The organism is Kitasatospora sp. NPDC101176, assembly GCF_044768035.1.
Classification (GTDB): Bacteria; Actinomycetota; Actinomycetes; order Streptomycetales; family Streptomycetaceae; genus Kitasatospora.
Window position 1 is genome coordinate 89,106 of sequence record NZ_JBIWPA010000017.1, and the last position, 92,741, is coordinate 181,846.

Genomic DNA, 92,741 nt, shown 5'->3' on the forward strand with positions numbered 1-92,741 from the left:
GGGGGGGGGGCCCCGGGGGGCGCCCCCCCCCCGGGGGGGGCCGGGGGGGGGCCCCCCGCCCCCGGGGGGCCCCCCCGCCGGGGCCCCCCCCCCGGGCCCGCGGGGGCGGGGCCCACGCCCGGACCGCCGAGCGCAAGATCACGTACCCGCCGCCCGGCCGTCGCCCGACCCGCTACACTGGCCCCGTGACGGCTTGCCCTCGGGCCGGCCGCCAAGGATCCGCCCACGGGACGCAGCCGCTCCCCGGCGGATCCCGCCTCAGTAGCTCAGGGGATAGAGCACGGCTCTCCTAAAGCCGGTGTCGCAGGTTCGATTCCTGTCTGGGGCACGACGCAGGACGCAGAAAAGGCCCAGGCCGGAGGGTGAATCCCCTCGGACCTGGGCCTTCGCCGTTCCGTGCCCCCGCCGTGTCGTGCCCCAGCCGTGCCCCAGCCGTGCCGTGCCTGTCCGGTCCGGCGGACGGTTCAGGCCAGGATGTAGCGGTTGCGCGCTGCGGCGGGGCGCCCGCCGGCCAGGGCGAGGTCGGCCAGCAGCGTCTCGGTCTCCCGGACGGTCCGCAGCACCACCGGGTCGAGGTCGACGACGACGAGTTCGCGGCCGTCCTCGCCCGCCTCGGCGAGCAGTCGGCCGTCCGGCGCCCAGACCGCGCTGCCGCCGCAGGTGTGCCAACCGCCGGTGTGGCCGATGTGGTTGGCGAGCACGGTGTAGAGCGTGTTGTCGAGCGCGCGGGCGGGGAACCAGGTGCGGGACTCGTGGTGGCCGTGGCCCACGCTGAACAGGGCGCCCACCAGGTAGGCGTGGCAGCCGTCCAGGGCCGCGGCGCGGGCGTGCTCGGGGAAGCCCGAGTCGTAGCAGACGCCGAGGCCGAGCCGCCAGCCGTCCAGCTCCAGCGTGCAGCCGGTCGTCCCGGGGCGGAAGTGGTCGCGCTCGGCCTTGAACAGGAACTGCTTGTCGTAGCGGGTGACGAAGCCGCCGTCCGGGCCGATGACGAGGGCGGAGATGCGCAGGTCGGCACCGTCCTGCACGGCGGCGCCGACGATCGCGGCGGTGCCCGTCGCGCGGCAGGCGTCGGCGACCGGCGCGAGCCGCGGGTCGGCGGGCTGGACGGCGTGGGTGAGCGGGTCCGAGGTGATCAGCCCGATCTCGTAGCCGGCGAGGAACTTCTCGGCGAACAGCACCAGGCGGGCGCCGGCCCGGGCGGCCTCGCGGATCAACTCGGCCGCCTGGGCGGCGTTGGCGGCGATGTCGCCGGCCACGGCCCGGGCCTGGACGGTGGCGATCCGCAGCGGCCGCTCCGGGTACCCGCCCTCGGCGGGGTGGCTGGCGGGGGCGGCGGGCGCGGCGTTCATGACCGTCACGCTAGCGGGCGGTGGCGTCCGGATTCCGGACTCAGGTGCCCGCGTGTGCCGGCGGGTCGGCGCGGTGGTGGCGGGGTGGGCCGGCGAGGGGGCGGGCCGGTGGCCCGGTGGGGGGTCGGTGGCGGGCGGTGGGCGGCCGGCGTGCGCGGGTGACGCCGGGGCAGCGGCACCCCCACCCGCACACCGTGACGTGTGCTCAGCGGCCGGGTGTCAGCGGCCCCGCCCGGGCGGGTGCGTCAGTGGACGGCCTCGTCGGGGTGGTCCGCCGGGTCGCCCTCCGGTTCGGCTCCGCGCGGCGGCCGGACGGACGGCACGATGATCCGCTGGACCCGGGGCCGGGTGCGCCAGTTGACCCGCCGGACGTCCCGGGCCAGCGCGCCCGGGCGCCACAGTTCGACGAGGGCGGTCACGGCGCCCAGCACGATCCCGGCGGCCAGCCAGCCGGCGACCACGTCGCTCGGCCAGTGCACCCCGAGGGCGATTCTCGTCCACCCGATGGTCAGCACGCTGACCGCGGCCACCGTGCAGGCGGCCGTCCGGCCCCGGCGGTGGACCCGGTACCAGACCAGGCCGACCAGCACCGCGCAGGTGATCGCCGAGGCCATGGCGTGCCCGGAGGGGAAGGCCGGGCCGCCGGCGTGCGAGACCGGGTCCCCGAAGGACGGCCGTCTGCGGTCGACGGCAAGCTTCAGCGCCCACAGGGCGCCCCAGCCGACCAGGGTCTGGGCGGCCACCCAGCCGGCCAGCACCCGGGCGCCGATCAGCCAGAGCCAGGCGGCCGCGATCCCCAGGAGGACACGCATCGTGATCGTGCCGCCGATGTCGGAGAGCGTTTGCACCGAGGCGGTCCAGATCCGGTGCTCCCTGGCGAAGATGTGCAGTTCGTCGATCCAGCTCTGATCGAGCTGTTCAAGGGGGTGCCAGTGCCCGGTCACCAGGACGGTCAGCAGGCCGAACAGCGCGGCGCAGCCCACTGCGAGCGCCGAGTCCCGCAGCAGGCGGCGGTGACGCGCAGTGACTGAGGTCGCGCTGTTGGTCAGGTGCATGGCTGACACCTTCCCAGTGTCCCGGGTCGATCGGGACGTGGAGTGATAGCGATTCGGCATCGTTTGTGCGGAGAACCTGCGTGCGCCGGGGTGTGAGCGCGGGTGATCGCCGGGGGCGCGGGGAACGACCGCGCCCGTCCGCCGGTTCACCCTGTGGGGCGGTGGTCGTGTGCACGGGGCGTGAGCGACCCGCTCGGAAGCGGTCGCAGAATCGGCACCGGAGGTGCCCGGCCGGTCACCCAGCGTCCAGAACCGGGGTGAAAACCGGCAGGATACTGCATGGCGCGGAAGAATCTGAGTGACTTGGGAATGTTGTCCGGAATCTGTTCGTTGGATCGTTACGTGTGAGCCCCGCGGGGCCCGCACTTCTTGCCCTCTCGGGGCAGGCAGGCAGAGCTCGGCAATTCCAGCAAAGGGAGCAAGCATGGCCACCCGTGCCGTCGTTCGCGACAGGGCCGACCGGACTCGCGCGGCCCGCCCGACCAACCTCGAGGCCGACCGTGACCTGGTTGGCATGTACCTCGACGAGATCGCCAGGACGCCCCTGCTCGATGCCGCCGAGGAGGTCGAGCTCTCGCTGCGGATCGAGGCCGGCGTGTACGCCCAGCACCTGCTGGACGAGGGCGGGTTGCCCGACGGCGTCTCGCGCGAGGAGCTGGAGGTGATAGCCGAGGACGCGGAGCGCGCCAAGGACGTCTTCATCCGCTCCAACCTCCGACTCGTCGTGGCGGTCGCCCGCCGGTACCCGCGCAGCGGCCTGCCGCTGCTGGACCTCATCCAGGAGGGCAACGCCGGCCTGGTGCGCGCCGTCGAGAAGTTCGACTACGCCAAGGGCTTCAAGTTCTCCACGTATGCCACCTGGTGGATCCGGCAGGCGATCACCCGCTCGATCGCCGACCAGTCCCGCACCATCCGGTTGCCCGTGCACCTGGTCGAGGAGCTCGGGCGGATCCGCCGGGTGCAGCGCGAGAAGTCCAAGGAGCTGGGCCGCGAGGCCGACCCGGCGGAGATCGCGGCCGAGCTGGACACCACCGAGGCCCGGATCAAGGACGTGCTCGACTGGGCCCGTGACCCGGTCAGCCTCAACATGTCGGTCGACGACGAGGGCGAGACCCAGTTCGGCGACCTGGTCGAGGACACCGGGGCGACGTCCCCCGAGGACGCCGTGATGGTCATGCTGCGCCGCGAGGAGCTGGACGACCTGATCGGGCGGCTGGACGACCGCACGGCCTCGATCATCCGCTCCCGCTACGGGATGGAGGACGGCCGCGAGCGCACCCTCACCGAGGTGGGCAAGCAGCACGGCCTCACCCGCGAGCGGATCCGCCAGATTGAGAAGCACGCGCTGGCCGAGCTGAAGAAGATCGCGGACCACGCGGGCTTCGAAGCGGCCTGACCGAGCGGCCTGACCGAGCGGCATGGCCGACCGACCCGGACCACCGGTCCGAGCGAGCCGCCCGGCTGTGGCACGCGACCGGACCGTACTCCCGGGCCCCGGTGCGGAGAACTCCGCACCGGGGCCCGCGGTTCGCGGAGCCTAGGCTTGAGGGCGGAACGATCCGGGCGAGCAGCGGAGTGAGCAGGGTGGAAGAGCAGGAGCAGGAGCAGGACCGGGGCCAGCGGAAGCGCGAGGAGCAGCCGGCCGCGGCCAAGGCCCGGCTGGTCTTCCGTGACCCGCTGGACCAGCAGTCGAGCGACGACACCGACGCCGGCTGGGGCGACCGCCCCGGGGCGGGGGAGAGCGGTGGGCGGGGGCTGGACTGGTACCTGAACCAGCGCCCGCCGCACCACGGGGACTGAACGGCGCCGAGCGGCGCCGAAGGGGAGGGGAACGGACGGGACGGGAACGGACGTGGCGCGGACGGACGGGGGCCGGGCGGGTGGTGCGGCCCGTCAGCTCCGGGCGGTGACCAGTGCGTCGCGGATCTCGGTGAGCAGCAGTACCTCCTTGGCCTCGGCCTCCGCGGTGGACTCGGCGAGGGTCTTGCGCCGCGCGGTGAACCGGTTCATGGGGACGATCAGGCAGAAGTAGACGACGGCCGCGGTGATCATGAACTGCAGGACGGCACTGAGCACCGACCCCCACAGGATGAAGATCCCGGACACGACCTCGCCGGTGGGGCTCACCTCGCAGGGGCCCTTGAGGCAGGAGCTGTAGGACGCCAGGTCCTTGGCCCCGAACACGCCGACGATCGGATTGATCACGCCCTTGACGAAGGCGTTGACGATGTTGGTGAAGGCCGCGCCGATGACAACGGCGACGGCGAGTTCGACGACGTTCCCGCGCAGCAGGAATTCCTTGAAGCCTTTCATGCCGCCGTGAACGACGAAGTCGTCGCCCGGTTACGGGTGATCTTCCAGTGCTCCGGATTGACAACCCGTCCGGCCCACCGCGCCGCCCGGTGGGGGCGGCAGCCCGGCCCGGGCGGGCCCGACCGCGAGTGCCGCGGCCACGGCGAGCAGCACCGCCGCGGGCACCCCGGCCCGCCGCCGTACGACGTGCCGCCAGCGGTGCCACCGGCCGGCGCCGCGCCGGATCGGCGGGAACCGGGGCACCTCCTGCCGGGGCGGGACGGTGGGCGCGGGCAGCGGGATCGAGAGGATCGGGGAGGACATCGGCACCACCGGGGTCGTAGGGCGCCGGCCCCTGCCGGGCCGGCCGTGCTCTGCTGACCCACACGATGGGCGCCCGCCGCCGCCGCGGGAAGCCGTTATCCGCAGCCTGTGGACAACCCGGCCCCTGTGGACGAATCCGTACACCCGCGGGAGTGAGTACGGCCGGCCGGATTGACGACCGGGCCGATCCGGGGTCACGAGAAGGGCCTGGGGCCACCAGAAGAGCCCGGGGCGACGAGGAGGCCCGGAACGACGCCCGGGAACGACGAGAAGGCCCGCCGCCCCCGCGCGGAGCGGGGGTGACGGGCCTGTCCCGTGTCGTCGACGGTGCCGGACGGGCCGGCGCCGTGATCAGCTCGCGGCCGGAGCCGGGCTCGAAGCGCTCGAGGCGGAGGACGTCGAGGAGGACGTCGAGGTCGAGGACGAGCCGTTCGAGGACGTCGAGGACGAGCCGGTCGACGCCGAGCCGCCGGAGCCCACCGAGCTGCTGGAGGACGAGCGGCTGTCGGTGCGGTAGAAGCCCGAGCCCTTGAACACGACGCCCACGGCCGAGAAGACCTTGCGCAGTCGTCCCTGGCAGTCGGGGCACGTGGTCAGCGCCTCGTCGGTGAACTTCTGCACCGCCTCCAGGCCGTTGCCGCACTCGGTGCACTGGTACTGGTACGTGGGCACTTGTCTTCCTCCTGGCACTCTCGCCTGATGAGTGCTAACGATGGTCAATGATGCGGCATTCCGCGGGATCAGTCCAGCGACTCCGGTGTGAGATGAGCCGGGTTGAACGCCCGCGCCGTTCCGGGGTGGTGGTCCGGCGCAGACCGCGGGTACCGGCTCAGCCCTTGGCCGCACCCACCAGCTGCCGCGCCGCGGCGTGCTCCGACGGGGCCGCGTCCGCCGCGGTCGCCCCGTCCGCACCGCCGGCGCCGACCGCGCCGCCGGGCGCGACCAGCAGGTGTCGCAGCGAGACCAGCGCGACCAGGCCGAGGCCGGCGCCGATCACCGGCACCAGGAAGCCCGCGGACGGCCCGTTGGCGTCGATCAGCTGGCCGGCCACCATCGAGCCGACCGCCAGGCCGAGGCCGATGGCGCCGGTCAGCCAGGTGAAGGCCTCGGTCTTGGCGCCGTCCTCGACCAGCGTCTCGACCAGGGTGTAGCCGCTGATCAGGGTCGGCGCGATGGCCAGGCCGCAGACCAGCCCGGCGACGGAGAGCGCGACCAGGTTGGGCATGGCCCACAGCGTCGAGCAGCCCAGGACCAGCAGCGCGTAGCTGGCGATCATCCGCTGCTGCACCGCGTGCCGCCAGGCGATCACGCCGTAGAGCACGCCGGCCACCATCGAGCCGCCGGCGAAGATCCCGTACACGGTGCCGGAGGCGTCGTGCTGGCCGACCGAGTCGGCGAAGGCGTTCACCGAGACCTGCATGCCGCCGAAGACGGCGCCGACCCCGAGGGTGACGCCGGCCAGCAGCCGGACGCCGGGCGAGGAGAGGGCGGAGGCGCGCCGGGCGCCGGGGCGCGGCGTGATCCGGGCGGGCGCGGTGCGCCGCTGGGCGGCGAAGACCAGGCCGCCGACGAGGGTCAGTGCGGCCTCGGCGATCAGGCTGGCGGAGGGGTTGACCGAGGTGGCGATCTTGGCGGCCACGATCGGGCCGACCACGAAGGTGAACTCGTCCGTCACGGACTCGAAGGCGAACGCGGTGCTCACCTTGGCGGCGGAGGTGGCGGACGCGCCCTCGGCGCCGAAGGTGGCGACCCAGCGGGCGCGGACCATGGCGCCGATCTGCGGCACGCTCGCACCGGCCGGGACGGCGGCCAGGAACAGGGTCCAGGCCGGGGCGTGCCCGAGCGCGAGGGCGATCAGCACGCCGACCGACAGGGCGTGCACCAGGACGGTGGGGACGAGCACGGTGGCCTGCCCGTACCGGTCCGCGAGGCGGCCGGTCTGCGGGCCGATCAGGGCCTGCGAGACGGCGGCGACGGCGGTCACGGTGCCGGCGGTGCCGTAGGAGCCGTGGGTGTCCTTGACGAGCAGCAGGATGCCCATGCTGAGCATCGCGTAGGGCAGCCGCGCGACGAACGCGGGCACCAGGAACGTCCAGGCGCCGGGCGTGCGGAGCAGCGCACCGTAGCCGACGCGGGCGGGCGCGCTGGTGGCGCCGGCGTCCTCGGCGTTGTCGACCGTTCGGCGGGCCGTCACGGTCGGTCCTTCCTGCTGCCTGGTAGCGCGGCAGGGCATGGTGTGGCCCCGACGGCGCCGAGAGTCGTCCTCTCGCGCGTCGACCGGGGTAGATACCGGGCCGGTCCGGCGTGTGGGCCGGGGCCGGACCGCGGCCGCCGAGCGGTCGCGCCAACTCTGCGTCAGGCAGATGCTGGGTGTGGTGTATCCATCATACATATACGCGCGTAGATGTCGCGCTGGCCACCACACTACAGGGCAAATCCAAAACTGTCCTGTCTATTGAAGGTGAACGGCGCGTTAAGCCTTGAAAGTCACCCTCAACCCGCCGCCACCCGCCGCGGCCACCCGGCCCGGACCCGCCGCGAGACCCCCGCCGCCGCACCCCGACCGGGCTCACCGCCCGTTCAGCCACCCCGCGAGCTTGCCGCCCCGGTCCACGGCCCGCAGGCGTCGCTCGGCCGCCTCGCCGACCTCGTCCGTGGTGACCACCAGCAGCTCGTCCCCGCCGCGCAGCACCGTCGCCTTGTCCGGCACGAAGGAGTTGCCCTCCCGCACCACCAGGGTGACCGCCGCCCCCTTGGGTAGCCGCAGCTCGCTGATCTCCACGCCGGACATCCGCGAGGTCGGCGAGAGCGCGACCGACAGCAGGTGGCCGTGCAGCTTCTCCAGCGGGGCGGACTCGATGCCGAGGTCCTGGCCCATGGCGCCCTCGCCGACCCGCAGCCGCTTGGCCACCCAGGGCAGGGTCGGGCCCTGCAGCAGGGTGAAGACGACGACCAGGATGAAGACGATGTTGAAGACGTCCTCGGCCCGGTGCGCGCCCGACACCACCGGGATGGTGGCCAGCACGATGGGCACCGCCCCGCGCAGTCCGGCCCAGCTCAGCAGCGCCTGCTCCCGCCCCGGGACCTTGAACGGGGTCATGGTGAGCACCACCGAGAGCGGCCGGGCGAGGAACACCAGCACGCCGCCGATGACCAGCGCGGGGACGACCGAGGAGCCCATGGTCTCGGGCGTGCAGAGCAGGCCGAGCAGCACGAACATGCCGATCTGCCCGATCCAGGCCAGTCCGTCGGCGAAGCCCCGGACGGCCGGGCCGTGCGGCAGCTTGGCGTTGCCGAGGATCACCGCGCAGATGTAGACGGCGAGGAAGCCGGAGCCGTGCAGCAGCGCGCCGCCGGCGTAGGCGAGCACGGTGAGCGCCATCACGGCGATCGGGTACAGGCCGGAGGACGGCAGTGCGACGTGCTTGATCCCGTACGCGCCGATCTTGCCGACCGCGAACCCGACGGCGGTGCCGATCGCCAGCTCGGCGACGATCGTGCCGACCAGGACGTACCAGGAGTCCAGCTCGCCGACGGTGGCGAAGGCGACGACCAGGATGACGACGGGGGCGTCGTTGAACCCGGACTCGGCCTCCAGCAGGCCGGTGAGCCGGTGCGGCAGCGGGACCATCCGCAGGACGGAGAAGACGGCGGCGGCGTCGGTGGAGGAGACGATCGCGCCGAGCAGCATCGAGGTGCGCCAGTCCAGGCCGACCAGCCAGTGCGCGCCGGCCGCGGTGACGAACACGCTGATCCCGACGCCGACGGTGGCGAGCGCGGTGGCGGCCGGCATGACCGGTCTGACCTCGCGCCAGCTCGTCTTGAGGCCGCCCTCGGCCAGGATGACCACGAGCGCCGCGTAGCCGAGCACCTGGGTGAGCTCGGCGTTGTTGAAGGTGACGCCGATGCCGTTCTGGCCCAGCGCGACGCCGATCCCGAGGTAGATCAGCAGGCTGGGCAGGCCTGATCGGGTGGAGATGCGCACGGCGACCACTGCGACCAGCAGGATCACGGAGAACTCAAGGAGCAGCTGGTTCAGGTGGTCGATGTTCACGCAGTGGCACCTCGGGCAGGCAGGGGCGGGCGGGGTGTCGGTCGTGCTGGCGAAGGGGGACCCGTTAAGAAGTCGTCAATGCTCCCCTTGCGGATCGTTACGCAGTCTAACATTTTGCCATATCTTTAGTTTCCTGTCCTCCCCGGGCCCCCACCAGCCCTTCCGGGACTCCCCGTTGACCTCCTCCGATCCCGTGCGGAGCGTCCCCCGTGCACGGTGCTCGGCCGACTCGGCCTAATGTGGTGCCCTGTCACGGCCCCAGGCCCTGGACACGCCCGCCCGCCCCGAAGTCAGGACCGCAAGGACCCAGATGCCCCGCTCGAAGAAGTTCCGGCGCGCCCGTCTGTTCGTGATCGTGCTGGTCGTGCTGCTGGTGGCCGGCGTCGGCTACGGCGGCTACCGCGGGGTCACCGCGGTCCGCGCGTCCTTCCCCGAGGTCGACGGCAGCGTCAAGGTGGCGGGCCTCAGCGCGCCGGTCGACGTCAAGCGGGACGCCAACGGCATCCCCCAGCTCTACGCCGACACCTCCGAGGACCTCTTCCGCGCCCAGGGCTACGTCCAGGCGCAGGACCGGTTCTGGGAGATGGACGTCCGCCGGCACATCACCGCCGGGCGGCTCTCCGAGATGTTCGGCGACGGCCAGGTCGACACCGACGCCTTCATCCGCACCATGGGCTGGCGCCAGGTCGCGCAGAAGGAGTTCGACACCAAGCTGTCGCCGGAGACCAAGAAGTACCTGCAGGCCTACGCGGACGGCGTGAACGCCTGGCTCGCCGAGCACCCCGGGGGCGAGAAGGCCTCCCTGGAGTACGCGCTGCTCGGTGCCGTCAACGGCGACTACAAGCCCGAGCAGTGGACCCCGGTCGACTCGGTGGCCTGGCTCAAGGCGATGGCCTGGAACCTCTCCGGGAACCTCCAGGAGGAGATCGACCGCGCGCTGCTGGCCCAGGACTTCGGGCCGGACAAGATCGCCGAGCTCTACCCCGAGTACCCGTACACCCGCAACGGCACGATCGTGAAGACCGGCACCGTCTCCGGGGACACCTACCGCCCCGCCGACGGCACCCCGCCGTCCGGCTCCGCCCCCGCTGCCACCGCGCAGGGCGCGGCCACCACCAAGGCGCTGCTGCAGGGGCTCACCGACCGGGTCGACGGCATGCCGCAGCTGCTCGGCCGCCCCGGCCAGGGCATCGGCTCCAACTCCTGGGTCGTCGCCGGCAGCCACACCACCACCGGCAAGCCGCTGCTGGCCAACGACCCGCACCTCGGCCCCGGCCTGCCCTCGGTCTGGTACCAGATGGGCCTGCACTGCCGCACCGCCTCGCCGGCCTGCCAGTACGACGTCTCCGGCTTCACCTTCGCCGGGATGCCCGGCGTGGTGATCGGCCACAACAAGGACGTCGCCTGGGGCTTCACCAACCTGGGCGCCGACGTCACCGACCTCTACCTGGAGAAGGTGACCGGCCCGGACACCTACCAGGTCGACGGCAAGGACGTGAAGTTCGACCTGCGCAAGGAGACCATCAAGGTCGCCGGCGGGGACGACCGCACCATCACCGTCCGCACCACCCAGACCGGCGCCCCGCTCATCTCCGACCAGAGCACCGAGCAGCAGAACGTCGGCAAGTACGCGCCCAACGGCAGCGCGGCCCCCGACCGGGGCACCGGCGGCTACGGCGTCGCGCTGCAGTGGACCGCGCTCAACCCCGGCAAGACCATGGACGCCGTCTTCGCCCTCGACCGGGCGAAGAACTGGGACGACTTCCGGGGCGCCGCCAAGGACTTCGCCGTCCCCGCGCAGAACCTGCTCTACGCCGACGCCAAGCACATCGGCTACCAGGCCCCGGGCGACGTCCCGGTCCGCGCCAAGGGCGACGGCACCCTCCCGGCCCCGGGCTGGGACTCCGGGTACCAGTGGAAGGGCTCGATCCCCTTCACCGCGCTGCCCTACAGCCTCGACCCGGCCGCGGGCTACATCGTGACCGCCAACCAGGCCGTGGTGGACCCGAGCTACAAGTACTCGCTCACCAAGGACTGGGAGTACGGCACCCGGGCCAAGGAGATCACCGACCAGATCGAGGGCCTGCTCAAGAACAACGGGAAGATCTCCCCGGACGACATGCAGTCCATGCAGCTGGACAACACCAGCATCATGGCCAAGACGCTCGTCCCGCTGCTGCTCAAGCAGCAGATCGACGACCCGTACGTGCGCGAGGCCCAGGACCTGCTCAAGGACTGGAACTACCACCAGGACGCCGACTCGGCCGCAGCCGCCTACTACAACGGCGTCTGGCGCCAGCTGCTCACCCTCGCCTTCGGCCAGAAGTTCCCGGCCGACCTCCGGGCCAAGGGCAACTGCCTGCTGGTCCGCCAGCAGGACGACCCGACCAAGCCGGACAGCTCCAGCAAGATCGTCACCGAGTGCGGCACCCGTGACCCGGGCAAGGCCCAGCCGGACGGCGGCGACCGCTGGACCGAGGTGGTCCGCCAGCAGCTCGACAAGCCCGACAGCTCCTGGTGGACGTACATCGACTCCGACCACAAGGAGCAGAAGGGCCTGGACAACCTGCTCAAGGAGGCGATGAAGAACGCCCGGCAGGACCTCACCGCGCTGCTCAGCAAGGACGTCTCCACCTGGAGCTGGGGCCGGCTGCACAAGCTGACGCTGCGCGAGCAGACCCTCGGCACCGACGAGTCCTCGATCGCCTCCGGCGTGGTCCACCGGCTGCTCAACCGCGGCCCGTACCGGCTCTCCGGCGGCTCGGCGGCGGTCGACGCGGCCGGCTGGAACGCCGCGGCGGGCTACCAGGTGGACTGGATCCCCTCGATGCGGATGGTGGTCGACCTGAGCGACCTGGACTCCTCGCGGTGGATCAACGTCGGCGGTGCCTCCGGCCACGCCTTCCACGACAACTACAACGACCAGACCGACCTCTGGCTCAAGGGCAAGCTGCTGACCTGGGCCTACACGCCGGACGCGGTCGAGAAGGCCACCAAGCACAAGCTGGTGCTCACCACCGGCTGACCCGGCACGACCCGACGGCCCCGCTCCTCAGGAGCGGGGCCGTCGTCGTCCGCCCCGGGCCCCGGCCCTACCGGGCCGGTCCCGAGCCCCGAGCCCCGCCACGCTCACCCGAGCCGCTGCGGCCCCGACGGCACGACCGCCAGGTCCACCGAGCGGTCGTGCGGCTCGGCCGGCACCCGCGCCAGCAGCTCGTCCTCGTACAGCAGCACCGCCAGCACCGGCCGCGCGCGCGCCCGCTCCAGCCGGGCCAGCACCCGGTCGTACGACCCCCCGCCGCGGCCCAGCCGCAGCCCCCGCCGGTCCACCGCCAGGCCCGGCAGCAGCACCACCGAGGCGGCCGTGACGGCCTCCGGCCCGAGCCGGGGCCCGACCGGCTCCAGCAGTCCGCGCCCGGCCGGGGCCAGTTCCCGCGGGCCGCCGTACTCGGCCCAGTCCAGGTCGTTGTCGGGCAGCAGGACCGGCAGCAGCACCCGCACCCCGCGCTCCCGCAGCGCGTCCAGCAGCGGACCGGTCCCCGGCTCGGAGCCCACCGAGACGTACGCGGCCACCGTGGCGCCCGGCTCCGCGAGGGCCCCGGCGTGCCCGGCCAGCGCCCGCGCGGCCGCTGCCCGCTCCCCGGCGGTGAGCGCGCGCCGCCGCGTCAGCAGCCGTGTCCTCAGCTCGCTCTTCTCGTTGTGCATCGGATCCTCCGCAACTCTGCCCCGCCGGCCGCTGCCGTCGACCCGCAGAGCCTGACACGGGAAAGGGCGCCCCGATTGTCCACCCCGCTGCTGGTCCAGGCCCTGGCCGCGCTGAGCGCCCCCGCGCTGGCCGGTGCCACCGTGCTCGGGCTGCGCCTGCGCCGGGGCCGCGGCGACGCCGCCGCCCGGGAGGACGGGCTGCGCGAGCGGATCGCCGAGCTGGAGGCGCACTGCGCCGACCTGGAGCGCACGGCCTCCTGCGACCCGCTCACCGGGGTGTGGAACTACCGGCACCTGCAGCTCACCCTGGACCGCGAGATCGAGCGGGCCCGTCGCGCCGGGCGCCCGGACCAGCCGGACGGGCCGCGCCCGCTGGCCGTCCTGCTGCTGGAGATCGCCGGCTTCGACGCGGTCGTCGCCGAGCACGGGCGGGGCCGCGCCGGCGCGATACTGCGCGACCTCGCCCAGCGGCTCGGGATGGAGATCCGCCGGTCCGACACCCTCGGCCGCTACAGCGGGGAGGAGTTCCTGGTGGTGCTGCCGGACACCGGCGCGGAGGGCGCCGCCCAGGTCGCCGAGCGGCTCGTCTGGTCGGTGCGCCGGCACCTGCTGCTCGACTGGTCCTCGGGCCCGCGGGAGCCCCGGCCGGCCGGCGGCAACGGGCTGACCGCCGCCGTCGGGGTCGCCGTGCTGCCCGAGGACGGCACCCACGCCGCCGTCCTGCTGCGCGCCGCCGACCGGGCGCTGGCCGAGGCCCGGTCGGCCGGCGGCGACTGCTGGCGGGGCCGGCCGGGACCGCTCCCCGCGCACGCCGGCGGCACGCGCCCGGCACCCCCCTGCGAGCAGCCCGGTTCCGGTGCGGGGCAGGCGAACAAGGCGGAACCTGACTGTTCGGGAAAGCCGGGTAGTGTGTCCGCCTGTGCCGGAGGTGACTCCCTCGCCCATCCGGTCGCTTCCCATACGCCTGCCACCGTGGCCGGGCCCCGTGACGTGCTGTCCTAGCCGTCCGACCGTGCTCGGCCCGGGCAAAACGTGCCTGAGTAAGGTAAACGCATGACGACGACCAACTCCCGAATTCCGGTAACCAAGGCCGTGGTACCCGCGGCCGGACTGGGCACCCGCTTCCTCCCGGCCACCAAGGCCACCCCGAAGGAGATGCTGCCCGTCGTCGACAAGCCGGCCATCCAGTACGTCGTCGAGGAGGCCGCCTCCGCGGGCCTGTCCGACATACTGATGGTCACCGGCCGCAACAAGCGCGCGCTGGAGGACCACTTCGACCGCGCCTACGAGCTGGAGGAGCTGCTTGCCCGCAAGGGCGACCAGGACCGCCTGGCCCGCGTCCGGGAGTCCGTCGAGCTGGCCAACATGCACTACGTCCGCCAGGGCGACCCGAAGGGCCTCGGCCACGCCGTCTCGGTCGCCGAGCAGCACGTGGCCGGCCAGCCCTTCGCCGTCCTGCTCGGTGACGACCTGATCGACCCGCGCGACCCGCTGCTCTCCCGCATGATCGAGGTGCAGCAGGAGCTCGGCGGCTCGGTCGTCGCCCTCATGGAGGTCGACCCCTCCCAGATCCACCTCTACGGCTGTGCCGCCGTCAAGGCGAACGGCTTCGGCGAGGACGTCTTCCAGGTGACCGACCTGGTCGAGAAGCCCGAGACCGACGAGGCCCCCTCGAACTACGCCGTCATCGGCCGCTACGTCCTCGACCCGCTGGTCTTCGACGTGCTGCGCGAGACCCCGCCCGGCCGCGGCGGCGAGATCCAGCTCACCGACGCCCTGCGCGAGCTGACCACCCGCGAGCCGGCGGCCGGCGGCCAGGTGCACGGCGTGCTCTTCAAGGGCCGCCGCTACGACACCGGTGACCGCGCGGACTACCTGCGCGCTATCGTCCGTCTGGCCGCCGAGCGCGACGACCTGGGCCCGGAGTTCCGCTCCTGGCTGCGCGAGTTCGTCGCCTCCGAGCTGCAGGACTGACACGACGACAGGGAGCGAGCCGCCGATGACCGGGTCCACCGAACACCCCACCGGATCCGCCGCAGCCTGCTGCGACGGGTCCACGGACCCGGCACCGGCGGCCCGCCGCCTCTGGACGGTGGACGAGCACCTCGCCGACGTGCTGGCCGCGGTCGGCCCGCTGCCCGCGATCGAGCTGCGACTGCTCGACGCCCAGGGCTGCCGGCTCGACGAGGACGTGGTCGCCGGCGGTGACCTGCCGCCCTTCGACAACAGCTCGATGGACGGCTACGCCGTCCGCACCGCCGACACCGACGGCGCCACCGGGCAGTACCCCTCGGTGCTCGCGGTGGTCGGCGACATCGCCGCCGGCGCGGGCGAACTGCCCCGGGTCGGGCCCGGCCAGGCCGCCCGGATCATGACCGGCGCCCCCCTCCCGCCCGGTGCCGAGGCCGTCGCCCCGGTCGAGTGGACCGACGGCGGCACCGGCACCGGCGTGGCCGCCGACGCGATGACCGCACCCGTCGAGGACGAGGAGGTCCGCGTCCTGCGCCCGGTCGCCGGGGGCGCGCACGTCCGCCGGGCGGGCAGTGACGTCGCCGCCGGCGCGAAGGTCCTGGAGGCCGGCACCCGGCTCGGCCCCACCCAGCTCGGCCTGCTCGCCGCGATCGGACGCGCCGCGGTGCGGGTCCGCCCGCGCCCGCGGGTCGTGGTGCTGTCCACCGGCAGCGAGCTGGTGCAGCCCGGCGAGCCGGTCGGCCCCGGGCAGATCTCCGACTCCAACAGCTTCACCCTGACCGCGGCCGCCCAGGAGGCCGGCGCCATCGCCTACCGGGTCGGTGCCGTCCCGGACGACGCCGACCGGCTCCGGGCCGTCCTGGAGGACCAGCTCGGCCGGGCCGACCTGATCGTCACCAGCGGCGGGGTCAGCGTCGGCGCGTACGACGTGGTCAAGGAGGTCTTCGAGTCCTACGGGGGCGTCGACTTCCGCAGGATCCGGATGCAGCCCGGCAAGCCGCAGGGCTTCGGCCGGATCGGCGGCGGGGACGGCGTCCCGCTGCTCGCGCTGCCCGGCAACCCGGTGAGCGCCTACATCTCCTTCGAACTGTTCGTCCGCCCGGTCATCCGCACCATGCTCGGCGCCGCCGACGTCCACCGCCCGGTGGTCCGGGCGCTCTGCCCGGCGGAACTGCGCTCCCCGGCCGGCCGCCGGCAGTTCCTGCGCGGCCGCTACTCGGCCGCGGACGGCACCGTCGAGCCGGTGGGCGGCGCCGAGTCGCACCTGGTCGGCGCACTGGCCCGGGCCGACTGCCTGATCACCGTGCCCGAGGACGTCACCGCCCTGCCGCCCGGCAGCGAGGTCGACGTGGTGCTGCTCGGCTCCTGAGCCCGTGTCTCGGCCCCCGGCCCCTCCCGCGTGGCGGGGCGGGGGAGCTGTACGGTAGCGCGGTATTCGATCTGCGCGCCCCTGGAGCCCCCCGTGACGACACCTCCCCCCGGCGACCGCCTCACCCACGTCGACGACCAGGGCGCCGCCCGGATGGTCGACGTCTCCGAGAAGGCCACCACCGCGCGGACCGCCGTCGCGGCCGGCCGGGTCCGGGTCTCCCCCCGGGTGGTCGAGCTGCTGCGCGGGGAGGGCGTGCCCAAGGGCGACGCCCTCGCGGTGGCGCGGATCGCCGGCATCATGGGCGCCAAGAAGACGCCCGAGCTGATCCCGCTCTGCCACCCGATCGCCGTCTCCGGCGTCAAGGTCGACCTCGTGGTCGCGGACGACGCCGTCGAGATCACCGCCACGGTGCGCACCGCCGACCGCACCGGCGTCGAGATGGAGGCGCTCACCGCCGTCGCGGTGGCCGGCCTCACCGTCATCGACATGGTCAAGGCGGTCGACAAGGGCGCCACCGTCGAGTCCGTCCGGGTGCTCGCCAAGACCGGCGGCAAGAGCGGCGACTGGTTCGCGCCGGAGGCCGGCGCGTGAGCGGGCGGGTCGGGCGGGCGCTGGCCGTCACCGTCTCCAACCGGGCCTCGGCCGGCGTCTACGAGGACAAGGGAGGCCCGCTGCTGGTGGCCGGGCTGACCGCGATGGGCTTCACGGCCGACGGGCCCCGGGTCGTCCCGGACGGCGAGCCGGTGGAGGCCGCGCTGCGCGAGGCCGTCGCGGCCGGCTACGACGTGGTGCTCACCACCGGCGGCACCGGCATCTCGCCGATGGACCTCACGCCCGAGATGACCGCCCGGGTCATCGACCGGCAGGTCCCCGGCATCGCCGAGGCCGTCCGGGCCCACGGCCGGGAGAAGGTGCCGACCTCGGCGCTCTCCCGCGGGCTCGCCGGCCTCGCCGGACGTACCCTGATCGTCAACCTGCCGGGCTCGACCGGCGGCGTCAGGGACGGCCTGGCCGTCCTGGAGCCGCTGCTCGCCCACGCCGTCGACCAGCTCGGCGGCGGGGACCACCCCCGGCCCGACGCACCAGAGTCCGGGAGAGCGCACTGAACGCCGGCTGGCCGGTAGAGCTCCACGAGGGGGACGTCGTGCTGCGCCCGATCCGGGCCCGCGACCAGCGCGAGTGGCAGGAGGTCAGCCGCCGCAACCGGGACTGGCTGCGCCGCTGGGAGGCCACCGTGCCGCCGGGCCCGGCCGGGCAGACCGCCGGCCCGCGACCGACGTACCGGCAGATGGTCCGCTTCCTGCGCGGCGAGGCGTCGGCCGGGCGGATGCTGCCCTTCGTGGTGCTCCACAAGGGCCAGCTGGTCGGCCAGCTGACCGTCGGCGGCATCACCTGGGGCTCGATGTGCTCGGCCAACGTCGGGTACTGGATCGACGAGGCGGTGGCCGGGCGGGGCATCATGCCGACGGCCGTCGCGCTCTCGGTCGACCACTGCTTCCGCACCCTCGGACTGCACCGGATCGAGGTCTGCATCCGCCCGGAGAACGGGCCGAGCCGGCGGGTGGTGGAAAAGCTGGGCTTCCGCTCGGAGGGAATCCGCCCGCGCTATCTCCACATCGACGGCGACTGGCGCGACCACCTGGTGTACGCGCTGACCGACGAGGAGATCCCGGAAGGGTTGCTGGGGCGGTGGCGGGCGCTCAGTTCCGGTCGCGATCCGGGTAATTGAATATATGTTCGAATCAAATATCGATATGGCATCGGCACGCCCGTGGACCGGCACAAATGCCGGCAAAATAGTCGGAGAATCAGCTTGATCACACGACACGCCGCGCCAAATTGCTGCCAGGCCTTCCCCGGCGCCCGTACGGTGTGAATCGTGAGCAGTAGCGGCCTTATCTACGCCGTCATCGTAGGGGCCTGGGCCGCCTATCTGGTGCCGATGTGGCTCCGCAGGCAGGACGAACTCAACGAGGCACGTCCGACGGAACGCTTCAGCACCGCCATCCGCCTGCTGGCCGGGCGATCGGCACTGGAGCGGCGGGCAGCCCGGGCCCTGGGCGACGGACCGCGTGACGACGAGCAGGACGGCGACGGCCCTCCCGGACGGGACGAGGCCGCCCCCGGCGACCCCGCGGACACCGCGGAACCCGGCGCGGAGCCCGCGCCCTCACCCTCGCCAGTGCCCTCGCCCGCGGCCTCGCCGGAGCGCGCGGCCCGGGCCGAGCGGCCCGCGGTCGCCCCGCAGGGCGGTGCCCGGCGCCGGGCACAGCTGCTGGCCCGCCGGCGGCGGATGGTCACCGGCCTCTTCCTGGCCTTCGCGCTCGGCGCCGTCGTCGCGGCCGTCGCCGGACTGGCCTTCCTCTGGGTCCCGGCCGTCCCGGCACTCCTCCTCACCCTCTACATCGGCCACCTGCGCAAGCTGGAGCGCCAGCGGTACGAGGTGAAGCTCGACCGCGACCGCGCCGCCCAGGCCGCCGAGCGGCTGCGCAAGCGCGAGCAGCAGCGGGCCGCGGCCCCGGAAGCCGCTGCCGCTCCGGCCGAGGCCCCCGCGGCCCCGGAGCGGGCCGCCGGCGAGCGCGCCGGGCGCCGCCCCCACCTGCGGCTGGCGGCCGACCCGGAGGAGGCCACCGTGTCGGTGGCGTCCGCCTCCGTGGTGGCCGAGGCGACCGAGCACGAGGAGTGGGTCGACGGCATGCGCGAGCGCGGTGCGGCCGGCCCGGACTCCTGGGAGCCGGTGCCCGTCCCGCTGCCGACCTACGTCACCGCGCCGGTCGCCCCCCGGGTGTCCCGCAACCTCGACCTGTCGGCCCCGGGCACCTGGACCGCAGGCCGCCCGGCCGAGCCCTCCCGCAACACCCCGCTCTTCGACCAGTACGCCGAGGCTCCGGCCCCCGAGGCGCGCCCCCGCGCCGCCAACGAATGACCCCTCCGGCCCCCGACCAGCACCGGGCCGCCGGGGGTGGTCACGGACCCCCTCCGAAAGGTGCTAGAGTTTCTTCTCGTTGGGGCTGTGGCGCAGTCCGGTAGCGCACCTCGTTCGCATCGAGGGGGTCAGGGGTTCGAATCCCCTCAGCTCCACCCAATGGAAGCCCCGCCCGGTCGTCAGACCGGGCGGGGCTTCTGCGTTGTCCACGGGTACTCCGCCCGGGGGTGCGGGAGTTGGCGGCGTGACGAGCGTCACGGGGGTGGTCCGGCGGTGGCCTGACGGTCAGTCGCGGACGATCGTCACCGGGCAGGGCGCGTGGTGGAGGCAGTACTGCGCGACGGTGCCGAGCGGGGCGCCGGCCGCGGAGGAGCGGCCGCGGTTGCCGAGGACCAGCAGGGCCGCGCCGGCCGCGGCGGCCACCAGGGCGGGCCCGGGCGCGCCGGCCCGGAGCCGGCGGTGGACCGGGAGCGGGCAGCCGGCCAGGGCCTCGTCGAGGATCTCGGCCGCGCGGTGCTCGGACCCGAAGCCGTCCAGGGCGGGCAGGACGGGGCCGTGCTCGCCGTGGAGGCAGGGGAAGTCCCAGACCGACACCGCCTCCAGCGGGCCGCCGGTGAGGCCGGCCAGGCGGGCCGCCCAGCGGACGGCGGCGCGGGAGGGCGGCGAGCCGTCCACGCCGACCACGATCCTGCCCTCCGGCTGCCGGGTCATGGTCCGAGCCTAAGCGGGTGCCCGGGCGCAGGCAGGCGGTGGCGCCGTCCGGGCCGGAGCGGGGTGGGTCCGGGCGTCGGCGTGCGGCGGCGGGAACGGCCGGGGGCCGGCCGGAACGGATCCGACCGGCCCCCGGGTGGGACGGGTGCGCGTCAGGGGCGCTGGGAGCCCACGTAGGGCCCGGGCTGCGGGGCGCCCGGCTGGGGCGGGACGGCCCCGTAGCGGGCCTGGCGGTAGCCGCGCGGGTGCCGGGTCAGCCGGTAGCCCAGGACGCCCGCCAGGGCGGCCAGGAAGCCGCCGCCGATCGTCCAGTACCAGCGGCTGTTCCAGCCGGAGAACCAGCCGGTGTACCAGTGCTCCTCGGGCTCCACCGGGGCGGCCGCCTTGGCGGTGCTCGCGCCGCCGCCCGCCGGCGGGACCAGCGGGGCCTTCAGCTCGCCGCCCTCCGGCTGGGCGTTGTCCGCGTCGCCCTTGGCACTGACGTGCAGCTGGACGGAGGCGGCCAGGCCGAGGTCCGGCTGCGGGGCGTCGCTGACCGACAGCCGCACGTAGTAGGTGCCGGGCAGCGGGTCGCCGGACCACGGTTCGGCCCAGGAGCGGACCTCGCGCAGGGTGCAGCTCAGCGCGAGCGTGGTGGCGTTCTGGTCGCCCGTGGCGTTCTGGGTGCCGGCGGTGCAGGCCTGGCGGCGGCGCAGCCCGTCGAAGACCTCGACGGACCAGGTCTGCGGGCCGTGCCGGTCGGTCGCGGGGGCCAGGTTGACGGTCAGGCCGATCGTCGGGGTCTGGCCCTCGGAGGCGCCGAACGCCCAGTACAGGTAGTCGCCCGTGGAGGCGGCGACGTTGGCGTCCTGGCCGGGGGACAGGTTGGTCGCGGTCAGGAAGGACGTGCCGGCCCTGGTGGCCGGGGCCGGGGTGCCGCTCGCGCTCGCCGAGGGCGACGGCGAGGCGGCGGAGGCGGCCGGGGCGGCCAGCGCGAGGGCGGGCAGCAGGGCGAGGGCGGCGAGGGTGCCGCGCAGGGTCGTACGCATGGTCAGTTCTCCCGCCAGACAGCGATCCGCCAGCGCGCGATCCAGCCGAACAGCAGGCCGAAGACCAGGCCGGCCAGGGTGAGGGTGAGCAACAGGATCCAGCCGCGGCCGAGGCCCATCGCCGCGCCCTCGGGGGCCGGCGAGGCGGTGGCCAGGTCGACGGTCAGCTCCAGCGGCATGCCGGGGTCGGCCAGGACGCCGGACTGCGGGGCCAGCGCGTTGCTGACGACCAGGCAGACCGTGGTCTCCGGCTTCGCGCTCGGCGAGGAGGTCGGGCTCGTCGTGACGTACCCCTTGGAGTCGCTGGTGGACCAGCGCAGTCCGGTGGAGATCACGTCGGTGCGGCCGCTGCCGGCGTCGGTGCCGCGGACCAGCTCCTGGCCGGTCGCGCTGGTCGCCTGCAGCAGGACGCCGTAGTCCCGGGCCACCGCGCGGTCCAGCCCCACGCTGACCGAGGCGCGCAGTTCCTGGCCGGACTTGACCGGGACCTTGTAGACGCGGTGCTCGGAGAACTTCTCGCGGTCGGTGTAGACGCCCGGGGCGAGCACCGGGGCGTTCTCGCACTTGTCGGTGCCAGCGGTCTTCACCGGGGTCACCGTGTAGGTGTCGTTGGAGCGGTCGACCAGCTGCTTCACCTTGTCGGTGAGCTGCTCCTGGGTGCGCACGTCGGTGTAGGTGCCGCCGGTCGCGTTGGCGATGCACAGGAGCTGCTGGCGGGTCTTGTCGTCGTGGGCCAGGCCGAGCGTGTCGACGACCAGGTGGATGCCCTGGGAGGCGAGTTCGCGGGCGACGTCGCACGGGTCGGGCGGGGTGCAGGTGTCCTCGCCGTCGGTGATCAGCACCACCCGGCGGGTGGTCTCGCCCTTGCCGAGGTCCTGGGCGGCACCGCGCAGCGCCAGGCCGATCGGGGTGAAGCCGGTGGGCCGCAGGGTGGCGACGGCCGTCTTGGCCTCGACCTTGTTGGTCTTGCCGACCGGGAACAGCTGCTTGGTGTCCTGGCAGCCCTGCGTCTTGTCGTTGCCGGGGTAGTTGGCGCCCAGGGTGCGGATGCCGAACTCGGTCTCCGCGGGCAGCGCGTCGATCACGTCGTTCAGCGACTGCTGGGCCACCGAGATCCGGCTCTTGCCCTGGATGTCCCGCTCGTTCATGGAGCCGCTGACGTCCAGGACCAGGTCGACCCGGGGGGCCTCCTTGGGCGTGGCGGCGGATCCGGCTGATGGTTCGTCGGCGTGGGCGGGCAGGCCGAGGAGCAGCGAGGCGCCCGTTATCGCCAGGGCGGCCAGCAGGCCGCCGAGCCTGGTCTTTGGTCGTCGTCCGGTAGTCACCCGGCGATCCTAGGGATCATCAGTTGGCGATGGCCAAACGAGTCCGGATCGCGCGACGGCCGGGCTCGGGGTGAACTCCGGCGCGCGGCCGGGGGATCCGGTGCAGCGCTCACGCCGTCCTTACCCCGCCGGACGGCCTTCCGCCCGCCGCTCCTGCCGGCCGCCCGGCGGCGGGCCGGGGCGCGGAGTGATCCGGTCAACGGGGGACACACCGTCATGAAGCGCAGTAAATATGGATAGTGCTCGTTAGGGTGACGAACCGGGGCGCGGGCCCCGTCGTGCGGGTGCCCGGGCCGGCCGGCGCGTCCGACCGTCCGCCCCGTTCGGCCTCCCCGGGCAGCGGTGACCCGCCGCAGCGCCCGGCTCCCCGCGACCCCCAGGACGGTCCGTGGCGACACCCTCCGCCGTGACGCGATCCGCCGCCCGGCCGAGCCGGCCGGTGCCGACCGGGCGCCCCGTCGAGCTCCGGCTGCTCCTGGCCGCCGTGCTCCTCGCCGTGTTCGGCTACGTCGAGGTCGGCGTCGACCTCGACGGTGAGGTGCCCGCCGACGCCGCCGGGTACGGTGCCGCGCTCGGCGTGCTCGCCCTGCTGGCGCACGTCGTGGTCCGCCGGCGGGCCCGGTACGCGGACCCGCTGCTGCTGCCGATCGCCGTGCTGCTCAACGGGATCGGCCTGGTGGCCATCCACCGGCTGGACCGGGCCACCTCCGGCGCCGGCGCGGCCTCCGCGCAGCTGCTCTGGTCGGGCCTCGGGGTGGCGCTGTTCGCCGCCGTGGTGCTGCTGGTGCGCGACCACCGCCGGCTGCAGCGGTACGCCTACCTCGGCGCGCTGGCGGCGCTGGTCCTGCTGATCCTGCCGGTCTTCTTCCCGCCGGTGTACGGCTCGCGGATCTGGATCACCGCCGGGCCGCTCTCCTTCCAGCCGGGGGAGTTCGCCAAGATCCTGCTGGCCGTCTTCTTCGCCGCCTACCTGGCGGTGCACCGGGACGCGCTGGCGCTCACCGGCCGCCGGATCGGGCGCCTGCGGCTGCCGCCCGGGCGGGTGCTCGGGCCGGTGCTGCTGATCTGGGCCGCCTTCGTCGGCGTCCTGGTGCTGGAGACGGACCTCGGCACCTCGCTGCTGTTCTTCGGCCTGTTCGTGGTGATGCTGTACGTGGCCACCGCGCGCACCGGGTGGATCGCGATCGGGCTGGTGCTGGCGGCGGTCGGGGCGGTGACGGTGGGCCGGCTCTCGCCGCACGTGCACAGCCGGGTCGCCGACTGGCTGGACCCGCTGGGATCGATCGCGGCGGGCCGGGGCGCCAACCAGATCGCCCAGTCGCTGTTCGCCTTCGCCTGGGGCGGGGAGCTGGGCACCGGCCTCGGCAACGGCCACTCGGTGCTGATCGGCTTCGCCGCCAAGTCCGACTTCATCCTCGCCACCCTCGGTGAGGAGCTCGGCCTCGCCGGGCTGATCGCGGTGTTCCTGCTGTACGCGGTGCTGGTCTCCCGGGGGTTCCGGACGGGCATCGCCCTGCGTGACCCGTTCGGGCGGCTGCTGGCGATCGGGCTGGCCGCGATCGTCGCCCTGCAGGTGTTCGTGGTGGCGGGCGGGGTGCTCGCCCTGATCCCGCTGACCGGGATGACCCTGCCGTTCGTCGCCCAGGGCGGGTCCTCGGTGGTCACCAACTGGATCATCGTGGCGCTGCTGGTGCGGATGAGCGACACCGCCCGCCGGCCGGCGCCGGTCGCCGCCCGGTCCGCGGCGGGAGGGCGGCCGTGACGGGCGCGGGCCCCCGAGGGAACGGGCCGCAGGGGCTGCCGGGCATCTCCGTCACCGGGCGCCGGGCGGGTACCTTCTGCCTGCTGCTGATCGCCGCGCTGTGCGTCCAGGCCACCCGGGTGCAGGTGTTCGAGGCGGACGGGCTCGACCGCAACACCGCCAACCAGCGGCTCACCGTCGAGCGGTACTCCCGGCCGCGCGGCGACATCCTGGTCGGCGCGGACGCCGTGACCGGCTCGGCGCCCACCGGCGGCCGCTACGCCTACAAGCGCACCTACACCGACGGCTCGCTGTTCGCGGCGGTCACCGGCTTCGCCTCGCAGGCCTACGGCGACAGCCAGCTGGAGGGCACCGAGGACGACCTGCTGTCCGGCACCGACCCGGGGCTGTCCGGCTGGGCGGTCTGGGACGCGGTGGCCCGCCGGCGGAACCCCGGCGGGGACGTCCGCACCACGCTGAACCGGGCCGCCCAGGAGGCCGCGATGCATGGGCTCGGCAGCCGGCAGGGCGCGGTCGCCGCGATCGAGCCGGCCACCGGCCGGATCCTGGCGCTGGCCAGCACGCCCTCCTACGACCCGGGCGGTTTCGCCGGCTCCGGCGCGGCCGACCAGGCCGCCTGGAACCGGTTGCGGCTCGACACCGACCAGCCGATGCTCAACCGTGCGCTGCGCCAGACCTACCCGCCCGGGTCGACCTTCACGGTGGTCACCGCGGCGGCCGCGCTCGCGAACGGGGTGGTCACGGACGTCGACGCGCCGACCGGTGCGCCCTCCCCGTACGTGCTGCCGGGGACGGCCACGACACTGGTCGACGACACCCCGGAGTGCGACCGGCCCGGGCAGTCGCTGGACACCGCGATGGTGCTCAGCTGCAACAGCGTCCTCGGCTACCTCGGGGTGCGGACCGGGCTGGACCGGACGGCGGCGATGGCCGAGAGCTTCGGCTTCAACGACCCCGGGCTGGACACGCCGGTGCGCGCCGCCCGGTCGAACTTCGACACCACGATGGACCAGTCGCAGCTGGCGCTCTCCTCGATCGGCCGGTTCGACACCGCGGCCACCCCGCTGGTGATGGCGATGGTCGCCGCCGGGGTCGCCAACGGCGGCACGGTGATGCGTCCACAGCTTGTGGACGAGCTGACCAGGAGCGACGGCGGCACGGTGCGGCTGATGAAGCCCGTCACCTACCGGAGGGCGATGACGCCGGAGGTGGCCGTGCAGGTGCAGCGGCTGATGACCGACGCGGTGGAGCGGGGCACCGGCCGCGACGCCCGGATCCCCGGTGCGGTGGTCGGCGGCAAGACCGGAACCGCCCAGCACGGGGCGGACAACGGCGCCACGCCGTACGCCTGGTTCACCGCCTGGGCCAGGCCGGCCGGCTCGGACCGGGTGCCGCCGGTGGCGGTGGCGGTGGTGATCGCGGACAGCGGTGCCGCGGAGGCCACCGGTGGCGGGCTCGCCGCGACGGTCGCCCGCTCGGTGATGCAGGCGGTGCTCGGCGGTTGATCTTCGCGACGGCCTCTGACCTGCTGCTTTAACCGCTGGAGAGGAGATGCGCCGTTTGCGAAGTGTCCGGTTTGTGTGCCCCGTTGCGCCGATTCGTACAATGCGCCGAGCGAGACTGTTCGTTTGCGACACTGGTGCATTCGCGGGGTACTGTCCCATGTTTGTTCGGTTGGTCCCCGATGACACCCCACGGGGCGTCGGGTGACCGGCCGCTAGGACACCCTCCCCCGCCTAGAAGGACCGCAGTTTTGGCCAGCAACTCCCTCGGCGTGCGTCTGCTGCGACGCAAGCCCGTCTCATCACTCATCGCCGAGAGTGAGGGCCATGGCCTTCCCGCCGGCGCGCCCGAGGAGGGCGGACGCTCCGGCATCCACCTGCGCCGCACGATCGGCCTCTGGCAGCTGTCCTCGATCGGCATCGGCGCCACCATCGGCACCGGCATCTTCTTCGTGCTCAGCACCGCGGTGCCCTCGGCCGGCCCGGCCGTCATCCTGTCCTTCGTGATCGCCGCGGTCACCGCCGGACTCACCGCGCTCTGCTACGCCGAGATGGCCTCCGCGATCCCGGTGTCCGGCTCCTCGTACTCCTACGCCTACGCCACGCTCGGCGAGGGCGTCGCGTTCGGCGTCGGCATCTGCCTGCTGATGGAGTACGGCGTCTCCGCCTCGGCGATCGCGGTCAGCTGGGCCGAGTACCTGAACAAGTTCCTCGACCTGGCGTTCGGCGTCACCATCCCGGAGCAGCTGTCCGGCGCGCCGGACAGCACCCACTGGTTCAACCTGCCGGCGCTGCTGCTGGTCGCCATGGTCTGCTTCCTGCTGATCCGCGGCGTCAGCGAGTCGGTGAAGGTCAACGCGGCCATGGTCGGGATCAAGATCCTCATCCTGATCCTCTTCGTCGGCGTCGCCCTCACCGGCTTCCACTCCGGCAACCTGACCCCGTTCATGCCGCTCGGCATCGGCGGCGTGCAGGTCGCCGCGTCCAGCATCTTCTTCTCCTTCATCGGCCTGGACGCCGTGTCCACCGCCGGTGAGGAGGTCAAGAACCCGCGCCGCACCCTGCCGCTGGCGATCATCATCTCGCTGGTCGTGGTGACCCTGCTCTACATCCTGGTCGCGCTGGCCGGCATCGGCGCCCAGCCGTGGGAGAAGTTCGACGGCCAGGAGGCCGGGCTCGCCCAGATCCTCCAGGACATCACCGGCCAGAGCTGGCCCGCGATGGTCTTCGCCGTCGGCGCGATCATCTCGATCTTCAGCATCACCCTCGTGGTGATCTACGGCCAGACCCGCATCCTGTACTCGATGGGCCGCGACGGCATGCTGCCCAAGCGCTTCGCCCAGCTCTCCCCGCGCACCGGCACCCCGGTCTGGAACACCCTCGTGGTGGGCCTCGGCGTCGGCGCCCTGGCCGCGTTCATCCCGCTGAACATTCTGGCCGACATCACCAGCCTCGGGACCCTCATCGCCTTCTCGGTGGTCTCGATCGGCGTGATCATCCTGCGCCGCACCCAGCCCGACCTGCCGCGCGGCTTCAGGGTCCCCGGCTACCCGGTCGTCCCGCTGCTCAGCGTCGCCTTCTGCATCTACCTGATCACCGGCCTGCACGCGGACACCTTCCGGGCCGGCGGGATCGCCATCGCCGTCGCCGTGGTCGTCTACTTCGGCTACAGCATCAAGCACTCCAAGCTGGAGCAGTCGGCCCAGCAGGCCGTCACGGCGGACACCCCCGCCGACACGAACAGCTGAACCGGACGTATCCGGACATGAGGGGCCGCCGGTGGGAACGACACCCGGCGGCCCCCCTCGTGCCACCACTCGCGCCGTGGTCGACGCCATGGCGACAGGGCCCCGCTCCCACCCATAACCTTCCACCATGGTGAGCACCCGCACGCCCGGCTTCTCCCGCCCGCGCGGCCGCTTCACCGGCCGCTCCAGAACGCCGGCCCCGCCGACCCCCGACGGAACGCCGTCCGCACCCGGACGGCTGCCGCTGGGCTTCTCCAGTCGGCCGTTCCCCCGTCAGCGGGGCGAGAGCACCTTCCCGCCCACGCCCGATCGGCTGAATCCCGCCCGGCTCGCCTCGACGCGCACCGTCCAGCTCCTCGGCTGCCTGATCGCGGCCGGCTGGGCCGCCGCCTTCCCACTCGTCTCCGACCTGCCCAACCAGCGGCTGTGGGGCCTCGTCGCTGCTCCCTCGTACGCCCTGGCCGGACTGCTCTGCCTCACCCTGCCGCGCCGCTTCGCGGCCCGCGCCGCCGCCGCCGTCGCCATGGTCGGCGCCGTCCTCGCGCCACTCGCCCTGCTCGCCCTGCACGGCCGCCACCAGTCCGAGGTGATGGTCGTCGAACGCTCGGCGCACCTGCTGCTCACCACCGGCAGCCCGTACCTGCCCCACCCGGTGGTGGTCACCGACTACAACCCGTACCTGCCGGCGATGACCCTCTTCGGGATGCCGCGCCAACTGCTCGGCGACGGGAACGCCTTCGCCCGGGTCGCCGGGGACGCCCGGATCTGGTTCGCGCTCACCTTCGTCGCCTGCCTGCTGGCCAGCTGGCGGCTGCTGAGGCCGTCCCGGGACCGCGCGCCGCTGCTGCCGCTCGCCGTCCTCACCGCCTCGCCGCTGATCGCCCTGGCCCTGGTCGTCGGTGGCGTCGACCTCCCGCTGATCGGCGTCTGCTGCCTCGCCATGGCCCTCGCCGAGCGCGACCGCACCGTCGGCGCCGGTTTGGTGCTCGCCCTCGCCTGCACCCTCAAGTGGACGGCCTGGCCGGCCCTGCCAGTCGCCGCACTGCTGCTCTGGCGCCTCTACGGCCGCCGGCCCGCCGCCCGTACCGCGCTGATCGCGTTCGGCACCGGTCTGGCCGTCATCCTGCCCTCGGTGCTCACCCAGGCCGACGCGCTGCGCGAACAGGTCGTGCGCTTCCCGCTCGGACTCACCGCCATCCGCACCCCCGCCGGCAGCCCGCTGCCGGGCAAGGTGCTGGCCGGTTTCGGGCCCACCGGGCACTCCGTCTCGCTGGCGCTCATGACCATGGGCGGCATCGGGGTGGCCATCTGGCTGCTCGCCCGGCCGCCGGTCTCCGCGATAGCGGCCGCCGACCTGCTGGCCGCCGGACTGGCCATCGCGTTCATGCTCGCCCCCGCCGGGCGCTTCGGGTACCTGGCGCTGCCGGTGGTGCTGGTGATCTGGCCCCGGCTGGCCGCCCGGCGCTGGACCAGCCGCAGGCCCGCCCCTCCGCCGCGCATGCTGGGGCGGCCGGAGCCCGCGCTGCCGCGGGGCTGAGGCGGTTGGGCCGTCGCCCGCTCGCCGGGTTTTCGCCCGCTCGCGGGAGGAGGGGCTCGGGGCGGGGGTGTCGCGCGGAAGGGGGCTCGGGGCGGGTGGTTCGCCCGCCCCGAGCCGGGAGGCGTCAGCGGGTGCCGGCGGCCTTCAGGAGGGAGGCGACGGCCGGGCCGGCCGCGTCCACGCCGTGCCCGCCGCCCTGGACCTCGGCGGCGACCGCGATGTTGCCGCGGTAGGCGGTGAACCAGCTGTTGGTGACGGTCGCCCCGGCGACCTCGGCCGAGCCGGTCTTGGCGCCGGCGTTGTCGGTGATGCCTGCCATCACGTCCTTGGCGGTGCCGCCCTGGGCGGTCGCGGCCATCATCGCCTTCAGCTTGCCGTCGACGTCCGCGGAGAGCGGGCGGGCGGCCTTCTGCTGCGGCAGGTCGGCGACCAGGATCGGCTGCTTGAACTCGCCGCTCTGCACCGTGGCGGTGATCGAGGCGATGGCCAGCGGGTTCATCTGGACCTTGCCCTGGCCGATGTAGTTCATCGCCTGCTCGTCCTTGTTGGAGCCCGGGGAGGGCACCTTGCCGTCGGCGTTCGGCAGGCCGGTCTTCCACTCCAGGCCGATGCCGAAGAGGTCCTTGGCGGTGCCGGACAGCGTGTCGGGCTTCAGGCTGGTCAGGCCCTGGTTGATGAAGGCCGTGTTGCAGGACATCATGAAGTCCTGCTGCAGCGTGTTGTTCGGGAAGGCGCCCGGGAACGAGTTCGGGACGGCGACCGCGTTGCTGCTCTTCTCCGGACAGGCGACCACGGTGTCCGGGTTGACCCCGGCCTCCAGCAGCGCCGCGGAGGTGACGATCTTCATCGTCGAACCCGGTGCGAGCAGCCCGGTGAAGGCCCGGTTCTGGCCGCTGGCGGGCGCGTTGGCGAAGGCCAGCACCTGACCGGTGCTCGGCTCGATCGCGACGATCGACCCGGACTTGCCGCCGAGGTCCGTCATCGCCTTCTCGGCCGCGGCCTGGATGGCGTTGTCGATGGTCACCTTGAACGGCTTGCCGGGCTTCGGCTCGACGATGGTGAACAGCTTGTCGTTGGCGGTCTTGCCGGACGGGTCGCTGATCACCACCGCGCTGCCCGCGTCCTGGTCCTTGTTCGGGTCCGGCACCAGCTTGTGGGCGTTGTCCTGCAGGGTGGCCAGCAGCGCCGGGGTGAGCGAGGCGCCCTGCAGCGCCTTGCCGTTGCGGTCCACCGCGTTGGACGGCGGCGCGAAGACCTGCTGGGTGGCGATCGTCTCGTTGCCGGACAGGTGCGGGTGGATCACCGTCGGCGCCCAGTGCACGGCCGGGGTGTCGTCGCTCATCTTCACGACGCTCAGGAAGCCGTTGTAGTCCCAGACCCGGTTGGTCCCGGCGAACTCGGCGCGGGCCTTGTACCCCATCAGCACGCCGGCCGGCGCGGGGGAGGCGGCGGCGGACGGCGAGTCCGTGGCGCCGGGGGTCGCGCCCGCCGACGGGGTGGCCGAGGCGCCCGCGGACGGCTTGGCGGCCGGGGAGGGCGTCCCGGTGGCCGCGGCGAAGGCCTGCGGGGTGGCCGGGCCGGCCGGGCTCAGGGTCAGCCCGCTCGGCTTGACCTGGTCGCGGAAGGCGGTCAGCGCGGTGGTGGCCGCGGCCGGGTCGTCGGTCAGCGAGGCGGCCTTGTCCAGGTCGCCGGCCGCCCAGGCCGCGAGGAAGTCCTTGGCACCGTTCGCCGCCTGCTCGGCCGAGGGCGGCTCGGCGACCACCGTGCGGGGCTTCTTGTCCGAGGAGGAGCCGGAGCCCGAGCCGCCCACCAGGCTGTACGCCCCGTAGCCCCCGCCCGCCAGCACGGCGACGGACACGCCGGTGATGATGCCGATCTTCGCGCCTCTGCGCATGGTGCTGCTCCCCCAAGGGTCTCGCGGCCGGGCGCAACCGACCGGGGCCGGAAACGCGGTTCGCCCCCCACCCTAGGCAGCGCCGATCGGTGCGCCGACGAAACGCCCGGGAGTTGTGACGGATCTGGTACGTGTCGTGCACCGCATACGGACGGTTCGCGGGTGTCCGGTGTGTGCGGACCCGGGCCCGGGCGTCAGATCCAGCTGGTGAACCACATCCGCTGGCGCCAGTCCTGCATCGGGATCGTCTGCCCGGTGAACAGCGGGAAGAAGAACAGGAAGTTCCACATGATCAGCAGCACCAGCAGCCCCGCCGCGGTGGAACCGATGATCCGGCGGTCCCGCGAGGCGCCGGCCGGCCCGATCAGCGCCCCGACCAGCATGGTCACCGCGAGCACCAGGAACGGGACGAACACCACCGCGTAGAACAGGAAGATCGTCCGCTGCTGGTAGGCGAACCACGGGAGGTAGCCGGCGGCCAGGCCGCACAGCAGCGCACCGGCCCGCCAGTCCCGCCGCGCCGCCCAGCGCCACAGGCAGTACACCAGCGCCACCACGGCCGCCCACCACAGCAGCGGGGTGCCGATGCCCAGCACCTCGCGGGCGCACTCGGCGGCCGTGCAGCCGCTCTGGCCCTGCTTGGGGGACTCGTAGAAGAAGGAGACCGGCCGGCCCAGCACCAGCCAGGACCACGGGTTCGACTGGTAGGTGTGCGGGTCGCTCAGGTGGGTGTGGAAGTCGTACACCGTCGAGTGGTAGTGCCACAGGGCGCGCAGCCCCTCGGGTATCCACGGGTAGTCGGTGGACCGCCCCACCGCCCAGTCGCGGCCCCAGCCGCCCTGCCCGGGCGCGTTGCTGCTGGCGAACCAGCCCCACCAGGACGCGACGTAGACGGCCAGCGACACCACCACGATCGACACGAAGGCCGGCAGCACGTCCCGGGTGAGCGCCGCGAGGTAGGGGCGCGGGGCCCCGGCCAGCCGGCGGGCGCCGACGTCCCAGAGCACCGTCATCACGCCGAAGGCCGCCGCCACGTACAGGCCGCTCCACTTGGTGGCGCAGGTCAGGCCGACGCAGACGCCGGCGGCGATCCGGTACGGGCGCCAGCCCAGGTTCGCCCGCTGCGCCAGCAGCGCGTCCGGCACCCCGCCGAGGCGTTCCGCCAGCCGGGCCCGGGTGCGGTCGCGGTCCAGCAGCAGGAAGCCGAAGGCGGCGAGGATCCAGAACATCACCACCAGGTCCAGCAGCGCGGCGCGGCTGAGCACCAGGTGCAGGCCGTCCACCGAGAGCAGCAGGCCGGCCACGCAGCCCAGCAGGGTCGACCGGAACATCCGGCGGGCGATCCGGGCGAGCATCAGCACCGACAGGGTGCCGAGCAGGGCCACCGCGAACCGCCAGCCGAACGGGTTCATCCCGAACAGCACCTCGCCCGCACCGATGATCCACTTGCCCACCGGCGGGTGCACCACGTACGAGGCCATCGCCCGGTACGGGACGGCCGCGCCCGGCGTCATGATCTGGTCGTTGGCGCCGTCCGGCCAGTTGATCTCGTAGCCGCCGTGCCAGAGCGCGTAGGCGTCCTTGGCGTAGTAGGTCTCGTCGAAGATGATCGCGTGCGGCTGGCCGAGGTTCGTGAAGCGCAGCACACCGGCGAACAGCGCCACCGCCAGCGGGCCCAGCCAGCCGGCCCAGCGGCACAGGAAGGTCCACAGGCCAGGGGCCACGGAGACGCCCAGGCGCTGCAGCAGCGGCGAGGGCGGCGCCGGGGTCGGGGTGACCCCGGGGCCGTCCGGCATCGGCGGCACCAGGCGCTCGGTCAGCGGGGCCGTCGGGCGGGCGGCGTAGCCGTACCGGGCCAACCGCTCCCGCCAGCTCCCCGGGGCCGGCTCGGCCGGTCTGGGGGCCGGGAGGACGGGGGACGGCGGGGCGACCGGGGAGGGCGGGCCGGCCACGTCGCCGCCGTCCTGCGCGGTGTGGTCCGTACCGGTGGGCGTCCTGGCCGCCGTGTCGCCGTTCATCCGCCACATCGTAGGGGCGCTCTTCGTACGCGTGTCCGCTCCCTCGGAAGCTGCCCGAATCGTCACCAAAAGCCCCCGGGCGGCGGCAGCTGCAAGGATGGGGGCCGTGACAGGAGTACTCGTTCTCGCAGGCACCCCCATCGGCGACGTCTCGGACGCCCCGCCCCGGCTGCTCACCGAACTGGCCGCGGCCGACGTGATCGCGGCCGAGGACACCCGTCGGCTGCGCCGGCTCACCCAGGCCCTGGGGGTGACCCCGGCCGGGCGGGTGGTGTCCTACTTCGAGGGCAACGAGGTCGGCCGCACCCCCGAACTGGTGGAGGCGCTGCTCGGCGGCGCCCGGGTGCTGCTGGTCACCGACGCCGGCATGCCCTCCGTCTCCGACCCCGGCTACCGGCTGGTCGCCGCCGCCGTCGCCGCCGACGTCAAGGTCACCGCGGTGCCCGGGCCGTCCGCCGTGCTCACCGCGCTCGCGCTGTCCGGCCTGCCCGTCGACCGCTTCACCTTCGAGGGCTTCCTGCCCCGCAAGACCGGCGACCGGGCCCGCCAGCTCGCCTCGATCGCCGCCGAGCCGCGCACCATGGTGTTCTTCGAGGCGCCGCACCGGATCGCCGAGGCGCTCGCCGCGATGGCCGAGGCCTTCGGGGCCGACCGGCCCGCCGCCGTCTGCCGCGAGCTCACCAAGACCTACGAGGAGGTCAAGCGCGGACCGCTCGCCGAGCTGGCGGCCTGGGCGGCCGACGGCGTCAAGGGCGAGATCACCGTCGTGGTCGCCGGCGCGCCGCCGGCCGCGCCGCAGGACCTCACCCCGGCCGAACTCGCCCGGCTGGTGGCCGTCCGGGAGGAGGCGGGGGAGCGCCGCAAGGAGGCCATCGCCGCGGTGGCGGCCGAGCTGGCACTGCCCAAGCGGGAGGTGTTCGACGCGGTGGTGGCCGCGAAGAACGAGGCCAGGGGCGCGGCCGGGACCGCCGCCGGGACCGCGGCCGGGGGCGGCGGCGGGGCCGGGAGGTAGGCGTCGGACGGGCGGGCCCCCGGGGCCGGGAGGCCCGGCCCGGGGCGCCCTGGAAAAGGGGTGAATTCCGGGGGTTGCGTGACTCCCGGGGAGTCGTACCTTTGAGTGAAGGCCCCGGTAAACGCCAGTGGAGCTGAAGATTCCGTCGCGGTTTTCGGAACGGACCAGGCCTTTCGTATAGGAGTTCCCAACCCGCGTCCAAGTCTTCACAAGCAGGGCATCGGCCGGGGCGGTCCGGGCATTTCCTGGAATGGAAAGACCCAGCCGGGCGAGCGCCCGGCGGGCGCTGGGAGACGGCTATGAGCGAGATGATCGGTAGCCCCCTCGGTGGCAACGCGCTGAGCGCCCCCGGCCTGGCCGGCAGGCCGCACACCCCCGTCGAGACCGTGCGGGAGGCGTACTCCTTCGCGTGCCTGCGGTGCGGGTACGGCTGGGAGCAGGCGTACGACATCGAGCACCACGTCGGCAAGGACGGACACCCCGTGTTCGAGTACCGCGCCAACGGAGTCCGGGTGCCGTCCCCGCTGCTCAAGCCGACCTGCCCGGGCTGCGGCGGACACACCGTCCGGATCATGCGCGAGGGCAGGGTCGCCGTGGCCGACCAGTCCTGGCACCACGCCCCCGGCTACTCGGCGCACGCCGAGCCCGCCGGGGCGCCCCCGGAGCCCGCGGCCGACAAGCCGCGCGGACGCTGGGCCCGGTTCTGGTCGCGGCTGATGGGCTGACCACGGGCGCCGGGAGCGGATCCGGGGCCGCCCGCCGCACTGCTCGCGGCGGGCGGCCCCGGGCCGGACCGGCCGGGCGGCGGTCCCCGGTCCGCGGGCCGGAACGCGGTCGAAGGGTGCGGGCGGGCCCGACTAAGCTTTCCGACCATGGCGGCCACTGCAGACCACAGCACCACCGGGGCGAACGCCCCGGCGTACTACGTTTCCACCCCGATCTACTACGTCAACGATCGCCCGCACCTGGGCCACGCGTACACCACCGTGGCGGGCGACGTCCTCACCCGCTGGCACCGCCAGCGCGGCCAGAAGGTGTGGTACCTGACCGGCACCGACGAGCACGGTCAGAAGATCATGCGGACCGCCGAGGCCAACGGTGTCAGCCCCCAGGAGTGGTGCGACAAGCTGGTCGAGGAGGAGTGGAAGCCGCTCTGGGAGCACCTGGAGATCGCCAACGACGACTTCATCCGCACCACCCAGCAGCGGCACACCGACCGCGTGCAGGAGTTCGTCCAGGACCTGTACGACAAGGGCGAGATCTACAAGGGCGGCTACTCCGGCCCGTACTGCGTCGGCTGCGAGGAGTTCAAGCTCCCCGCCGAACTGCTCGACGGCGCCACCGCGGACGAGAAGCTCTGCTCCGTCCACAAGCGCCCGGTCGAGTGGCTGGAGGAGGAGAACTACTTCTTCCGCCTCTCCGCGTACGGTCCGAAGCTGCTGGAGTTCTACGCCGCCAACCCGGACTTCATCCAGCCGGCCTCGGCCCGCAACGAGGTGCTGCGCTTCGTCGAGCAGGACCTGAAGGACCTGTCGATCTCCCGCTCCACCTTCAACTGGGGCGTCCCGCTGCCGTGGGACGAGAAGCACGTCCTCTACGTGTGGGTCGACGCGCTGCAGAACTACATCACCGCGGCCGGCTACGGCAGCGACCCGGAGCGCTTCGCCGAGCTGTGGCCCGCCTCCGTGCACCTCGTCGGCAAGGACATCCTCCGCTTCCACGCCGTCATCTGGCCCGCCATGCTGATGGCCGCCGGGCTGCCGCTGCCCAAGCGGGTCGTCGCCAACGGCTGGCTGATGGTCGGCGGCGAGAAGATGTCCAAGTCCAACCTGACCGGCATCTCGCCCACCGACCTCACCTCGCACTTCGGCGTGGACGCCTACCGCTACTACTTCCTGCGGGCGATCCCGTTCGGCACCGACGGCTCGTTCTCCTGGGAGGACTTCACCGCCCGGTACACCTCCGAGCTCGCCAACGACTTCGGCAACCTGGCCTCCCGGGTCGCCGCGATGGTCGGCAAGTACTTCGACGGGAAGCTGCCGGCCGCCACCGCCGCGGGCGAGGCCGAGCAGGCCGTCGCCCAGGGCCTGGCCACGGCCGTCGCCGCCGCAGACCGGAAGATCGGCGAGGAGCTGGACTTCGCCGGCGGCCTCGCGGCGATTTTCGAGTTCGTCAAGCAGGTCAACGGCTACCTCACCGAGCAGGCGCCCTGGAAGGTCGCCAAGGACGACTCCGAGGAGGGCCGGGCCCGCCTCGCGACCATCCTCTACACCGCCGCCGAGTCGCTGCGCGGCACCGCCGTCCTGCTCAACCCGGTGATGCCGTCCACCGCCGAGAAGCTGTGGGCCTCGCTGGGCGCCGCCGACGCGGGCCTCGGCGCGCTCGCGGCGCAGACCGTCGCCACCGCGGCGGACTGGGGCCGGCTGCCCGTCGGCGCCACCGTCACCAAGGGCGACATCCTGTTCCCGCGCCTCGAAGAGAAGCCCGCCTCCTGATGGCCCCCAAGGACGACCGCGCCACGCCGCCGCCCCTGCCGGAACCCCTGGCGGTGGCGGTGGCCGACTCGCACACCCACCTCGACATGCAGTCCGGCACGCCGGCCGAAGGGCTGGCCCGGGCGGCCTCCGTCGGGGTCACCACGGTCGTCCAGGTGGGCTGCGACGTGCCCGGCTCGCGCTGGGCCGCCGAGCTGGCGGCCCAGTTCGAGCAGGTGCACGCCGCCGTCGCGCTGCACCCCAACGAGGCGCCGAGGATCTTCCTCGGCGACCCCGACGGCTGGTCCGGGCAGCAGCGCCCCGCCGGCGGCGCCGCCGCCCTCGACGAGGCCCTCGCCGAGATCGACCGGCTCGCGGCCCTCCCGCAGGTCCGCGCCGTCGGCGAGACCGGCCTCGACTACTTCCGCACCGGGCCCGAGGGCGTGGAGATCCAGAAGGAGTCGTTCCGCCGCCACATCGAGATGGCCAAGCGGCACGACAAGGCCCTCGTCATCCACGACCGCGACGCCCACGAGGACGTCATCGCCGTCCTGCTCGCCGAGGGCGCGCCCGAGCGGACCGTCTTCCACTGCTACTCCGGCGACGCCGCGATGGCCGAGGTCTGCGCCGAACACGGCTGGTACCTGTCCTTCGCCGGCCCGGTCACCTTCAAGGCCAACCAGCCGCTGCGCGACGCCCTCGCCGCCACCCCCCTCGACCGGATCCTGGTCGAGACCGACGCGCCCTTCCTCACCCCGCACCCCTACCGCGGCCGCCCCAACGCCCCGTACCTCATCCCGGTCACGGTGCGGTCCATGGCCGCGACACTGGGACTGCACGAGGACGAACTGGCGACCGCCATCGCCGCCAACACGGCCCGGGCGTTCGGCTACTGAGCCGGCCGCCCGGCCGCCGGGTCCGTCCGGCGCGTCCGGGCGGCCCGCCCCGCGCCCGTATCCTTGGCGCGTGAGCACCACCGACCCCACCCCTGACAGCCACCTGCTGGGCGCCGCCGACATCCGCGAGCTGGCCGCCGCCTTCGGCGTCAAGCCGACCAAGCAGCGCGGGCAGAACTTCGTCATCGACGGCAACACCGTGCGGCGGATCGTCCGGGCCGGCGGGGTGACCGAGGAGGACGCGGTCGTCGAGGTCGGGCCCGGACTCGGCTCGCTGACCCTGGCGCTGCTGGAGGTCGCCCGGCACGTGACCGCGGTCGAGATCGACCCGGTGCTCGCCCGGCACCTCCCCGACACCGTCGCCGCCCGGATGCCCGGCAAGGCCGACGCCTTCGACCTGGTGTTCAGCGACGCCATGGAGGTCACCGAGCTCCCCGGACCGGCGCCCACCGCGCTGGTCGCCAACCTGCCGTACAACGTGGCCGTGCCCGTCCTGCTGCACATGCTGGCGACCTTCCCCAGCATCGAGCGCACGCTGGTCATGGTGCAGAGCGAGGTCGCCGACCGGCTCGCCGCCAAGCCCGGCAACAAGGTGTACGGCGTCCCGTCGGTCAAGGCCAACTGGTACGCCGACGTGAAGCGGGCCGGCGCCATCGGGCGCAACGTGTTCTGGCCCGCCCCCAACGTCGACTCCGGGCTCGTCTCGCTCATCCGCCGGGAGCCGCCGAGGACCACCGCCAGCCGCCGGGAGGTGTTCGCCGTCGTCGACGCTGCGTTCGCCCAGCGGCGCAAGACCCTGCGCGCCGCGCTGTCCGGCTGGGCCGGCTCCGCCGCCGGGGCCGAGCAGGCCCTCACGGCCGCCGGGATCGACCCCAAGCTGCGCGGCGAGATGCTGACGGTCGAGCAGTTCGCCGCCATCGCCGAACACAAGCCGAAGGCGGACACCGAGTGATCACCGTACGCGTCCCGGCCAAGGTCAACGTCCAGCTCGGGGTGGGCGGACTGCGCACCGACGGCTTCCACGAGCTGGCCAACGTCTTCTTCGCGGTCGCCCTCGGCGACGAGGTCACCGCCACCCCGGGGGACGGCGTCACGCTGACCTGCTCCGGGCCCGACGCGCACGCCGTCCCGCTCGACGACAGCAACCTCGTCGCCCGCGCCGCCCGGCTGCTCGCCGCCCACCACGGCATCGCCGACCCCGGCGTGCACCTGCACATCGCCAAGGCCATCCCGGTCGCCGGCGGCATGGCCGGGGGCAGCGCCGACGGCGCCGCCGCACTGGTCGCCTGCGACGCGCTCTGGCAGCTCGACACCCCGCTCGACACGCTCCTGGAGCTCGCCGCCGAACTCGGCTCCGACGTGCCGTTCGCCCTGCTCGGCGGCGTCGCGCTGGGCCGCGGCCGCGGCGAGATCCTGCAGCCGCTCACCGTCGACGGCACCTTCCACTGGGTCTTCGCGGTCGCCGACGGCGGCCTGTCGACGCCCGCCGTCTTCCGCGAGTGCGACCGGCTCCGCGAGGAGGCCGGGACCGGCTCCAGCGACACCGACGTCCCGGTGCCCGAGGCCGACCCGGCCCTGCTCGCCGCCCTCGCCGGCGGCGACGCCGCCGCCCTGGCCGCCGCGCTCGCCAACGACCTCCAGCCCGCCGCCGTCTCGCTGCGGCCCGGGCTCGCCGACACCCTGAAGGCCGGCACCGAGGCCGGGGCCATCGGCGCCCTCGTCTCCGGCTCCGGGCCGACCTGCGCGTTCCTCGTCAAGGACGCCGACGCGGCCGCCGCCGTCGCGGAGGCGCTGCGGGCCTCCGGCACCTGCCGCACCGCCCACGCCACGTACGGGCCGGTGCCGGGCGCGGCGCCGGTCGCGTAGGGGCGGCGGACCGGCGGACCGGTGGGGGCCGGGGGCCGGGGCTGTCGGCGGGGTCCGGGCGGGGCCGGGCTGTCGGCGAGGTTCGTGCCGGGTCCGGGTGGGGCCGGGGCGGGTTCGTGCCGGGTCCGGGACCGCCCCCGGGAGCAGCCCGACGTGGACCCGCGGGCGCGCCCATTAGGCTGGGGAGATCGGGGCGTCCCCGACAGGGGCACCCGGCGACGAACGGCGGACCGCCCCGACCCCGCCGAACCCAGGAGCGCAGCACACGTGGCCGTCAACCTCGCCACCATCGAGTCCGTCACGAAGGTCTACGGCACCCGGGCCCTTCTCGACGGGGTCAGCCTCGGCGTCAGCGAGGGAGACCGGATCGGCGTCGTCGGACGCAACGGGGACGGCAAGACCACCCTGATCCGGATGCTCGCCAAGCTGGAGGAGCCCGACAGCGGCCGCATCACCCACTCCGGCGGACTCCAGCTGGCCGTCCTCACGCAGCACGACTCGCTCGACCCGAAGGCCACCATCCGGCACGAGGTCATCGCCGACCGGGCCGACCACGAGTGGCTCGGTGACGCCCGCATCCGCGACATCATCGAGGGCCTCTTCGGCGGCCTCGACCTGCCCGGCTTCGCCGACGGCCTGGACACCGTCATCGGCCCGCTCTCCGGCGGCGAGCGCCGCCGGATCGCCCTCGCCAAGCTGCTCCTCGGCTCGCCCGACCTGATCGTCCTCGACGAGCCCACCAACCACCTCGACGTCGAGGGCATCAACTGGCTCGCCCAGCACCTCCAGAAGCGCCGCTCCGGGCTCGTCTGCGTCACCCACGACCGCTGGTTCCTCGACCAGGTCTGCACCCGCATGTGGGACGTCCAGCACGGCACCGTCCACGAGTACGAGGGCGGCTACTCCGACTACGTCTTCGCCCGCGCCGAGCGCTCCCGCATCGAGGCCGTCGAGGAGCAGAAGCGCCAGAACCTCGCCCGCAAGGAGCTCGCCTGGCTGCGCCGCGGCGCCCCCGCCCGCACCTCCAAGCCGCGCTACCGCATCGAGGCCGCCAACGCCCTGATCGCCGACGTCCCCGAGCCGCGCGACAAGTCCGAGCTGATGAAGTTCGCCAACGCCCGGCTGGGCCGCACCGTCTTCGAGCTCGAGGGCGTCACGGTGAAGGCCGGCCCCAAGCTGCTGCTGGAGAACCTCACCTGGCAGCTCGGCCCCGGCGACCGGATCGGCCTGCTCGGCGTCAACGGCGCCGGCAAGACCTCGCTGCTGCGCGCCCTGCGCGACGCCTACGCCTCCGAGGGCGACGTCCAGCCCGACTCCGGCGTGATCAAGGTCGGCAAGACCGTCCGGCTCGCCTACCTCTCGCAGGAGGTCGTCGAACTGGACCCGGCCACCCGGGTGCTCCAGGCCGTCGAGCAGGTCCGCTCGCGCGTCGACCTCGGCAAGGGCCGCGAGATGAGTGCCGGTCAGCTCTGCGAGCAGTTCGGCTTCGGCAAGGACAAGCAGTGGACGCCCGTCGGCGACCTCTCCGGCGGTGAGCGGCGCCGGCTCCAGCTGCTGCGCCTGCTCATGGACGAGCCCAACGTGCTGTTCCTCGACGAGCCGACCAACGACCTCGACATCGAGACCCTCAACCAGCTGGAGGACCTCCTCGACGGCTGGCCCGGCTCGATGATCGTCATCAGCCACGACCGCTTCTTCATCGAGCGCACCACGGACGTCACCCACGCGCTGCTCGGCGACAAGAGGATGCGGATGCTGCCCAACGGCGTCGACGAGTACCTCGAGCGGCGCGCCCGGATGGCCGAGGCCGCGGCCGCCGCGGCTGCGGCCGCCGTCCCCGCCCCCGTCGAAGCCGCCGCGCCCGGCCTCTCCGGCGGCGACCTGCGGGCCGCGAAGAAGGAGATGCAGAAGCTGGAGCGGCAGATCGCCAAGCTGGACGAGAAGGAGTCCAAGCTGCACGCCCAACTCGCCGAGCACGCCGCCGACTTCTCCAAGGTGGCCGAACTGGACGGGCAGCTGCGCGCCGTCCGGGACGAGAAGGAGGAGCTGGAGATGACCTGGCTGGAGCTGGCCGAGCAGGTCTGACCTTCCGGGGTTGGGGTGCCCGGGCCGGGGCCCGTCCGGTGCCCGGCTCAGGCGCCCAGCAGGACCTCCAGCTCGTCCGCCGCACGGCCCAGCGCACTGCGCGCCGGGTCGTGCGGCCGCGTCGGGCGGGGCGCCGCACCCGTCGGCGGGCGGTGCGCCCGGGCGGCCGCGGTCAGCTCGTCCAGTGCCCGGCGGACCCGGGACACCTCCACCGGATCCGGCACCCGGCCGCCGTAACGGATCTGCGCCGCGAACGCCGCCACCGCCCCGCCCAGCCGCTCCAGCGCCGCCGTCGCCGGCAGCCACCGCTCCGCCAGCCGCCCGGTCGGCGGCGGTTCGACCAGCCCCTGCCGCACCTCCTGCCGGGCGTCCGCCAGCGCCCGGTACGCCCGGCGGCGCAGCCACACCTCGGCCCGGCCGGCGTCCCCCGTCACCGCGTCCAGGTAGGCCCGCAGCGCGGCCGCCGCGTCCACCAGGCGGGGCTCGATCCGGTGCCGCGGCCGATCCGGCCACAACAGGCAGCCGAAGAGCAGCACCACCGCGCTGGCCAGCACCGTGTCCAGCACCCGCGGCCAGAACTCCGCCGCACTGCTCTGCCCGCCCAACTGCAGCAGGACCAGCGCCATCGGCGTCATCGCGACGGTGTTCAAGCCGTAGTGCGCCGCCGTCGCGTACGGCAGCAGCGCCACGCACGCCGCCGCGATCACCGTCAGCGCCCACGCGTCCGTGGTCAGCGACACCACAGCCGCCGTCACCACCACCCCCAGCACGGTGCCGACGGCGCGGCTCACCGCACGCAGGAACACCGATCCGAGATCCGGCTTCAACACGAACGCGATCGTCATCGGCAGCCAGTAGCTCTTGCTCAGCGGATAGCTGGCCGTCACCGCCGAACCCACCGCGATGCACAACGCCACCCGCAGCCCGTACCGCACCGAACCGCGCGACAGCAGCCGCACCCGCAGCCGCCACGGGTCGGCCGGCGGCGCCGGCGCCGTGCCGACCGCCGCGTCCCGGCCCGCCACCGCCCCGGCCGCCGCGCGCAGCGCCGCGTCCAGGGCCTGCCGGGACGGCGTGTCCGGCCGCCAGTCCGGCACGGCCACCTCGCCGCCGCCCCGCCGGACCGCCTCCGCCAGCAGCCCCGGCACCGCGGCCACCTCCGGCGGCACCGGCCGCCACGCCCACAACAGGCCCGTCGCCGCCTCCGTCGCGGCCAGCGCCGCCTCGTACGTCCGGCGCAGTCCGGCCGCGCGCGGGCTCCCGCCGGCACGCGGGTTCCCGCCGGTACGCGGGCTTCCACCGGCACGCGGGAGCAGGTCCTGCAGCTGGTTCAGGCGGGCCGTCAGCACCTGGCGCGAGCCCGCGCCCTGCGGCGTTCCCAGATCGGCGAGGGTACGGCCCAGCGCCTCGTACACGGCGGCCAGCGCCCGAACGCGCGGATCGGCCGCAGGGCGGCGCGGCACACCCGTCGGCAGCTCCAGCACCAGCACGAACCCGGCCCCCGCCAGCATCATCGGCGCCGCCGCCCACCAGGGGTGCGGCAGCGGCATGCCGCTGCCCAGCGCCGCCGACACCAGCAGCAGCATCCCCGCGGCCGAACCGCGCGGACCGGTCGCGCTCAGCGCACCCGAGACGAACGCCGTCACCGTCAGCGCCGCGCCCAGCCCCACCGCCGGGACACCCGCGTGCTGCACGGCGGTGCCGACCAGCATGCCCAGCGCCGACGCCGACACGGCGGAGGCGATCCGGGACAGCCGAAGCCCGGCCGGCTCGACCCGGTCGTTCATCGTCGCGTGCATCGCGCCCAGGGCGGCGAACACCCCGAGGTCCAGTCGGTGCGTCAGCAGACCCACGGTCAGCGGCAGCAGCATGCCGATCGCGGCCCGCACCATCAGGGCCAGCGGAAACGGCGGACGGGACGGTCGCACGGCGCGGGCCCACCAGGGCTCGTCCGGGGGCAGGGGCATGCGGTCACGTCCGTTCTGCGGCCGGGGGTCGCTGCTGTGCGACATTGCGCGGCAGATGGGGCGTTACCCGGTCCAACCGGGCAGCGCCAGTCTATCCGGGGGCCCGCGCGCCCGGCCGCCGGGCCGCACGTGTCAGGTTCGTACCGATCGCGCACGCGCCCACCACGGGCCCTGCCGGGCCGACAGGGGCGGTGGCTACGATTGCGGAGGCGGAATCCGTCCCCAGGGCGGACGGGATCCGACCAGGACTGTACGACCGAGAAGTTGACGGCGTGTTGCGGCACGGCGGCCCGGGAGTTACCCGGACCGGCGTCCGTACGGGGGAAGAGGTGAACTGCCATGGCAGGAGAGGTTCCACCGGGACCGGGAACCAAGCCGGATCCGGCCACGACGGTCGATCCGTACACGTTGAGCAACGTGTGGGTCGGCCCCACGGTGAGCTCCGGGCAGACGTACAGCAGTGCCGGCGACCTGGTGTCCGCGTTCGGCAAGCAGGACGTCAAGGTCGAGCTGGACACGCTCGTCACGTTCGCGAACAAGGTGGAGGCGCTGCTCCAGGCCATGGACGGCTCGGCGGCGGCGCCCTACAAGCTCCAGGAACAGACGCTGACCGGCGGCAACTTCGCGAGCTCGGAGTTCGCCGAGGCGACCGCCCTGACGTCCGCCTACGACAAGGTGCACACCCAGCTCGTCAAGCTGCACAAGGACTTCGTGTCGCAGATCGACGCCATGAAGACCGCGGTGTCGCAGACGGCGGGCAACTACGCGACCAACGAGGACGACACCACGGCCGCCCAGAAGGCGGTCGCGAAGAACGCGGGCGTCGCCACGCCGGCGGCCGGCCCGAACGGGCCGGCGCCGAAGCGGGTCGGTGGCGGCGACCTCTGATGGCGGTCGTCCACGGCGTTCACGGGGAAACGGGGAGAAGGTAGTGGCAGGCGGAACGAATTTCGAACTCATCGACCACGCGCAGCTCAGGAAGATGGTCGACAGCACCGACCCCTCCAAGGTGCTGAGCCGCGGCACGATGCTGCAGTCGGCCGCCCGCGTCCTGCGGGACCTCAGCAGCGCGCTCAAGTCGCACGCCGAGAACATCCACTGGGAAGGCCCGGCCGCCGAGAACTTCAAGACCTGGGTCGGCAACCTGCAGCAGTCCGCCGGGCTGCTCAGCGACTACTCCAAGTCCGCCGGTGACGCCATGCACCAGGCGGGCGAGGCGCTCAGCACCGCCAAGGCTGCGGTGCCGGGTGTGCCGGACCACGACGTCAAGACGGTCAGCGCGCGGACGGGACAGGGGAGTCCGACCCAGGCGGCGCTCAACATCGCCGCCCTCAGGAGCCCGGACCCCACCACCGCGACCGTCGACGCGGCCATGAAGAGCGTCAACAAGAACTGGGTGAGCGAGGCCGACGCCCAGGCCGCCGCCCAGCGCGTCTACCTGGCGCACCAGGAAGCCATCCACCAGATGGAGAAGCTGGGGCAGGCGTACGACGCGGCGACCCAGACGCTGACCGGGCTCAAGGACGTGGTGCTGCCGGGGACGCCGGATACGACCAGCAACAAGTCCGAGGGCACGACGATTTCGGGTGGTGGCGGCGGCTACGTCGGTTCCGGGGGCACCGTTCGCAGCTCGGCCAGGAGCGGTGGCAGCGTCGGCGGCAGCTCCAGCCCGTCCGGTGGCGGCTACGGCGGTGGCACGGTGGCCCCCCACCCGCCGGGTTCGGGCTCGGGCTCGGGAGGGCCCGGGACGCCCGGACACGTCGATCCGATCCCGCCGTCCGGTGGTGGGCACGTGCCGCCGCCCGCGCACGACCCGGGTTCCACGACGCCCCCCACGGTGCCCGCGGTCCCGATCGACCGGACGGGCACCGGTCTGGACAGTCTGCCGTCGGCCCCCACCCTGCCGGGTCAGACCGGTCCGGTGAGCCCGGTCGGGGGCGGCAGTCTGCCCCCGGACGCCCTCCGGGGCACCACGGGATACCCGGGTGGACCGGGCGGCGGAACGGCCGGCTTTCCCACCTTCCCCGGGGGCGGTCCGGTCCCCGGGTTCCCCTTGGGAAGCGGTGGCGGCTCGATTCCGGGCAGGAGCGGGGGATCGATCCCCGGCCGCGGCGGGGGTTCGATCCCCGGTACGAGCGGCGGTTCGGTCCCGGGGCGCACCGTGCCCTTCGGCGGTGGCACCGTGCCGGGGAAGTCCGGCACCCCTGGTCTGCCCAGTGGGACGGTCTTCGGCGCCCGTGAGGCCCAGGCGGGCCGGGGCGGGACGGCCGGCGGCACGGGCGGGATGGGTGCCATGCACCCGGGCACGGGCGGTCACGGCGGTGGTGGTGGGGCGGCTGGCGGTTCGCGCGGCCGGGGTCTCACCTCAACCGGTGGCGGGACGGTCGGCGGCCGCAAGGGGCCGACCCCTGGAGGCGAGTTCACGCCGGGTGGTACGGGTCTGCGTCGGGCGGCAGCAGCAGGGGCCGCCGAGGGCGAGGCCCGGGCCGGCCAGAACGGCATGATGGCGCCGGGCTCGTCCGGTCATGCGGGCAAGAGCGGGCGCGACCGCCGCAAGCGGGCCGACTACCTCCTCGAGGACGAGGAGACCTGGACCAGCGGTACGCCGCAGAGCAACCCGAACGTGGTTGAGTAGGACGGTGAGGTCTGCCCGGCCACTGGGTGTCGCCCAGTGGCCGGGCAGACCTGTTCGGGGCGCGGTTCCCGATCAACGGGGAAGTGACGAGGAGCTGTGATGGGGCGGATCGACACGCGAAGGGGCGGGCGGATCTTCGCGACGGCACTTGCGGTTGCGGGAATCGTGGTCGGTCCAGTCGCAGCGCCGGCGATGGCCGAGGACACCATTCGACAGCAGCAGTGGCATCTGGACGCCATGCACGCTCCCGAGATGTGGAAGATCTCCAGAGGCCAGGGGATCACGGTTGCGGTGATCGATGGTGGGTTCAAGCTGGACCATCCGGACCTGGCGGGGCAGTTCCTGCCTGGGAAGGATTTCAGTGGAAGCCCTGGTGGAGTGGGTTCCTTCGGAGATGGGCACGGGACGGGGATTGCCAGCCTCATCGCGGGAACCGGCAGCGGGATGGGGGGAACGGGTGCCCAGGGTCTCGCTCCGGGTGTGAAGATCCTCCCGCTCAAGATCAATAACGGGTCCGTCGGAACGCTCGTCTCGGCCGACTTCCTCGACCAGATCGGGCAGGCCGTCACCTACGCCGTTGACCAGGGTGCCAAGGTCGTCAACATTTCGCAGGGCATGGATGCCGCGCTCTCGTCGTCGGCGAACGTGGCCAGACTGACCAGCATCATCGCGGCCGCGAGGGCGAAGGGCGTGCTGGTGGTTTCCAGCGTCGGGAACGAGGCGCAGAAGGGGAATCCGGTCGAGTACCCGGGGGCGCTGCCCGGTGTCGTCGGTGTCGGGGCGGTGGGTCGTGACGTCGTTGCGACGGACGAGTCCGAGCAGGGACCGCAGGTCGTGCTCGCCGCGCCCGGGGTGGACATGGCCGGCGCCTGTACTTCGTCTACGGGCTACTGCAAGACCCACGGGACCTCTGATGCATCGGCATTGGTCTCCGCGTCGGCGGCTCTGGTCTGGTCGGTGCACAAGGACTGGACGGCGAATCAGGTTCTGCGGGTGCTGATCAATACGGCGGGCAAGCCGACTGACGGGTCGGTGCACAGTGTCGACGTCGGTTACGGCACGGTGCGTCCGCGGATCGCGCTGACGGACCCCGGCGACCCGGGTCCGGCGGACGTGTCCCCGGTCCCGGCTGCGACCGCCACGCCGTCGGCCGCACCGACTCCCTCGGCGACTCCGTCCGCCACGGCTGTTGCCCCGAGCGCGAGCAACGCGCCCGCGGCGGCGCCCACTCCGGTGCCCACGTCGGAGCCGAAGGCGGTGGACGCGTCGGGCGGCGCCGGCAGCACGCTGCCGGTCGTGGCCGCCGTGGTGGCCGGCCTGGTGCTGGTGGCCGGTGTGGTGTTCGTCGTGGTGCGGCGGCGTAAGGCGGCCGCCGGGTCGGACGGGGGCCGGTAGGGCCTGAGGGGTGGGGTGGTCCGTCCGGTCGTCGGGGGTGGTGCGGCGGCCGGGCGGTGGTGTTTCCGCGGGGGCGGGGCGTGGTGCGCGCCGGGTGGCGTGCGGTGCCGGGGTGTGCGCCGTGGTCACTCGGGTGGGGGCTGGTGGGTGGGGGTGGTGGCTGGTGAGGGTGGTGGTATGGATGCGGAGGACGGCGGGCGGGCAGGGCAGTTGCGGCGGGCGGCGGCTGCGGCGCTGATCGGGACGGCGATCGAGTTCTACGACTTCTTCCTGTACGGAACGGCCGCGGCGCTCGTCTTCGGGCCGGTGTTCTTTCCCGGACTGGGCGGGGTGGGGGCGCTGTTGGCGGCGTTCTCGGTGTACGCGGTGGCCTTCCTGGCACGACCGCTGGGGGCGGTGGTGTTCGGGCACTTCGGGGACCGGGTGGGCCGGCGGGCGACGTTGGTGGTGTCCCTGCTGCTGATGGGGTTGTCGACGGCGCTGGTGGGCCTGTTGCCGGGTTTCGGGTCGTGGGGCTGGTGGGCGCCGGTGGCGCTGGTGCTGTTGCGGGTGTGCCAGGGCGTGGGGCTGGGCGGGGAGTGGGGCGGGGCGGCGCTGCTGATCGCGGAGAACGCGCCGGCGGGGCGGCGGGGGCGGTTCGGGGCGTTCCTGCAGTTGGGGCCGACGGCCGGGTTCGTGTTGGCGAACGGGGTGTTCCTGGCGCTCCAACTGGCCCTGGACGAGCGGGCGTTCCGAGCGTGGGGCTGGCGGCTGCCGTTCCTGGCGTCGCTGGGGCTGGTGGCGGTGGGGCTGTTCGTGCGGTTGCGGCTGGAGGAGACGCCGCTGTTCCGGGCGGACGAGCCGCGGGAGCGGGCGCCGGTGGTGGAGGTGGTGCGCGGTCACTGGCGCACGGTGGTGCTGGGTGCGGGGGCGATCACGGTGGGCTACGCGCTGTTCTACCTGACGACGACGTACGCCCTGGCGTACGCGGCGACCGGGTTGGGGGTGGCGAGCACGGTGGTGCTGTCGATGTTGCTGGTGGGCGCGGTGGGGATGGGCGCGACGGTGTGGGTGAGCGCCTCGCGCAGTGACGGGTGGGGCCGGCGGCGGACGCTGTGCTGGGCGACGGCCCTGGCGGCGGGGTGGTCGCTGCTGCTGTTCCCGCTGGTGGAGACGGTTCGCCGGCCGCTGATGTTCGTGGCGCTGGCGGGAGCGCTGGTGGTGCTGGGGTGTCTGATGGGGCCGGTCGCGGCGTTCCTGCCGGAGCTGTTCCCGACGCGGGTGCGGTACACGGGCGCGGCGCTGACGTACAACCTGGGCGGCGTGGTGGGCGGTGCGACGACGCCGCTGGTGGCGACGAGGCTGACCGAGGCGTACGGGACGGCGCAGCCGGTCGGCTGGTACCTGACGGGGCTGGCCGCGGTGGCGCTGGGGTGTCTGCGGCTGCTGCCGGAGACGGGTGGTGCGGAACTCGGGGCGGTGGACGGCGGACGCCGCCGGGTGCCCGTCCTGGGGACGGACCCGGCGGCGTAGGCCGTACGGCGGGGCGGTCGGCCGGTCGGCCGACCCCGAGAGAGGTCGCCCCCGAGGGAGGTCGCCCCCCGAGGGAGGTCGCCCCCCGAGGGAGGTCGCCCCCCGAGGGAGGTCGCCCCCCGAAAGAGGTCACCCCACGCGGAGATCACCCCGAGGCCGAGGTCACCCCGCGCGGAGGTCGTCGTCCCACGCGGCAGGTCAGGCGGCCAGGGCGGCGCGACCGGCGAGGACGACGGCGGTGTGCTTGGCGACGCGCTCACCGAGGTGCTCGGCGGTGGCGATGTCGGCCTTGTGCACGGCCTCCGGGCCGGCGTCGGAGGGGGTCGAGGCGGCGGCGCCGTTGAAGAAGCCGAGGCGGTTGAGGTCGTTCTCGCTGGCGGTGGTGGCGTTCCAGCCGGGCTTGAGGCCCAGGTTGACCCAGTTCATGCCGTGCTGGGCGGCGAGGGTCTGGAAGAAGAACAGGGTGCCGGCCTTGTCGCCGCTCTTGGAGGCCGAGTTGGTGAAGCCCGCGGAGACCTTGTCCCGCCAGGCGTCGGAGAACCAGCGCTTGCTGCTGGCCTCGGCGAAGACGTGGAACGCGCCGGAGGCGGTGCCCATGTAGGTGGGGGATCCGAAGACGATCGCGTCCGCGGCGTCGAGCTGGGCCCACTGCTCGTCGGTGATGGTGTCGACGGCGATCGTGACGACCTCGGCGCCGCCGGCGGCCGCGCCGCGGGCGACGGCTTCGGCGATGACGGCGGTGTGGCCGTAGCCGGAGTGGTAGGCGAGGGCGACGGTCGGGCGGATGGCGGTCATGCGGGCACTCCTGTGGGAAGGCGGAACGGGGGACGGAACGGGTGCGGGCGGGCCCGGCGCCGCGGGAGGGCGTGACCGGGTACGGGCCGGGGGCGGGTGTGCGCCCCGTGGCCCGGTCCGTCTTGCAGTCTCCAATATAGACCAAGTCTCCATTGGTTACCAAGGGTGGATTGGAGACCGCGGCGCTACCCTGGACCACATGACGACGGAGGAAGCGGTCCGGGCAGCGGCAGGCGCGGAGCAGGGCCAGGCGCGGGGCGACGGGCGAGGGCCGGAGGAGGAGCTGGCGCAGCCGCAGGGTCAGGAGCTCGACGTCTTCGCCCAGCTCTGTCCCAGCCGCGGGATGTTCGCGGAGCTGGCCGACAAGTGGTCGATGCTGATCCTGATGAGCCTCTCCGCCTGCGGACCGCAGCGCTTCTCGGAGCTCCAGCGCGGGATCGGCGGGGTCAGCCGCAAGATGCTCACCCAGTCGCTGCGCACCCTGGAGCGCAGTGGCCTGGTGCGCCGCACGGTCTTCCCGGAGACGCCGCCGCGGGTGGTCTACGACCTGCTGCCGCTCGGCCGCGAGCTCGCCGAGCTGCTGGCCCCGATCGGCCGGTGGACGGAGCGACGCACCGGGCGGATGCTCGAGGCCCGCGAGGAGTTCGACCTCGGGCACGCCGACTCCTGACCCCGCCGCCCGATCCCGGTCCGTCCCGCCGGCGGCGTCCGGCGTTCGGCGCTCGGCATTCGGCGTCCGGCGTCCGGTGCGCGCACCGAGGCCCGGCCGCGAGCGTCCGGGGAGGCCTCCACGCCCACCCGGAGCGGCGGTTCGCGGCGGTTCGTGGAGCGTCCGCGGGGCGGATGTCGTGGTCCCGGACGGCCGCGCAGGGCCGATTTCCCTTTCCGGTCGCCAGCCGTGTAATGTCTTCCTTGTTCGACCGGCCCGGTGAAAACCCGGCAAGCCCCTATAGCTCAGTCGGTAGAGCGTCTCCATGGTAAGGAGAAGGTCTGCGGTTCGATTCCGCATGGGGGCTCCACTGAAAGACCCTCGCCTGACGGCGGGGGTCTTTCGCGTTCCCCGGGCCCGCCGCGCCCGCGACGCGCCGTGGCCTAGCGGGTCGGGTACGGAATGCGCTGTGATGGTGCGTCATCGGCCGCCCGCCGGAGGGGTGCGGGCGCGAGCCGGTCCCTGACCGGGAGGGCGTCATGGGCGTTCGACTCGTGGTGGTCGACGACCACCGGCTGCTGGCCGAGGCGCTGGCGACGGCACTCTCGTTGCGCGGGCACCGGGTGCTCGCGGTCGGCTGCCCGGCCGGTGTCGCCGCCGATCTGGTGGCCGGGCGGCGGCCGGAGGTGTGCCTGCTGGGCGTGGCCTCGCCCGGCGAGCCGGGTGCCTTCGACGGGCTGCGGCGGATCCGCCGGGAGCGCCCGGAGGTGGCCGTGATCGTGCTCGGGCCGGTGGGTGAACTGCGCGGCGTGGCGGGCGCGTTCGCGGCCGGGGCGGCGGGCTACGTGCCCAGTGACGAGCGCATCGAGGTGGTCGAGCGGGCGATCGGCCGGGCCCGGGCGGGCGAGGCCGCGGTGGCCGTGGACGTGCTGCGCGGGGCCTTCGACCAACTGCTGCGGCCGGCCGCCGAACCTGACGACGAGGCGGTGCGGCTGCTGCGCCTGCTGACCCGCCGTGAGGTGCAGGTGCTGGCGCGGATCGCGGACGGCGAGGACACCGCGGCGATCGCCGCCGGGATGCGGATCGCCGCGAGCACCGCCCGGACGCACGTCCAGCGGGTGCTGATGAAGCTCGGTGCGCGGACCAGGCTGGAGGCGGCCGCGGTGGCGGCCCGCACCGGGCTGCTGGATCGGATGGCGGCGGGCTGAGCCGACGGCCGTCGCGGCCGGGCCCGGTCGCAGAGGGTCGAAGAGACGCCGGCTCCGGGGCGGTGCGGGGGCGGCGCAGGCGCGGCACCGGGGCCGCGTCGGCATCGGCGCGGGAGCGGCCGGCGCGCCGTCGGGAGCGGGCCGGCCCGCGTGGTCCGGAGCACCCCCGGCGGGCAGGGAGAATAGCCCCAGTCGTACGCACGTCATCGATGGCCGCCGCCGATCGCGCGGGGCCATCGCCCGCTGGAGGTCTCATCATGAGTAAGTACCTGGTCACGGGTGGCGCCGGATACGTCGGCAGCGTGGTGGCCGCCCACCTGCTGGAGGCGGGGCACCAGGTGACCGTCCTGGACGACCTCTCCACCGGTTTCCGCGAGGGCGTCCCGGCCGGTGCCGAGTTCGTCGAGGGTCGGATCCAGGACGCCGGCAAGGTGCTGGACGGCTCCTTCGACGGGGTGCTGCACTTCGCCGCCTCCTCGCAGGTGGGCGAGTCGGTCGTGGACCCGGAGAAGTACTGGCGCAACAACGTCGCCGGTTCGCTGGAGCTGGTCACCGCGATGCGCGAGGCGGGTGTGCGCAAGCTGGTGTTCTCCTCCACCGCCGCCGTCTACGGCGAGCCGGAGGTCGTGCCGATCGCAGAGACCGCCCGGACCTCGCCGACCAACACCTACGGCGCCACCAAGCTCGCCATGGACCACATGATCACCAGCGAGGCCGTCGCGCACGGCCTGGCCGCCGTCTCGCTGCGCTACTTCAACGTGGCCGGCGCGTACGGCGCCTACGGCGAGCGGCACGACCCCGAGTCGCACCTGATCCCGCTGGTCTTCCAGGCGGCGCTCGGCCAGCGCCCGCACATCGCGGTGTACGGCGACGACTACCCGACCCCGGACGGCACCTGCATCCGCGACTACATCCACGTCGCGGACCTGGCCGACGCGCACCTGCTCGCGCTGGACGCCGCCAAGCCGGGCGAGCACCTGATCTGCAACCTGGGCAACGGCAGCGGCTTCTCGGTGCGCGAGGTGATCGAGTCGGTCAAGCGCGTCACCGGCCGCGAGATCCCGGTGCAGGTGGCCGCCCGCCGGGCCGGCGACCCGGCGGTGCTGGTGGCCTCGGCCGCCCGCGCCCACGAGGCCCTGGGCTGGACGCCGCGGCGCCCGAACCTGGACGACATCGTCTCGGACGCCTGGACGTTCACCCTGGCGAAGAACGGCCAGTAGGCCGGAGCCCGGCCGCGCGGCGCCGTTCCCGGACGTTCCGGGGGCGGCGCCGCGGTGCGTCCGGGGACGTCGTGGCCTCCTGCGGCCGCGCCCCCGGCGTGTGCGGTGCGCTGCGCGCCGCGCACGCACCTCCTGACGAAACTTCACCGAACCGCCACGAGGGGGATTCCCGGCCCGTACGCTGAATGCGGTACCGGTGGGGGCCGGCGCCCTTTTCGGCTGCACCGGTCACCGGTGGGCGGGCGGAGCGAGGACCCGGAGCGCGGGCGCCGGACCGGTCCCCGCCCCCGGGCTCGGCCGGTCTGAGCAGGGGGTAGGGACGATGGGGCGGATCCGCGTCCTGGTGGTCGACGACCACCGGATCTTCGCCGAGGCACTGGCCGCGGCGCTCGCCGCCGAGCCCGACGTGGAGGTGGGGGCCGCCGGCAGTGCGGCGGCCGCCGAGCGGGCGCTGGAGCGCGCCGCCGCCGAGGGGCGGGCCTTCGAGGTGGTGCTGATCGACGCCGACCTGGGCAGCGACGGGGCGGCGTCCGGTGTCCGACGGCGCCCCGGACCGGACCCGGCCGAGGCGGCCCGGCGCCGGCCGGCCCCGGTCGTCCCGCCGTCGCGCCGCCCGGCCACGCCGCCGGTGGACCTGCTGCGCCCGGACGCCCGCGGCCGGGATCCGCGGGGAGCGGACCTGCGGGGAACGGACCTGCGCGGGGCGGAGGTGCGTGCGCTCGACGCCCACCGCGGGGACCAGCTCCGGTCCGCCGCCCCGCCGCCCGACGGCATCACCCTGCTGGCCCGGCTGCGCCGCGCGCACCCCGGCCTGCGCGCCGTGGTGCTCGCCGTCGCGGACGACCCGCACCGGGCCGCCCGGGCCCTGCACGCGGGCGCCACCGGCTGGGTGGCCAAGGAGAGTTCGCTGGCCCGGCTGCTCGCGGTGGTGCGCGGGGTGCTGCGGGACGAGACCCACCTGCCGCCCGCGCTGCTGACCGGGGTGATCCGGGAGCTGACCACCGCCCGGCGCGACCGCACCGAGAGCGAGCGGCTGGTCGACACCCTCACCCCGCGGGAGAAGCAGATCCTGCGCTGCATGGTCGCCGGTCTGGGCCGGCAGGCCGTCGCCGAGCGGCTCTACCTGTCGCCGCACACCGTCCGGACCCACATGCAGAACGTGCTGGGCAAGCTCGGGGTGCACTCCACGCTGGCCGCGGTGGCGGTGGCCCGCCGGGCGGGGGTGAGCCCCGCGGAGCCGGCTGCGCCCGCGCCGCCGTCGGTGGCGTCCTCGGTGGACCGGCCCTGAGGCCCGGGCGACGGGCGAACGGCGACGGGTGACGGACGACGGACGACGGGCGACCGGCGACGGGAATCAGCGCAGGGGGCGTGCGTCCAGCCCCGGGGGTCGGGCTAGCCCGGGATGTTGTCGAACGGTGCGACCAGCTGCCGCAGCAGGGCCGCGAGTTCGCCCTGCTGGCCGGAGGTGAGCTGGGCGAGGAGTTCGCGCTCGTGCGCGAGGAGTCCGGCGAGCGCCTGGTCGGCGCGGTCGCGGCCGTCGTCGGTGAGACGGACCAGGACGCCGCGCCGGTCGTCCGGGTCGGGCAGGCGCTTGACCAGGCCCTTGCCGGTGAGGCGGTCGATCCGGTTGGTCATGGTGCCGGAGGTGACCAGGGTCTGGGTGAGCAGTTGGCCGGGGGAGAGCTGGTAGGGGGACCCGGCGCGCCGCAGGGCGGTCAGGACGTCGAACTCCCAGGGCTCCAGCCCGTGCTCGGCGAACGCGGTGCGGCGGGCGCGGTCGAGGTGGCGGGCGAGCCGGCTGACCCGGCTGAGCACCTCCAGCGGCTCCACGTCGAGGTCGGGGCGCTCCCGGCGCCACGCTGCGACCAGCCTGTCGACCTCGTCCTCCATGACGATCAGTGTATCGGTGGATGTGTCGATGTGAAGTCTCTTGACATCGAGAAATGTGCCGACACACTGGCTCCGAGATATCTTGATGTCGAGATACCTGCGAGGTGAACCATGACCATCCCCGTCTGGGACCCGGCGCAGTACCTGCGCTTCGCCGACGAACGCACCCGCCCGCTGCGCGACCTGCTCGCCCGTGTCCCCGCCCTCCCGAACCATGACGACCCGGTCGTCCTGGACATCGGCTGCGGACCCGGCAACTCCACCGCCGTCCTGCGCGAACGCTGGCCGCACGCCCGGCTCACCGGCCTGGACAGCTCCGCCGAGATGCTGGCCGCCGCCCGCGCCGACGGTGAACCCACCGCCGACTACCTGCTCGCCGACGCCCGCCACTACGACCCGGCCCCGGCCGCACCCGACCTGATCGTCTCCAACGCCACCCTGCAGTGGATCGACGGACACCTCGGGCTGGTCGGCCGCTGGGCCGCCGCCCTGCGCCCCGGCGGCGCCGTCGCGCTGCAGGTCCCCGGCAACTTCGACGCCCCCAGTCACACGCTGCTCGCCGAGCTTCGCCGCAGCCCCCGCTGGCGGGACGCCCTCGGCGACGGGGCCGTCCGGGCCGGGGTCCACCCGCCCGGCCGGTACCTGGACGCGCTCGCCGCCGCCGACTGCCTCCCGGACGTCTGGGAGACCACCTACCTGACCCTGCTGCCCGGACCGGACCCCGTCCTCGACTGGGTCAAGGGCAGCGCCCTGCGCCCCGTGCTCTCCGTGCTCACCGACCCGGCCCGCCGGGCCGCCTTCCTGGCCGAGTACGGGGCGCTGCTGCGCGAGGCCTACCCGGCCGGACCGCACGGCACCGTCTTCCCGTTCCGGCGGATCTTCGCGGTCGGGGTGCGGCGCTGAGGGGGCGGCGCCGAGCACCGGGACGCTGGCGCCGACGGCCGGGCGGCGAAGGGCTCGGCCCTTGCGGCCCCGGTCCTTCCGGGCTCAGCCCTTGCGGTCGCCGACCAGCTTGGGGTGCCGCTCCAGCCCCTCCAGCCCGTGCCAGGCCAGGTTCACCAGGTGGGCCGCCACCTGCGCCTTGTCCGGCTTGCGGACCTCCAGCCACCACTGCCCGGTCAGCGCCACCATGCCGACCAGCATCTGCGAGTACATCGGGGCCAGCCGGGCGTCGAAGCCGCGGGACTTGAACTCGAGGCCGAGGATGTCCTCCACCTGGGTCGCGATGTCGCTGATCAGCGAGGCGAAGGTGCCGGTGGACTGGGCGACCGGGGAGTCCCGGACCAGGATCCGGAAGCCGTCCGTCGAGGTGTCGATGTAGTCCATCAGCGCGAAGGCGGCCTGTTCCAGCAGCTCGCGGGAGTGCCCGCCGGTCAGCGCCCCGGTCACCATGTCGAGCAGCAGCTGCATCTCGCGGTCGACCACCACCGCGTACAGCCCCTCCTTGCCGCCGAAGTGCTCGTAGACCACCGGCTTCGACACCCCGGCCCGCTCGGCGATCTCCTCCACCGAGGTGCCGTCGTAGCCGCGCTCCGCGAACACCGTCCGGCCGATCTCCAGCAGCTGTTCCCGGCGCTGCTTCCCGGTCATCCGGACGCGCGCGCCGCGGCGGCGCGGGGCGGGCGCGCCCCCCTGGGCGCCCTCGCCCGCCGGTGCAGCGGGCCGCGGACGGGCCGGCGCCGCGTCCGTCCGCGTGCTCTGGTGGCCGCCTGTGCTGTCTGCGCTGCTCCCGTTCACCCCTACATCATGCTGGAAGCGTGGCCTCATGCGGCGCGGCGGGCGGCGATCCGCTGCGCGTCCGGCCAGCGGACGTCGCGGACCCAGCCGGCCAGCTCGAACCACCGGATCAGCCGGGCCGAGGAGTCGATCTGCCCGCGCAGGACGCCGTGCCGGGCCGAGGTCGGGTCCGCGTGGTGCAGGTTGTGCCAGGACTCGCCGCAGGAGAGCACGGCCAGCCACCAGACGTTGCCCGAGCGGTCCCGGGAGCGGAACGGGCGCCGCCCGACGGCGTGGCAGATCGAGTTGATCGACCAGGTGACGTGGTGCAGCAGCGCCACCCGGACCAGCGACCCCCAGAAGAAGGCGGACAGCGCACCCGACCAGGAGAGCGTCACCAGGCCGCCGACCAGCGCGGGCAGCAGCAGCGAGATCGTGGTCCAGAGCCAGAACAGCCGGGAGATCCGCCTTATGGCCGGGTCGCCGACGAGGTCCGGGGCGTACTTGAGCTGCGGGGTCTGCTCCTCGTCGAACATCCAGCCCATGTGCGCCCACCAGAGGCCCTTGAGCAGGGCCGGGACGCTCTCGCCGTAGCGCCACGGCGAGTGCGGGTCGCCGTCCTTGTCGCTGTACCGGTGGTGCTTGCGGTGGTCGGCCACCCAGCGCACCAGCGGGCCCTCGACCGCCAGGCTGCCGGCGACGGCGAGGGCGAGCCGTACCGCGCGGTTGGCCTTGAAGGCGCCGTGGGTGAAGTAGCGGTGGTAACCCACGGTGATGCCGTGGCAGGTGAGGAAGTACATGGCGACGGTGATCGCCGCGTCGGTCCACCCCAGGCCCCGGCCCCAGGCCACCGGGACGGCGGCCAGCAGTGCGGCGAACGGCAGGGCGATGAACAGGCCGAGCGCCAGGCGCTCGGCGAAGCCCTGCTTCTCCCCGCCGCGGGTGGCGGACAGCCGGGTGGCGGAGGCTCCGGAGGTGTCGGCGGCGTCGGGCGAATCGGCGGAGTGGGGGGGAAGCGCGGCGGTCCCCGCGCGCGCCTCGCCGGCCTGGATGGTCATGGGCGTCCCTTTGCGGCGTCCCTGAACGGGAGAGGAGCGGATCCTACGTTCGCGTAACCTACGGCATCGTAGGTTGCGCGCCGCGACGAAGGGAACGCACCGCCGCACGGCGCTTGAGTGAATTCACCCGACTGGATGGATGAACCGTCACGCCCGGGGCGTTCGAGCGGCCCTGCCGTAGGGGCCGGATCCGGGCTTGCGGATCGGGGCAGTTGATACCCACGGCCGGGGCGACTCGGGTAGGGTCTGAACAGCCATCCGCCGTGGTGTAATGGCAGCACAGGGCCCTTTGGAGGCCTTTGTCTGGGTTCGAATCCTAGCGGCGGAGCCTCTGCACGCCTCTGGTTCGGGTGTTCCCCCCACCCGCCGGTATTGTCGGTGCTGCTCGGCGGACTGTGCGAATGGCGACCGGCCTGGGTCCGGGCCGGGCTGCTCTGCCCTCTCTGTGAACCGACTGAGGAGCCTCCCCGCATGGGTGCCAATTCGCTTGCCGCCGTTGTCGTGCTCGCCGCCGGTGGCGGGACCCGGATGAAGTCGAACAAGCTGCCCAAGGTGCTGCACGAGGTGTGCGGCCGCTCGTTGGTGGGTCACGCGGTCTCGGCGGCCGGAGAACTGACGCCCGGGCAGCTGGTCGTGGTCGTCGGGCACCAGCGGGAGCAGGTCGAGGAGCACCTGGCGGCGCACTACGGGGGCGTGCGCACCGCCGTGCAGCACGAGCAGAACGGCACCGGGCACGCGGTGCGGACGGCGCTGGAGGCGCTGGCCGCCGACGGCGTGGTGCTGGACGGCACCGTCATCATCACGGCCGGCGACTCGCCGCTGCTGACCGGGGAGACGCTGCGCCGGCTGGCGAAGGCGCACGGCGACCAGCAGAACGGCGTCACCGTGCTGACGGCCGTCGTGCCGGAGCCCTTCGGCTACGGGCGGATCCTGCGGGACGAGGACGGCTCGGTCGCCTCGATCGTCGAGGAGCGGGACGCCACCACCACCCAGCGGAGCATCGCCGAGATCAACTCCGGCGTCTTCGCCTTCGACGCCAAGCTGCTGGCCGAGGCGCTGGCGGAGCTGACCACGGACAACTCCCAGGGCGAGGAGTACCTCACCGACACCCTGGAGATCCTGCGCAAGGCCGGGCACCGGGTCGGTGCCGTGGTCGCGGAGGACCACCGCGACATCCTGGGCATCAACGACCGGGTCCAGCTCGCGCAGGCCCGCCGGCTGCTGAACGACCGCCTGCTGGAGCGCGCGATGCGCGCCGGCGTCACCGTGCTGGACCCGGCGACCACCTGGTTCGACGTGCAGGTGACCTACGAGCCGGACGCGGTGGTGCTGCCCAACACCCAGCTGCAGGGCGCCACCCACCTGGGCGAGGGCTGCGAGGTGGGCCCGAACTCCACCCTCCGGGACACCCTGGTCGGTGCCGGCGCCCGTGTGAGCAACACCACGGCCGACCGCGCCGAGGTGGGCGAGCTGGCCACCGCCGGCCCGTACGCCTACCTGCGGCCGGGGGCGAAGCTGGCCCGCAAGGCGAAGGTCGGCACCTACGTCGAGGTGAAGAACTCCGAGCTGGGCGAGGGCGCCAAGGTGCCGCACCTCTCCTACATCGGCGACGCCACCATCGGCGAGGGCACCAACGTCGGCGCGGCCTCGGTGACCGTGAACTACGACGGCGTGAACAAGCACCGCACGGTGATCGGCGCCCACTGCCGCACCGGCTCGGACAACATGTTCATCGCCCCGGTGACCATCGGCGACGGCGCGTACACCGCGGCCGGCTCCGTCATCATCAACGACGTCCCGGCGGGTGCGCTCGGCGTGAGCCGGGCGCAGCAGCGCAACGTCGAGGGCTGGGTCGAGCGCCGGCGCCCCGGGACGGCGTCCGCCCAGGCGGCGCACGCCGCGAACGGCGGGGACGCCGAGGCCGGGGCGGACGGGTCCGCGGAGGCCTGACCGGGCCGCCGGGAGTCCGAGGGGCGGTCCCGGGGCGGACGGTTTCTGCGTGGGCGCGTAACCTTGGGGACATACGTGCGCCACTGGGCTTACCGCCCGTGTCCAGGCGTACCGACAATTCCCCGACCCCATCTGTGAGCGGGCTGCGCCTGCCCGCACGGGGTCACGGGATTCAGCGTCCGCAACGCGAGGAGACGGTGCAGTGAGCGGGATCACGACGTCGGGTGAGAAGAAGCTCAAGCTCTTCTCCGGCCGTGCCCACCCGGAGCTGGCGAGGGAGGTGGCCGCGGCGCTGGAGACCGAACTGGTCCCGACCAAGGCCCTGGACTTCGCGAACGGCGAGATCTACGTCCGCTTCCTGGAGTCGGCGCGCGGCGCGGACTGCTTCGTGATGCAGAGCCACACGGCTCCCATCAACCAGTGGATCATGGAACAGCTGATCATGATCGATGCTCTGAAGCGGGCCTCCGCCCGGAGCATCACCGCGATCCTGCCGTTCTACGGGTACGCCCGCCAGGACAAGAAGCACCTGGGCCGCGAGCCGATCTCGGCGCGCCTGGTCGCCGACCTGCTGCGCCAGGCCGGCGCCGACCGCCTGATGGCCGTGGACCTGCACACCGCGCAGATCCAGGGCTTCTTCGACGGCCCGGTGGACCACCTGTTCGCGCTGCCGATGCTGGCGGACTACGTGGGCGAGCGGGTCGACCGCGACAAGCTCACCATCGTCTCGCCGGACGCCGGCCGGGTGAAGGTCGCCGACCAGTGGTGCGACCGGCTGGACGCGCCGCTGGCGATCATCCACAAGCGCCGCGACATGACCCAGGCCAACACCATCCTGTCGGCCGAGGTCGTCGGTGACGTCAAGGACCGGGTCTGCGTCCTGGTCGACGACATGATCGACACCGCCGGCACGATCTGCGCCGCGGCCGACGCGCTCTTCGAGAACGGCGCGGCCGACGTCCTGGTGGCGGCCACCCACGGCGTGCTCTCCGGCCCGGCCGCGGACCGGCTGAAGAACTCGCGGGTCAGCGAGTTCGTCTTCACCAACACGCTGCCCACCCCGGCGCAGCTGCAGCTGGACAAGATCACCACGCTCTCCATCGCCCCGTCGATCGCGGCCGCGATCCGCGAGGTGTTCGAGGAGGGCTCGGTCACCAGCCTCTTCGAGGGCGTGCACTGACCTTCGGGGGCGTGCACCGACGACGCCCCGCGGCGGCGGCCCCGGTCCGGATCGGACCGGGGCCGCCGCCGATTTCACGGGAGGCGGCAGGAGCGGTTAGACTCGTGAAACTGCTCGGCGAGGGATGCCGTGCGCCTGCTTGCCGGGTGCCCGCTCCGTGATCGACGCGCTGCCGGCCGGATCCCGATCCGTCGGCAGAGGCCGTAACCGCCGAGTGACCCCCGAACGTACTGAGGGTGTGGTCCCGGCGGTTTTTCGCGTTGCCTGCACCCCCGCGCCAGTCTTCACGAGGAGTGCAGTCGTGTCCGAGATCCGCCTTGCCGCTGAGACCCGTTCCGAGTTCGGCAAGGGTGCCGCCCGTCGCGCTCGCCGTGCCGGCTTCGTCCCCGGTGTCGTCTACGGCCACGGCCACGCCCCGGTTCACCTGAACCTGCCCGGCCACGACCTGATGATGGCCCTGAAGACCCCGAACGCCCTGCTGGTCGTCCCGATCGAGGGCAAGGACGAGTACGTCCTCCCCAAGGCCGTCCAGCGCGAGGCCATCAAGCGCACCATCGAGCACGTCGACCTGCTCCTCGTGAAGCGCGGCGAGAAGGTCACCGTCGAGATCCCCGTCCACACCGAGGGCGAGCTGGCCCCCGGCGGCAACCTGCTCGAGCACGTCCTGCAGGCCCTGCCGATCGAGGCCGAGGCCACCCACCTGCCCGAGTCGGTCACCGTCTCGGTCGCCGGCCTCGAGGCCGGCGCCTCGGTGCTCGCCAAGGACATCACCCTGCCGGCCGGCGTCACCCTGGCCGTCGACGCCGACGCCGTCGTGCTGCAGGTCATCGCCGCGCAGGCCGCCCCGGCCGAGGAGACCGCCGAGGCCGAGGGCGCCGAGGCCTGAGCCTCGCGCTGATCGCACGGACCGCTGCCCCGGTCGCTCCCGTCGGAGCGACCGGGGCAGCGGTGCGTCCGGGAAGATGACGTCGAGCGCGAGGACGAGGAGCGAGCAATGACGGACGGGTACGAGGGCCCCTGGCTCGTGGTGGGGCTGGGCAATCCGGGCGAGCAGTACGCCCGGAACCGGCACAACATCGGGTTCATGGTGGTCGACCTGCTGGCCGAGCGGATCGGTGCCAGGTTCAAGGCGCACAAGAGCCGGGCCCAGGTGGCCGAGGGGCGGCTGGCGGGCAAGCGGGTGGTGCTGGCCAAGCCGATGTCGTTCATGAACCTCTCCGGCGGGCCGGTGACGGCGCTGCGGGACTTCTACAAGGTGCCGGCCTCGGCACTGATCGCCGTCCACGACGAGCTGGACGTGGACTACGCGGCGCTGCGGCTCAAGCTGGGCGGCGGGGACAACGGCCACAACGGGCTGAAGTCGATCACCAAGTCGCTGGGGCCGGACTACCACCGGGTGCGCTGCGGGATCGGCCGGCCGCCCGGCCGGATGGACGTCGCGGACTTCGTGCTGAAGGACTTCTCCGCCACCGAGCGAAAGGAGCTCGAGTGGTTCGTGGACCGCTCGGCGGACGCGGTGGAGGCGCTGCTCTCCGAGGGGCTGGAGCGGGCCCAGGGCACCTACAACTCCTGAGCGGGGGTCGGGGATTCGTCGAGGTACGCAACAGTCGTACAACGCTTGACGGCCAAACCTGATTAGGTGTGAGAACCCTGTGCGGGATCGGATAGCGTCGGTGACCGGTACGCGAGCGAGTCCTGGGGAGTTCTCGATGCGGAGTTTGCGTCCGGTCCGCCGACTGCGGCGGATCCGGGTGGTCCGGCTGAAGCAGCTCGGACGAAGGGTCGGTACGGCCGGTGCGCTGGGGGCGGCCGGAGTGCTGCTGTCCGGTGGTGCGCAGCTGGCGCACGCCGACCCGGTGGCGGAACCGGACCCGGGCGTCACCCCGGAACCGGCGGCGGCCCAGTTCGCGCCGGTGCTCGGCGAGTCCATGGGCCCGGACGCCGGCCTGCTCGCGGTCGGCGGCGGCCTGGTGGTCGTGGCCGGCGGTGCGGCGCTGTGGCTGAAGCGCCGCCGCGCGGGCGAGCCCGCCGAGTAGCGACGGACCGAGCAGCGACGGACCGAGCAGCGACGAACGAACGGCTTCGGGCCGGTGTCCACACCCGTGGGCGCCGGCCCTTCGTCGTCCGGTGATCCGTCCGGTGATCCGTCCGGTCACCGGTCCGGTGGCCCGTCCTGTCATCCGTTTTCGGGGCCGGGGGCGTCCTGGGGGTATGAAGCGCGAATCGATGCGCCCGGGGGGCACCGGATCCGACCACTTCGACGAGTTCGTCTCGGCGCGGTACCAGGCTCTGCTGCGCGGGGCCTACCTGATCACCGGGGACGTCCACGACGCCCGGGACCTGCTGCACGACGCGCTGGCCCGGGTCTACCCGAAACGGTCGACGATCCGGGACCCGGGGGCGGCCGAGGGGTACGTCCGGACGGCGATGGTCCGCACCCACGTGTCGCGCTGGCGGCGGACCCGGCGGGAGGTGCTCACGCCCGTGCTGCCGGACGCCCCGGACACGCCGGCGGCCGAGCGGGACGAACGCCTCGCGGCGGCGCTGCGGGCGCTGCCGCCGCGTCAGCGGGCCGTGGTGGTGCTGCGCTACTACGTCGACCTGCCGGTGGCGCAGGTCGCCCAGGAGCTGGGGTGCTCGGTGGCCACGGCGAAGACGCACCTGGCGCGGGCGATGAGAGCGCTTCGCGAGGAGCTGGCACCGGCGAGGGAGATGGTGGGGCATGGCGGCTGAGCGGCAGGACGGGTTCGAGGAGGAGCTGGTCGTCCGGCTCGGGGCACGGGCCGGGGCGGTGGGCGGGATCCCGCCGCTGGCCGGGCTGCGGGAGGCCGGGCGGCGGCGGGCACGGCGGCTGACCGCGCTGCGCGGGGCGGCGGCCGTGGTGGCAGTGGTGCTGGGGGTCGGGGCGCTCAGCCAGCTGGGCGGCGGCGCCGGGGCGGCACACCCCGTGGGCGGGCCGTCGAGCGGGCCCCCGTCGGGCGCGGCGACCGGCGCGGCGGACGGGGGGGACTGGGCGGCGGCGGGCCCGATCTACGGGTGCACGGCCGGTCCGACCTCGCTGCGGACGCCGGGCTGGACGCCGCCGCGGCCGCCCGCGGGGCAGGGCTCACCGGGGTCGTCGGCGTCCTCGGGCGGGCCCTCGGGCCTCCCGCCGGGCCTGCCGTCCACGGGTGCGCCCTCGTCCGGGGTGCCGTCCACGGGGATGCCGTCCACGTCCGGGGTGCCGTTCACGGGCCTGCCGTCCACGGGTGCGCCCTCGTCCGGGGTGCCGTTCACCGGGGCGCCGTCCTCGGGGATGCCGTTCACCGGGATGCCCACCGGCCGGACCTGGACCTTCGGCACGGTCACCTCCGAGCCCTCGGGGCACGCGTCGCCGGCCTTCCGGCCGGTGGGCGGCTTCCCGATCGACCCGGACCTCTTCCAGGCGGCCCGGGCGGTCGCGGAGCTGGCCGTCGGCCCGTACCGGGACCAGTACTTCGGCGCCTGCAGCGACCAGGCCACCCACACGCTCTACGTGATGCGCAAGCCCGGGAGCGACTTCGACCGGGCGGTGCGGGCCCGGGTGGACGCGACGAAGGTGCGGCTGGAGTTCCGGGACGCCGTCGGCACCAGGGCGGAGCTGTCCGCGCTGGCGCAGCGCATCACCGAGGAGGGCACCGGCTACTGGAAGGACCGAGGGGTGGAGATCGTCTCGACCCAGGTCTGCAACGACGGTGCCGGCGTGCGGGTGGACGTCGCGCGGCCGGAGAGTGCCCGGGCCGACATCCTCGCCCGGTACGGCTCGCGGGTGGCCGAGGTCGTCCTGACGGGCTGACGGGCGGTTCGGAACGACGGAGGGGCCGCCGGCACGGTGCCGGCGGCCCCTGCGTCGTGCCCGTCGTCAGCCGGTGTTGCGCAGGCCGGCGGCGATGCCGTTGACGGTGAGCAGCAGCGCGCGGGCGCGCAGCGGGTCCTCGGTGCGGCCGGCCGCGACCTCCTCGCGCTGGCGGCGCAGCAGCGCGACCTGGAGGTAGGAGATCGGGTCGAGGTAGGCGTCGCGGACGGTGAAGGTCTGCTTGAGCACCGGGTTGTGCTCCAGCAGCTCGCCCTCGCCGGTGAGCCGGAGCACCTCGCGCAGGGTGAGCTCGTGCTCGGCGACGATCTGGTCGAAGACGTGGTGCAGCTCGGCGGGCACCAGCTGCTCGACGTAGTGGCGGGCGATCCGCAGGTCGGTCTTGGCCAGCGTCATGGCGACGTTGGACAGGAAGTTGCGGAAGAAGTGCCACTGGCCGTACATCTCGTCGAGCACGTCGCCGAGGCCGGCCGCGCGGGCCGCGGCGAGGCCGGAGCCGACGCCGAACCAGCCGGGGACGATCTGGCGGGACTGCGTCCAGCCGAAGACCCACGGGATGGCCCGCAGGCCGTCGAGGCCGGCGCCGGAGTCGGGGCGGCGGGACGGGCGGGAGCCCAGGTGCAGCGAGGCCAGCTGGTCGACCGGGGTGGCCGCGAAGAAGTACTTCGGCAGGTCGTCCTGCTCGACCAGGGTGCGGTAGGCGGTGTGGGCGGCCTCGGATACCTGGTCCATCGCGGCGTCCCAGCGGGCCAGTTCCTCCGGGGCCTGGCGCGGGGCGGTGTGCAGCGCGGAGGCGGAGAGGGTGGCGGAGATGGTCAGCTCCAGGTTCTCCCGGGCGAGGGAGGGGAGCAGGTACTTGTCGGAGATGACCTCGCCCTGCTCGGTGACCTTGATCTCGCCCTCCAGGGTGCCCCAGGGCTGGGCCAGGATGGCCTCGTGCGAGGGGCCGCCGCCGCGGCCGACGGTGCCGCCGCGGCCGTGGAAGAGGCGCAGCCGGATGCCGTAGCGGTGGGCGACGTCGCGCAGCCGGCGCTGGGCGCGGTGGATCTCCCACTGGGAGGTGGTGATGCCGCCGAACTTGGAGGAGTCGGAGTAGCCGAGCATGACCTCCTGGACGTCGCCGCGCAGCGAGACGAGCAGCCGGTAGGAGGGGTCCGACAGCATCTCGTCGAGGATGAGGTCGGCCTTCTGGAGCTCCTCGGTGGTCTCCAGCAGCGGCACGATGCCGATCTTGGCGATGCCGGCGTGCAGGTCGACCAGGCCGGCCTCGCGGGCCAGCACGGTGGCGGCGAAGACGTCGTCGGCGCCCTGGCACATCGAGATGATGTAGCTCTCGACGATCTCGTCGCCGAAGCGCTCGAAGCCCTCGCGGATGGTGTTGAAGACGCCGAGGGTCTTGGTGCCGGCGGCGTCCAGCGGGGCCGGGGTGGGGGCGAGCGGACGGCGCGAGCGGAGCTCCTTGGCGAGCAGCTTCTGCCGGTACTCGCGCGGCATGTCCGCGTAGCGCCAGGCCTCCTCGCCGAGGCGGTCGAAGAGCTGGCCGAGGGCGTGGTGGTGGGCCTCGGCGTGCTCGCGGACGTCCATGGTGGCGAGCTGCAGGCCGAAGGCCTCGATGGTGCGGATCGCGCGGGCGAGCCGGCCGTCGGCGATGAGTTCGCCGCGGTGGGCGCGCAGGGAGTCCTGGATGAGCCGCAGGTCGGTGATGAGTTCGCGGGTGCCGAGGTAGTCGCGGCCCTGGACGTGCGGGGTGCCCTGGGCGAGGCGCTCGCGGGTGTTCTCCAGCTTGAGCCGGACGCAGGTGGCCTTCAGCCGGTAGGGCTCCTCGGCGTTCATGCGCTTGTAGCGGGGGCTGAGTTCGGGGAGCCGGTGCAGGTCGTCGTTGAGCGAGGCGAGCAGTTCGACGGAGGCGCCGGCCAGCCGCTCGGAGGTGGAGAGGGTGCCGCGCAGGTCGTCGACGGCGGCCAGGGCGTCCATGATGCCGTACTCGTGCTGGAGGTTGAGGACGTCCCAGGTGACCTGCGGGGTGACGTTGGGGTTGCCGTCGCGGTCGCCGCCGATCCAGGTGCCGAAGGTGAGCGGGCGTACGCCGTCGGGCAGGGTCAGGCCGACCCGGCCGAGCTCCTCGTGCAGCTCCTCCAGGACCTCCGGGACGGCGTCGCGGTAGAGCTCGTCCAGGTAGTAGACGGCGTTGCGGGCCTCGTCGGTGGGCTCGGGGCGGGCGATGCGGAGCTCGTCGGTCTGCCAGAGCAGGTCGATGACCTCGGCGAGCCGGCGGTCGGCCTGGCGGCGGGCGCTGGTGGTGCGGGCGCGGTCGGCGTGGGAGAGGCCGGCGGCGATCTCCTCGCGGTGGATGCGGTCGAGGAGTTCGCCGATGCGGCGCAGCTTGTTGAGGACGCTGCGGCGGGCGGCCTCGGTGGGGTGCGCGGTGAAGACCGGGCGGACCGCGAGGTGGGCGAGGGTGTCCTCGAGGTGCTTGGGGTCCGCGTCGGCGAGCTGGTCGGCGGTCTGGGCGAGCAGGGAGCCTTCCCGGGCGCGGCGGGTGGCGAACTCGCGGCCGCGGTGCACCTGCTCGGTGACGTTGGCGAGGTGGAAGTACGTGGAGAACGCGCGGACCAGCTTGGCCGCGGTGTCCAGGTCGATGTCGGAGAGCAGTTCGGCGGTGGCCTCGCCGTCGGTGCGGCTGAGCAGGCGGACCTGTTCGACCAGGCCCAGCAGCTGGGGGCCCTCCTGGCGGACCAGCGTCTCGCCGAGCAGGTCGCCGAGGCGGCGGATGTCCGCACGCAGGGCCGAGTTGTCGGCGACTGGGCCGGCGGCGCCGACGGTGGGGCTGTCCGCCGGAGTGGGGACCGGAGCGGTCACGGCTGGCTCCCTGAGGTGGTGGGGTTCGGCAACGGCTCATCGTCAGGAGTCCCGTCCGCGTGGGGCGGGTGTGACGCGTGCGGACCGCGCTGTCCGACGCGACCAGCATAGGTGTCGGGGCGGTCGCTGTCCGCGAGGTGGCCGGATGGCGGACAGTCTCGCCGAAATCGACCTGTGGTCTGGACCACTGAAGGGCTCGGTCGGGTGTCGGGGAGAATCCCGGTGGGGAGGGGACGGGGTTGCCGCTTAGGCTGTCGGCCATGAGCAAGTCGCCTGGGGAGCGCGTGCCGGTCCGGTCGTTCTGGTGGTGGAAGCGGCCGCGCAGCGCCCTCCTGGACATCGGGCTGGCGGTGCTCGCGGCGCTGGAGTGCGCGCTGAGCACGATCGCCTTCCTCTCCGCCCGGGTGCACCTGAGCTCCACGGCCGTGGCCGGCCTCGCACTGCTCGGCGCGCTGGCGGGCGGATCGCTGGTGCTGCGCCGCCGCTGGCCGGCCGTCCCGGTGCTGGTGACCCTGGTGGCGATGCCCGGGATGCTCGGCGTGCTGCTGCTGGTGGTGTCGCTGTACACCCTGGCGGAGACCTGGGAGTGGCCCTCGCGCCGCTGGCGGGTGGTGTCGCTGTCCGCGCTGGCCTTCGCCGAGGCCGTCGCCGTGATGATGGTCTCGATGCTCACACCCGGCGATGCCGTGGTGGAGGAGCCGCCGCTCTGGGGGCAGGTGCTGATAGCCGTCCTGGTCGCCGTCGGCCTGACCGTCCCGCCGGTGGTGACCGGCCTGTACGTGGGCGCGCGGCGGCGGCTGATCGACTCGCTGAAGGACCGCGCGCACGGCCTCGAGGCCGAGCTGGACCTGCTGGCCGAGCAGGCCCAGGAGCGCGCCCGCCGGGCCCGGCTGGAGGAGCGCACCCGGATCGCCCGGGAGATGCACGACGTGGTGGCGCACCGGGTGTCCCTGATGGTGGTGCACGCGGGGGCGCTGGAGCGGATCGCGGCCAAGGACCCGCAGAAGGCGGCGCAGAGCGCCAAGCTGATGGGCGAGGTCGGCCGGCAGGCGCTGAACGAGCTCCGGGAGATCCTCGGCGTGCTGCGGATGGACGACGAGCGGCCGCCGGAGCCGGACTCGCTGGCCGGGCTGCCGCGGCTGGTCGACCAGTCGCGGGCGGCCGGCATGGCGGTGACGTTGACCGTCAGCGGCAGTCGCCAGGAGTTCACCGGCGAGGCCGAGCAGACGGCCTACCGGGTCGTCCAGGAGGGCCTGACCAACGCGCACAAGCACGCCGGCGGCGCCCAGGTGTCGGTGCTCCTCGCCTACGCGCCGAACGGGGTGCGGGTCAGCGTGGTGAACGCCTGCCCGGGCGGTGCCGGGGGCGGGGCGGAGCTGCCCAGCGGCGGCAACGGTCTGGTCGGGATGCGGGAGCGGGTGATCGCGCTGGGCGGCACCTTCTCGTCCGGTCCGGAGGCGGACGGCGGGTTCCGGGTGGAGGCGGTCCTGCCGTCCCGGCTGGCCGTCCGGGCCGAGCCGCTGCGCTGACGGGGGCTCGGACCGCCTCTCCCCGGCGGACGTTGCGCGGAAGGTGCGCCGGACGCGGCCCGGACGGCCGCTAGACCTCGTCGGCGGTGCGCAGTCGTTCCGGGGCGGTGCCGAGCACGAGCGCGGTGATCGCCTGGTCGATGCCGTGGCCGAGGAACCACTCGCCGGTGTGGTCCAGGCTGTAGACCCGGCCCTCCTCGTCGACGGCCAGCAGCGCCTGTCCGTGGGCCTCCTCGCCGAGCGGGGCCAGTTGGGCCCCCAGGGCGCGGCCGAGGTCGAGCAGGGTCCGCGGCTGGTGCAGCCCGCGCAGCGGGTCGATCAGGAACGGGGTGCGGGCCAGCTGGCGGCCCGGGCCGGACAGGTCGAAGGCGAGGCCGCCGAACTCGGCCCAGGCCTCCACCGCCGCCGGGAACACCGCGTGCCGCGGGCCGGCCGGCCCGCCGTGCCCGACCAGGGCGTCGGCCCACTCCTCGGCCTGCTGGATCTGCCAGCGGCCGGGGTGCCAGCCGGCCGCCTTGAGCTCGGCGGCGACGTCGGCGGGGAAGCGCGGGCGGGTCCGCCCGGCGGTTCCCGCGGCGAGGGTGGCCGGCGGGGGCGGGGGCGGGCTGGGCGGGTTCAGGGCGGACTCCTGGGGTCGGGGACAGGGGCGTGCGGGGGCGCGGTCAGGGCGCGGGCGGCCCGACGGCGACGCTCTGCACGGTGAAGTGCTCCAGCATCGGCGTGCAGGAGCGGCACGGCGGGGCGTGCGTGCCGTGCGCCGGATCCCCCTCCTCGCGGATGCGGACGGTCGTCATCCGGGAGCCCTTGAGCGCCTTGCGGGCGTCCTGAAGGCTCATCGGCTTGCGGGCGGCGCGCTTGGAGCGCCGGCCGTCGACCGCGGTCAGGTACTGGGAGAGCAGGACGGCCTCCGGGCAGCGCCCGGTGAACCGCTCGCGCGCCTCGACCGGCAGGGTGTCCAGGAAACCGCCGACCAGGTGGTGCAGTACCGGCCGCCGGTCGGCCTTGTCGCCCGCCAGGGTGTGCACCTCGCCGCCCTTGAGCGAGAGCGCGGCGGCGACGGCGGGCAGCAGGCTGTCGCGGTGGTGGCGCAGCACGGGCGGGCCCGCGGGCTCACCGGTGGTCATGCGTCGTCCTCCTCCTCGTTCCCGCTGGCGTCAGGACCGGTGGGGGCCGGTCCGGGGCAAGCCTGTCAAATGACACCGACATCCGTACAACCGGGGTGCGGGGTCGTCGAACGGGCGTACGGGACGGGCCGGGTGGTCACCCGATCATCGCCGGACCGCGGCCAGATCCGCACGGGACCGTCACGACTTGTCCGCTGATTTCCCGAAACCGCCGTCCGGCCCCGGCGGCGGCCGGTACCGTTCCGGCAGCGGGCCCGGGGGCGCTCGGGCCGGCCCTGCGCCCGGCCGCGTCCGGGGCCGGATCCGCTGCGCGGAAAGGCCGTTGGGGCCGCCCGGGCGGGCCGTCACCCGATCCGCGTCGGCGCGCGGCAGTGCGTGCGAGCGCCCCCGAACAGGATGCCGGGGCGCCGCCGGGCGCGCTCGCGCCGCCGCCCGTGTACCCCGCGGGCCGTCCACCCAGCCGCCCGTGCACCCCGCGGGCCGTGCACCCCGCGGGCCGGTTCGCTCCGTCAGAGCGCTGCCGGAGCTGTCCGGGGCGCGTCGGTCGGTGGAGGGCGCGCCCCGGCCCCCGTGCGCCCGGCCCGCCCCGCCCGGGGAGCCCGGAGGCCCCGGCCTCGCCCGCCAGCGGGGGGTTTGACGGCGGGCCCTAGGCTGGTGCCCAGCAAGCGCACCGAGAATTTGCAGCAGCCAGTGGGGGCTCCCAGATGACGACAGGTCGGCCCGGCGTCACCGCCGCACCGAACGCGGCGTACGCAGGTCAGGTGGTGCAGTTCCCGGACCCGGTCCGGGCCGAGCGGCACCCCGCCGGGGTCAGGGTGGACGAGCACGGCTACCCGGACTTCGGCCCGTACGCGGCCGCCGCGGCCGAGGTCGCCGATCCGCCGGACGGCTTCGGCGTGGACGAGCTGCGGCTGACGGACTACGTGTCGGCGAACGCCGCGCTGTTCACCCAGGGCCACCCGCTCTGGGCCGACCTGGACACCGCCGTCGCCACCCCGCCCGGTTGGACCTGGCACCACGCGGTCGGCCGGGCCACCCCCGGCTGGCGGCGGATGGAGCTCGTCCCGGTCGAGGTCAAGGCGCTGCTGCGGCACCACGGCGGACTGAGCACCTCAGGCGCCGACCACACCCGGCGCGGCACCCGCCCGCTGCAGGAGCGCCGCCCGGTGCACTTCTCGCTGGCCAAGGACGGCGGCGACCCGATCGGCGTCCCCGAGGACCTGGTGCAGAACGCCGAGGAGCGGCTCGGCTACCGGCTGCCCGGCGCCTACCGGACGTTCCTCAAGCTGGCCGGCGGCCACGGCCCGGTCGGCGTCGCGCTGGACACCGAGCTCGGCATGCTGCTCGACCAGCCGTTCCTCACGCTCACCGAGGAGTACGGCACCGAGGACGTCGTGTACGCCAACAAGTGCCTGCGCGACCACCTCACCAAGGACTACCTGGGCATCGCCTACGCGCAGGGCGGCCTGATCGCGCTCAAGGTCCGCGGGGACCGGATCGGCTCGGTCTGGTTCCACCTGTACGACGACGCCCGCGACACCGGCGCCGCGGAGAGCCCGGAGGACCGCTGCGCCCGGCTGCTGCTGCCCTGCGGCGAGGACTTCGACGCCTTCCTGCTGCGGCTGGCCGGCAGCCCGCCGGAGCTGGAGACGGTCGCGGAGCTGATGGTGGACGGCGGGTTCGCCCGGGCCGTCCCGGTGGGCTGACGTGGTCGCGGTGGTGGAACGAGCGGGGACGACGAGGATGGGGACAGGGGTGAACCGGGCGTGGTGACGTACGCGCAGGCGCAGGAGCTCGCCGAGGAGTGGATCAACGGCGGGGTGCCGCGGGCGCAGCAGCGCGAGGTGCGGGTCCGCGAGTTCGACCTGGGCTTCGTCTGCTGGGCGGTGCCGCCCGCGGGGGCGGACGGTCCGTCGGGTGCGGCGGACGGCACGTCCGGCTCGTCCGGTGAGGCGCGGCTGGTGATCGCCCGGGACTCCGGCGCCAGCACGCTCTGGCCGGCGCTGCCCGTCAACGAGGTGGTCCGGCAGTACGAGGAGCTCTACGGGCGGCCGGTCGCGGCCAACCCGGCGGGCGCGGCCAAGCCCGCGCCCGGACCGGTCGAGGCGACGTCCTTCCTGCTCAGCCCGCCGCAGTGGCTGCAGGAGGCGGGGGCCGCGGCGATCGCGGCCGAGGCGGAACGGCTGGGGGCGGCCGGTGCCCCGGCACCTGCCGCCGCGCCGGTGCCCGTACCCGAACCCGCCGTCGTGCCTGCACCCGCACCCGCGCCGGTGCCCGCCCCGGCCACGCCCGCCGGCCCGCCGGCCCAGCCGCCGGCGCCGGCCGTGCTGACCGCGCCGCCGGTCTCCGATCGGCCCGCCGGGGACGCGCCGACCATGCTCGCTCCGCCGCCCGGCCACGACGAGCCCGCCGCCCCGCCGCAGGCCCCCGCGGCCGCCCCGGCGCCCGGCGCCCAGGTGCCGCCGCCCGGTGCCGAGGCGGCCACCGTCCTGATGCCCGAGGGGCTGCGGACCACCGGATCGGACCGGCCGGAGGCCCCCGTGCCGAACGGCGCCGAGGCCGCGACCATGCTGATGCCGCCGGAGGGCGGCTACGGCGTGCCGCCCGTCCCGGCGCCCACGCCCGCCGCGCCGCAGCCGCAGCCGCAGCCGCAGCCGCCGGCGCCCGCGCCCGCCGCCGAGCCGGCTCCGACGCTGCTCGCGTCGCCGGACGCCATGGCGGGCCTGCTGGGCCTGCCCGGTGCCCCGGCCGCCCCGGCCGCGCCCGTGGAGCAGGCGGCGACCATGCTCGCCACGCCCGGCGGCGTGCCCGGCGCCCCGGCCGCGCCCGCCGCACCGGTGGAGCACGCGGCGACCATGCTCGCCACGCCCGGTTCGCTGCCCGGACTCGCCGGTCTGCCCGGTGCCCCGGCCCCCGGCACCCCGGCCGGCGGGACGCCCGCGCCCCCGGCGGGCGGGGTGCCGCAGGGCGGCCGCGGCCCCGGCTCGGCCCCGCCGCCGCCCCCGCCGGCCGCGCTGCGCGGCGGTGCTCCCGGCCAGGGCGGCTCGCACGGCGTCTCGCTCGGCCGCAACCCGGGCTCGGCCCCGCCGCCGCCCCCGCCCGCCGGGCTGCGGCAGACCCCGGGCGCCGGCGCGCCGGCCGCCGCCCCCGGCGGCCGTGGAGCCGCCTCGGCCCCGCCGCCCCCGCCCCCGGCGGGCCTGCGCGGTGCGGAGGCCCCGCCGGCCGCCCCGGCCCCGCAGGGCACCCCCGCGGGCGGCGTGGCGTACGAGGCGACCCAGCTGGCCGGTGCGATCGACCCGGCCCTGCTGGCCGCCGCCCCGGCCGACCCGGGGACCCCGCCGTCCGGCGGTCCCGCCGTCCCGCCGCCGCCCGGCGGCCCGGCGGCCCCCGCCGCGCCCGCGGCCGGCTACGGCTACCCGAACCCGGCCGGGGCCGTCCCGCCGGCGGCGCCGGTGCCCGGCCCGTCCGCGGCCGCCGTGCCGCCCGGGGTTCCGACGGTCGGCCCCGGCTACTTCGCCGCGCTCAGCTACCGGGGCCCGGACGGCTCCGAGCAGAAGCTGCTGCACCGCAGCGAGCCCGGCACGCCGCACCCGGAGTGGAAGATCCTGCAGGACCTGCGGCGGCTGAACGTGCCGCCGGAGCAGGTGCTGGAGCTGTACACCGAGCTGGAGTCCTGCGACCTGCCGGGCGGCTACTGCAACCGCATGATCGCCGCGTCCTGGCCGAACGTGCGGCTCACCCACACCGCCGCGTACGGCCGTGACCACGCCTCCCGGCAGGCCGGCATGGCCGAGCTGCTGGACCACCTGGACGAGCTGCACCAGCTGGCGTCCGGCGCCCAGCGGGTCCGCCCGTCGCGGGTGCCGCTGCCCGCGCCCGGGACGGTCCAGCCGCTGCCGCCGCTCCCGCCGCAGCAGCTCGCCCAGGAACTCGGGACGGCCTTCGGCCAGAACGTGTTCCGCTACGAGCAGCGCGCCGTCTCCCGCCAGGGCGTGCCCGAGCCGGTGTCGCAGTCCCTGATGTGGGCCGGTCTGCCGCGTGACTTCGGGCCGTTCTTCTGGGCCCAGGCGCAGGAGGGCCGGCCGATCCCGACGCTCGCCGAGCTGGCCGCCGAACGCGGCCTGCCCGCGGCCCCGGACTTCGGCGGCTACCTGGTGCTCGGCAACGACTACGGCCGCCAGCTCTGCGTCCAGTACGGCACCGCGCACGTGGTCGCCGTGGACGTCGACGGAACCGGGCAGCCGCCCCGGTTCGTCAACAGTGGTGTACCGGAGTTCGTCCGCTCGATGGCCCTGCTGGGCCGGATGTGGCGGCTGCGGTACGGGCTGACGCCGGACCAGGCAGGTCGTTGGACGACCGACTTCCAGGCCCAGCTCGCCGCGATCGACCCGGCGGCCCTGCAGACCGCGGACACCTGGTGGGCCGTGCTGCTGGAGCAGTTCTGGGACGGCCTGCTGTAGCGGGTCGTCGCCGATCCTCGCAGGTGGGGAGGGGTCGTTCCGGTGTCCGGAACGACCCCTTCGGCATGCCGCCGCGGCTCTGCCTCGTTGGGGTTTCGCCCAGATCTGCGCAAAATAGGTCAAGAGGATGGGTCTACTCGTCCGGTCCTCGACACATTCCGGTCCGCCTGACGACCGGATCCGGACCGGATCGCAGAACCGGTTCCGGATCCGCCCGTTCCGTCCGATCATGGGCTCCGCAGCCCGCGACACGAGGGGAAGAGCCCATGAGCGACGCCGTCCCCCAGCACGGCTTCACCGCTGCCCGGCGCGGCTACGCGCCCGAGCAGGTCGACCGAACGCTGGCCGCGCTGACGGCCCAGCGCGACGAGGCGTGGGAGCGGCTCAGCGTGCTCGGCGCCGGGATCCGGCAGATGGAGGCCCGACTGGCCGACGTCCGCCGGGCCGCCGAGGAGGCTCCGGAACCCGACTACGAGGTGCTCAGCGAGCAGGCCGCCGGACTGGCCGCGATGGCCGGCAACGAGGCGCGCGCCGTCCGGGAGAAGGCCGAGCGCTTCGCCGAGGACCTCCGCGACGAGGTCTACGACGCCGGCCAGGAGCTCGACCGGGTCGCCAAGGAGTACGCCACCACCACCCGCGCCGAGGCCGACCAGGCCGCCCGGCGCACCGACGAGCGCACCCGCGCCGAGGCCGAGGGCATCCGGGCCGAGGCCGACCGGGAGAGCCGCACCGCCCGCGACGCGGCCACCGCCTACGCCGCCAAGGTGCGGGTGGCCGCCGCCGAGGCCGGCGAGCAGGCCGAGGCCAAGCTCGCCGAACTGCGCCGGAAGGCCGACGAGACCTTCGCCCAGGCGCAGGCCAGGGCCGACGCCGAGGACGCCGAGGTCTCCTCGACCGCCGAGCGCCGGGTCAAGGAGGCCGAGCAGCACCGGGAGACGGTGCTCGGCCGGATCAAGCAGCTGGAGACCGACGCCCAGGCCAAGGCCGACCAGCTGGTCGAGCAGGCCCGCCGGGAGGCGGAGCGGATCAACGCGGCGAGCGAGCGCGAGCAGCGCGAGTTCGACAACCGGCTGGAGACCGTCCAGCAGCACCTCGACCACATCAAGGCCACCCTCGCCTCGCTCACCGGCGCGGCGGTCGGCGCCATCGAGCCCGAGCCGCCGGCCGCCGCGCCGACCGGACCGGTGGACGGGGTCGCGGACGCCGTCGCCGACGCGGTGTCCGTCGACCCGGAGGCGGACACCGGCGAGATCGCGGTGGCCGGCCTCCGGAAGGCCGTCGTGCCGGCCGGGCCCTCGCAGACCGGTGCGGAGCGGGCCGGTGCGGAGCAGACCGGGACGGAGCCGGCCGGAGCCGCCGGGCGGGAGAAGGCGACGGCGGTGCTGCGGATGCCGGTGGTCGGCTCCCCCGCGGGTTCCTCGGCGACGGCGTCCTCCGTCGCGTCCTCCGCGGGCCGGGCGCCCGCCGCCGTGGTGACCGGGCCGGTCGAACCGTCCGCGGTGCCGCCGAGGCCGGCCGCGCCGCCGGAGGCCGCCGCCGCGGAGGAGGGCGAGGGCGCCGAAACGGAGCCGCAGGACGAGACCCGGATCATCCCGAAGATCGTCATCGTGGACGACGGCAGCGGCTACGCCACCCCGAACACGGTGAGCTACCGCCGGCGCTGACCCGCCGCACGGCCCGGCCGGCAGGGCGGTCGCGTCGTCCGGCGGCCGTGCGGGCCGCAGGCCGTCCGTTGTCCGCGGCACCGGCACCGGGCGACGGACGTCCGGCGGCCCGGGGCACCGCCGCGGGGGGGCCCGGGAAAGAGTGAGGCCGAGACCCGTGGCGCCCTCCAGGAAAGGGCGCCACGGTTCCCGGCGCTTGGGCGGGCGCCCCCACCCAGGGTCGCCCGGCCTCGCACCTCCGACCCCCATCGGGGGTGCGACAGTGCCGCCACAGCCATCCCCCACGGTTGGGTGCGGCGGGCACGTTCACCATGGTGCGCGATCTCCATGGACGGCCAGTGACAGGAGTATGTCCAGCTCGTGGCGGATCGCGGAGCCGGGCTCCGGCCGGTTCGTCCACCCGCCGGGCGGCCCCCGGGTCCGGTCGTTCGTCCGCGGTCGCACCGGGCTCGCGCCGCGCTCGCCCCCCGGTCGTTCCGCGGGCCGGTGCCGGGCGCCCGCGCGGGCCCCTCCGGCGCCCGGCCTGCGGGCCCTGCCGCGGCCGGGGCGGCGGTTCGTCCCCGCCCGGCCCCGCCCGGGTCGTACACCGCGTGCGTGTCCGTGCCGCGGCGTAGGCTGGAGACCCCCGGCCGCTCGGCGTGCCGGGCCGTTCGCGTTGCCCCGGCAGGCCTCCGCCGCCCGGAGGCAGCACCAGCCACGGGACGAAGAAGAGACCCCAGATGAGTCTGACCGGACTGCTCGATGTCGTCGCGCGGGACGCGGCGCTCGCCGAGGCGATCGAGGCGGCGACCGCCGCCGGAGCCGCGGCCGGCGGCCGCCGCCACCTGGACCTGGTCGGACCGCCCGCGGCCCGGCCGTTCGCCATCGCCGCGCTGGCCCGCGCCCTCGCCGGCCGGGCCGCCGGGGACCGGGGCCGTCCGGTGCTCGCCGTGACCGCGACCGGGCGGGAGGCCGAGGACCTCGCGGCCTCGCTGCGCTCGCTGCTGCCGCCCGACGCCGTCGCCGAGTACCCGGCCTGGGAGACGCTGCCGCACGAGCGGCTGTCGCCCCGCTCGGACACCGTCGGCCGCCGGTTGGCCGTGCTGCGCCGGATCGTGCACCCGCGGGCGGACGACCCGGCGGCCGGGCCGGTGCAGGTGGTGGTCGCGCCCGTCCGCTCGGTGCTCCAGCCGCAGGTGAAGGGGCTGGCCGAGCTGGAGCCGGTGGCCGTCCGGCGCAGTGAGTCGCACGATCTGGAGGAGGTCGCCCGACGGCTCGCCGCGGCCGCCTACGCGCGCGTCGAACTGGTCGAGAAGCGCGGCGAGTTCGCCGTCCGCGGCGGCATCCTGGACGTCTTCCCGCCGACCGAGGAGCACCCGCTGCGGGTGGAGTTCTGGGGCGACGAGGTCGAGGAGGTCCGCTACTTCAAGGTCGCCGACCAGCGCTCGCTGGAGATCGCCGAGCACGGCCTCTGGGCGCCGCCCTGCCGCGAGCTGCTGCTCACCGACGAGGTGCGGGAGCGGGCCGCCGAGCTGTCGGCCGCGCACCCCGGGCTGGCCGAGATCCTGGACAAGATCGCCGAGGGCATCGCGGTCGAGGGCATGGAGTCGCTGGCGCCGGTCCTGGTCGACGACATGGAGCTGCTGCTCGACGTGCTGCCGATCGGCTCGGTCACCGTGGTCTGCGACCCGGAGCGGGTCCGCACCCGGGCCGCCGACCTGGTGGCGACCAGCCAGGAGTTCCTGCACGCCTCCTGGGTCGCCGCCGCGTCCGGCGGGGACCGGCCGATCGACCTGGAGGCGATCGACGTCTCCGCCGCCTCGCTGCGCTCGCTCGCCGAGGTGCGCGAGCACGCCGACGAGATCGGGCTGCCCTGGTGGTCGGTCAGCCCCTTCGCGACCAGCGAGTCGGCGGTCGACGGCATCCTGGAGTTCGACGCCAACACGCTGACCCTCGGCATGCACGCCGTGGAGGCCTACCGCGGCGACACCGCCCGGGCGATCGCCGACGCCAAGGAGCGGCTGGCCGCCGACTGGCGGGTCGTCATGGTGACGGAGGGCCACGGGCCCGCCTCCCGGCTCGCCGAGGTGCTGGGCAACGAGGGCATCCCGGCCCGGCTGGTCGCCGACCTCGCCGAGGCGCCGACCCGGGACGTCGTCCACGTCTCCTGCGGCTCGATCGAGCACGGCTTCGTCGACGAGGCCCTCAAGCTCACCGTCATCACCGAGACCGACCTGTCCGGCCAGCGGTCCTCCACCAAGGACATGCGCCGGATGCCCTCCCGCCGCCGCAACGCGATCGACCCGCTGGCCCTGGTGGCCGGCGACTACGTCGTCCACGAGGCGCACGGCGTCGGCCGGTACGTCGAGATGGTGCAGCGGACCGTCCAGGGTGCCACCCGCGAGTACCTGGTGCTGGAGTACGCCCCCGCCAAGCGCGGCCACCCCGGCGACCGGCTGTTCGTGCCGACCGACCAGCTCGACCAGGTCACCAAGTACGTCGGCGGCGAGGCCCCGACGCTGCACCGGCTGGGCGGCGCGGACTGGGCGAAGACCAAGCAGCGGGCGAAGAAGGCGGTCAAGGAGATCGCCGCCGACCTGATCAAGCTCTACTCGGCCCGGATGGCCGCACCCGGCCACACCTTCGGCCCGGACACCCCGTGGCAGCGCGAGCTGGAGGACGCCTTCCCCTACGCGGAGACGCCGGACCAGCTGACCACCATCGCCGAGGTCAAGGCGGACATGGAGAAGTCCGTCCCGATGGACCGGCTGATCTGCGGCGACGTCGGCTACGGCAAGACCGAGATCGCGGTGCGGGCGGCCTTCAAGGCGGTGCAGGACGGCAAGCAGGTGGCGGTGCTGGTGCCGACCACGCTGCTGGTGCAGCAGCACTTCTCGACCTTCGCGGAGCGCTACGCCAACTTCCCCGTGACGGTGCGGGCGCTGTCCCGCTTCCAGACCGACGGCGAGGCCAAGGCCGTGCTGGAGGGGCTGTTCGAGGGCTCGGTGGACGTCGTCATCGGCACCCACCGGCTGTTCTCCTCCGAGACCAGGTTCAAGGACCTCGGCCTGGTCATCGTCGACGAGGAGCAGCGGTTCGGCGTCGAGCACAAGGAGCAGCTGAAGAAGCTGCGGGCCAACGTGGACGTGCTCACGATGTCCGCGACGCCGATCCCGCGCACCCTGGAGATGGCCGTCACCGGCATCCGCGAGATGTCCACCATCACCACCCCGCCGGAGGAGCGGCACCCGGTGCTGACCTTCGTCGGCCCGTACGACGAGAAGCAGATCTCGGCCGCGATCCGGCGCGAACTCCTGCGCGAGGGCCAGGTCTTCTACATCCACAACCGGGTGGAGTCGATCGACAAGGCGGCCGCCCGGCTCAAGGACCTGGTGCCCGAGGCGCGGATCGCCACCGCGCACGGGCAGATGGGGGAGACCCAGCTGGAGAAGGTCGTCGTCGACTTCTGGGAGAAGGAGTTCGACGTCCTGGTGTCGACCACGATCGTGGAGTCCGGCATCGACATCTCCAACGCCAACACCCTGATCGTCGAGCGCGGCGACACCTTCGGCCTCTCCCAGCTGCACCAGCTGCGCGGCCGGGTCGGCCGCGGCCGCGAGCGCGGCTACGCCTACATGCTGTACCCGCCGGAGAAGCCGCTCACCGAGACGGCGCACGAGCGGCTGGCCACCATCGCCCAGCACACCGAGATGGGCGCCGGCATGTACGTCGCGATGAAGGACCTGGAGATCCGCGGCGCCGGCAACCTGCTCGGCGGCGAGCAGTCCGGGCACATCGCGGGCGTCGGCTTCGACCTCTACATGCGGATGGTCGGCGAGGCGGTGGCCGAGTTCCGCGAGTCGCTGGCGAACGGCGGCGAGCCGGAGGAGGAGCCGCTGGAGGTGAAGATCGAGCTGCCGGTCGACGCGCACGTGCCGCACGACTACGCGCCCGGCGAGCGGCTGCGGCTGCAGGCGTACCGCTCGATCGCCGCGGTCAACTCCGAGGAGGACATCCAGCACGTCCGGGACGAACTGACCGACCGCTACGGCAAGCTGCCCGATCCCGTGGAGAACCTGCTGATGGTCGCGGCGCTGCGGCTGTACGCCCGGCGGTGCGGCATCGCGGACATCACCCTGCAGGGTGCCAACGTCCGGTTCGGGCCGGTGGAGCTGCGGGAGTCCCAGCAGCTGCGGCTGAACCGGCTCTACCCGCGCAGCCAGGTCAAGGCGGCCGCCCAGCAGCTGCTGGTGCCGCGGCCGAGCACCGGGCGGATCGGCGGCAAGCCGCTGGTCGGCCGGGAGCTGCTGGGCTGGTGCGGCGAGTTCCTGTCGGCGATGTTCGACGACCTGGCGGGTTCGAGGAAGTAGTGCCCGGCGGCGGGCGACGGCGGTCCCGGGCCCGGCCCGGGACCGCCGTCGCGTGTCCGCGGCGGCCGGCCGGGAGCCGGGCGCAGTTGCCCTTCTCCGGCCCGGGGCGGGGGCGCGGACGGGTAGGTTCGGGGGTGTGACGACGAATGTTCCGGGCGCGAAGTTGATCCTGCTGACCACCACCCACCGGGTGGCCCCCGGGTTGCTGGCGTGGCCGGCGTGGGAGGCCCTGCGGTCGGCCGGCCGGGTGCTGGTGGCGGACGAGGCGCACCCGCAGGTGGCGGCGGTGCGGCAGGCCGGGGTCGTGGTGGAGGTGGTGGCGCCGGGGTCGGCGCCGGCCCTGGCCCGGCTGCTGACCGCGCCCGCGGAGACCGGGGCGACGGTGTGGCTGGGGAGTCCGGACGGGGATCCGGGGCTCACGGACGCCCTGGCCCGGCTGGCCGTGGAGCACGCGGGCGAGGTGCCGGAGATCGAGGTGCTGCCGGGCTCCTACGACCTCCCGGGGGCGCGCCTGCTGGACCTGGTCTCGGTGATGGACCGGCTGCGGTCGCCGGGCGGCTGCCCGTGGGACGCCGAGCAGACGCACGAGAGCCTGGTGAAGTACCTGGTCGAGGAGGCGTACGAGCTCGTCGAGGCGATCGAGGAGGGGGACCGGGAGACGCTCCGCGAGGAGCTGGGGGACGTGCTGCTCCAGGTCTTCTTCCACTCCAGGATCGCCGAGGAGCACCCGTCGGAGGCGTTCTCGATCGACGACGTGGCCGGCGACCTCGTCGACAAGCTGGTCTACCGGCACCCGCACGTCTTCGGTGACGTCACCGCGGAGGGCGCCGCCGAGGTGGAGGCCAACTGGGAGCAGCTGAAGGCGGCCGAGAAGTCGGACCGGGAGTCGGTGCTGGACGGCGTGCCGGCCGGGCTGCCGTCGCTGGCGTACGCGGCGAAGCTGGTGTCGCGGGTGCGCAAGGCCGGTTTCGCGGGCGTGCCGGACGAGCCGTACGAGCTGCCCGGGGGGCTGACGGCGGAGTCGGCGGGCCGGCTGCTGGTGGCGGTCGTGCAGCGGGCGTACGACGCCGGGGTGGACGTGGACGCGGCGCTGCGGTCGGCCGCGCGCGGGTACCGGGACGCGGTGCGCGCGGCCGAGGGCCTCGAACCGGCCGCCGAGTAGCCGGCCGGCCGCCGGGCGGAGGGGCCGGCTCAGGCCGCGGCGGCGGTGCTCCCGACCGGCCCCCGCTGCGGCGGGACGACCTCGCCGATCGCCTCGCCGACGAGCGCGAGCAGCTCGGCGAGGCGTTCCAGGTCGAGGTGGTCGGGCAGGTCGGCGAGGGAGACGATCCGCTCGCCGCCGGGGCCGGCCACGCAGAACAGGTCGATCGGGCCCAGGTGCTTCTCGGCGGTGTCGACGAGGGCGGCGACGTCGCTGGGGCGGCGGATGTCCCCGCCGACGCCGACGACCGGGCAGCCCGGCCGGTCGAGCTCGGTGGCGAGGTCCTCGGCCACGCCGACGTGCTGGTCGGCGATCAGCACACCGGCGGCGCCGGCCGCGGTGAACCGGCGGGCGAGGTCGGCTCCCGACCCGCCGTCGAGTACCGCGATGACGACGACTGCCCCGCTCACCCGCATGGTCTGCTCCTCCCTGTGGGCGACACCGCACCGGCGCCCACGATTTCTGCGGAGGATCGTAGGCACGACCTGACCCTCCGCAACAGGGATTACCCCTCAGGTGACCAGGCTCACGCCCGCCCTACGGTTAAGACCTGTCCAAGGGTCCGTCGCGGAACCCGCGTCCGCGGGGCGGCGGGCCCCGGTGCACCGGATACGGTCGGTCCATGTCAGCGCAGCCCGCCCCCACCGCCCCGCAGCTCTTCACCTGGGAGTTCGCCGCAGATCCGTACCCCGCCTACGCCTGGCTTCGCGAGCACGCCCCGGTGCACCGCACGACGCTGCCCAGCGGGGTGGAGGCCTGGCTGGTGACCCGGTACGCGGACGCGCGGCAGGCGCTCGCGGACGGCCGGCTGTCGAAGAACCCGGCGCACCACAGCGAGCAGGCCCACCGCACGGGCCGGGTCGGCATCCCGGGGGAGCGCCAGGCGGACCTGATGACGCACCTGCTGAACATCGACCCGCCGGACCACACCCGGCTGCGCCGCCTGGTGTCGAAGGCGTTCACGCCGCGCCGGGTCGCGGAGTTCGAGCCGCGGGTGCAGCAGCTCACGGACCGCCTGATCGACGGCTTCGCGCAGCGCGGGTCGGCGGACCTGATCCACGAGTTCGCGTTCCCGCTCCCCATCTACGCGATCTGCGACATGCTGGGCGTGCCGGCCGAGGACCAGGACGACTTCCGCGACTGGGCGGGGATGATGATCCGGCACGGCGGCGGCCAGCGCGGCGGCGTGGGCCGGGCGGTGAAGCGGATGCGGGCGTACCTGCTGGAGCTGATCCACCGCAAGCGGGCGGACCTGGGGGACGACCTGATCTCGGGCCTGATCCGGGCGAGCGACCACGGGGAGCACCTGACCGAGAACGAGGCCGCCGCGATGGCCTTCATCCTGCTGTTCGCGGGCTTCGAGACGACCGTCAACCTGATCGGCAACGGGACGTACGCGCTGCTGCGCAACCCGGAGCAGCGCAGGCTGCTGCAGGAGTCGGTGGCGCGCGGCGAGAGCGCGCTGCTGGAGACCGGGATCGAGGAACTGCTGCGCTACGACGGGCCGGTGGAGCTGGCGACGTGGCGGTTCGCGACCCGGCCGGTGTCGATCGGCGGGGTGGACATCCCGGTGGGGGACCCGGTGCTGGTGGTGCTGGCCGCGGCGGACCGGGATCCGGCCAGGTTCTCGGACGAGAACACCCTGGACCTGGCGCGAACGGACAACCCGCACCTGGGTTTCGGCCATGGGATCCACTACTGCATCGGGGCCCCGCTGGCCCGGTTGGAGGGCCGGAGCGCGCTGGCCACGCTGCTTTCCCGGCTGCCGGATCTGCAGTTGGCGGAAAGGCCGGAGAATCTGCGCTGGCGCGGTGGCCTGATCATGCGGGGACTGCGGGAACTCCCGGTGGAATTCAGCCCGGAGAGCCGTTCCCCGCACGCGCCGCCGGCCGTCCCCCGGGAACCTTCGGACCCTCCGACACGCTGACTGGGTGTCGCCGGCGGCCGTTGGAGCGGTGGCTGAACCTCCATCAATCCGGACATAGCCGCACGGTTGGTGGGCGATCGAGCGCGGGTCGTGATTTCTGTGTGATATCGGTGATATGAGCTTGTGATTGGTCTGAGGATCTGTCTACTCTCCCTGGAGTTCGCAGCTGCGGACCTCGTGCGCGGGACGCCGAATCCTGCCCGCCGCGTCACGGGAAACCGACCAGAACCCTGGGCAGGGGCGGGGGAACCAGGTTTGTTGCCGTTTCCCCACGGCTTGGGGTGAAGCCGCCCGAGCGGAATCGTTTCCGCTGACGGCGGCCGGGCCACCTCCCGGTCCGAACCCGACAGCTCACCTCGCAGGCGTGCGGAGAGGGACCTTCATGCTGTTCGTTGGAACTGGCCGCCACCGTCGTCGTACCCAGGCCGAGAAGGCCATCGCCGTCGCCGGTGTGGCCGGCGTCGGACTCGCGATGCCGATCCTCACCGCCACCGGCGCCTCCGCCGCCCCGGCCTCCGCCTGGGACTCCGTCGCCCAGTGCGAGAGCGGTGGCAACTGGAGCATCAACACCGGCAACGGCTTCTACGGGGGCCTGCAGTTCACCTCCGGCACCTGGAAGGCGTACGGCGGCACCGCGTACGCGCCGCAGGCCAACCAGGCCAGCAAGGGCCAGCAGATCGCCGTCGCCGAGAAGGTCCTCGCCTCGCAGGGGCCGGGCGCCTGGCCGGTCTGCTCGCAGAAGGCCGGCCTGAGCAAGGGCGGCGCGCCGGCGAGCGTCGACACCTCCTCGGACGACAAGCCCGCCGCCGCGAAGCCCGCCGCCAAGCCGGCCCAGCCCGCGGCCAAGCCGGCGCAGCCCGCCGCCAAGCCCGCCCAGCCGGCCGCCCCGAAGCCGGCCGCCCAGCAGCCCGCGCCGCAGCAGGCGCAGCCGCAGGCCCCGGGCTTCTCGGGCAAGGCCGGCTGGGACGCCGACGCGAAGGTGTTCTGGTACCAGAACAACGGCACCTGGTACTGGACCAGCCACCAGAGCGTCTACCAGCAGTTCGCGCCGCAGGCCGCCGCCCAGCAGCACTACGCGCCGCAGGCCGCCCAGCCCGCTCCGGCCGTGCGCACCGCCCCGGCCGCCGCGCAGGGCGGCCACGACTACACCGTCCGGTCCGGCGACACGCTGTCGACCATCGCCGCCGCCCAGGGCGTCACCGGCGGCTGGCGGTCGGTCTACGACGGCAACCGCGGCACCGTCGGCGGCGACCCGAACCTGATCATGCCCGGCCAGGTCCTGCACCTCGGCTGAGCCGCTCCCGCCCGCCGGGCGGAGGGGGCGGGATCCGTCCCCCTCCGCCCGGATTCGGGCCGGTTCGCCCGGGCGGGCGGGTGAACTACCGGTGGGTAGTGCGGCCACACGCTGAGACGGGACCGAGGCCAGCGTGGCCCCGGGGGTCCGGGCGGTTAGGCTCTGGTCGTAACGACTCCGCAATCGTCCCGCCGGCAGCACCAACGTCAGCCGGACCCTGCTTCCGCAAGGAGATGCCTCGTGCCGTCCATCGATGTCGTCGTAGCCCGTGAGATCCTCGACTCGCGTGGCAACCCCACGGTCGAGGTCGAGGTGGGCCTCGACGACGGCAGCACCGGCCGTGCCGCTGTCCCGTCGGGTGCCTCCACCGGAGCCTTCGAGGCCCTGGAGCTTCGCGACGGCGACAAGAACCGCTACTTCGGCAAGGGCGTGGAGAAGGCCGTCCTGGCCGTCATCGAGCAGATCGGCCCGGAGCTGGTCGGCTACGACGCCACCGAGCAGCGCCTGATCGACCAGGCCATGCTCGACCTGGACGCCACCCCGGACAAGTCCTCGCTCGGCGCCAACGCGATCCTCGGCGTCTCGCTGGCCGTGGCGCACGCCGCCTCCGAGGCCAGCGACCTGCCGCTGTTCCGCTACCTGGGCGGCCCGAACGCCCACGTGCTGCCCGTGCCGATGATGAACATCCTCAACGGCGGCTCGCACGCGGACTCCAACGTCGACATCCAGGAGTTCATGATCGCCCCGATCGGCGCGGAGTCCTTCTCCGAGGCCGTCCGCTGGGGCGTCGAGGTCTACCACACCCTCAAGGGCGTGCTGAAGGAGCGCGGCCTGTCCACCGGCCTCGGCGACGAGGGCGGCTTCGCGCCGAACCTGGACAGCAACCGCGAGGCCCTGGACCTCATCACCGAGGCCATCCAGAAGGCCGGCTACGTGCCCGGCCGGGACGTCGCGCTGGCCCTGGACGTGGCCGCCTCCGAGTTCTACAAGGACGGCGCCTACCAGTTCGAGGGCAAGGCCCTCTCCGCCGCCGAGCTCATCGAGTACTACGCCGAGCTGGTCGCCGCCTACCCGCTGGTCTCCATCGAGGACCCGCTGGACGAGTCGGACTGGGACGGCTGGAAGGCCATGACCGTCAAGCTGGGCGACAAGGTCCAGCTGGTCGGCGACGACCTGTTCGTCACCAACCCGGCCCGCCTGGCCAAGGGCATCGAGACCGGCACCGCCAACGCGCTGCTGGTGAAGGTGAACCAGATCGGTTCGCTGACCGAGACCCTGGACGCCGTCGAGCTGGCCCAGCGCAACGGCTACCGCTGCATGATGTCGCACCGCTCCGGCGAGACCGAGGACGTCACCATCGCCGACCTGGCCGTCGCCACCAACTGCGGCCAGATCAAGACCGGTGCCCCGGCCCGCTCCGAGCGCGTCGCCAAGTACAACCAGCTGCTGCGCATCGAGGAGATCCTCGACGACGCCGCCGAGTACGCCGGCCGCGGCGCCTTCCCGCGGTTCAAGCACGAGGGCTGAGACCGCGAGGTCGCGCAAGCCTGACCGGTGCCCCGCCGTTCACCCCGTAGGGTGGACGGCGGGGCACCGTCGCGACCAGGAGGGGATACGGGAGATGGCAGGCTGGAGGATCCCGGGCTTGGCGGCCCGGCCTCGGTTCACGAGCCGGGCGACCGTCCTCGTCCTGGTGCTCTGCTCGCTGGTGGCGATCCTCGCCTACCCGACGCGGCAGTTCATCTCCCAGCGCGCCGAGATCTCCGCCCAACGGGCGAAGGCCGACCACGCGCGCCAGCAGGTCGAGCAGCTGCGCCGGGACAAGGCCCGCTGGCAGGACCCGGAGTACGTCAGGGCGCAGGCCCGCGCCCGGCTGCACTACGCGATGCCGGGGGAGACCCCGTACATCGCGGTGGACCCGGCCGGCCAGGCCGCCGCCCAGCCCTCCGCGTCCGCCGCCGGCCCCGGCCCCTCCGAGGGCTCGGCCACCGGCCCGGTGAAGGCCGCCAAGCCCTGGTACGCCAGCATCTGGGACTCGGTGGACGCTGCCGACACCGCCGCGCTGGCCCCCGCCACCCCCCGTCCGCTCCCACCGTCCCCCGCTGGAGACACCTCCCCCCATGACCACTGAGAACCACCCCAACGTCTCCGACGCCGACGTCGCGGCCATCGCCGCCCAGCTCGGCCGGGTGCCGCGCGGCCTGCGCGGCGTCGCGCACCGCTGCCCCTGCGGCAACCCGGACGTCGTGGAGACGGCACCCCGGCTGCCCGACGGCACGCCGTTCCCGACGCTCTACTACCTGACCTGCCCCAAGGCCGCCTCGCTGATCGGCACCCTGGAGGCGGACGGCGTGATGAAGGACCAGACCGCCCGGCTCGCCGAGGACCCGGAGCTGGCCGCCGCCTACCAGAAGGCGCACGAGGACTACATCGCCCGCCGCGACGCCATCGAGGTGCTGGAAGGTTTCCCGAGCGCCGGCGGCATGCCGGACCGGGTGAAGTGCCTGCACGTGCTGGTCGGCCACTCGCTGGCGGCCGGCGAGGGCGTCAACCCGCTCGGCGACGAGGCGATCGGCATGCTGGAGGACTGGTGGGCCAAGGGCCCCTGCGTCTCCCCGGCCGAGGTCGAGGCCGCGGGCGCGAGGGTCGCCCGCAACCGGGCCAAGGAGCAGGACCACCAGGCCGTCATCGAGGCCAAGCAGCAGCTCACCGCCGAGCGCGCCGCGAAGCGGCTCGCCGCGGAGGAGACGGCCTCCGGCGGGGCCGCCGCCGGTGACGCCGAGGGGGAGTCCGAGTGAGCATGACGCGCGTGGCCGCGATCGACTGCGGCACCAACTCGATCCGCCTGCTGGTCGCCGACCTGGACCCGGAGACCGGGGAGATCACCGATCTCGACCGCCGCATGATCGTCAACCGGCTGGGCCAGGGCGTGGACCAGACCGGCCGGCTGCACCCGGACGCGCTGGCCCGCACCTTCGCGGCCTGCCGCGAGTACCGCGAGGTCATCGCCGGCTTCGGCGTCGGCCCGGAGCGCACCCGCTTCGTCGCCACCAGCGCCTCGCGGGACGCCGAGAACAGCGACGAGTACGTCAAGGGCGTGCGCGACGCCCTGGGCGTGGAGCCCGAGGTGGTGAGCGGCGAGGAGGAGGCGCACCTGTCCTTCACCGGCGCCACCAAGGAGCTGACCGGCGGGCAGTTCCCGGCGCCGTACCTGGTGTTCGACCTCGGCGGCGGCTCGACCGAGTTCGTCCTGGGCGGCACGGACGTGCAGGCCGCCCGCTCGGTGGACATCGGGTGCGTCCGGCTCACCGAGCGGCACTTCGGCGGCGCCGAGCTGCCCTCCGCGGAGCAGGTCGAGACCGCCCGGGCGCACGTGCGGGCCGAGCTCGACAAGGCCGCGGAGGTCGTGCCGCTGACCGGGGCGGCCACCCTGGTCGGCCTGGCCGGGACGGTCACCACGGTGTCCGCCATCGCCCAGGAGCTCCCCGCCTACGACTCGGCGCGGATCCACCACTCGCGGATCAGCCGGGAGCGGGTCGCCGGGATCGCCCGGGAGCTGCTGGCCGCCACCCACGCCGAGCGCGCCGCCATCCCGTCGATGCACCCGGGCCGGGTGGACGTGATCGCGGCCGGCGCGCTCGAACTGCTGGAGATCATGGAGCGGACCGGCGCCGCCGAGGTGGTCGTCAGCGAGCACGACATCCTGGACGGCATCGCCTGGAGTATGGCCTCCTGACGCCCGGTGGGACTTACCGAACCGGCCCCGGCGCCCCCTCGGGGGGCCCGGGGCCGGGGCGCGCCCGGGCCCGGGCGAAAAACTTCGTGAATTTCTTCACGTGACGATCCGGCCTTTCGCCGCGGTCGCCCGCCCGCCATGTCCGAAATGTGGGACTGAAGGCTCGCTCCCCGTGACGACCGCTGGATCGCAGGCCAGGCCTCGGCTGAGGTTTGAAAATCGAAATCATCGGCGGGAACCCAGGCCCTGTACGGATCGTTGCTGCTCAGCAGGGTGGTGCTCCGGCGTGGGCTCACGGGGGTGTGCGCGGGGCCGTGAGCAGGGGGCCCCGGGCCGCTTTTGCGGCCGCGCAGTGTAGCACGGGGTGTCCAGGAGCTTGTGACCGGGCTCACGAAGGCTGCTCCGAACGGTGCTGGATACTTTCCGATATGAGCACCACGGAGCGTCCTCGCATCCTCATTGTCGGCGGTGGTTACGTCGGCCTGTATGCCGCGATGCGCATCCTCAAGAAGATGCGTTACGGCGAAGCGACCGTCACGGTCGTCGACCCGCGGTCGTACATGACGTACCTGCCCTTCCTCCCCGAGGCGGCCGGCGGCAACGTCGCGCCCCGCAACCTCGTCGCGCCCCTGCGCAGCGCCCTCAAGAAGGCGGAGGTGCTCACCGGTGCGGTCACCGGTGTGGACCACGCCCGCAAGGTCGCCACGATCCAGCCCGCGGCCGGCGACAGCTACGAGCTGCCCTTCGAGTACCTGGTCGTCGCGACCGGCTCGGTCTCCCGCACCTTCCCGATCCCGGGTCTGGCGGAGCACGGCATCGGCATGAAGACGGTCGAGGAGGCCATCGGCCTCCGCAACCACGTCATGGCCCAGCTCGACAAGGCCGAGTCCACCGCCGACGAGGAGGTCCGCCGCAAGGCCCTGACCTTCGTCGTCATCGGCGGCGGCTTCGCCGGCATCGAGACGATCGCCGAGATCGAGGACATGGCGCGCGACGCGTCCAAGCTGTACCGGACCGTCAGCCGCGACGACATGCGCTTCGTCGTGGTCGAGGCCGCCAACCGCATCCTCCCCGAGATGGGCCCGGACCTCGGTCTGTGGACCAAGGAGAAGCTCGAGGAGCGGCAGATCGAGGTCTACATCGAGACCTCGATGGACTCCTGCGTCGACGGCCACGTCGTGCTGAAGAACGGCCTGGAGATGGACGCCTCCACGATCGTGTGGACGGCCGGCGTGAAGCCGAACCCGGTGCTGGCCGAGTTCGGCCTGCCGCTGGGCCCGCGCGGCCACGTCGACACCGCGCCGACCCTCCAGGTCCAGGGCTTCGACTACGTCTGGGCCGCGGGCGACAACGCCCAGGTCCCGGACCTCGCCGCCGGCGAGGGCGCCTGGTGCCCGCCGAACGCGCAGCACGCCTGCCGCCAGGCCGTCGTCCTCGGTGACAACGTGATCTCCGGCATGCGCGGCTTCCCGCAGAAGGAGTACAAGCACAAGAACCTGGGTGCGGTCGCCGGTCTCGGCCTGCACAAGGGCGTGGCGATCCTCTTCGGCAAGTACAAGCTGAAGGGCCGTCCGGCCTGGTGGTTCCACCGCCTGTACCACGGTGCGATGGTCCCGACCGTCAACCGCAAGGTCCGCGTCTTCACCGACTGGACCCTGGCGATGTTCCTGAAGCGCGAGATGGTCGGCCTCTCCCAGATGGAGAAGCCGCAGCTCCCGATCCAGGAGGTCACCCCGCCCACGAAGCCCGTGGAGGCCGCCAAGCCGGCCGCCGAGAAGGAACTCGCGAGCAAGTAAGCGACTGAGGCCCCGGTGTGGGAGCACCGGGGTATGAGTCGGAGGCCCTCCGCCCGGCAGTGTCGCCGGACCACGACCTCCGTGGTGCTCAGCCGGCCGTGCGACCGGGCGGAGTACAGAAGTAGCGAAGAGCCCCTGCCGACCCTCTGGCAGGGGCTCCTCGCGTTCCGGTGTCCGGTGTCAGTCGGTCTTGATGCTCTCCAGGATGTCCAGCTTGGAGGCCCGGCGGGCCGGCCAGATCGCGGCCACCAGGCCGACCAGGCCGGCCAGGCCCAGGAACATCGCCAGCTGGCCGTACGGCAGGACGGTGGTCAGACCGGCGAGGCTGGACTTCAGCGTGCCGTTGATCGCCCAGGCGATGAAGCAGCCGAGCAGGATGCCGACGCCCGCGCCGAAGAGCGAGATCACCACGGACTCCAGACGGACCATCCGCTTGATGCCCCGGCGGTCCAGGCCGATCGCCCGCAGCATCCCGATCTCGCGCTTGCGCTCGAAGACCGACATCGCCAGCGTGTTGACCACGCCCAGGATCGCGACCAGCACCGACATCGCCAGCAGGCCGTACATCAGGTTCAGCACGAAGGTGATGGCCTGGCTGAAGCCGTCCCGGACGTCCTGCATGGACTTGACCTGGATCACCGGGTTGGCGCCGGTGGCGTCCTTGATGGACTGCTTGAGCGCGGCGGTGGCACCGTCCTTGCCCTTGACCAGGATGTCCGAGATGTACGGCTTGGCCTCGTGCTTGAGGACCTCGCTGTTGGCCAGGACGACCGGGCCGAGGACGCCGCCCTTCTCGTAGACGCCGCCGACGGTGAGCTGCCCCGTGGAGTCGTCCGGGTAGGTCACGGTCAGCGTCGAGCCGGTGGTGACGTTGAACTTCGTGGCGACGTCCTGGTCGACCAGCAGCTGGCCCTTGCCGAGCGCGCCGGTGGAACCGCTGGTCAGCTTGACCGAGGCGAGCTGGTCGAAGCTGTCGGCGTTCACACCGCTGATCGCCTTGGTGGTGCCGTTCAGCTGCCAGTAGACCTCGGTCAGCGGCGAGGAGGCGGTGACGCCGGGTGCCTTGGCGATCTCGGCGGGCACCTGGTCGGACAGCGGCATGCCGTTGGCGGCCCCGACCAGGTAGTCGGCCTTCATCGAGTTGGTGATGGACCTGTCGATCACGCCGGTGACCGAGGCCCCGATCACGGTGAGGCCGCTGACCAGGGTCAGGCCGATGGTGAGCGCCGCGGCGGTCGCCGCGGTGCGGCGCGGGTTGCGGACGGAGTTCTGCTGGGCCAGCTTCCCCGGGGTGCCCGCCAGCTTGCGGAGCGCCGGACCGATCAGGGCGATGATCGGGCGGGAGAGCAGGGGCAGCAGCACGAACACGCCGATCAGGGCCAGGAAGGCGCCGAGCGCGACCGGTATCCGGCCGGTGTCGTTCCCGGTCGAGGCGCCGTAGCCGATCAGTGCGAGGCCGCCGGCGGCGAGCAGCGAGCCGATCGTGTTGCGGACCACCAGGCTCTTCTGGCTCACCGGCTGGTCGCCGCTGCTCATCGCGGCCACCGGGGCGATCCGGGCGGCGCGCAGGGCCGGCAGGACGGCCGACAGGACCGTCACCAGGACGCCGACCACGAGGGTCACCAGGACGGTGAGCGGCTTGATCACCAGCGAGCCCTGCGGCATGTTCTCGTTGAACACGCGCATCAGGGACTGCATCCCGGCGCCGATCCCGACACCGGCGAGCAGGCCGGCCACGGCCGCGAGGGTGCCGATCACCAGGGCCTCGACCAGCACCGAGCGGGTGACCTGCTTGCGGCTGGCACCGATCGCCCGGAGCAGGGCGAGTTCCTTGGTGCGCTGGGCGATCAGCATGGTGAAGGTGTTGGCGATGATGAAGATGCCGACGAAGAGCGAGATACCGGCGAACGCGAGCAGCACGGTGCGCAGCGCGCTGGTGGCGTCGGTGATCATCTTCTGCTCGTCGGCCTTGAGCTGCTCACCGGTCTCGGCGTCGAAGTGCTTGCCGGCCGACAGCTTGGGCTGGACCTGGGCGAGCAGCGCGTCGTCGGTGACGCCGGGCTTGGCGGTGAGCACCACGCTGCTGTAGCGGCCGGGCTCCAGCAGCAGCTGCTGGGCGGTGGCGCGGTCGAAGAGGGTGAGCGTCCCGCCCGTCCTCACCACCGGGTCGTCGGTGGTGAAGACGCCGGTGAGCTTCGCCTCGATGACCGGGCCGTTGGCGGCGACCCGGACGGTGTCGCCGACCTTGTAGCCCGCCTCGTCGGCGGTCTTGCGGTCGAGCGCGATCTCCTTGGCGTTCTTCGGGCCCTGGCCCTCGGCGATCGGGTACCGGGTGTCCTTGCCGTCCGCGCCGGGGGCGAAGTTGGCGCCCTTGGCGGACCACGCCTGGCCGATCAGGTTGCCGCTCCGGTCGGCGACGCCGGTGAAGCCGCTGACCACGCCGCGCGCGTTGGCGGTGCCGGGCAGGGCGGCCAGCTGCTGGACGGTGGCGTCGGTGAGCGAGGCGGCGCTGCCCTCGCTCTTCTCCCGGGCGCTGGCCTGGGAGCCGGCCGAGCGGTCGACGACCTGGACGGAGACGTCCGAGTAGCTCTTGGAGTTGCTGTCCCGCATGGCCTTGCCGAAGGTGTCGGAGAAGACCATGGTGCCCGCCACGAAGGCGGTGCCGAGCATGACGGCCAGGGCCGTCATGAGGAGTCGGCCCTTGTGGGCCAGCACGTTGCGCAGTGCGGTGCGATACATGGGGCGTCCTGGGGTTCGCGGAGTGGCGGCGGGCCGGCGGGCCCTGACTTGTCGTGGGCTCAGCTGGTGCGGCCCTTGGCGTCGAAGCGGCGCATGCGGTCCAGGACGGTGTCGGCGGTGGGCGTGTGGAGTTCGTCGACGATGCGGCCG

The 92,741-nt window shown here is 73.9% G+C and carries 72 protein-coding genes, 4 tRNA genes, 2 pseudogenes and 1 riboswitch; of the genes and pseudogenes, 54 read left to right on the forward strand and 24 right to left on the reverse strand.

What is annotated here, in order from left to right:
• The first annotated feature begins 255 nt into the window (after positions 1-255).
• Positions 256-328: transfer RNA gene (locus tag ACIRS1_RS22870), tRNA-Arg, on the forward strand.
• A 136-nt stretch (positions 329-464) separates the two neighbouring features.
• Here ACIRS1_RS22870 and ACIRS1_RS22875 read toward each other — a convergent pair.
• Both ACIRS1_RS22875 and ACIRS1_RS22880 read right to left on the reverse strand, forming a co-directional pair.
• Positions 465-1,349 carry a carbon-nitrogen hydrolase family protein gene (locus tag ACIRS1_RS22875; protein WP_402842748.1) on the reverse strand — a complete coding sequence of 295 codons (885 nt, stop codon included), beginning with the start codon at positions 1,347-1,349 and terminating at the stop codon, positions 465-467.
• Between the two features lie 245 nt (positions 1,350-1,594).
• A complete protein-coding gene (locus ACIRS1_RS22880; protein ID WP_402842751.1) occupies positions 1,595-2,404 on the reverse strand; it encodes a phosphatase PAP2 family protein in 810 nt (269 codons plus the stop codon).
• A 424-nt stretch (positions 2,405-2,828) separates the two neighbouring features.
• On the opposite strand from ACIRS1_RS22880, the gene ACIRS1_RS22885 reads away from it, so the two are divergent.
• Together ACIRS1_RS22885 and ACIRS1_RS22890 are read left to right on the forward strand one after the other, a co-directional pair.
• Positions 2,829-3,800, forward strand: a complete 972-nt coding sequence (locus ACIRS1_RS22885; RefSeq protein WP_360213555.1) for a sigma-70 family RNA polymerase sigma factor — start codon at positions 2,829-2,831, stop codon at positions 3,798-3,800.
• A gap of 179 nt (positions 3,801-3,979) precedes the next feature.
• Positions 3,980-4,204 (forward strand): hypothetical protein, encoded by a 225-nt coding sequence (locus tag ACIRS1_RS22890; RefSeq protein ID WP_402842754.1) that lies wholly within the window; start codon positions 3,980-3,982, stop codon positions 4,202-4,204.
• Between the two features lie 93 nt (positions 4,205-4,297).
• Here ACIRS1_RS22890 and mscL read toward each other — a convergent pair whose 3' ends face one another.
• The 4 genes from mscL to ACIRS1_RS22910 all read right to left on the reverse strand — a co-directional run bounded on the left by mscL (position 4,298) and on the right by ACIRS1_RS22910 (position 9,074).
• Positions 4,298-4,717: a large conductance mechanosensitive channel protein MscL gene (gene mscL, locus ACIRS1_RS22895; protein ID WP_360213559.1), complete on the reverse strand. Its 420-nt coding sequence runs from the start codon at positions 4,715-4,717 to the stop codon at positions 4,298-4,300.
• A 654-nt stretch (positions 4,718-5,371) separates the two neighbouring features.
• Positions 5,372-5,692 (reverse strand): FmdB family zinc ribbon protein, encoded by a 321-nt coding sequence (locus ACIRS1_RS22900; protein ID WP_402842758.1) that lies wholly within the window; start codon positions 5,690-5,692, stop codon positions 5,372-5,374.
• 157 nt (positions 5,693-5,849) lie between these two features.
• The gene (locus ACIRS1_RS22905; protein WP_402842760.1) at positions 5,850-7,214 is read right to left on the reverse strand and encodes an MFS transporter; all 1,365 of its coding nucleotides are present in this window, start codon (positions 7,212-7,214) and stop codon (positions 5,850-5,852) included.
• A 375-nt stretch (positions 7,215-7,589) separates the two neighbouring features.
• Positions 7,590-9,074 carry a potassium/proton antiporter gene (locus tag ACIRS1_RS22910; protein ID WP_402842763.1) on the reverse strand — a complete coding sequence of 495 codons (1,485 nt, stop codon included), beginning with the start codon at positions 9,072-9,074 and terminating at the stop codon, positions 7,590-7,592.
• 310 nt (positions 9,075-9,384) lie between these two features.
• Here ACIRS1_RS22910 and ACIRS1_RS22915 point away from each other — a divergent pair, with 310 nt between their 5' ends.
• The gene (locus tag ACIRS1_RS22915) at positions 9,385-12,099 is read left to right on the forward strand and encodes a penicillin acylase family protein (RefSeq protein WP_402842766.1); all 2,715 of its coding nucleotides are present in this window, start codon (positions 9,385-9,387) and stop codon (positions 12,097-12,099) included.
• A 104-nt stretch (positions 12,100-12,203) separates the two neighbouring features.
• Here ACIRS1_RS22915 and ACIRS1_RS22920 read toward each other — a convergent pair whose 3' ends face one another.
• Complete coding sequence (locus ACIRS1_RS22920; RefSeq protein ID WP_402842769.1) at positions 12,204-12,779, reverse strand: 5-formyltetrahydrofolate cyclo-ligase; 576 nt, start codon at positions 12,777-12,779, stop codon at positions 12,204-12,206.
• A gap of 75 nt (positions 12,780-12,854) precedes the next feature.
• On the opposite strand from ACIRS1_RS22920, the gene ACIRS1_RS22925 reads away from it, so the two are divergent.
• The 8 genes from ACIRS1_RS22925 (at position 12,855) to ACIRS1_RS22960 (ending at position 19,203) form a co-directional block, all read left to right on the forward strand.
• Positions 12,855-13,781: a GGDEF domain-containing protein gene (locus ACIRS1_RS22925; RefSeq protein ID WP_402842772.1), complete on the forward strand. Its 927-nt coding sequence runs from the start codon at positions 12,855-12,857 to the stop codon at positions 13,779-13,781.
• 51 nt (positions 13,782-13,832) lie between these two features.
• The gene (gene galU, locus ACIRS1_RS22930; protein WP_402842775.1) at positions 13,833-14,753 is read left to right on the forward strand and encodes a UTP--glucose-1-phosphate uridylyltransferase GalU; all 921 of its coding nucleotides are present in this window, start codon (positions 13,833-13,835) and stop codon (positions 14,751-14,753) included.
• Between the two features lie 25 nt (positions 14,754-14,778).
• On the forward strand, positions 14,779-16,119 hold the full coding sequence (glp, locus tag ACIRS1_RS22935) for a gephyrin-like molybdotransferase Glp (protein ID WP_402842778.1): 1,341 nt from the start codon (positions 14,779-14,781) through the stop codon (positions 16,117-16,119).
• A 153-nt stretch (positions 16,120-16,272) separates the two neighbouring features.
• Entirely contained in the window at positions 16,273-16,713 is a 441-nt protein-coding gene (gene moaC / locus ACIRS1_RS22940; RefSeq protein ID WP_360213629.1) for a cyclic pyranopterin monophosphate synthase MoaC, read from the forward strand.
• A complete protein-coding gene (locus ACIRS1_RS22945; RefSeq protein ID WP_402842781.1) occupies positions 16,710-17,228 on the forward strand; it encodes a molybdenum cofactor biosynthesis protein B in 519 nt (172 codons plus the stop codon). The genes moaC and ACIRS1_RS22945 overlap by 4 nt, the downstream gene beginning before the upstream one ends.
• Positions 17,225-17,851: a GNAT family N-acetyltransferase gene (locus tag ACIRS1_RS22950; RefSeq protein ID WP_402842889.1), complete on the forward strand. Its 627-nt coding sequence runs from the start codon at positions 17,225-17,227 to the stop codon at positions 17,849-17,851. Before ACIRS1_RS22945 ends, ACIRS1_RS22950 begins: the two co-directional genes overlap by 4 nt.
• Before the next feature lie 150 nt (positions 17,852-18,001).
• Positions 18,002-19,048, forward strand: a complete 1,047-nt coding sequence (gene glpR / locus ACIRS1_RS22955; protein ID WP_402842784.1) for a gephyrin-like molybdotransferase receptor GlpR — start codon at positions 18,002-18,004, stop codon at positions 19,046-19,048.
• Positions 19,049-19,129: 81 nt separating this feature from the next.
• Positions 19,130-19,203: transfer RNA gene (locus ACIRS1_RS22960), tRNA-Ala, on the forward strand.
• A 130-nt stretch (positions 19,204-19,333) separates the two neighbouring features.
• On the opposite strand, the gene ACIRS1_RS22965 is transcribed toward ACIRS1_RS22960, so the two are convergent.
• The 3 genes from ACIRS1_RS22965 to ACIRS1_RS22975 all read right to left on the reverse strand — a co-directional run bounded on the left by ACIRS1_RS22965 (position 19,334) and on the right by ACIRS1_RS22975 (position 22,112).
• Positions 19,334-19,759, reverse strand: a complete 426-nt coding sequence (locus tag ACIRS1_RS22965) for a universal stress protein (protein WP_360213583.1) — start codon at positions 19,757-19,759, stop codon at positions 19,334-19,336.
• A 152-nt stretch (positions 19,760-19,911) separates the two neighbouring features.
• Complete coding sequence (locus tag ACIRS1_RS22970) at positions 19,912-20,787, reverse strand: peptidase (RefSeq protein ID WP_402842788.1); 876 nt, start codon at positions 20,785-20,787, stop codon at positions 19,912-19,914.
• Between the two features lie 2 nt (positions 20,788-20,789).
• The gene (locus tag ACIRS1_RS22975; protein WP_360213587.1) at positions 20,790-22,112 is read right to left on the reverse strand and encodes a VWA domain-containing protein; all 1,323 of its coding nucleotides are present in this window, start codon (positions 22,110-22,112) and stop codon (positions 20,790-20,792) included.
• 406 nt (positions 22,113-22,518) lie between these two features.
• Between ACIRS1_RS22975 and ACIRS1_RS22980 the strand changes: the two genes are divergently transcribed.
• From ACIRS1_RS22980 to ACIRS1_RS22995, 4 genes are all read left to right on the forward strand, one after another.
• On the forward strand, positions 22,519-23,874 hold the full coding sequence (locus ACIRS1_RS22980; protein ID WP_402842791.1) for an FtsW/RodA/SpoVE family cell cycle protein: 1,356 nt from the start codon (positions 22,519-22,521) through the stop codon (positions 23,872-23,874).
• A 44-nt stretch (positions 23,875-23,918) separates the two neighbouring features.
• Entirely contained in the window at positions 23,919-25,379 is a 1,461-nt protein-coding gene (locus tag ACIRS1_RS22985; RefSeq protein ID WP_402842892.1) for a penicillin-binding transpeptidase domain-containing protein, read from the forward strand.
• A 179-nt stretch (positions 25,380-25,558) separates the two neighbouring features.
• Positions 25,559-27,124, forward strand: coding sequence for an amino acid permease (locus tag ACIRS1_RS22990; protein ID WP_402842793.1), 1,566 nt, complete (start codon positions 25,559-25,561; stop codon positions 27,122-27,124).
• Between the two features lie 127 nt (positions 27,125-27,251).
• Positions 27,252-28,661, forward strand: a complete 1,410-nt coding sequence (locus ACIRS1_RS22995) for a glycosyltransferase 87 family protein (protein WP_402842796.1) — start codon at positions 27,252-27,254, stop codon at positions 28,659-28,661.
• Positions 28,662-28,785: 124 nt separating this feature from the next.
• Here ACIRS1_RS22995 and ACIRS1_RS23000 read toward each other — a convergent pair whose 3' ends face one another.
• Together ACIRS1_RS23000 and ACIRS1_RS23005 are read right to left on the reverse strand one after the other, a co-directional pair.
• Positions 28,786-30,555: a penicillin-binding transpeptidase domain-containing protein gene (locus ACIRS1_RS23000; RefSeq protein WP_387900973.1), complete on the reverse strand. Its 1,770-nt coding sequence runs from the start codon at positions 30,553-30,555 to the stop codon at positions 28,786-28,788.
• 194 nt (positions 30,556-30,749) lie between these two features.
• Complete coding sequence (locus tag ACIRS1_RS23005; RefSeq protein ID WP_402842801.1) at positions 30,750-32,573, reverse strand: dolichyl-phosphate-mannose--protein mannosyltransferase; 1,824 nt, start codon at positions 32,571-32,573, stop codon at positions 30,750-30,752.
• A 106-nt stretch (positions 32,574-32,679) separates the two neighbouring features.
• On the opposite strand from ACIRS1_RS23005, the gene rsmI reads away from it, so the two are divergent.
• The 7 genes from rsmI (at position 32,680) to ACIRS1_RS23040 (ending at position 40,906) form a co-directional block, all read left to right on the forward strand.
• The gene (gene rsmI / locus ACIRS1_RS23010) at positions 32,680-33,585 is read left to right on the forward strand and encodes a 16S rRNA (cytidine(1402)-2'-O)-methyltransferase (protein ID WP_402842804.1); all 906 of its coding nucleotides are present in this window, start codon (positions 32,680-32,682) and stop codon (positions 33,583-33,585) included.
• 299 nt (positions 33,586-33,884) lie between these two features.
• The gene (locus tag ACIRS1_RS23015) at positions 33,885-34,310 is read left to right on the forward strand and encodes a hypothetical protein (protein WP_402842807.1); all 426 of its coding nucleotides are present in this window, start codon (positions 33,885-33,887) and stop codon (positions 34,308-34,310) included.
• Between the two features lie 147 nt (positions 34,311-34,457).
• On the forward strand, positions 34,458-36,080 hold the full coding sequence (gene metG, locus ACIRS1_RS23020) for a methionine--tRNA ligase (RefSeq protein WP_402842809.1): 1,623 nt from the start codon (positions 34,458-34,460) through the stop codon (positions 36,078-36,080).
• Entirely contained in the window at positions 36,080-36,955 is an 876-nt protein-coding gene (locus ACIRS1_RS23025; RefSeq protein ID WP_402842812.1) for a TatD family hydrolase, read from the forward strand. The genes metG and ACIRS1_RS23025 overlap by 1 nt, the downstream gene beginning before the upstream one ends.
• A gap of 70 nt (positions 36,956-37,025) precedes the next feature.
• Positions 37,026-37,907: a 16S rRNA (adenine(1518)-N(6)/adenine(1519)-N(6))-dimethyltransferase RsmA gene (gene rsmA / locus ACIRS1_RS23030; protein ID WP_360213611.1), complete on the forward strand. Its 882-nt coding sequence runs from the start codon at positions 37,026-37,028 to the stop codon at positions 37,905-37,907.
• A complete protein-coding gene (locus tag ACIRS1_RS23035) occupies positions 37,904-38,821 on the forward strand; it encodes a 4-(cytidine 5'-diphospho)-2-C-methyl-D-erythritol kinase (protein ID WP_402842815.1) in 918 nt (305 codons plus the stop codon). Before rsmA ends, ACIRS1_RS23035 begins: the two co-directional genes overlap by 4 nt.
• A gap of 267 nt (positions 38,822-39,088) precedes the next feature.
• Positions 39,089-40,906, forward strand: coding sequence for an ABC-F family ATP-binding cassette domain-containing protein (locus ACIRS1_RS23040; protein ID WP_360213615.1), 1,818 nt, complete (start codon positions 39,089-39,091; stop codon positions 40,904-40,906).
• Positions 40,907-40,953: 47 nt separating this feature from the next.
• On the opposite strand, the gene ACIRS1_RS23045 is transcribed toward ACIRS1_RS23040, so the two are convergent.
• A complete protein-coding gene (locus ACIRS1_RS23045; RefSeq protein WP_402842818.1) occupies positions 40,954-42,873 on the reverse strand; it encodes an FUSC family protein in 1,920 nt (639 codons plus the stop codon).
• Between the two features lie 408 nt (positions 42,874-43,281).
• Between ACIRS1_RS23045 and ACIRS1_RS23050 the strand changes: the two genes are divergently transcribed.
• The 4 genes from ACIRS1_RS23050 (at position 43,282) to ACIRS1_RS23065 (ending at position 48,415) form a co-directional block, all read left to right on the forward strand.
• The gene (locus ACIRS1_RS23050; protein ID WP_360213619.1) at positions 43,282-43,761 is read left to right on the forward strand and encodes a hypothetical protein; all 480 of its coding nucleotides are present in this window, start codon (positions 43,282-43,284) and stop codon (positions 43,759-43,761) included.
• Between the two features lie 43 nt (positions 43,762-43,804).
• Positions 43,805-45,508, forward strand: a complete 1,704-nt coding sequence (locus ACIRS1_RS23055) for a WXG100 family type VII secretion target (protein ID WP_402842821.1) — start codon at positions 43,805-43,807, stop codon at positions 45,506-45,508.
• A 99-nt stretch (positions 45,509-45,607) separates the two neighbouring features.
• Positions 45,608-46,903, forward strand: a complete 1,296-nt coding sequence (locus ACIRS1_RS23060; protein ID WP_402842824.1) for a S8 family serine peptidase — start codon at positions 45,608-45,610, stop codon at positions 46,901-46,903.
• 177 nt (positions 46,904-47,080) lie between these two features.
• Positions 47,081-48,415: an MFS transporter gene (locus ACIRS1_RS23065; protein ID WP_402842826.1), complete on the forward strand. Its 1,335-nt coding sequence runs from the start codon at positions 47,081-47,083 to the stop codon at positions 48,413-48,415.
• 198 nt (positions 48,416-48,613) lie between these two features.
• On the opposite strand, the gene ACIRS1_RS23070 is transcribed toward ACIRS1_RS23065, so the two are convergent.
• Positions 48,614-49,210 (reverse strand): flavodoxin family protein, encoded by a 597-nt coding sequence (locus tag ACIRS1_RS23070; RefSeq protein WP_360222346.1) that lies wholly within the window; start codon positions 49,208-49,210, stop codon positions 48,614-48,616.
• Positions 49,211-49,409: 199 nt separating this feature from the next.
• On the opposite strand from ACIRS1_RS23070, the gene ACIRS1_RS23075 reads away from it, so the two are divergent.
• The 5 genes from ACIRS1_RS23075 to ACIRS1_RS23095 all read left to right on the forward strand — a co-directional run bounded on the left by ACIRS1_RS23075 (position 49,410) and on the right by ACIRS1_RS23095 (position 53,575).
• Positions 49,410-49,880 carry a winged helix-turn-helix transcriptional regulator gene (locus ACIRS1_RS23075; protein ID WP_402842829.1) on the forward strand — a complete coding sequence of 157 codons (471 nt, stop codon included), beginning with the start codon at positions 49,410-49,412 and terminating at the stop codon, positions 49,878-49,880.
• Positions 49,881-50,153: 273 nt separating this feature from the next.
• A tRNA-Thr gene (locus ACIRS1_RS23080) sits at positions 50,154-50,229 on the forward strand.
• 169 nt (positions 50,230-50,398) lie between these two features.
• Positions 50,399-51,067, forward strand: a complete 669-nt coding sequence (locus ACIRS1_RS23085) for a response regulator transcription factor (RefSeq protein WP_360222351.1) — start codon at positions 50,399-50,401, stop codon at positions 51,065-51,067.
• A 257-nt stretch (positions 51,068-51,324) separates the two neighbouring features.
• Positions 51,325-52,287 (forward strand): UDP-glucose 4-epimerase GalE, encoded by a 963-nt coding sequence (gene galE / locus ACIRS1_RS23090; RefSeq protein WP_360222354.1) that lies wholly within the window; start codon positions 51,325-51,327, stop codon positions 52,285-52,287.
• Between the two features lie 322 nt (positions 52,288-52,609).
• Entirely contained in the window at positions 52,610-53,575 is a 966-nt protein-coding gene (locus tag ACIRS1_RS23095; RefSeq protein ID WP_402842832.1) for a LuxR C-terminal-related transcriptional regulator, read from the forward strand.
• A gap of 104 nt (positions 53,576-53,679) precedes the next feature.
• Here the strand turns inward: ACIRS1_RS23095 and ACIRS1_RS23100 are convergent, their stop codons facing one another.
• A complete protein-coding gene (locus tag ACIRS1_RS23100; RefSeq protein WP_360222360.1) occupies positions 53,680-54,177 on the reverse strand; it encodes a MarR family transcriptional regulator in 498 nt (165 codons plus the stop codon).
• 111 nt (positions 54,178-54,288) lie between these two features.
• On the opposite strand from ACIRS1_RS23100, the gene ACIRS1_RS23105 reads away from it, so the two are divergent.
• The gene (locus ACIRS1_RS23105; RefSeq protein WP_402842836.1) at positions 54,289-55,080 is read left to right on the forward strand and encodes a methyltransferase domain-containing protein; all 792 of its coding nucleotides are present in this window, start codon (positions 54,289-54,291) and stop codon (positions 55,078-55,080) included.
• 84 nt (positions 55,081-55,164) lie between these two features.
• On the opposite strand, the gene ACIRS1_RS23110 is transcribed toward ACIRS1_RS23105, so the two are convergent.
• Both ACIRS1_RS23110 and ACIRS1_RS23115 read right to left on the reverse strand, forming a co-directional pair.
• The gene (locus tag ACIRS1_RS23110; protein WP_280678407.1) at positions 55,165-55,767 is read right to left on the reverse strand and encodes a TetR/AcrR family transcriptional regulator; all 603 of its coding nucleotides are present in this window, start codon (positions 55,765-55,767) and stop codon (positions 55,165-55,167) included.
• A gap of 173 nt (positions 55,768-55,940) precedes the next feature.
• Positions 55,941-56,951: an acyl-CoA desaturase gene (locus tag ACIRS1_RS23115; RefSeq protein ID WP_402842839.1), complete on the reverse strand. Its 1,011-nt coding sequence runs from the start codon at positions 56,949-56,951 to the stop codon at positions 55,941-55,943.
• A 257-nt stretch (positions 56,952-57,208) separates the two neighbouring features.
• Here ACIRS1_RS23115 and ACIRS1_RS23120 point away from each other — a divergent pair.
• From ACIRS1_RS23120 to ACIRS1_RS23150, 7 genes are all read left to right on the forward strand, one after another.
• Positions 57,209-57,279: transfer RNA gene (locus ACIRS1_RS23120), tRNA-Gln, on the forward strand.
• A gap of 143 nt (positions 57,280-57,422) precedes the next feature.
• Positions 57,423-58,901 carry a bifunctional UDP-N-acetylglucosamine diphosphorylase/glucosamine-1-phosphate N-acetyltransferase GlmU gene (gene glmU, locus ACIRS1_RS23125; protein WP_360222369.1) on the forward strand — a complete coding sequence of 493 codons (1,479 nt, stop codon included), beginning with the start codon at positions 57,423-57,425 and terminating at the stop codon, positions 58,899-58,901.
• 202 nt (positions 58,902-59,103) lie between these two features.
• Positions 59,104-60,081 (forward strand): ribose-phosphate diphosphokinase, encoded by a 978-nt coding sequence (locus ACIRS1_RS23130; RefSeq protein WP_360222372.1) that lies wholly within the window; start codon positions 59,104-59,106, stop codon positions 60,079-60,081.
• Positions 60,082-60,382: 301 nt separating this feature from the next.
• Positions 60,383-60,967 (forward strand): 50S ribosomal protein L25/general stress protein Ctc, encoded by a 585-nt coding sequence (locus ACIRS1_RS23135; RefSeq protein ID WP_360222375.1) that lies wholly within the window; start codon positions 60,383-60,385, stop codon positions 60,965-60,967.
• Positions 60,968-61,075: 108 nt separating this feature from the next.
• Positions 61,076-61,654, forward strand: coding sequence for an aminoacyl-tRNA hydrolase (gene pth, locus ACIRS1_RS23140; RefSeq protein WP_360222378.1), 579 nt, complete (start codon positions 61,076-61,078; stop codon positions 61,652-61,654).
• Positions 61,655-61,790: 136 nt separating this feature from the next.
• Entirely contained in the window at positions 61,791-62,117 is a 327-nt protein-coding gene (locus ACIRS1_RS23145) for a hypothetical protein (protein WP_360222381.1), read from the forward strand.
• Positions 62,118-62,292: 175 nt separating this feature from the next.
• Positions 62,293-62,814: a SigE family RNA polymerase sigma factor gene (locus tag ACIRS1_RS23150; RefSeq protein ID WP_360222384.1), complete on the forward strand. Its 522-nt coding sequence runs from the start codon at positions 62,293-62,295 to the stop codon at positions 62,812-62,814.
• 297 nt (positions 62,815-63,111) lie between these two features.
• On the opposite strand, the gene ACIRS1_RS23155 is transcribed toward ACIRS1_RS23150, so the two are convergent.
• Positions 63,112-63,423, reverse strand: coding sequence for a hypothetical protein (locus ACIRS1_RS23155; protein WP_402842844.1), 312 nt, complete (start codon positions 63,421-63,423; stop codon positions 63,112-63,114).
• On the opposite strand from ACIRS1_RS23155, the gene ACIRS1_RS23160 reads away from it, so the two are divergent.
• Positions 63,392-63,895 (forward strand): hypothetical protein, encoded by a 504-nt coding sequence (locus tag ACIRS1_RS23160; RefSeq protein ID WP_402842847.1) that lies wholly within the window; start codon positions 63,392-63,394, stop codon positions 63,893-63,895. The genes ACIRS1_RS23155 and ACIRS1_RS23160 overlap by 32 nt on opposite strands.
• 66 nt (positions 63,896-63,961) lie before the next feature.
• Here ACIRS1_RS23160 and ppc read toward each other — a convergent pair whose 3' ends face one another.
• A complete protein-coding gene (gene ppc, locus ACIRS1_RS23165) occupies positions 63,962-66,772 on the reverse strand; it encodes a phosphoenolpyruvate carboxylase (protein WP_402842850.1) in 2,811 nt (936 codons plus the stop codon).
• Positions 66,773-67,032: 260 nt separating this feature from the next.
• Here ppc and ACIRS1_RS23170 point away from each other — a divergent pair, with 260 nt between their 5' ends.
• A complete protein-coding gene (locus ACIRS1_RS23170; protein WP_402842852.1) occupies positions 67,033-68,301 on the forward strand; it encodes a sensor histidine kinase in 1,269 nt (422 codons plus the stop codon).
• Between the two features lie 70 nt (positions 68,302-68,371).
• Here ACIRS1_RS23170 and ACIRS1_RS23175 read toward each other — a convergent pair whose 3' ends face one another.
• Both ACIRS1_RS23175 and ACIRS1_RS23180 read right to left on the reverse strand, forming a co-directional pair.
• Positions 68,372-68,920 carry an SUKH-3 domain-containing protein gene (locus ACIRS1_RS23175; RefSeq protein WP_387901056.1) on the reverse strand — a complete coding sequence of 183 codons (549 nt, stop codon included), beginning with the start codon at positions 68,918-68,920 and terminating at the stop codon, positions 68,372-68,374.
• A 43-nt stretch (positions 68,921-68,963) separates the two neighbouring features.
• Positions 68,964-69,425 (reverse strand): YwqJ-related putative deaminase, encoded by a 462-nt coding sequence (locus ACIRS1_RS23180; protein ID WP_360221388.1) that lies wholly within the window; start codon positions 69,423-69,425, stop codon positions 68,964-68,966.
• Positions 69,426-70,129: 704 nt separating this feature from the next.
• On the opposite strand from ACIRS1_RS23180, the gene ACIRS1_RS23185 reads away from it, so the two are divergent.
• The 5 genes from ACIRS1_RS23185 to ACIRS1_RS23205 all read left to right on the forward strand — a co-directional run bounded on the left by ACIRS1_RS23185 (position 70,130) and on the right by ACIRS1_RS23205 (position 81,060).
• Positions 70,130-71,131 carry an SMI1/KNR4 family protein gene (locus tag ACIRS1_RS23185; RefSeq protein ID WP_396316851.1) on the forward strand — a complete coding sequence of 334 codons (1,002 nt, stop codon included), beginning with the start codon at positions 70,130-70,132 and terminating at the stop codon, positions 71,129-71,131.
• A 60-nt stretch (positions 71,132-71,191) separates the two neighbouring features.
• The gene (locus ACIRS1_RS23190) at positions 71,192-73,885 is read left to right on the forward strand and encodes an SUKH-4 family immunity protein (protein WP_402842857.1); all 2,694 of its coding nucleotides are present in this window, start codon (positions 71,192-71,194) and stop codon (positions 73,883-73,885) included.
• Positions 73,886-74,151: 266 nt separating this feature from the next.
• Entirely contained in the window at positions 74,152-75,549 is a 1,398-nt protein-coding gene (locus ACIRS1_RS23195) for a hypothetical protein (RefSeq protein ID WP_402842860.1), read from the forward strand.
• A gap of 719 nt (positions 75,550-76,268) precedes the next feature.
• Positions 76,269-79,898: a transcription-repair coupling factor gene (mfd, locus tag ACIRS1_RS23200; RefSeq protein WP_402842863.1), complete on the forward strand. Its 3,630-nt coding sequence runs from the start codon at positions 76,269-76,271 to the stop codon at positions 79,896-79,898.
• A gap of 136 nt (positions 79,899-80,034) precedes the next feature.
• Positions 80,035-81,060 carry a MazG family protein gene (locus ACIRS1_RS23205; protein ID WP_402842865.1) on the forward strand — a complete coding sequence of 342 codons (1,026 nt, stop codon included), beginning with the start codon at positions 80,035-80,037 and terminating at the stop codon, positions 81,058-81,060.
• A 29-nt stretch (positions 81,061-81,089) separates the two neighbouring features.
• Here ACIRS1_RS23205 and ACIRS1_RS23210 read toward each other — a convergent pair whose 3' ends face one another.
• Positions 81,090-81,509, reverse strand: a complete 420-nt coding sequence (locus ACIRS1_RS23210) for an SDR family NAD(P)-dependent oxidoreductase (protein WP_402842868.1) — start codon at positions 81,507-81,509, stop codon at positions 81,090-81,092.
• A 212-nt stretch (positions 81,510-81,721) separates the two neighbouring features.
• On the opposite strand from ACIRS1_RS23210, the gene ACIRS1_RS23215 reads away from it, so the two are divergent.
• The 7 genes and pseudogenes from ACIRS1_RS23215 to ACIRS1_RS23245 all read left to right on the forward strand — a co-directional run bounded on the left by ACIRS1_RS23215 (position 81,722) and on the right by ACIRS1_RS23245 (position 89,852).
• Positions 81,722-83,026 carry a cytochrome P450 gene (locus ACIRS1_RS23215; protein ID WP_402842870.1) on the forward strand — a complete coding sequence of 435 codons (1,305 nt, stop codon included), beginning with the start codon at positions 81,722-81,724 and terminating at the stop codon, positions 83,024-83,026.
• A 210-nt stretch (positions 83,027-83,236) separates the two neighbouring features.
• Positions 83,237-83,407: riboswitch (cyclic di-AMP (ydaO/yuaA leader) on the forward strand.
• Between the two features lies 1 nt (position 83,408).
• On the forward strand, positions 83,409-84,320 hold the full coding sequence (locus ACIRS1_RS23220; RefSeq protein WP_402842873.1) for a transglycosylase family protein: 912 nt from the start codon (positions 83,409-83,411) through the stop codon (positions 84,318-84,320).
• A 240-nt stretch (positions 84,321-84,560) separates the two neighbouring features.
• On the forward strand, positions 84,561-85,847 hold the full coding sequence (gene eno, locus ACIRS1_RS23225; protein ID WP_360221361.1) for a phosphopyruvate hydratase: 1,287 nt from the start codon (positions 84,561-84,563) through the stop codon (positions 85,845-85,847).
• Between the two features lie 118 nt (positions 85,848-85,965).
• Entirely contained in the window at positions 85,966-86,451 is a 486-nt protein-coding gene (locus tag ACIRS1_RS23230; RefSeq protein WP_402842876.1) for a septum formation initiator family protein, read from the forward strand.
• A pseudogene (locus tag ACIRS1_RS23235) lies at positions 86,423-86,950 on the forward strand (DUF501 domain-containing protein); the annotation flags it as partial. The gene ACIRS1_RS23230 and the pseudogene ACIRS1_RS23235, both read left to right, overlap by 29 nt.
• Positions 86,951-87,120: 170 nt before the next feature.
• On the forward strand, positions 87,121-88,056 hold the full coding sequence (locus ACIRS1_RS23240; RefSeq protein WP_402842895.1) for an exopolyphosphatase: 936 nt from the start codon (positions 87,121-87,123) through the stop codon (positions 88,054-88,056).
• A gap of 428 nt (positions 88,057-88,484) precedes the next feature.
• A complete protein-coding gene (locus tag ACIRS1_RS23245; protein ID WP_360221355.1) occupies positions 88,485-89,852 on the forward strand; it encodes an NAD(P)/FAD-dependent oxidoreductase in 1,368 nt (455 codons plus the stop codon).
• Between the two features lie 180 nt (positions 89,853-90,032).
• Here the strand turns inward: ACIRS1_RS23245 and ACIRS1_RS23250 are convergent, their stop codons facing one another.
• Positions 90,033-92,591: an ABC transporter permease gene (locus ACIRS1_RS23250; protein ID WP_402842880.1), complete on the reverse strand. Its 2,559-nt coding sequence runs from the start codon at positions 92,589-92,591 to the stop codon at positions 90,033-90,035.
• Positions 92,592-92,650: 59 nt separating this feature from the next.
• Positions 92,651-92,741, reverse strand: a pseudogene (locus ACIRS1_RS23255) (ABC transporter ATP-binding protein); the annotation flags it as partial.

Bases quoted from the DNA above. Each gene is read 5' to 3' on its own strand.
- ACIRS1_RS22875 (WP_402842748.1), bottom strand. From the start codon at position 1,349: ATGAACGCCGCGCCCGCCGCCCCCGCCAGCCACCCCGCCGAGGGCGGG.
- ACIRS1_RS22880 (WP_402842751.1), bottom strand. From the start codon at position 2,404: ATGCACCTGACCAACAGCGCGACCTCAGTCACTGCGCGTCACCGCCGC.
- ACIRS1_RS22885 (WP_360213555.1), top strand. From the start codon at position 2,829: ATGGCCACCCGTGCCGTCGTTCGCGACAGGGCCGACCGGACTCGCGCG.
- mscL (WP_360213559.1), bottom strand. From the start codon at position 4,717: ATGAAAGGCTTCAAGGAATTCCTGCTGCGCGGGAACGTCGTCGAACTC.
- ACIRS1_RS22915 (WP_402842766.1), top strand. From the start codon at position 9,385: ATGCCCCGCTCGAAGAAGTTCCGGCGCGCCCGTCTGTTCGTGATCGTG.
- ACIRS1_RS22920 (WP_402842769.1), bottom strand. From the start codon at position 12,779: ATGCACAACGAGAAGAGCGAGCTGAGGACACGGCTGCTGACGCGGCGG.
- galU (WP_402842775.1), top strand. From the start codon at position 13,833: ATGACGACGACCAACTCCCGAATTCCGGTAACCAAGGCCGTGGTACCC.
- glp (WP_402842778.1), top strand. From the start codon at position 14,779: ATGACCGGGTCCACCGAACACCCCACCGGATCCGCCGCAGCCTGCTGC.
- moaC (WP_360213629.1), top strand. From the start codon at position 16,273: ATGGTCGACGTCTCCGAGAAGGCCACCACCGCGCGGACCGCCGTCGCG.
- ACIRS1_RS22965 (WP_360213583.1), bottom strand. From the start codon at position 19,759: ATGACCCGGCAGCCGGAGGGCAGGATCGTGGTCGGCGTGGACGGCTCG.
- ACIRS1_RS22970 (WP_402842788.1), bottom strand. From the start codon at position 20,787: ATGCGTACGACCCTGCGCGGCACCCTCGCCGCCCTCGCCCTGCTGCCC.
- ACIRS1_RS22990 (WP_402842793.1), top strand. From the start codon at position 25,559: ATGACACCCCACGGGGCGTCGGGTGACCGGCCGCTAGGACACCCTCCC.
- ACIRS1_RS22995 (WP_402842796.1), top strand. From the start codon at position 27,252: ATGGTGAGCACCCGCACGCCCGGCTTCTCCCGCCCGCGCGGCCGCTTC.
- ACIRS1_RS23000 (WP_387900973.1), bottom strand. From the start codon at position 30,555: ATGCGCAGAGGCGCGAAGATCGGCATCATCACCGGCGTGTCCGTCGCC.
- ACIRS1_RS23005 (WP_402842801.1), bottom strand. From the start codon at position 32,573: ATGAACGGCGACACGGCGGCCAGGACGCCCACCGGTACGGACCACACC.
- ACIRS1_RS23015 (WP_402842807.1), top strand. From the start codon at position 33,885: ATGAGCGAGATGATCGGTAGCCCCCTCGGTGGCAACGCGCTGAGCGCC.
- metG (WP_402842809.1), top strand. From the start codon at position 34,458: ATGGCGGCCACTGCAGACCACAGCACCACCGGGGCGAACGCCCCGGCG.
- ACIRS1_RS23025 (WP_402842812.1), top strand. From the start codon at position 36,080: ATGGCCCCCAAGGACGACCGCGCCACGCCGCCGCCCCTGCCGGAACCC.
- ACIRS1_RS23045 (WP_402842818.1), bottom strand. From the start codon at position 42,873: ATGCCCCTGCCCCCGGACGAGCCCTGGTGGGCCCGCGCCGTGCGACCG.
- ACIRS1_RS23060 (WP_402842824.1), top strand. From the start codon at position 45,608: ATGGGGCGGATCGACACGCGAAGGGGCGGGCGGATCTTCGCGACGGCA.
- ACIRS1_RS23065 (WP_402842826.1), top strand. From the start codon at position 47,081: ATGGATGCGGAGGACGGCGGGCGGGCAGGGCAGTTGCGGCGGGCGGCG.
- ACIRS1_RS23070 (WP_360222346.1), bottom strand. From the start codon at position 49,210: ATGACCGCCATCCGCCCGACCGTCGCCCTCGCCTACCACTCCGGCTAC.
- ACIRS1_RS23075 (WP_402842829.1), top strand. From the start codon at position 49,410: ATGACGACGGAGGAAGCGGTCCGGGCAGCGGCAGGCGCGGAGCAGGGC.
- ACIRS1_RS23085 (WP_360222351.1), top strand. From the start codon at position 50,399: ATGGGCGTTCGACTCGTGGTGGTCGACGACCACCGGCTGCTGGCCGAG.
- galE (WP_360222354.1), top strand. From the start codon at position 51,325: ATGAGTAAGTACCTGGTCACGGGTGGCGCCGGATACGTCGGCAGCGTG.
- ACIRS1_RS23095 (WP_402842832.1), top strand. From the start codon at position 52,610: ATGGGGCGGATCCGCGTCCTGGTGGTCGACGACCACCGGATCTTCGCC.
- ACIRS1_RS23100 (WP_360222360.1), bottom strand. From the start codon at position 54,177: ATGGAGGACGAGGTCGACAGGCTGGTCGCAGCGTGGCGCCGGGAGCGC.
- ACIRS1_RS23105 (WP_402842836.1), top strand. From the start codon at position 54,289: ATGACCATCCCCGTCTGGGACCCGGCGCAGTACCTGCGCTTCGCCGAC.
- ACIRS1_RS23110 (WP_280678407.1), bottom strand. From the start codon at position 55,767: ATGACCGGGAAGCAGCGCCGGGAACAGCTGCTGGAGATCGGCCGGACG.
- ACIRS1_RS23115 (WP_402842839.1), bottom strand. From the start codon at position 56,951: ATGACCATCCAGGCCGGCGAGGCGCGCGCGGGGACCGCCGCGCTTCCC.
- glmU (WP_360222369.1), top strand. From the start codon at position 57,423: ATGGGTGCCAATTCGCTTGCCGCCGTTGTCGTGCTCGCCGCCGGTGGC.
- pth (WP_360222378.1), top strand. From the start codon at position 61,076: ATGACGGACGGGTACGAGGGCCCCTGGCTCGTGGTGGGGCTGGGCAAT.
- ACIRS1_RS23145 (WP_360222381.1), top strand. From the start codon at position 61,791: ATGCGGAGTTTGCGTCCGGTCCGCCGACTGCGGCGGATCCGGGTGGTC.
- ACIRS1_RS23150 (WP_360222384.1), top strand. From the start codon at position 62,293: ATGAAGCGCGAATCGATGCGCCCGGGGGGCACCGGATCCGACCACTTC.
- ACIRS1_RS23160 (WP_402842847.1), top strand. From the start codon at position 63,392: ATGCCCACCGGCCGGACCTGGACCTTCGGCACGGTCACCTCCGAGCCC.
- ACIRS1_RS23170 (WP_402842852.1), top strand. From the start codon at position 67,033: ATGAGCAAGTCGCCTGGGGAGCGCGTGCCGGTCCGGTCGTTCTGGTGG.
- ACIRS1_RS23180 (WP_360221388.1), bottom strand. From the start codon at position 69,425: ATGACCACCGGTGAGCCCGCGGGCCCGCCCGTGCTGCGCCACCACCGC.
- ACIRS1_RS23185 (WP_396316851.1), top strand. From the start codon at position 70,130: ATGACGACAGGTCGGCCCGGCGTCACCGCCGCACCGAACGCGGCGTAC.
- ACIRS1_RS23195 (WP_402842860.1), top strand. From the start codon at position 74,152: ATGAGCGACGCCGTCCCCCAGCACGGCTTCACCGCTGCCCGGCGCGGC.
- mfd (WP_402842863.1), top strand. From the start codon at position 76,269: ATGAGTCTGACCGGACTGCTCGATGTCGTCGCGCGGGACGCGGCGCTC.
- ACIRS1_RS23215 (WP_402842870.1), top strand. From the start codon at position 81,722: ATGTCAGCGCAGCCCGCCCCCACCGCCCCGCAGCTCTTCACCTGGGAG.
- ACIRS1_RS23220 (WP_402842873.1), top strand. From the start codon at position 83,409: ATGCTGTTCGTTGGAACTGGCCGCCACCGTCGTCGTACCCAGGCCGAG.
- ACIRS1_RS23240 (WP_402842895.1), top strand. From the start codon at position 87,121: ATGACGCGCGTGGCCGCGATCGACTGCGGCACCAACTCGATCCGCCTG.
- ACIRS1_RS23245 (WP_360221355.1), top strand. From the start codon at position 88,485: ATGAGCACCACGGAGCGTCCTCGCATCCTCATTGTCGGCGGTGGTTAC.
- ACIRS1_RS23250 (WP_402842880.1), bottom strand. From the start codon at position 92,591: ATGTATCGCACCGCACTGCGCAACGTGCTGGCCCACAAGGGCCGACTC.